Below are 112,849 nucleotides of genomic sequence, written 5' to 3' on the forward strand. Positions count from 1 at the left end.
CACCCCCCCCTGTAAGCAAGAACTCCAAACGCTGGGGGGGCGGGGGGTGGTTGACGGGGGCCGCCCACTGACTTCACCACCGAACGGCGCCATCGGAGCGAACTCCGTTGGCGCCGTCCGCTATTGGGACACGTCCCGCAGCTCCCGCGGACGTGGACGGATCCAGGCGTGCAGCGCCGCGAGCAGACATCCGCCCGCGCACCGCAACACCGCCCGCAGCCGCGGATCGTCGAGCACCTCGACGGGCCTCATCGGACCGGCACCGTCTCGGCGGCCCGGGCCGGGCGGAGCGTCACGGCCGCCAGTGCCGCGCCGACGAGAGCGATCACCGCGGCCGTGAGGAACGCGGCCGAGAACCCGTCGGTCAGGGCCGCGTGATCACCCACCCGCCCCGCTCCTGCGACCGCCGCGACCGCGGTGGCGGCGGCGAGGCCCAGCGCCGAACCCAACTGGTAGCTGGTGTTGACGATGCCCGAGGCGAGACCACCCTCCTCGGGGCGGGCACTGGAGATGGCGGTGCCGAGCGACGGGATGAAGGCGAGGGCCATCCCCAGCGCAGAGATCAGCGAGGCGGGCAGGACGTCCACCCAGAAGCTGCCGTCCGGACGCACCAGTGAGAGCCAGCCCAGGCCCGCCGCGAGCAGCAGCAGCCCGGCCACCACCGCAGGCTTCGGCCCGAACCGTGCGATCAGACGTGGCGCGAGCACGATCATCCCGACCATGATCAGTGCCGTCATCGGGATCAGCGCGGCACCGCTCGGGAACGCCGAGAGGCCGAGCACCTGCTGCAGGTACAGGTTCAGGAAGAACCACATCGGGATCCACGCGGCGCCGAGCAGGAACTGGGCGAGGTTCGCGGCACCCAGGTTGGGGGTGCGGAAGATCGCCAACCGGACGAGCGGCTCGCGCCGCATCGCCTGGATCACCAGGAATCCCGCGAGCAACGCGGCCGCGGCGAGCAGGACACCCCAGGTCTGCACGGACAGCCAGCCCACCTCGGGCGCCCGGACGATCGCGTAGACCGCCGTACCGATGCCGAGCGTCACGGTGACCGCGCCGAGCAGGTCGACGCCACCCGTTCCGGTGCCGCGCCCGCCCGGCAGCAGCGCCGGCGCCGCGACCAGGGCGAGGACCGCGACCGGGATGTTGACGAAGAACACCCATGGCCACGAGGCGTACTCGGTGAGCAGCCCGCCGAGGAACACGCCCGCGGTCCCACCGGCCGGCGCCGCGGCGCCGTACACGGCGAGCGCCCTGGTCAGGTCGCGCGGGTTCGACCCGAACAGCATCATCAGCAGTGTCAGCGCGGCCGGCGCGATGAGGGCCGCGCCGACCCCCTGGACGGCGCGGCCGACGAGTTCGGCGGGGACGTTCGCGGCCAGCCCGGCCACCAGGGAGCCGACCAGCAGGATCAGCCACCCCAGGCCGAACATGCGACGAGCGCCGAACAGGTCCGACAGCCTGCCGCCGAGCAGAAGTAGCCCGCCGAACACCACCACGTAGGCGTTGAAAACCCAGGTGAGGTTCTCCTGTGTGAAGCCGAGATCCTCGCCCATCTGTGGCAGCGCGACGCCGATGATCGACGTGTCCATGATGACCATGAACTGCGCGAGCGCAATCAATCCGAGCGCCAACCACTTTCGCGATTGCACCCGGCCCGTTTCCTGATTCATCTCGATCCCTCCCTGCATCGGTGAGCGATGACCGTGGTTCGACCGTCGCCGTTCGGTTTATACCCCCCATGGGTATCTGACACAATCCCCACCAGAGGGTTGCGTCACATGCCCTCGGGGGGTATGTTTCGACTCGTTGGCCATATACCCCCAGTGGGTATGCGAAGCAGACGAAGGAGAACGTCATGGAGATCGCGAACTACACCGTCACCGGGATGACCTGCGGGCATTGCGCGGGCTCGGTCCGCGAGGAGGTCGCCAAGCTCGACGGGGTCACCGAGATCACCGTCGACGTCCCCACCGGGCTGCTGACCGTCACCTCGATCGACCCCGTCGACCCCGCCGCGGTTCGCGCCGCGGTGGAAGAGGCCGGCTACACCGCACAGTCATGAACACCGCCACCAAGCTGGCCGCCTACACCGGGGGCCTCGCCGTGATCTTCGCGGCGGCCCTCGGTGTCGGGGCGGCCGTGGGGAGCCCGACCGACATGTCCACCACCACGCACGACACCCACACCGAGGAACCCACCGCCACAACGGAGACCGGGATTCCAGCCGGCCTGCAGGTCAGCGAACAGGGATACACGCTCTCGGAGATCTCGGCGCCGGGTACGGCCCGCACCCCGGGCGCACTGACCTTCCGGATCACCGGGCCGTCCGGCGACCCCGTCACCGCGTTCACCGACCAGCACGAGAAGCAGCTGCACCTGATCGTCGTCCGCGCCGACACCAGCGAGTTCCGGCACGTGCACCCGACCCTGGCCGCCGACGGCACCTGGTCGATCGACTGGACCTGGCCGACCGGTGGCACCTACCGCGTGTTCGCGGACTTCCAGCCCGTCGACGGGCCCGCACTGACGCTGGGCCGCAACGTCGACGTCGCCGGCGACCTGACCCCGGTCCCGCTGCCTGCACCTTCGTGGACCGCGGAGGTCGACGGATACCGGGTCGAACTGTCCGGCGATCTGACCACCGCCGGTGGCGCGCTCACCCTGGCGGTCACCCGCGACGGCGGCCCGGTCACCGACCTGCAGCCCTACCTCGGCGCCTACGGACATCTGGTCGCGCTGCGCACCGGCGACCTCGCCTACCTGCACGTGCACCCGCAGGGCGCGCCCGGCGACGGCGTCACCGCGCCCGGACCCGACGTGGTGTTCCACGCGCAGGCTCCGAGCCCCGGCACCTATCGACTGTTCCTCGACTTCCAGCACGAGAACACCGTCCGCACAGCCGAATTCACCGTCGAAGCCGACGCAGACACCGCACCCGCCGCGCCTGCCGCACCGGCCGGCCACGGGCACTGACACACCACCCGGAGAGGAGTCACGATGAACCCCGTCGCACCCGCGCCGACCGAGGGACAGGTCGAACTGCTGATCGGTGGCATGACCTGCGCGTCCTGCGCGAACCGCATCGAGCGCAAGCTCAACAAGCTCGACGGGGTGACCGCCACCGTCAACTACGCCACCGAGAAGGCCCGCGTCGACTTCACCGGCGACATCACCCCCGACGACCTCGTCGCCGCCGTCGAGTCCGCCGGGTACACCGCCGCACTCCCGGCACCGCCGTCGACCGCCGACGACACCGATGCCGCCACCGCCGAGGACGATCCGACGGCCGGGCTCCGCCGACGACTGCTGATCTCGCTGGCACTGAGCGTGCCGGTGATCGCGATGGCGATGATCCCGGCACTGCAGTTCAGCAACTGGCAGTGGCTCTCGCTCACCCTCGCCGCCCCGGTCGTGGTGTGGGGCGCCTGGCCGTTTCACCAGGCCGCGTGGACCAACCTGAAGCACGGCACCGCCACGATGGACACCCTGGTGTCGATGGGCACACTCGCCGCGCTCGGCTGGTCGCTGTACGCGCTGTTCTGGGGCACCGCCGGGGTCGCCGGCATGACACACCCGTTCGAGTTCACCATCGCGCGCACCGACGGCACCGGAAACATCTACCTCGAGGCCGCCGCCGGCGTGACGACGTTCATCCTGGCCGGCCGCTATTTCGAGGCCCGCGCCAAGCGTCGCTCCGGGGCCGCCCTGCGCGCGCTGCTCGAGATGGGCGCCAAGGAGGTGTCGGTGCTTCGCGGCGGCGTCGAGCAGCGGATCGGCGTCGACCAGCTCGCGGTCGGTGACGAGTTCGTGGTCCGGCCCGGCGAGAAGATCGCCACCGACGGCGAGGTGATCGAGGGGGCATCGGCCGTCGACGCGTCGATGCTGACCGGCGAGTCGGTACCGGTCGAGGTCGGCCCGGGCGATGCGGTCGTCGGCGCCACCGTCAACGTCGGCGGACGGATCGTGGTGCGCGCCGCCCGAATCGGATCCGACACCCAGCTCGCGCAGATGGCGAAGCTGGTCGAGGACGCGCAGACGGGGAAGGCGCAGGCCCAGCGGCTCGCCGACCGCATCTCCGGCATCTTCGTGCCCGTCGTCATCGCACTGGCCGTCGCGACACTCGGATTCTGGCTCGGCACCGGAGGTTCCGTCGCCGCGGCCTTCACCGCCGCGGTCGCGGTGCTCATCATCGCCTGCCCCTGCGCCCTGGGTCTGGCCACCCCGACCGCGCTCATGGTCGGCACCGGCCGGGGTGCCCAACTGGGAATCCTGATCAAGGGACCCGAGGTGCTCGAGTCGACCCGCCGCGTCGACACGGTCGTGCTGGACAAGACCGGCACCGTCACCACCGGAACCACGACGCTGCTCGAGGTGCACGCGGCGGAAGGCGAATCCACCGACGACGTGCTGCGTCTGGCCGGTGCACTCGAGCACTCCTCCGAGCACCCGATCGCGCGGGCGATCTCGACTGCGGCCGCCGGTGCCGGGGCACTGCCGACCGTCGCGGAGTTCGCGAACGTGGAGGGTCTCGGCGTGCAGGGCGTCGTCGACGGGCACGCGGTAATCGTCGGCCGGCCACGGCTGCTGGAGGACTGGGCACAGGCCCTCACACCCGACCTCGAAGCGGCGCTGCAGACGGCCCAATCCGCGGGTCGGACCGCGGTCGCGGTCGGCTGGGACGGCAGGGCCCGCGGCGTACTCGTGGTCGCGGATGCCGTCAAACCGACGTCGGCGGAGGCGATCTCGCAGCTGAAGGCGCTCGGCCTGACCCCGATCATGCTGACCGGCGACAACGCCGCCGCCGCCCGCGCGGTCGCCGACCAGGTCGGCATCGACGAGGTGATCGCCGAGGTGCTGCCGCAGGACAAGGTCGAGGCCGTCAAACGCCTGCAGGCGGAGGGCAAGGTGGTCGCGATGGTCGGTGACGGCGTCAACGACGCCGCCGCGCTGGCCCAGGCCGATCTCGGTCTGTCGATGGGCACCGGCACCGACGTCGCGATCGAGGCCAGCGACCTGACCCTGGTGCGCGGTGATCTGAGGGCCGCGGCGGACGCGATCCGCCTGTCCCGCAAGACCTTGCGCACCATCAAGGGCAACCTGTTCTGGGCGTTCGCCTACAACGTCGCCGCCCTGCCGCTGGCCGCCGCCGGCCTGCTCAACCCGATGCTCGCGGGCGCCGCAATGGCGTTCTCCAGTGTCTTCGTGGTCAGCAACAGCCTGCGGCTGCGACGCTTCAGGTAGGCGGCTGCGCCACCTGTGCGCGAGTTCGGTAGCTGGACTACCGAACTCGCGCACAGGCGGCTATTCGCCGCCGGGCATGTCCCAGCTTCCGAAGTTGGCGCCCGCGATGACTCCGCCCGTCAGGATCACCATGATCGTCTTGGCCGGGTTGGCAATCGCGAGCTCGGCGAGATCACTGCCCACGTCCGCCGAGCCGACCGGCGCGTAGAGGATGTTCCGGATCACCGCGCTCCCGGTGTCCAGCGGGCTCTCCGCCGATGCGGTGCCTGCACCAGCCGCGAGCCCACCGGTCAGCAGGGCCGCTGCGGTGACGGTCGATGCGATACGCCGCCTCGTCGAACGAGACATACCAACTCCAATCACTGTGGGACCGACGCCAAGGAAAGCGCCGGCCGCCGGGACGCGCCGACCCGACGCCCCGCCGGACCCTACCGACAATTGACCGCACGCGAGGCGGATCACCGGATCAGTGTTCTCGCCGTCCTGTTGTGAAAAGAGCCGCGGCCTTGGGCGAGAGACACGCCTCGCCATTGCGACGGAAGAGCTCGGCCGGCCTGCCCGCGCCGGTGGACACCAGTTCCTCCGTCGGCTCCAGCGCCGCGATCACGTGCCGCCGGAAGGAGTCCTTCTGGAGCTTGTCGAGCCCGAACACGACCCGGTAGAGCTCGTTGAGCGCGAGCATTGTGAACTTCTCCCCCAACAGGCCGTCCGGGTCGACCCGCTGTGCGTAGCGGCCCCGGAGGTCGTCGACCGCAAGCCGCACCATGTCGGCGTGGTCGAACAGCAGGTCCTCCGAGGTCTCCCCGTCGGCCACCGCAACGAGGACGGCGTCGGCGGGCAGCGTCTTCGCCGGCAGGACTGCGGTGTGGGCCATCGAGATCACCCACCCGCGGTCGTCGCGCCGCGGATCGTCGAACATCGCCAGTTGTCGGAAGGCAGCACCGGCCAGCCCGGCCTTGTGGCGCAGTGCCCGCTCCGCGGCGTCGGCGAGCCGCTCCCCCAAATGCAGGAACGTCCCCGGAAGCGCCCGGCCCCCGAGTTTCTCGTGCTCGACCACCAGAACCCGGAGCGCACCGTCACGGTAGGTCAGGACAGCGACATCCACCGCAACCGACGGGCGGTCGTAGTCGGAGAACGCCTTGCTGCGTGATTTCGGGCGGTCAGGCACCCCGGCATGATAACTCACTACTGATCTATTGTTGCCCCGGCCGCGCCACTCGCCGTGCCCTGCACTACGACAGAACGGAGAAGCAGGTCACCGCCCCATGCCCGGCACCACAGATATGGCCGTCGCGCTCGGATCGCTCATCGGCGTGAAGTCCTGCACTAGGACTCGACCGACCCACCGGTAGTGCACGCCATCTCATGTCCCGGCGCTTCGCCACAACGGGAGACGATTCCCCACGCATATCCGACCTCACTGAGAAGCCGCAGCGCGTCATTGAACGGATCCCCACCGTAGTCCGGCATGTCGGGATCCGGAACCGCCGATCCGGTGAGGTAGAGGATTTCGACAAATCCGTCGGATGACCCCTCGGCGGCCCCGGCGGTGCCGGCACCGGCCGCGACGCCACCGGCCACGACGGCCGCTGCCACAACAGCGGACGCGATACGACGTCCTGCGAAACGAGACATGCTGTACCCCTCAGCAACGGTGCGCGAGCCCATGCGCACGCTGGCGGCGTCGGGTCCGACGCCGCCGACACCGTACCGGAGCGAGTCATGTAACGCGGAATATTGAATCACCAAGCAGCACTTTCCAATTCGTTCAACACAAACGAGTCACGCGAGCTGGACTTTCACCAGCCGCACGCACGCGGCCGCGTCCAGGACCTCACACCCGTGCGGAGGGTTCGATGCCCGCCGCGACCAGACGTCGCTCCGCCTCCGCGGGCGATCCCGCCCACTTCGCCGGGGCTGGAACTACCAGTTGTCGTTCGCTCCGTATCCGCAGGGATTCCCCTCGTCGATCAGGCTCCCGCAGATGACTGCGCTTCCAGCCATGAATAAGACACCAGGAACCAAAGACGCCGCAGCGAGGAAGAGACTCGCGGGATCTTCCGTAGACCCCAGAGACTCGTCGGTCAACGATCCAGCGGCCGAAGCACTTCCCACACCCGCAACGAGACCCCCGGCCAACACAGCCACCGTGACAACGACGGACGCGATACGACGTCCCACAGAACGAGACATTACGAACCCCCTTGGACAACGGTGTGCGCTCCACCTGCGCACGCTGGCGGCGCCGGATCAGACGCCGCCGACACCGTACCGGAGCGAGGCATACCACGGGGACAGTTCAAATCACCAAGCAGCACTTGTTAATTCGTTCAACACAAACGAATCAGGCAGACGGCTCGACGTTCGCCAGGCGCACGAAGGCTGCCGCGTCGAGAACCTCGCCGCGTGCGGAGGGTTCGATGCCCGCCGCGACCAGGCGTCGCTCCGCCTCGGCGGGCGATCCTGCCCACGTCGCCAGGGCTGCACGCAGCGTCTTGCGACGCTGCGCGAATGCGGCATCGACGACAGCGAACACACGCTTGCGATGTTCCTCGTCCATCGACCAAGGCGCGTCCTCGTACCGGTCGATGCGGACCAGCCCGGACTCGATCTTCGGTTCCGGCCAGAAGACCTGTCGCCCAACGGAGCCCGCGCGCCGTACCTGCCCGAAGAAGCACGCCTTCACGCTCGGCACGCCGTAGATCTTGTTGCCGGGTCGCGCGGCGAGCCGATCGGCGACCTCCGCCTGCACCATGACCAACGCGGTCCGGAGCGACGGGAACTCGGCGAACAGGTGCAGCAGCACCGGCACCGCGACGTTGTACGGCAGGTTCGCGACGAGGGCGGTCGGCTCGGCCTGGACCTGCGACGGCATCACCCGCATGGCGTCCTCGAGCACCACGTCCAGCCGGTTCGACAGCTCCGGGGCACGTTCGGCGACGGTCGTGGGCAGCCGGGCCGCCAGCTTCGGATCGATCTCGACGGCGACGACCTTCTCCACCACGTCGAGAAGCGCCAGGGTCAGCGAGCCGAGACCGGGTCCCACCTCGAGGACCACGTCGTCACGGGCGACACCGGAGACCGCGACGATCTTGCGGACGGTGTTGCCGTCGTGCACGAAGTTCTGCCCGAGCTGCTTGGTCGGGCGGATGTCGAACTCCGCCGCGAGCGCACGCACCTCGGCGGGGCCGAGCAGGGCGGCTTGGCCGCGGGGCTGTGAATCCGACACGGATCGAACTTAGCGGGCAGGTGTCACGGCGGCGAAATTCACCGTACGCCGAGCCGGGACGAGCAGGACGGCCACGCGCCCCACCCCTGCGTCTGCTGCGTCTTCATGGCGATCGCGATCTGCTCCTCGCGGGTGGCGAGGTCGGCGCGGGGCGCGTACTTCAGGCCGCCCTGCCGCTCCCAGGTGTTCTGGTCGAACTGCACGCCGCCGTAGAAGCCGTTGCCGCTGTTGATGTGCCAGTTGCCCGTCGCCTCGCACTGCGCGAGCGCGTCCCAGGTTGCGCCGTTGCTCACCGGCGGCACCTCCGTGCCCGGCTTGGCACCGACCCGCACCACCTTCGGCTGCGCCGGTGTCGTCACGTTCTCGGACAACTCCTCACGACCGGTCTCGACACCGTTGACGGTGGTCACCGCGAACGTCACGTCCCGAACGCCGGGGGCGCCCGCGGATTCCTGGACGGTGCGGCTCATGTTCATCGTCGGGTCCTCGATCCGCTGCTCCGGCGGAGCCACCGGCTGGGTTTCGGTCCGACTCTCGGTGCGGATGCGGGTGACCTTCACCTCGAGACCCTCGGTGACCGGGGCGTCGGCGGCGGGCTCGACGGTGTCCTGCTGTTCGAGCGGCGCACCCTGCGCGGTGAGCAGATCACCGACGGTTGGGGCGGCCAGTCGGATGTCTGCGGCCGCGGCGGCGCCGTCGAGCAGGCGCACCACCTTGGGGCTGATGACCTCGAGGTCCGTGCCGTCGAGGGGCAACCTCTCCGAGCGCGACGCCGACACGTGCACGTCACCCGCGAGGCGTTCCTGTGCGAGCGCCTCGTCGACGGTCAGCGCGGTGGTCCACAGGGTGCGGGGCTCGCCGTCGACGGTCAGGGTCACCTCGCGGGCACGGCGCAACACGACGGTGTCACCGTCGGAAACCGAGGCGCCCTTCGACGGCGCCACGGCGTCCTTGTCCCCGATCGCGTAGCCGGCATCGGCGAGGACCGAGTCGACGTCGGTGGACATCGTGCTGAGCGAGATGGTCTCGCCGTCGACGTCGACGAGCACGGTCTTGTGTCGGCTGACCGCCAGCGCACCGCCGGCGATGAGGGTGAGGAGAAGTGCCCCGACGACGAGACGCAGCAGCGGCGAATTGGCCTTGTTGATCCGAGTGAGAGGTGACACGAAGAAGTCCTGTGCTGTCGGTTACCGGGATGTGATCCCGGCCTTAAGCGATCACAGTACGGTAACGAAAGGGCGGAGCTCCGGCAACCGCTGCCGTTCGTGAGCAGTAAAAAAGGGGTGAAGCTCACTAGGGTCGAGACCCAGGCACAACCAATGCACGGCGACCACGAAAGCTGGTTTGGATGAGCAGTTGGATGAACCTTCGGCAGTCCTCACGGGATCGACTCGGCCGCCGTCGGCGCCTGGTCACCGCCGCGGTCGTCGCCCTGGTCGGCCTGCTCGGCATGTTGCTCGGACAGGGCTCCGCCGCCGCCCAGTCGGGGTCCGGCAAGACCTATGTGATCGCCACCGACGTCACGTTCGCGCCGTTCGAGTTCCAGAACGAGCAGGGCAACTTCGTCGGCATCGACATGGATCTGTTATCCGCCATCGCGGCAGACCAGGGTTTCAGCTACGAGATCAAACCCCTCGGCTTCAACGCGGCCGTGCAGGCGCTGCAGTCGCGACAGGTGGACGGCGTCATCGCGGGCATGTCCATCACCGACGAACGCAAGATGGTCTTCGACTTCTCCGACCCCTACTTCGACTCCGGCGTCCAGATGGCCGTCGCGAAGAACGACGACTCGATCAAGTCCTACGAGGATCTGAGGGGCAAGCGGGTCGCGGTCAAGACCGGCACCGAGGGAGCCGCGTTCGCCGAGTCGATCCGCGACAAGTACGGCTTCACGATCGTCACCTTCGACGACTCGGCCAGCATGTACGACGACGTCAAGACCGGGAACTCCGTCGCGGTCTTCGACGACTACCCGGTACTGCTCTACGGCATCGCACAGGGCAACGGTCTCAAGACCGTCACGGGCAAGGAGGCGGGCAACTCGTACGGCTTCGCGGTCTCGAAGGGCCAGAACGCGGAACTGCTGTCGAAGTTCAACGCCGGCCTCGCCAACCTGCGGGCCAGTGGCGAGTACGACGAGATCCTGAACCGCTACCTCGGCGAACAGCCCGAGGTGCAGGGCGGCAACACCTTCTTCTCGCTGCTGAAGGACAACTTCTCGCTGCTGATGAAGGGTCTGTGGCTGACGCTCGTGCTCACTGTCGTCTCGCTGGCGATCGCGCTGGTGCTCGGCCTGATCTTCGGCTTCTTCCGGGTTTCGACCAGCAGGATCCTGCGCGGCATCGGCGTCACCTACGTCGACATCTTCCGCGGCACCCCACTGCTGGTGCAGGCGTTCTTCATCTACTTCGGCATCCCCGCCGCACTGGACTTCCAGATGCCCGCGATGACGGCGGGCATCATCACCCTGAGCCTGAACGCCGGTGCCTACATCACCGAGATCATCCGCGGCGGCATCCAGGCCGTCGACAAGGGACAGATGGAGGCCGCCCGCAGCCTCGGCATGAGTTACCTGCCCGCGATGCGCAAGGTGGTGCTGCCGCAAGCGGTGCGGACGATGATGCCGTCGTTCGTGAACCAGGCCGTCATCACGCTCAAGGACACCTCGATCCTGTCGGTGATCGGCATCGCCGAACTGACCCAGACCGGCAAGATCATCATCGCCAGGAATTTCGAGTCGTTCAACATGTGGCTGATCGTCGGCATCTTCTACTTCGTCATCATCATGGCCCTGACCAAGCTGTCCGCCCGGCTCGAGAAGAGGATCAACGCGTGAGCGAGTCCGTCACCACCGAAAGCAAGATCCGGGTCACCGGGCTGAAGAAGTCCTACGGCGACAACGAGGTCCTCAAGGGCATCGACGTCGACATCGCCGCAGGCGAGGTGGTGTGTGTGATCGGGCCGTCGGGCTCCGGCAAGAGCACCTTCCTGCGCTGCCTGAACCGGCTCGAGGACATCACCGAGGGCAGCGTCGTCGTCGACGGCGTCGACCTGACCGCCAAGAAGGTCGACATCGACAAGGTGCGCCAGCACATCGGGATGGTCTTCCAGCACTTCAACCTCTTCCCCCACATGACCGCCCTCGAGAACGTCATGCTCGCGCCGGTGCAGACGAAGAAGGCCACCAAGGACGAGGCCCGCGACATCGGGATCCGGCTCCTCGGGCAGGTCGGGCTCTCCGACAAGAAGGACGCCAAGCCCGCCAACCTCTCCGGCGGACAGAAGCAGCGCGTCGCGATCGCCCGGGCGCTGGCGATGAACCCCGACGTGATGCTCTTCGACGAGGCCACCAGCGCCCTGGACCCCGAGATGGTCGGCGAGGTGCTGCAGGTCCTGCGCGACCTCGCCGCCGAGGGCATGACCATGGTCGTCGTCACCCACGAGATGGGTTTCGCCCGCGAGGTCTCGGACCGGGTCATCTTCATGGCCGACGGCTACATCGTCGAGGAGGGCACACCCGAGGAGGTCTTCGGCAACCCACAGCAACCGCGCACCCAGGACTTCCTGCGGAAGGTGCTCTAGCGACGTCAGAGGCGGTAAACGCGCTCCGCGTTGGCGGTTGCGGCGGCGGCGAGCTCGAACGGGTCCTGACCGCGGGTCGCGGCCAGCGACCGGACCGTGTACGGCAGGCAGTACGGCTCGTTGGGGGCGCCGCGGAACGGGTGCGGGGTCAGGAACGGCGCGTCGGTCTCGACCAGCAGCTGGTCGTCCGGCACCAGTTTCGCCGCCTCGTGCAGCTCGCGGGCATTGCGGAAGCTGACCGTGCCGGAGAAGCTGAGCACGTATCCCGCCTCGACGCAGGCCAGCGCCATCGTCGCGTCCGACGAGAAGCAGTGGAAGATCACCGTCTCGGGCGCGCCCTCGTCGAGCAGCACGGTCAGCAGGTCGTGGTCGGCCTCACGGTTGTGGATCATCAGCGGCTTGCCCAGACGTTTGGCGAGGTCGATGTGCCAGCGGAATCCCTCGACCTGATCCTCGATTGCGGCGCAGCCGTCGAGCTTGCCGGGCCAGTAGTAGTCGAGCCCGGTCTCCCCGACCGCGACCGTGCGCGGGTGCGCGGCGAGCCGCTCGATCTCGGCCTTGGTCGCGTCGTCGAGGACGTTCGCGCGGGTGGGGTGGATGGCGACCGCGGCGTACACCCGCGGATCCCAGGTGGCGGCGTCGACCGCGAACCGCGCGGCGGCCAGGTCGTCGGCGACGGTGACCACCCGGCCGACGCCGACCTTCTCGGCGCGGTCGACGATCTCGCCGACCGACGCGGCGTCGTTCGCCCCGCACGCATCAAGGTGGGTGTGGGCGTCGATCAGCGGCGCTAGAGGCTCGGGCAGGTCCGGAGCCGGACGATCCTTGGGCACGCAGATAGAGTAAGGCCACCATGACTGCAGCGACCCGGCCCCCGTTCTTCATCACCACTGCGATCGCGTACCCCAACGGCGCCCCGCACATCGGGCACGCCTACGAGTACATCGCCTCGGACGCGCTCGCCCGCTTCAAGCGGCTCGACGGGTTCGACGTTTTCTTCATGACGGGCACGGACGAGCACGGACTGAAGATGCAGCAGACCGCGGCGAAGGAGGGCGTCGACGTCCGCGACCTCGCCACCCGCAACTCCGACGTGTTCCAGGCCATGGACAAGGTGCTGAACATCTCGTACGACCGGTTCATCCGCACCACCGACAGCGACCACACCACGGCCAGTCAGGCCATCTGGGAGCGGATGGTCGCGGCCGGCGACATCTACCTCGACACCTACGCCGGTTGGTACTCGGTGCGCGACGAGGCGTACTACACCGAGGCCGAGACGACGCTGCAGGAGGACGGCAGCCGGATCTCCACCGACACCGGCACACCGGTGGTGTGGACCGAGGAGTCGACCTACTTCTTCAAGCTGTCCGCCTACCAGGACCGATTGCTCGCCCTGTACGAGTCGCACCCCGAGTTCATCGCTCCCGCGACCCGCCGCAACGAGATCGTCAGCTTCGTCTCCGGCGGACTCAAGGACCTCTCGGTGTCCCGGACCACGTTCGACTGGGGTGTGCCGGTTCCGGGCGATCCCGACCACGTGATGTACGTGTGGGTGGACGCGCTGACCAACTACCTGACGGGTGTCGGCTTCCCGGACGTCGACTCCGAGTCGTTCGGGAAGTACTGGCCGGCGAACCTGCACATCATCGGCAAGGACATCAGCCGCTTCCACACCGTGTACTGGCCTGCGTTCCTGATGTCGGCCGGCATCGAACTGCCCGAGCGCGTGTTCGTACACGGGTTCCTCTACAACAAGGGCGAGAAGATGTCGAAGTCGGTCGGCAACGTCGTCGACCCGCTCGAGATGGTCGAGGAGTACGGGCTCGACGCCGTCCGCTACTTCCTGCTGCGGGAGATCTCGTTCGGCCAGGACGGCAGCTACAGCCACGAGGCGATCGTCACCCGGATGAACGCCGACCTGTCGAACGAACTGGGCAACCTCGCGCAGCGGTCGCTGTCGATGGTCGCGAAGAACTGCGACGGACAGGTACCGACTCCCGGCGAGTTCACCGACGCCGACACCGCGCTCCTCGCGCAGGCCGACGCGCTCCTGGAGAAGGTGCGGGCCGAGTTCGACGTGCAGGCCATCCATCTCGGCCTCGAGGCGATCTGGCACGTGCTCGCCGAGACCAACCGGTACTTCAGCGCCCAGGAGCCCTGGGTCCTGCGCAAGACCGACCCCGCGCGGATGGCGACCGTGCTGTACACGACGCTCGAGGTGGTGCGCATCGTCGGTATCCTGGTGCAGCCGGTGATGCCCGACGCCGCCGACAAGATCCTGGCGGTGCTCGGCCAGGCGTCGGAGAACCGTCAGTTCGCCGATCTCGGCACGCGGATCGTCGCCGGCACCCCCCTGCCCGCACCGGCCCCGGTCTTCCCCCGCTACGTCGAGCCCGAAGACGCCTGAAAATCACGCCGTGACCTGCGGCGAGAGAACTTGTCGTACCCCCGGGGCAGACTGCCCCCATGGGGACCAATCGAACAGGTATTCGAGACCGTGGGGATGCTGCCGAGGCCGGGACGCGTGACTGCCTCGGCGCCGAGGAGGCGCTGCGCCGCGCCTACGAGAACGGCTGGCAGCCGGGCGACGTCGTACACGTCGCCCGGCGGGGCCTGGCCTCCGTCGAGGTCGCGCCGGTCGCGCTGCTGATCCTGCGGGAGGCCAACCGCAGCGGGGCGTGGGCGCGTGCCCCACTGCACTGGGCGGACCAACTCAAGGTCCTCGCCCACACCTATCCGCGGCGGACCGACGAGCCACCACTGACCGTGTCCGCACTGCGCCTGTTGCGGCACCTGCAGCCACTGCGGCGACTGTGCCCACCGCCGTCCCTGTGGCCCGAAGTCCGGGCACCGCAACCCGGCGACGGAACGGACGCCGAGATCGCGGATGCCAAGGTGCTGAATCGGATTCGCGGCCTGCTGGCCAAGGCGGAGAGCACCGAGTTCACCGAGGAAGCCGAAACCCTCACGGCCAAGGCGCAGGAACTGATGACCCGCCACTCCGTGACGGCCACGCTGCTCGAGGCCGCGTCCGAACGGGGCATCACCGGTCGGGACATCACGGTGCATGCCCGGCGCATTCACCTGGACCGGCCCTACAGCAAACAGAAGGGCCTGCTCCTGACCACGGTCGGCGAGGCCAACCACATCCGCACCCTCTACAACGCCGTCGATGACATCGCGACGGTGCTGGGCACCCCGTCCGACCTCGAGAAGGTGGACCTGCTGTTCACCTCGCTGCTGGTGCAGGCGACGCGGGCGATGCACGCCGAACAGGCGCGCGGCGCGACATCGGCGGCCTTCCGGCGGGCATTCCTGTACGGCTTCGCCATCCGGATCGGGCAACGACTGACCGAAGCCGAGAAGGCGGCGACCGCGCAGGCGGTCGTCGACGCCCGCGCAGAGTTCGGCGACCTGCTGCCAATCCTCGCCCGGCGCTCCGACGCGGTGCAGGTCGAGGTGGACCGCCTGTTCGGCCCGAAACTGCGGTCGTGGGGCTTCACCGTCAGCGATCTCGGCGGGGTCGCGGCCGGCCGGTCGGCAGCGGACGCCGCACGTCTGGCCCCCGACCGGCGGGCGGTCGCCGGATGACGGGGACCGCGCGCACCTGCCGGTTTGCCTGACCCGGGTGCGCTCGTGACACCCTTTCCGAATGCGGATCGAACGGTTGGGCACGGGTGGCACCCCGGCAGCGGTGTTGCGAGCACTCGCGCACCTCGCCGCCGTCGGTGGCACCCCGGCTCCGGCCGCACTGATCGGCGACTGGTTCGGGGCCAGGGCGATCCTCGCCCCCAGCGTGGCCACCCGTCCGGTGGCTCCCCGGGAGGCATTCGACGTGACGGGGCTCCCGGCCCCCGGGCACCCCACCGACGGTGGAGTCGCCGGGCCACTGCTCGGCGGTGGATGGATCGGTTACCGCGGCTACCCCGACCTCCCCGACAGCGGCCGGATGCCGGGGCTGCCGGAATCCGCGGGCGGCTGGACCGACAGCATCCTGCGCCTCGACTCGGACGACTGCTGGTGGTACGAGTCACTCACCGAGACCCCCTGTCCCCCAGACTGGTTCGCGGCGGTCACCCGGCCGGAGGTGACGCCGCGATCCTGGCGACTCGAGTGGACGCCACCCGACCGCTCTGCGCATCAGTCCGGTGTGCGGCAGTGCCTCGACGCGATCGCTGCCGGCGAGGTGTACCAGGCATGCGTGTGCGCCCGATACACCGGAAGGATCGACGGCGCCCCCCTCGACTTCTTCGCCGACGCGGTGGAGGCGACCCGCCCGGCTCGAGCCGTCTTCCTGCAGGGACGGTGGGGTGCGGTGGCGTCACTGTCGCCGGAGCTGTACCTCTCGCGCCACGGCGACCGCGTGACATCGAGCCCGATCAAGGGCACGCTGCCGATCGGCGCCGACCCGGACCTGCTGCGCGCCTCGGTGAAGGATGTCGCCGAGAACGTGATGATCGTCGACCTGGTCCGCAACGACCTGGGCCACCTGGCGATCCCGGGCACGGTGACCGTCACCGACCTGCTTGGCGTCCACCCGGCACCGGGCGTGTGGCACCTGGTGTCCACGGTCGCGGCGACCGTACCGCCCGAAACCTCCGCCGCCGATCTGTTCGACGCCAGCTTCCCGCCCGCCTCGGTGACCGGGTGCCCGAAACACCGTGCCCGGCAACTGCTCTCCGCGTGGGAGCCGTATCCGCGCGGGGTGTACTGCGGCACCGTCGGGTTCGCCTCCCCGCTGGCGGGCACCGAACTGAACGTGGCCATCCGGACGGTCGAATTCGACCCGCACGGTCAGGCAGCGCTCGGCGTCGGCGGCGGCATCACCATCGACTCGGACCCCGACGCGGAGTGGCAGGAGTGTCTGGACAAGGCGTCGAGCATCGTGACGCTGCGCTCGGCGCACAACGGGTTCCCCACGAGGAGCCGGTCCTCCTAACACTCCCCTCGCGCGGATCCGGTCAGTTCGAAGTCGGTCTCCTGCGGACCGGTCAGCGGGGACGACGCCACGCAGATCCGTTCGATGATCGAGTCCACGTCCAGCCGCCAGGCCCGCAGCACGCCGTCACCGTCGGCGGCGACCACGGTGTCCGAGCCCGGCAGGAACGCCACCTGCCAGCGTCCCGACCCGTCGGTGGCGATCGGACCGCCCACCTCCCGCATCTGCGCCTGATCGGACACGTCCCACAGGCGTACCGTGCCGTCGTCGCTGCCGGACACGACATGGCGACCGTCCGAGTCGAACGACACCGAGTACACGGTGCCGCTGTGCCCGCGCAGTTCCGGCTCCCGCACCGTCATCGACCCGTCCGCGGCACGGTCCCACAGCACCAGCGTCTGGTCGTCGGTCCCGGTCGCCATCACCGTGCCCTCCGGGTTGAACGACACCCCGTTGATCCCGGCACCGCCACCGCCGTCCTCGACGTCGCGTTGCTCCGGCCGGGCCGGATCCGTGACCGTCCACGCGAACACGCCGCCGTCGGCATCGACGGCCACCAGCGACGCACCGTCGGGGCTGAACACGACGGTCCGCACCAGGTTGCTCGGACCGTCGAGACGCTCCCCCCACGGCACCGGGTTCGCCGGATCGGCGAGGTTCCACAACCTCACGCTGGTGTCGTCGTCGCCCGTGGCCAGCGTCCGGTTGTCCGGACTGAACGCCAGCTCCCAGGTGTATCGGGTTTGCGTCGCGATCGGCTCGCCCAACGGTTGCGGCCGCGCCGGGTCGCGGACATCCCAGATCTGCACCTGTCCACCGGTCGTGGCGGCAGTCGCCATCAGTGTTCCGTCCGGCGACAAGGCCACCATGTGCGCCCCGCCGAACGGCCGGGGCAGGGGCACCGACCCCACCATGCGGGCGCGCCCGTCCCTGCCGACACCCCACAGCCTGATCACCGAGTCATAGCCGCCGGTGGCCATCAGCGATCCGTCGTGGCTGATCGACGGCAACGTCAGCGCCGACTCCGACACCGACAGCGCGGACCTCGGCAACGTCCACACCCGCAGGTTCGAGTCCTGACCGCCGGTGACGACGGTCGCGCCGTCCGGCGACAACGCCAACGCCGGGACCCCGCCACCGTTGCCGGTCATCGCCGGCTTCAACTCACGCATTGTGCCGCGGCCCGCGGCGACCGACCATCGCTTGACAGTGCCATCCCAGGACGCGCTGACCAGCGTGGCGCCGTCCTCCGCGAAAGCGATCGTCCAGATGGCGCCGGTGTGCGCCTGGACCGGCGTGCCGATCTCCCGGACCGCGCGGACATCCGTGGTGTCGAAGAGCCGGATCACGCCGTCGTCACTGCTGGCAGCGAGGGTCCGTCCGTCCGGCGCAAAGGACACCGAGTGCACCACGTCCCCGAAGTCGGCATGCACCGGCGGCAGTTGCACCGGCGCCGCCCGGTTCGCCATGTCCCACAACCGGATGCTGCGGTCGTCGCTGGAGGTCGCCATCACGGCGGAGTCCGCGCGGAACGCGATGGTCCGCACCCCCGCCGGGTGCGCCGGCAGCGTCGTCACCGGAAACGGACCCGGCGCCGGCGGTGACGCCAACGCGGCCGAGGTGTCGAACAGGCTCACGGTGCCGTCGTCGTTCGGCACGGCGAGGGTACGGCCGTCCGGGCTGAAGCGGATGTTGTGGACGGACTTCGTTCCCGCCCGCACACCATCGAGCAGCACGCGCGGCGCAGCCGGGTCGGACACGTCCCACAGGAACACCGTGCCATCTCCGGTACCGGCGGCCAGAACCTTTCCGGTCGGAGCGAACGACACCGAGGCCATGTACTTCGCCGACCCGGTCAGCGGCGCCCCGACAGGGCTGGGTCCGGCGGGGTCCTTCAGGTCCCACAACCGGACCGTGCGGTCGTCACTGGCCGAGGCCATCATCGCGCCGTCGGCGGAGATCGCGACCCCGTAGACCGGCCCGGCATGACCGTCGAGAGTCTGCCCGATCGGCGTCGCCTCGGTCGCGATCAGCCGCGAGTAGGCGGCGTCGCTGCCGGGACGCATCTGCCACGCTGCCAGCGACAATCGCGCCGCTGTCGTCGGGTCGGTGGCGCGCAGCGAATCGGCCAGCGCCACGACCTGGCGGAACTGGGCGGCGCTGCGCTCCGATTCGGCGCGGTTCTTCGCCGACACCGCCATCGACACCGCAACCAACGCGACGACGGTGGACAACACCAGCGCGGCCATCACAGTTCGCGCGACCCACGTGTTGCGACGCACGTGCCTCGTCGAGGTCGACAGGAACTCGGTCGCCGACGGGGTCAGCGTCGCCGCCACCCGGCCCGGGTCACGCGTGGCACCCGGATACCCCTGGGCGGCGATCCGCGGCGCGTCGTACTCGCGCACGACGTCGAGGCGTCCGCGCTGGTACAGCAGGCTGCTGTCGCGGTTCGACTCCTCCCAGCGGACCGCATCCTCCTCGATCTGCTGCCGGACCGCCGAATACGACCCGTCCTCCTGGATCCAGGTCTTCAGCCGCGGCCACGCCTCGATCACCGCATCGTGGATCAGCTCGACGCTGTCGGCGTCCGCGACCAGCACACGCGCCGCGATGAACTGGTCGACCACCTTGCGGGCCGCGTCCGCATCGTCCCCGGCGAACGCCAGCAACTGCGGCAGAGTGCGGCGGATCTTGACGTCGGTTCCCGTCTGCGTCACGTACACCAGATGCACCATGATCGCGCGGGCCAGCACCCGTCCCCGTTCGTCGAGGTCCTCCCAAGTGCGCTCCGCGGTCGCGGCGACGGACCCGCGGACGCCGCCGGTCGCGCGGTAAGCGGACACCGTCAGCTGGCCCCCGCGACGGCGTTCCCACATCGAGTCGAGGAGATGCGAGAGGAGCGGCAGCACGGTGCTGCCGCCGTCGTCGGAGGTCAGTACACCGAGGTCGTGCAGGATCAGGTCGACCAGACCCGACTCCAGCTTCAGACCGATCAGCTGCGCCGGCCGGGTGATGACCTCGACCATGTCGGCGCGGGACAGCGGTGTCACCGCACGGCTGCGCCGTTCGAGAGCATCGGCGAGGACTGGATGGGCGATCGCCTGCGCATAGAAATCCGACCGCATCGTCGCGATCACCATCGGCGCCGCGTCGGAGGTCTCGTCGGCGTCGAGAGTGGTGGCGGCCTGGTCGAGGATCGTCAGGAAGCGGTGTCGCGCGCGGGCGTCGTCGCACTGGGTGAACAGTTCCTCGATCTGGTCGACGATGATCACCAGTTGCGAGGTACCGAGCCGGTTCGCGGCGGCCCGCACAGCCTGCCGGACGGCCGTTCGATCCGCATCGGCGGACAGCTCCCCGAGTTCGGGAACGGCCGCGGCGAGTGCTGCGAGGGGGGACGGTCCCGGGGTGAGGACGATCGCGGCCCCGGTCGAGGTTCCCGTGTCGGACCGGAGCGATCCGCCGCGGAGGAGTTCCGGTACGAGACCGGCCTGGACGATGGAGGACTTCCCGACCCCGGACGCACCGGTGACGATCGTCATGCCCCGTCCCCGCGCTGCGGTCACGACGTCGATCAACCGCTGCAGGCTCGCGGTCCGGCCGAAGAACAGGCGGGCGTCCTCCGCACGGTACGGCTCGAGTCCGCGGTACGGCCGCACGCCTGCCAGCGGCGGGGACGCCTCCGCCCGCTCCGACTCGGTTCTGGCCCGCGTCGCGGTGCCGCCGTCGCGGGCGGCCTGCCACCACGCGTGCCATTGCTTGAGCGAGTACAGACCGGGCGAGGGTGGCTGGTTGCCGTGCAGGGACTGTGCGGTGCGAATGAGGACGACGAGGACCGGCCGGAGTGCGTCGAAACTCGCCGGCACCCGCTTGCCGGACCGCCAGTCACTCAGCCGCTGGATCGACACCAGTTTGTCCGCGCCGATGGCTCGGCCGAGGGCACTCGCCTCCGATACGACGGTCTTCAGGGGCGGCCCACCGGCGGTCGCGAACAGCAGCCGCAAATGGTCGGCAAAGTGCAGCCTGGCGCTGGGTTCATCCGCCATCCGGTCCGTCCACTCCTCGTTCCCACGTGCGGAAAATCCGCTGCGGAATAGTTCCTCACGCGTTGTGAACAGGGAGAATACCGGGTTCCGGCTTCACACCGATTGGTCGGGTCCGGATGGACCGGCACAGTTGTCGGCGGTGCAGGTGGGGTCCTGCGCCACACGCGGCGCCGGCGGGGACTGACGATTTTCGAGGGGTAGTTCCCGCCGGGCGCGCACATTCGTTCAGGCGAATGCGACCGGGAACCCGAGGAGCCGACCATGAGCCGAATCGCCGTCAAGATCGTCGCCATGATTCCGCCGACCCTGGCCGCCGCGCTTGTCATCGCGGCCTCGGTCGCCTTGATCGTCGTTCTGGCAGGCATGCCGAACTGACCGCCGGGCCCCGGCCCGCGGCGCCACTGTCCGCGGCCGCGGCGTCATTCCTTACGCGCGGCCAGGACCGCTTCGTACACCTCGCGCTTGGACACGCCGGCGGTTGCCACCGTCGCGCACGCGTCCTTGAGCCGTGCCCCGTCGGAGACGAGCCGCTCCACCTCACCGACGAGGTCCTCGGGCCGCGCCGCCACCGGAGTCGCGCCCTCCAGAACCACGGTGATCTCGCCGCGGGCGCCGTCGCGCGCCCACTGTGCGAGTTCGGCCAGGGTTCCCCGCCGGACCTCCTCGTAGGTCTTCGTCAGCTCCCGGCACACCGCGGCGCGGCGCTCGCCGCCCAGTACGTCGACCGCGTCGGCGAGGCAGTCCGCGAGACGGTGCGGAGCCTCGAAGAAGACGCACGCCCGCGCCTCGGCCTTCAACGTCTCCAGCCAGGCCCGTCGCGGCCCCTGCTTCCGCGGCGGGAAGCCGTCGAAGCAGAATCTCTCGACCGGCAGCCCCGACAGCGCCAACGCCGTCGTCACCGCGGAGGGTCCGGGCAGGCAGGTGACCGGCAGGTCCCGCGCGACGCAGGCGGCGACCAGCCGATACCCGGGGTCGCTCACCGACGGCATGCCGGCGTCCGTGACCAGCAGGACCGTGCGCCCCTCGGCGACGTCCTCGACGAGGGCGGGCAGCCGCGTGGTCTCGACCTGGTCGTAGAAGCTGACCACCTTCCCGGTGATGGTGACCCCGAGCGCCGACGCCAGGTGCCGGGTGCGCCGGGTGTCCTCCGCGGCAACGACGTCGGCGGTCGCGAGGGCCTCCCGCAATCGCTCCGAGGCGTCGCGCACCTCTCCCATCGGTGTCGCAGCGAGGACCAGGCAACCGTTCATGCCCGACAGCCTACGATCGTGCGGTGACCCAGTTGACCGACGAGCGCGCGACGCCCCGCGTCGACCGCCGCGTCCTGGTGAGCCCCGGTCCCGCCGCACCGCTGTCGGACCCCGGCCCGACCGACCGGCTGCGCGGCTGGGTGGTCACCCTGTTCCTTACCTTCGTCGCCGCCGTCACCCGGTTCACGATGCTCGGCTACCCGACCGATGCGGGCACCCCCGTGTTCGACGAGAAGCACTACGCGCCGCAGGGCTGGCAGGTGCTGACCGGAGGCGGGCTCGAGGACAACCCCGGCTACGGCCTGGTGGTTCATCCGCCGGTCGGCAAGCAGATGATCGCGCTCGGTGAGGCGATCTTCGGATACAACGGGTGGGGCTGGCGGTTCGCGGCCGCGGTCGCGGGCACGGTGATGGTGCTGCTGGTGATCCGGATCGTCCGCCGGATGACCCGGTCCACCCTGGTCGGCGCTATCGCGGGAATCCTGCTGATCGCCGACGGCGTGACCTTCGTCTCCTCCCGGATCGGGATGCTCGACATCTTCATGGCGCTGTTCGTGGTGGCCGCGTTCGGCTGCCTGATCGTCGACCGCGATCAGGTGCGGGCCCGGATGGCGACCGTGTTCGCCGAGGGCCGGATCGCGGACTCGGTGTACGGGCCGCGGCTCGGTGTGCGGTGGTGGCGGTTCGGTGCGGGCATCCTGCTCGGCCTGGCCTGCGGGACCAAGTGGTCGGGCGTGTACTTCATCGCGTTCTTCGGTCTGATGTGCGTGGCCTTCGACGTCGCCGCCCGGCGGTACCACGGGGTGCGGCGCCCCTGGGTCGGCACCGCCCTCCGTGACATCGGACCGTCGCTGTACGCGCTGGTGCTGGTGCCGATCGGGGTGTATCTGGCGTCGTACTGGGCATGGTTCGCATCGGAGACCGGAGTGAATCGGCACGCGGTCGGCGACCAGATCGGGTTCGGCGGATCCTTCTCGTTCGTGCCGGGCGCGCTGCGCTCGCTCTGGTACTACAGCGCCAACGTGCTCGAGTTTCACGGGAACCTGACGAACTCCGCGGGCAATCACCATCCGTGGGAGTCGAAGCCGTGGACGTGGCCCATGGGGCTGCGACCGATGCTCTACTACTTCGCCGAGGGCGATCACGTGTCCGGTTGCGGCGCTGCGAGCTGCGTCAAGGCGGTGATGCTGATCGGCACGCCTGCGATGTGGTGGCTGGCGCTGCCGATGCTGGGGTGGGCGCTGTGGCGCACCGTGGCCGGACGGGACTGGCGGTATGCGGCTGTTCTCGTCGGCTACGCCGCCGGCTGGCTGCCGTGGTTCGTGACGATGGATCGTCAGATGTACTACTTCTACGCGGTCGCGCTGGCGCCGTTCCTGGTGATGGGCCTGGCGCTGGTGTGCGGCGAGGTGATCGGCGCGGCCCGGGCCGCAGCCGAACGTCGCGGCACCGGCCTGCTCGCCGTCGCGCTGTATCTGGGCCTGGTGGTGGCGAACTTCGTGTGGCTGTGGCCGATCCTGACGGCCGTGCCGATCACCCCGGAGATGTGGCAGCAGCAGCTCTGGCTGCCGAGCTGGCGCTGATCCCGGTCACGCGCGGGCGGGTTCGGCCGGGGCCGGAACCGCCCGCGCGGGTGAGTGCGTGCTAGACCTTCACCTTCGCCTGCCGTGCGCCGCCGATCAGGGCGTCGACGCTGAACCGACCGGCACCGATCGCCGCGATCAGCAGCGAGGAGACGCCGAGGGCGAGGACCAGCTCGTAGCCTCCTTCGGAGACGAAGATGCCGTTGCCGGCATGCGTGATGAAGAACGCGCCGAGCATGTCGAGAAACAGCAGGACGCCGACGATCGGTGTGGCGATGCCCGCAATGAGTGCGAAGCCGCCCACCAGCTCGATCGTCGCCGCGAGGACCGCGGACAGGTTGTGCAGGGGAGCACCCATCTGCTCGAACGACGCCTGGACACCGCTGATGCCGTAGGTGAAGAACTTCTGCCAGCCGTGCGCGACGAAGATCACACCGATCCCGAGTCGGGCAACGAGAAGGGCGAGGTCGCGGAGTGCGCTGGATTTCATGTCGTGGTCCTTTGCGAGGTACGGCGCGGGTTCCCACGGTGGGAACGGAACGCACCAACTGTGGCACGACTAAGTTGAAGCGTCAACTATCGCCGAGCGCGCGTTCCGACGTCGGACGTGGCGCGGGTATCCGGCCCACGAGAGCGCCACCACCGCGACGACCAGGAGCCGCACCAGGTTCACCGCGTCGGCCGGATAGAGCACACCGGTGATGTAGTGCGCGATGAAACCCGACGAGGGCAGCGGCGGTCGGCCGTCGGCGATCCGCGCCCAGTTCTCGACCGCCGTCAGCGGACACTCGTAGCCGACCAGCACCGAGCCCGCTCCCCACACGACCGCGACGACGTGCAGCACGATCGTCCGCGGCCACCGCCAGGCCAGGAAGCCACCGAACACCAGGTACCCGATGAATGCAAAGTGCACGACGACGCTGAGCACCTCGATCGCGCGGTAGAACATCACCACCTCCGCGGGCACACCCCCACGGTTCGAGAGTAGGCCCCTCAGGCCCCGCGAATCGCGGCTTCGACCAGTGCCCGAACCACGTCGTCGGACAGTCCGAGACCGCGCACCGTCGCGACGTACTCGGTCGCCGCGCGTTCGGCCAGTCCGGTCGACGCGTCGCCCATCGACGCGACGAACGACCCGAGCCTGCCCCTCGTCTCGATCGCCCCCATCGACTCGAGTTCCCGGTACGCCTTGGCGACCGTGTTGGCGGCCAGCCCCAACTGCTCGGCCAGGGCCCGCACGGTCGGCAACTTCGTGCCTGCGATAAGCCGGCCGTCACGCACCTGTTCGAGAATCTGCAGCCTGAGCTGTTCGAACGGGGCCGTCGCCGCAGTCGGATCGATGTCGATGCGCATGTCGCGAGGCTAACCCGCCGAGAGCCTGCACGTGCGCAAAGAAACTCACTGCGCGAACGCGTCCTCGGCCCGGTCGAACCAGGCCCCGTCCTCTACGAGCCGGACACTCCGCCAGCCGTTCGGGGTTCGGACCAACTCGTGGTGGTACCAGCCCCCGCAGAAGAACTGCTTTCCGGGCGTCACGATCATCGGGTTGTAGAACATCGCACTGACCTCCGCGGTCCCGGTGACGGCGTCGAAACGTCGGATGTCGACGTTCGTGACGTAGTGCTGGGTGCGGGTGAAGAGCGCGAGCATCGGCTCCAGCTGGGTGATGACCGTCTCGCGGTCCCCCGTCGGCCCACCGGACGTGCTGTAGTCGATGTGTGCGTCCGCGGCGAACACGGTGCGGTAGAGATCCCAGTCCCGGCTGTCGACGGCACGGGCGTACCGGGTCAACAGATCATGGGCCTCGATCCAGAAATGCAGGTACGCGGTATCCATCGGGCCATGAAACCGCACCGAGGCCGCCTCCGTCCGGCGTTCCGGCCGAGCGGGCACAATGTGGTTCATGGCAACGACTTCCGCAACCAGTTCTCCGGCAAGCAGGGCGACGATCTACCACAACCAGCGCTGCAGCACCTCCCGCAAGGTGCTGGCACTGATCGAGGAGGCGGGCATCGTCCCGACCGTCGTCAAGTACCTCGAGACCCCGCCGTCGCGGGACGGCCTGCGCAAGCTCCTCGACGACGCCGGCCTGCACCCGAGCGAGGCCATCCGCAAGAAGGAGGCAGTCTTCAAGGAACTCGGGCTCGCCGACGCGAGTGAGGACGAACTGCTCGACGCGATGGTGGAGAACCCGATCCTGATCGAACGCCCCCTCGTCGTCACCGACCGCGGGACGGTCCTCGCCCGCCCCGTCGAGAAGGTCACCACGATCCTCTAGGGCGTGTCTCCTGATCCCTCTCGGATGAGCCGGAATGGGGATTGGGTGACCTGCGCTAGGACGCGCCCGGGTCCCGGAGGATCGGGCAGGACATGCAGCGGGGTCCACCGCGACCGGAACCGAGTTCGGAACCGGCAATACGCAGGACCTCGATGCCGGACGCCTCGAGCCGGGCGTTGGTCTCGACGTTGCGTTCGTACGCGACCACGACGCCCGGTGCGAGCGCAAGGGTGTTGTTCCCGTCGTCCCACTGCTCGCGTTCGGCGGTGACGTGGTCGAGGCCGGTGTCGATGACGCGGAGCTTGTCGATTCCCATCGCCGCGGCCGCCGCGTCGATGAACGGCTCGGCACCGCGGATCGACACACCGCCATCCTCGTGGCGCAGCGTGAACGCGGACAGGGTGTGCGCGGCGGCCGGGTACATCACCACGGCGTCGACATCGACCATCGTGCACACGGTGTCCAGGTGCATCGACGCGCGCCGCTGCTCGATCGGCACGACGAGCACGGTGTGTGCGAGACCGTCTTCGAAGACGCTGCGCGCCAACGCCTCCGCACCGGCGGGGGTGGTCCGCTCCCCCACCCCGACGGCGATCACCCCGGGCGCGAGCAGCAGCACGTCGCCGCCCTCCACCGGCGCGGTGTGCGACTCGTACGCACGGCGCACCCCGCGGAACCGGGGATGGTGGGCGTAGATCAGGTCGGTCAGCGACGCCTCGCGCACCCGCGCGGGCAGCGCCAGCGAGGTGATCGCCACCCGGTCCCCGATCCAGAACGACGAGTCGCGGGTGAACAGCAGGTTGGGCAGCGGTTCGATGACGAAGTCCCCACCGTGGTGCATCCGGCGCACCAGCGAGGGGCCGCCCGGCCCGATGGGCAACTCGTCGAATGTCATCCCGGCGGTCAGGACGGTCGCGAGCGCGGCCGGGTCGACGGTGCGCAGGTAGGCCGAAAGCTCCTGGGCGAGGGTGTGTCCGAGCCGACGCGGATCGACAGCGGCCGCGATGCCCTGGATGCGGGCCGCGCCGCTGACCGTGAGCGCCTCGGTCAGCACCTGCGAGAGCAGCAGCACCTCCACCCCGCGCGAGCGCAGCAGGTCGGCGAACGCATCGTGTTCGTCCTGGGCGCGATCGACCCATGGCAGCCCGTCGAAGAGCAGTTGGTCGTTGTTGCGCGGAGTCAGCCGCTTGAGCTCGTCGCCGGGCCTGTGCAGCAGCACGGTACGCAGCCGTCCCACCTCGGAATCGACCCTCGGAGACTCGTGCTCGCTCATGGTTAGACGGTAGTCCCCACCCTGGCGGGCCGCGAATCACCACCGCGGCGAGCCGCGAAACACGACCGCGGCGGGCCCGCGTTGACCCTCAGCCGATCAGGCCGCGTTCGCGTGCCACCGCCACCGCAGCGGTGCGGCTGTCCACGCCCAGCTTCGAGAACACGTGCACGAGGTGTGATTTCACGGTCGCCTCGGTGACGAACAGTTCTTTGGCGATGGCGCGGTTGGACAGACCCCGGGCGACGAGTCCGACGATCTCCGTCTCGCGCGCACTCAACTCCACTCGGGGAGAGCTGATCCGGCGGTAGAGACGTTGTGCGACAGCCGGGTTGAGGACCGTCTCACCTCGCGCCGCCGCGCGCACCGCGTCGACCAGCACCTGCGGGTCGCTGTCCTTGAGCAGGTACCCCGACGCCCCCGCCTCCACCGCGCGGAGGATGTCGGCGTCGGTGTCGTAGGTGGTGAGCACGACCACCCGGGGCGGGTCGGGGTCCGCGAGGAGCGCCTCGGTGACCTGCGCGCCGTCTGCGCCTTCCCCGAGACGCAGGTCCATGAGCACCACGTCGGGCCGCCGGGCCCGGACCACCGCCAGCGCTTCCTCGCCGGAGGCCGCCTCACCGACCACCTCGAGTCCGTCCTGGGAGGCCAGCAGTGCACGCAGTCCGGCCCGGACGACGGGATGATCGTCCACCAACACGACCGTCAGTGTCATGACGCGGCCCACCGCGGTGTCATGACGCGGCCCACCGCGGTGTCATGACGCGACCCACCGCGGGCGTCATGACGCGACCCACCGCGGGCATCATGACGGCACCGGAAGCGTTGCGGCCAAGGCCGTCCCGTCACCGATGGCGGACTCGACCACCAACGACCCACCGAGTGAGTCGAGACGGTCCCGCATCGCCTGCAGGCCGAACGTGCCGGGAGCGGGCCCGGCGGCCGGGTCGAACCCGACGCCGTCGTCGACGACGTCGAGACGCACCTCGTCGGGGGTGTACGTCAGCGTCAACCGCACGTGCCGCGCCCGCGCATGCAGTCGCACGTTCGACAGCGCGCTCTGTGCGACGCGCAGCAGTGCGACGTCGTACTCCATCGGCAGCACCGTCGGTTCGCCGTCGACGACGAACTCACCGTCGATGCCGGTGTGCTCACGCAGTTGTCCGACCAGACGACCGAGCGCGGACGCGAGCGAGGCGTCCTCCAACGCGGACGGCGTCAGTGCCCCGACCACCCGTCGCGCCTCGACCAGGTTGTCCTGCGCGGTGCCCGCGATCTGCTCGAGTGCCGCGACCGGGTCCGGCCCACGCTGACCCGCGCGGGCGAGCAGGACTATCGACGAAAACCCCTGTGCGAGAGTGTCGTGGATGTCGCGGGCGAGTCGCGCCCGCTCGGCGACCGCGCCGGCCTCACGCTGAACGGATGCGAGTTCGTCCTGGGCGCTGAGCAATTCGTTGTGCGAGCGGGTGAGTTCGTCGTACAGCCGGTGTCGCTGCTGGGCATCGCGGACCAACTGCTTGTACACGAGCGCCATGCCTGCGGCCGCGCCGGCACCGAAGATCGGCCCCAGGATCGATGCGACCGTGTTGGCGGTGCCGTGCCACAGGATCGTCGCGATCGCCATCGCGGTGATCACCACCGTCGCCGTCAGTGCCGCGACCGTCGACAACAGGTGAAAGCACAGGAAGAACAGCGGGAACGCCACCCACGCGAAGTCCGGGTTCAGCACGGCCAGCCCCAGCCATCCTGCAACGAGGATCGCGAGCCACACTGCCCCGTACCCGCCCCGGCCGGTGGCCGCGGACCTGCGGGCGAACCAGACACCCGTCACATACCAAAGGAGCACCAGGACGGCGAGGGCAACTGCCGGAACGGGATTCGGGTCGTCGACGACAGCGCGCGCGACCCCGACGGCCAGCAGCAGCACGAACAGTGCGTGCGCGCCGAGCGCCATGACGCGCAGCACCGATGCCGGGCCGCGCTCGTGGAGCACCGAGGCCGAGCCCCGATCACGAGGCACAGGGAGTTGCATTTCGTCCACGCTAACACCGCCCCGGGCCGCTGGGCGGCCGGAGCCGCCGGATTCCAACTTTCGATTGAGCACGAAACTCAACCGTTGCGCGATGCCGGCACCCGCCCTCGGCGACGACGCTGGAAGCCATGTTCCTCAGTATTCGTGACCTCAGGTTCGCCAAGGGCCGCTTCGCCTTGATGAGCGCGGTTCTGTTCCTCATCTCGCTGATGGTGGTGATGCTGTCGGGACTGACCGCGGGCCTGGGCAACCAGTCCATCGCCGCGGTGCAGAACATGGGCGCGGACCACTTCGCGTTCGGGGAGCCCGCCGAGGGGCAGCCACTGTCGTTCTCCGATTCCCGGGTGACCGCGGCCGAGCGCGACGCCGCAGCCGCACGTCCCGGCGTCGACGACGCCGCGATCGTCGGCATCGCCCCGACCCGCATGACGGTCGACGGCCGCGACGTCAGCGCCAGCGCGTTCGGCGTCGACGGGTCCTCGTTCGCCGCGCCCGTTCCGCTCACCGCGGGCACGATCGCGGTCGACCGGGCGTTCGCCGACGACAACGGCTGGTCGGTCGGGCAGCGCGTCGAGGCGGGCGGGCGCCCCTTCACCGTCACGGCACTGGTCGACGACTCCTACTACAGCCACCAGCCCGTGGCCTGGTTCGACCGCGACGACTGGCTGGCGCTGCCGACCGCCGGTGGCAGCGAGGGCACCGTCCTCGCGCTGCGGACCTCCGGCGGGTTCGACGCCGCGGCCACCGCAGCGGCCACCGGAACCGTGATCACCGACGTGGACGGTGCGTTCGACGCGATCGGCGGCTACAGCTCGGAGCACGGGTCGCTGCTGTTGATGCAGACCATGCTGCTGGCCGTCAGCGCCCTCGTTGTCGGTGCCTTCTTCACGATCTGGACCATCCAGCGCGCTCAGGACATCGCGGTTCTCAAGGCCGTCGGCGCCTCGACCGGTTACCTCCTGCGCGACGCGCTGGGGCAGGGCCTGGTGGTGCTGGTCCTCGGCGCCGGCCTCGGTACCGCCGCCGCCGTCGGATTGGGAACCCTTGCCGCCCAGGCAGTCCCGTTCACGCTGACGGTCACCGGTACCCTGCTGCCATTCCTCGCCCTGATCGCTCTGGGCACCCTCGGCGCCACCGCCGCCCTGGTCCGCATCGTCTCGGTCGACCCCCTCACCGCGCTCGGCGCGGCCCGCTGACACCCTCGAAGGAAGGAACCCTCGATGAGCATCTCGCTCAGCAACACCGTCCTGACCTACCCCGACGGGGAGACCAGACTGCGCGCCCTCGACGACGTCTCCTTCGCGGTCGACCGCGGACAACTGGTCGCAGTGACCGGCCCGTCGGGGTCCGGCAAGTCGAGCCTGCTCGCAGTTGCCGGGCTGTTGATCACCCCCGACTCGGGCACCGTCAGCATCGACGGCGTCGACGTCACCGGGCTCGGCCGGTCCGAACGCACGACGGTGCGCCGCGAACGACTCGGGTTCGTGTTCCAGCAGTCCAATCTGCTCGCTTCGCTGTCCGCGACGGAGCAGCTGCTGATGATGACCCACCTGAGCGGAGGCCGGGTCCGGCGTGAGCGGGACCATGCCCGGGACCTGCTGACCACCCTCGGGCTCGGCGGGCACCTCGACAAGCGGCCGCACCAGCTCTCGGGCGGCCAGCGGCAGCGAGTGGCGATCGCCCGCAGTCTGATGAACGACCCGTCCGTACTGCTCGTCGACGAGCCGACCTCCGCGTTGGACGAGGCCAGGAGCCGGGAGATCGTCGGACTGCTGGCGTCCCTTGCCCGCGAGCGGGGCGTCGCGGTCGTGATGGTCACCCACGACCTCGGACAGCTGGACCTGGTCGACGATGTGTACGAGATGCACAGCGGGGCGCTGACACTCGGCACCCGTCCCACGACCGCAGCCGCCTGAACGCACTCCCGCCCCGCCTCGGAGGTTCCGGGGCGGGGCGGGAGTGTGCGGTCGATGATGCGCTACGAAGCGAAGAGACTGTTCAGGTCCAGGCTGCCGCCGCCGGTGCCGGGCACCGGCTCATCGGTGACGGTGATCGTCGTCGTGCTCTCGGAACTGAGGTAGCCGGGGGCACCGCTGTAGACGGCTCGGATGTCGTACGTCCCGCTCTGGCTGAACATGTAGCTCTGCTGCGCTTGCCCGTCGGACAGGTTCGCCGGGTTGCCGAGCGGCTCGGTACCGCTGAAGTACTGCACGGTCCCCGCGGTGGGCTTCGGCGTGACGCTCGAGCGCAGGAAGAGGTAGTGGCCCTTCTGCGCCTGCGCCGGGATGTTCAGGGTGAGAGTGGTCGCGACATCGGTGGCGCCGGGGGCGGTGACGGTGATGGTCTGCGCCGCCGAGGTCGAACCGGTGAATCCGGGGGCGCCGGAGAACACCGCGACGATGGACTTGGCACCGGTGACGTTGAAGTTCTGCACGATGCCGGCAGTGCCGTCGGCACCGACGTCGGCGGTGCCGAGCACCGTCATGCCGTTCTTGAACGTGACCGTGCCCGCGCCCGGGAAGGGCGAGACCTGCGCCTGGAGTGCCACATCGGTGTTGATCAGCGACGTGGTCGGGATGATCAACGTGGTCTGGGTGCTCTGGTCGCCCGCCTCGATGGCGATGGACTGCGCCGGCGAGACCGACTCGAGCGCGTAGCCGGTGGCCAGGAACTTCGCGGTGATGTCGAAAGTGCCCGCGTCGGTGTTGGACGGCGTCCAGTCGAAGGTTGCGACGCCGCCGTTGAGCGTGCCGGTCCCGACCTCGTCGGTGCCCTTGTAGAACTTGACCAGGTCGCCGTTGCGGCCGCCGAGAACGTTCGCGGTCAGCGTCGACTTCACGCCGCCCTTCAGTGCGCCGACCGGCTTCAGTTCGGTGGTGGTGACGTTCTTCGTGACCGTGTATGCCGGGCCCTGGTTGCGGTATTCGCCGGATGCCGTGGTGCCGCCGTAGGCGACGCCGGTGTTCTGGGCGACCTCGCGGGTGCAGTTCTCGCCGACGGTGTACTGGAACTCGAAGGTCTGCGCGGTGGTGGCGTCCCACGAGCCGGAGACCCTGACGGTGCCGGCGCCGAGGCTCGACACCGCCACCGGAAGTCCGTTCACCTTGGCCGAGTCGTTCTTGTAGTTCAGGCAGGTCGGCCGGACGTCCTCGACCCAGCTGACGGTGTTCCCGGCGCCGGTGATCGTCGTGGTCGCGGTGACCACCTCGCCCTCACCCGGCGTCGCGTTGCTCACGGTGCGACTGAAGCTCAGCGCGCCATCCGACCACGTCACGGTGGCGGGGTCGGCTCCCGCCGCTCCCGCTCCCATCGTCACCGCGAATCCGGCGGCCACGGCCAGCGCGCTCGCTGTCGCGATCGCACGGCGTCCAGACATCCCCGACATGTCATTCCTTCCGAACCGGTGGGCGACCCAGATGAGCCCCCGACTGTGGCAAACGGAGCCCGACGTCCACCGCGTGAATGGACGAAATGCTCCGAAATCGGGGAGCAGTAGATCACGGTTCGATCACCGGCGACGGCGGTTTCGACGAAGTTGGTCGGACGTCCATCCAGACCGATCGCGACCAAGCAGACTTTTCGGTCTGCTCAAGATTGCCGCAGGCTAACGCAGGAATTTGCCGAACTGGTCGTTGGCGAACTGCATGACGAACTCGTACGGCGGGGCGAACTTGCGTGCCCACCAGTAGCCGAAGCGGACGTCCGCCGACGTGTACACCAGGAAACGGTTCTTCTCGATCCCCCGCACGATGCACCGGGCGACCTTCTCCGGCGACGCCGCCCGCTTCTCGAACCGGTGCACCGCCTTGCGCACCCGCGGGTCGTCCCGGTCCACACCCGCGATCTCGACGGTCCCGACCAACGGTGTCTGCACCGCTCCGGGGACGACCAGGGACACCCCGATCCCGTGCCGCTTCAGGTCGAAACGCAGCACCTCCGACACCCCGCGCAGACCGAACTTGCTGGCGCTGTAGGCGGCGTGCCACGGCAGCGCAAGCAGCCCCGCCGCCGAGGAGACGTTGACGAGGTGACCGCCGCGACCGGCTCGGACCATCGGGGGGACGAAGTTCTCGATGACGTGGATCGGCCCCATCAGGTTCACGTCGACCATCGACTTCCAGTGCCGGTGTTCGAGATTCTCCACGGTGCCCCAGGCGGAGATGCCCGCAACATTCATCACGACATCCAGGGCACCGTGCTCGGCGTCGACCTGCTTCGCCCACTCGGTGACGGCCTCGTAGTCGGACACGTCGAGCGCACGCGAGTCGGCCACCACGCCGCCTCGGTCGGTGACCAGCGCAACCGTCTCGGACAATCCGGACTCATTGATGTCGGTGAGGAACAGATGGGCGCCTTCGGCTGCACAGGCCAGCGCCGTCGCACGACCGATGCCGCTGCCCGCCCCGGTGATGAGGCACTTCTTGCCGCCGAGATCCTTCACGCTGCCCCCTGCCGTCCGGACGATCCGAGTGGGGCGGATTCTACGTGGACGGCGCTACGAGCAGCACGATATGAGCGGCCGAGGCCGCCGCTCGCCGCAGCGCTCTCAAGACCGGGTCGCCATCTCCTCCTGGTAGCCGCGGATCGTCCGTTCGAGTTCCTCGGCCGTGGCCGGGTCGTCGTGACCGCGGGCGTAGTCGGCGCGATCCCGCAACATCCGGATCGCCCTGCGCAGTTCGTCGTCCGACATCCTGTGATCCATGTCACCCAGTGTGCCCCGTTTCCCAGCACCGGCCAACAACCCGGAACAGCAGACCGCGCAGCGTTATCCTGAGAGGTGACGTGGGTCACAAGTCTGTCCGGGTTCGCCGGCGCGCGATCTAAGGAGGATCCACCATGAGCCTCGACACCCTCTGCGCGGCGTTCCAGGACACGGCCGCCCGCCACCCCGACAAGGTGGCACTGCGCACGCCCGACGACGAGGTGGCGATCACCTGGCACCAGTACTCCGAGAGAGTCCGCGCCATCGCCGCCGGCCTCGCGAAGCTGGGTGTCCGCCACGGCGACACGGTTGGCCTGATGATGACCAACCGACCCGAGTTCCACCTGGTCGACACCGCCACTCTGCACGCGGGCGGCACCCCCTTCTCGGTCTACAACACCCTCGCCGCCGAGCAGCTGACCTACGTGCTCACCAACGCGGGCAACCGGGTCATGGTGTGCGAAAGACAGTTCCTGCCGGTGCTCCGCGAGGCCGTGCCGGGAACCGCGGTCGAGCACATCGTCTGCGTCGACGACGCCCCCGACGGCACTGTCGGACTCTCGGAGCTCGAGGCGAACCCCGACCCGGACTTCGACTTCGAGGCCAGCTGGCGCGCGGTCCGCCCCGACGACCTGATCACCATCATCTACACCTCCGGCACCACCGGGCCACCGAAGGGCGTGGAGCTCACCCACGCGAACGCCGTCGCGCTCCGCGACGCGATCGCCGATGTGGCCTATGTGACCTCGGACGACCGGGTGCTGTCCTACCTGCCCGACGCCCACATCGGCAATCGCGGAGCGGCCCACTACCTCCCGATCTTCTTCGCGGAGGAGGTGACCACCCTTGCCGATCCGAAACAGATCGTGACGACGCTGCCGAAGGTGCGCCCCACGATCTTCTTCGGGGTCCCGCAGGTCTGGTACAAGGTCAAGGCCGGCGTCGAGGCCGCGCTCGACGCCGAGCCCAGCTCGGCCAGGCGGCGACTGGCAACGTGGGCGTTGGACGTCGGCAGGCGCACCGCTCGCATGCGGTCCGCAGGCACCCCGATCCCCCACCGATTGGAGCTGCAGCACGCGGCCGCAGATCGGCTGGTACTCGCCCCGATCCGGCGAAGGCTCGGCATGGACGAGGCGCGATTCGCCGTCTCCGGGGCCGCGCCGATCTCGCCCGATGTCCTGACATTCATTCTCGGACTCGGCATTCCGTGCTACGAGCTGTGGGGGATGTCGGAAACCACGGCGATGGGGGCCGCGAACCGGCCCGGCTCGATCAGGATCGGGACCGTGGGCGAGGCGGTGACGGGCGTGACCCTGAAACTGGCCGACGACGGCGAGCTCCTGGTCTCCGGGCCGACCGTGATGCGCGGGTACCGCGGCGAACCGGAGAAGACCGCCGAGGCCCTCGATGCCGACGGCTGGCTGCACACCGGCGACATCGCGACCATCGACGCCGACGGTTACGTCACGATCGTCGACCGCAAGAAGGAGCTGCTCGTCACGACCGGAGGGAAGAACGTGTCACCCGCGGCGATCGAGGACGCACTGCACGCGGCGAGCCCTCTGATCGCCGGAGCAGTCGCCATCGGCAACGAACGGCCGTATGTGACCGCGCTGCTCACCCTCGACCCCGAGATGGCGGCGGCGTTCGCGATCCGCACCGGGGGCACCGACGACTCGCCGAGCGCGCTCGCCGAGGACCCGGAGGTGCGCGCCGAGATCGCGCGCGCCGTCGAGGCCGCCAACACCCATCTGTCGCACGTCGAACAGGTCAAGAAATGGGCCCTGCTGCCCGACGTCTGGGAGCCGGGGGGCGATGAGTTGACTCCCACGATGAAGTTGCGGCGCAAGCCGATCGACGCGAAGTACGCCCGGCAGATCGAGGACCTGTACACGGCGCACTGACCCTCCCCGGACAGCACGGATCCCCGCCTCCGCGGACGGTGACGGGGATCCGAGTTTTCAGCGGACTAGCTGGAACCGAACAGCGAGCCCAGGCTGCCGGAGCCGCCGTCACCGCCGTCGCCACCACCGTTGCCGGCCGCGACCTGCACGGACTCCGAGTCGGCGGAGGCGTTCACGTTGCCCGCCCCCGAGTATTCGGCCTTGATCACGCGCTGGCCGGCGGTCGCCGGGGTCCACGACAGGCTGGCGGCGCCATTTGCGTCGACCTGCGCGGTCCCGATCACGGTGTCGCCGTCCTTGAAGGTGACGGTGCCGCCCGCATTGCCCGGGGTGACCTGCGCGGAGAGCATATTCGCCACGCCGACCTGCGGGTTCGCACCGACCGCGAGGGCGGTGCTGGACGAGACGTTGCCCGCCGGCGCCTGCGCGACGTCGACGGTCGTGTTCGCGGCCGACCCGGTCACGCCGGTTCGGCCCGAGAAGGTCGCACTGATCGCGTGGCTGCCCGCGGTCGACGGCACCCAGGTGTAGGCGGCCTCGCCGTTCGCGGCGACCGGGACCTCGGCGAGGGTGGCACCGCCGTCCTTGAACACCACGGTGCCACCCGCGGCGGCCGGGGTGACCGTCGCCTTCAGCACACTCGGGCTGCCCACCTGTGCGCCGGTGACCGCGGCCAGAGCCGTCGACGACGCGACGTCGGAGTCGGAGACCTGCACGCTCTGCGCGGCCGACTCCGACGCGTCCGCCTTCGCGGTGGCCGGGAACTTCGCGACGAGGGAGTGCGAGCCCCGGTTGCCCGGGGTCCAGTTGTAGGTCGCGACACCGTTGTTCAACGTGCCGGTACCAACCTTGGTACCGCCGTCGTAGAACTCGACGGTGTCACCGTTCGCCCCACCGGTCACCGACGCCGACAGGCTCACCGCCTGACCGACCTGCGCCCCCGACACCGCCGCCAACGTGGTCGTGGAAACATTCTTACGGACCGTGATCGCCGGCCCCTTGTCCTGGTAGACACCCTCACCAAGGCTGCCCGCATAGTGCATCGTCGTCATCAACGGCACGCCGCGCGCGCAGTCCGGCCCGACCTTGTACGAGAACTCGAACGTGTGCGACTTCGGATCGATGTTCGGGTACACCGTCCAGCTACCGGCAACCTTCGCGAAGTCCGCGGCCTGACTGTCCAGCGCACGCGGCGAACCATCGACCTTCGCCGAACCCTCGACATAGGTCAGGCACGTCGGGTGCACGTCCTTCACCTGATAGAGGATCTCGAGCACGGTCAACGCCTTGCGCTCGAACTTCGTCGACGACGTGATCACGTCGCCCTCAGCCGGATTCGCATCACTGATCGTCCGCGTGAAATGACTGCTGCCATCCCACCAGTCGACAGTCGCGGGCGCCGCACCCGCGGCGCCGGCACCGGCCGTCACGGCGAAGCCGGCAGCCACCGCAAACGCGCTGACCCCACCGACGACGCGGCGAATGTTCTTGTCGGACATGCTGTTCCTCTCAAGGATGAGCCGGGACGGCCCGTCTGCTCTGGACTGTGTCGGAACCGGCTCAGGAGCCGAAGATGTTGTCGAGCGATCCGGTGCCCGGATCGGTGCCGGGATCGGTGCCCGGATCGGACACCGTCACCGTGGCCGCCGCGGAGGTGGAGCCCAGGTGGCCCTGCGCACCGCTGTAGACCGCGACGATCTCGCGGCCCCCGGTGAGCGCGAACGCGTGCGACAGGGTCGCCTTGCCATCGGTCACCACGACCGGGCCGCCGATCGGTGCGGTCCCGTCGAAGAACTGGACGGTGCCTCCGGCCGGGCTCGGGGTGACGGTCGCAACGAGGTCCACCGCGGCGCCCTTGACGGCGGTCGCGGGGACGGTCAGCGCCGTGCTGGTCGCGACGTCGGACGGATCCGGATCACTGACCGTGATGGACGCGTCCGCCGCCGTCGACGCCGTGAAGCCGGTGCCGCCGGTGAACCGCGCCTTGACGCTCTTGACGCCCGGCGTGGCGAAGGTGTGGGTGACATCGGCGACGCCGGCGACGACGTTCACGGGCGCGAGCACCTGGCCGTCGACGGTGAGCTCCACGGTGCCGACGGATCCGATCGGGGCACTGTCCGGGCCCGCGACCGTCGCGTAGAGGTGAACGGCCTGCCCGGTCTTCGCGCTACCGGGGACGTTCAGCGTCGTGGTGGTGGCCTTGTCCGTCGGGACGACGGCCGACACGGTCAAGGTACGAGCCTCGGACACCGAGGCGATGAACCCGGGCGCACCCAAGTACACAGCGGTCAGCTGATGGGCACCCAGAGACAGTGCCCGGCTGATCGACGCGGTGCCGTCGGATCCGACGGGCTCGGCCGCACCGATGTTGGTGTCACCGTCCTTGAACTGGACCGTGCCGCCGGCCGGGGTCGGCGCGACCTGGGCGGTCAGCGTGACGGCCTGACCCTCGGTGGCCGTTGCCGGCGCGGTCAGGGTGGTGGTCGTGGCCTCGTCCGGGACCGACACCGTCACGGTGAACGGTGCGGACGTCGAACCGGTGAACCCGGTCGCTCCGGTGTAGACCGCAGTGATCTGGTGGGCTCCAGCGCTCAGCGACGGCACGGTGACAGACGCCTTGCCGTCCGCACCGACCGCGACCGCGGCCCCGAGCTCGGTGGCACCGTCCTTGAACTGGACCGTGCCCCCCGTCGGGGTCGGCGCAACCTGGGCGGTCAGCGTGACGGACTGCCCGTCGACAACGGTCGCGGGACCGGAGACGGTGGTCGTGGTGGACGTGTCGGGCACGGTGGCGGTGACGTTCTGCGCGGCCGAGGTCGAGCCGTCGGTGCGCGCGTTGCCGAGGAACTTCGCAGTCAGCGAGTGCGCACCGCCCGCGGTCGGGGTCCAGTTGTAGGTCGCGACACCGTTGTTCAACGTGCCGGTACCAACCTTGGTACCGCCGTCGTAGAACTCGACGGTGTCACCGTTCGCCCCACCGGTCACCGACGCCGACAGGCTCACCGCCTGACCGACCTGCGCCCCCGACACCGCCGCCAACGTGGTCGTGGAAACATTCTTACGGACCGTGATCGCCGGCCCCTTGTCCTGGTAGACACCCTCACCAAGGCTGCCCGCATAGTGCATCGTCGTCATCAACGGCACGCCGCGCGCGCAGTCCGGCCCGACCTTGTACGAGAACTCGAACGTGTGCGACTTCGGATCGATGTTCGGGTACACCGTCCAGCTACCGGCAACCTTCGCGAAGTCCGCGGCCTGACTGTCCAGCGCACGCGGCGAACCATCGACCTTCGCCGAACCCTCGACATAGGTCAGGCACGTCGGGTGCACGTCCTTCACCTGATAGAGGATCTCGAGCACGGTCAACGCCTTGCGCTCGAACTTCGTCGACGACGTGATCACGTCGCCCTCAGCCGGATTCGCATCACTGATCGTCCGCGTGAAATGACTGCTGCCATCCCACCAGTCGACAGTCGCGGGCGCCGCACCCGCGGCGCCGGCACCGGCCGTCACGGCGAAGCCGGCAGCCACCGCAAACGCGCTGACCCCACCGACGAAACGGCGAATGTTCACATCTGACATGCGTTTCCTCCACGGCGGACCGCGACCGGAGGGTCGTCGGGCCCGTCGTACTCCTGTCTCGGTGCGCCAGTTACCTCGGCATGTGGCCTCGCGGGCACAAAGTCGGAGAGGAGTAGATCACACTGTTCGTCAGTTCAGAGGCGTTTCGGAGGAGAACATGGACGAACGTCCGACACACGAAAAACGGGGAGCGACCGATGTTTCACCAAACGAGCTATCTGGCAGCAATTGCCACACGGGCCGGATGCACGAAAGGCGTCACCCGCGGTGCGGGTGACGCCTTTCGTGTCCAACTGGTGGAGCTGAGGGGAATCGAACCCCTGACCTCTTCGATGCGAACGAAGCGCGCTACCAACTGCGCCACAGCCCCAATCCTTGCCCTCCGAAGGAGTGCCCGGCAACTCTAACAGGCCCATCCGCCAACCATGAAATCGGCTGGTCGGCGCCGTTTCCGGCGGACCCTGCGCGGCTACTGACCGACCACCCGGCGCACGTCCTGCGGGCCCTCGTCCTCTTCGAAGTGCGGATCGTGATGGTCGAGGTGATCGAAGACCGGGTCCTCGTCGTCGACCTCGAGCACCACCGCACCGGGACGGCGCAGGCGGGACGGCACCAGCCGCAGTTCCTCGTCGTCGTGCGATTCCACGCCGAGCCGGGAACGAGTCAGCCGAGCCATCCGGCGGAGCCGGATCTCCTGCTCGATCTGGACCTGGCGACGCAGGTACGCGAGATACCCGCCCAGACCGAGGACCGCGGCCACACAGGCCCACCACAGGGCCGGGGAGATGATCAGGGCCAGTGCCGCCGCCATGATCGCGGCGAGCACCAACCCGAGAACCGCCCGCTGCCGGAAGGCGTAGCGGGTCGCGCGGGCGATGGCATCGGCCTCGGGATCGAAGCCGCCGCGTCCCCGGCGGTACGGAACCGAGCCACCGTCGTCGTACCGCGGCACCTCCCGGTCGTCCTCGTCGGCGTACTCGGCGTCTCCCAGGTCGGGGTCGTCGTAGTCGAGGTTGTGGTGGTCCACGTCTGCTCGAGCGTGCGCTTCCATCCAGTCCTCCGCGTGCATCGGGCGATTGGGGTCTGGGCGCCAGTTCGGATCGCTCCGGTGCCCGCTCGCCGGGCCGCGCCGGTTCTGACGGGCGTGTTGTTCGCGATCGAGTACGCGAGTGGCGAGTGCCGCGTCTGTGGTTTGCCGGATCCGGGGGCGGCGCTTGGCCTGCATCGGAAGCAGCACGAACAGCCACATCGCCACCAGCGCGACGACGACCAGCGAGTTCGGCATGTCGGGCGACCTCCCTCCCTGTCGGCTGCCAGCACAGCTGTCACCTGCGTATTCGACCCGGTTGGTCCACTCAGGCTAGTTGCGTCGGCGCGCTGTTCCCCGCAGACGCGCCGACTCAGCTTTCTCATATGCCACATTAGTCACTGCTGCCGCATTGGCGCACCCCGGGTAACGGATATGTAGCCAGGGCTACTTTCAGCCCCACGACGCCCGGCCCGCCCGGACCAGTCGATCCGCGACGGTAGCCTCGACCTCCTCGACGGTCATCCCCACCAGGAGGTGGTCACGCCACTGACCGTCCACGTCCAGATACCGCTCCAGCAGGCCTTCCTCCCGGAAGCCGACATTGCGGAGCACCGCCCGGCTGGGCAGGTTCTCCGGACGGACGGTCGCCTCGATGCGATGCAGTCCGACGGGACCGAAGCCGTGGTCGAGCCCGAGGGCGAGTGCCGCAGTCGCCACACCGCGACCACCGTCCTCCTTCGACACCCAGTAGCCGATCCACGCCGACCGCAATGCGCCCCGCACGATGTTGCCGATCGTCAGTTGGCCGCAGAACCGCCCGTCGAGCTCGATGACCATCGGCAGCATCCGGCCCTTCCGGGCCTCCGCCCGCAGCGACGAACACAGGCCGGGCCAGTTCCCGATGTGGTGCCGGGCGTCCCACGGCCCCTCACCGGTCGGCTCCCAGGGCCGCAGGTGGTCCTCGTCCCGGATCCGCAGCCGGCTCCACGTCGCCGCGTCCCGCAACCGGATGGGTCGGAGGGTGACCTGTCCCGCGGGCACCACGAGCGGGCCGAGTCGGGCCGGCCACCCGGGATGAACGGTGTACCGGCGCAGGGCCGTCGACACCGGGTCAGCCCCGCTGAGCGAGGAAGGCGACGTCCACGCGGTCGCCGGTACGGATGTCGGTCACTTCCGGATCGACCAGCACCAGGCAGTTCGCCTCCGCGAGGGTCGCCAGCAGGTGCGAGGACGAGCCGGGGGCCCCGCCGAGCGCCTGGACCAGATATTCGCCGCTCGTCTCGTCGCGCATCAACTGCCCCCGCAGGAATCCCTTGCGGTCCTCGATCGACGTGATCGGTGCGACGGTCCGGGCGGTGACCACCCGGCGCATCGGCTGCCTGCGTCCGAGCGCGATGCGGATCAGCGGCCGCACCATCACCTCGAACACCACCAGTGCGCTCACCGGGTTGGACGGCAACAGGAAGGTCGGGACCTCGTCGCGCCCGAGCTGACCGAAGCCCTGCACGGATCCCGGATGCATCGCGACCCGCTCGACCTCGAGGTCGCCGAGTTCACGCAGCGCCTCCCGGACCTGGTCGGAGGCACCGCCACCCACCGCACCCGCGATGACCACGATCTCCGAGCGAATCAACTGGCCCTCGACGACCTCCCGCAGCCGCCGCAGGTCGGTGCCGGCGATACCGACCCGGTTCACGTCCGCTCCCGCGTCGCGGGCGGCGGCCGCCAGCGCGTACGAGTTCACGTCGTACACCTGACCGGGACCCGGCGTGCGGTCGACGTCGACGAGTTCGCCGCCGACGCTGATCACCGACAGCCGGGGCCGCGGATGCACGAGCACCTTGTCGCGACCGACCGCGGCGAGCAGGCCGACCTGCGCGGCACCGATGATGGTGCCCGCACGGACCGCGACGTCACCGGGCTGCACGTCGTCGCCGACGCGGCGCACGTAGTCGCCGGATCGCACCGGCCGCAGCACCCGCACCCGGTTCTGGTTTCCGTCCGTGCGATCGAGCGGAAGCACGGCGTCCGCGAGGGTCGGCATCGGCGCGCCGGTGTCCACGCGGACCGCCTGCCGCGGCTGCAGCCGAGTGGGCTGGCGCGACCCCGCACTCACCTCGCCGACGACGGGCAGCACGACCTCGATCGGTTCACCGTCGTCACCGACGTGCCCGCCACCGGCCGCGGACACGTCCACACTGCGGACCGCGTAGCCGTCGATCGCGGCCTGGTCGAAACCGGGAAGGGGGCGCTCGGCAACCACTTCCTCCGCGCACAGCAACCCCTGTGCCTCGGAGATGGCGACCCGCACGGGACGGGGTGCGACTGCGGCGGCGGTCACCCTGGCCTGCTGCTCCTCAACCGAGCGCATGTAGACGCTGCCTCCCGACCCCACTACCGCTCCGTCTGCTGCAGTCTCTCGACGAGCCACTCACGCAGCGACGGACCGTATTCTTCGCTGTCGAGCGCAAAGTCAACCGCAGCGCGCAGGTAGCCGCCGGGATTTCCGAGGTCGTGTCTCCCACCCCGGTGCACCACCACGTGCACGGGATGCCCCTCCGCGATCAGCAACGCGATCGCGTCGGTCAGCTGCAGCTCCCCACCCTGGCCCGGTGTGATCCGCCGCAGCGCGTCGAAGACGGCACGGTCGAGCAGGTAGCGGCCGGCTGCGGCGAAGGTCGACGGGGCGTCCTCCGGCTTCGGCTTCTCGACCATGCCGGTCACCTTGAGCACATCCGGGTTGACCGCGTCCGGGAGCTCCTCGACCTCGAACACCCCGTAGGCGCCGACCTGGTCCTTCGGGACGTCGATCGCGCACAGGACACTGCCCCCACGCTTGGCCCGGACCCGGGCCATGGTCTCGAGCACGCCACGCGGCATCACCAGATCGTCCGGCAGCAGCACCGCGATGGCGTCCTCGTCGTCGTCGAGGACGGACTCCGCACACGCCACCGCGTGGCCGAGCCCGAGCGGCTCGTCCTGCACGACCGACTCCACCTTCAGCAGGCCCTGCGCCTTGCGCACCTTCTCGAGCAGGTGTGACTTGCCGCTGGCCTCGAGCTTGCTCTCCAGCACCAGGTCCTCAACGAAATGCGCGACGACCCCGTCCTTGCCCTCGGAGGTGACGATGACCAGTCGGCTGGCGCCCGAATCGGCCGCCTCGCCGGCGACGAGTTCGATTCCGGGAGTGTCGACGACCGGCAGCAGTTCCTTCGGCACCGTCTTCGTCGCGGGCAGGAATCGGGTACCGAGTCCCGCCGCTGGGACCACCGCGGTGCGGAAGGCCCTGTTCGTGTTGGTGCCGGTGTCTGTCATGGGCACACCCTATCCGTGCCGACTCTCGGCCCGGGCTCTTAGGGTTACCGGTATGAGAAGTCGGACAGTCGGCCCGTGCCGGTGACGAAGACGCAGTGGCGCACGGAGATCCTGGCCCGTCGTCGTGACGTGGCTCCCGGAGCGAAGGCCGGCGAGGACAACGCGATCGCCGCCGCTGTCGCCGGTCTCGGTGCACAGCTCGGGCCGGACGCGACGGTCTGCGCATACGTGCCTGTGGGGCGCGAGCCGGGTTCGACGGCGATGCTCGACGCCCTGGCCGCCCTCGTCGGCCGGGTTCTCCTGCCGGTCGCACACGAGCCGGGCCCCCTGCGGTGGGCCACCTACCTCGGCGTGGACGCCCTGGTCCCGGCTCCCTTCGGGCTGAGGGAACCCGCGCCGCCGTACCTGCCGCCCGAGACCGTCGCCGAGGCCGCGCTGCTGCTTGTCCCCGCCCTGGCGGTGGACCGCCGCGGGGTGCGGCTCGGGCGCGGCGCGGGGTTCTACGACCGCACGCTGTCGCTCGCGGCCGCCGGAGACGGGACGGGCACCCGGCTCGTCGCCGTCGTTCGCGATGACGAACTGGTGGACGAACTGCCGGAGGATCCGCACGACATCCGGATGCAGGCGGTGTTGACGCCGGCCGGCGGGCTGCGCCTGCTCGGGGCGGCGGAATAGGCAGCGGATTACCGGCGTTGGCACTCAGGACTGTAAAGTGCCAGTGCCTGCGGTATCACTTGCCCAGGCTTCGAGTACCCGCGCGGAGGAACCTGCAGTGCCCACCTACTCCTATGCCTGCACCGAATGCGACAACCGCTTCGACATCGTGCAGTCGTTCACCGACGACACCCTGACCGTCTGCAACGAGTGCAACGGGAAGCTGCGCAAGCTGTTCAACTCGGTGGGCATCGTGTTCAAGGGCAGCGGCTTCTACCGCACCGACAGCCGCGGCGGCGGCAGCACCGCCAGCGAGCCGGCCAAGTCGAGCACGTCGACGTCCGATTCCTCGTCGTCGTCCTCGTCGTCCTCGTCGAGCACCCCGGCCCCCGCCGCCAGCGCCACCACCAGCTAGTTCTCGTTTCTCCACAGCCCCCGGATCCCTCCACAGGACGGGTCCGGGAGCAGCCCTGCGCGGTCGTGCCCACCCTAGCGTGAGCACATGACCCGCGACTTCGAGCGGCTCCGCGACGTCCTGTCCCCCACGCCGGTCGACAGGTTCGCGCGGCTCATCCGCCCCGACTGGACCCGCACCGCGCTCGCCCGCCGGGTGCTCGCCGGCGCACTGACCGTGCTGGCCCTGCTGCTGGCGGTGCGCGATCATCCTGGCGACGACCGCGTCGAGGTCGTGACGGCGGCCCACGACCTGAGCCCGGGTGCCGTCCTTCACGAATCCGATCTGCGACTGGCCGCCCTGCCCGCCGCCGCCGTCCCGGGCGGCGCGCTCCGGGGCCTCGACGACGCCCTCGGGCACACCCTGGCCGGCCCCGCCCGGTCCGGGGAGGCGCTGACCGACGTCCGCCTGCTCGGCTCCCGCCTGGCCGAGGGCACCGCCGGACCCGATGCCCGGATCGTGCCCCTGCGGATCGACGACTCCGAGGTCGCCGGACTGTTGCGGGCCGGAGACCGCGTCGACATCCTCGCCGTCGACCCCGAGGGCGGTGCCGCACCGCGCGTGCTCGCCTCCGCCGCGACGGTGGTCCTGGTGGGACAGCGGGACGGTGGACGGTCGGCGCCCGCGCCGGTGGTTCTCGCGGCACTTCCCGAGGCCACCGCGACCGCGGTGGCAGCGGCATCCCTCACCGGTGCGCTGACCGTCACACTGCGGTGACCGTCACAGCGCGCCTGCCGGTCCGTGTTCGTGCGGTTGCCGCCCTTCCCGGACAGTCCCTAGCATCTTGGGTGTCCGATTCCCTTGTCAGATCGAATCGAATCGAAACGAGGACTGGCCATGCTCAAGGGCTTCAAGGATTTCCTGCTCAAAGGCAACGTGCTCGACCTCGCGGTCGCGGTCGTCGTCGGCACCGCGTTCACCGCCATCGTGACCGCTTTCACCGCCAACCTCATCGAGCCTCTCATCGCCGCACTCGGCGGCAGTCAGGAAATGGGCTTCGGATTCCAGATCACCGACAGCCCAGAGACTTTCGTCAACATCGGCGCCGTGATCAGCGCCGCCATCAACTTCGTGATCATCGCCGCGGTCGTCTACTTCGTCCTCATCGTGCCGTACAACCACGCCAAGGAACGGTTCATGACCAAGGAGGAGAAGACCGCGACGGACATCGAACTGCTCACCGAGATCCGCGATCTCCTCGCCGATCGCCGCATCGAACGGGCCTGACCGCACCGCCGCCGACGGAGCACCGGCCGCGTCGGATTCGGCTCGGCCCCTGCTCGGCCCCTGCTCGGCATCCGGGATCCCAGCGACTCCCACACACGGGTCTCACACCGGAAATTACCGCGTGTCCGTTTTGCCAGTGGGTAACGGTTGTCCTTAGCATTTGAAAGATCCGAGCCCCCGTACCCAATCGAAGCGAGGACCAGGCATGCTCAAAGGCTTCAAGGATTTCCTGCTCAAAGGCAACGTGCTCGACCTCGCGGTCGCGGTCGTCGTCGGCGCGGCCTTCACGGCCATCGTGACCTCTTTCACGGACAACATCGTCAACCCGCTCGTCGCGTCCGTCGGCAGCGCAGACATGGGCTTCGGATTCCAGATCACCGACAGCCCGGAGACCTTCGTCAACATCGGCGCCGTGATCAGCGCCGCCATCAACTTCGTGATCATCGCCGCGGTCGTCTACTTCATCCTCATCGTGCCGTACAACCACGCCAAGGAACGGTTCATGACCAAGGAGGAGAAGACCGCGACGGACATCGAACTCCTCACCGAGATCCGCGACCTGCTCTCCGAGCGCCCGGTCGAGCGCTCCGTCGACTGACGGTCCGCACACCGAATCGGAAAGAGTTGGGGCCGTGACGCTTTCGTCACGGCCCCAACTCTTTTCAGTCGTGTCGGGGGAAGCGGTTCCGGCTCACCCGATGCTGAACGGCTGTCCCCACGGGGTGACACTGCCCGAGACCGTATCCGTGTCCACCGTTACCTGGACGAACGAACGAGACTGGGCGTGGCCGGCCGATCAGCGACCGCCTGGCAACGCGGGTGCGCCGCCAGTCGACGAAGGAGGCGTCAACCGTGATGTGGAGGGACCTGGCGACGCAGCCACTCGTCCGTGGACGCCTCGGCTCCGGCCCCGTCGGAATCGGACCGCTCGTCGCGGGTGGTCTCGGGCAGCACTTCTCCGAAGATGCGCGCCAGCCGGGCCCGAACTTTCGGGTCCCGGCTGGGGTGCGCGCCTCGTGCGTCGTCGGTGTTCGTCATTCCTCGATTCGGGACAGCTCGCCGATCACGGCACTGGCGAGCGGCGTCAGGGTCGCCATCCCGTCGCGAACGGCAGCGCGGGACGACGCCAGGTTCGCCACCAGGGTACTGCCCGACACCCCGACGACTCCGCGCGAGAGGCCGGCGTCGAGCGCACCGGCGGCCAGACCGGAGGACCGCAGCGCCTCGCTGATCCCGGGAATCTCCCGGTCCAGCACCGCAACGGTGGCGTCGGGGGTGACATCGCGGGGTGACACCCCGGTGCCGCCGACGGAGATGACCAGGTCCACGCCGCCGATGACCGCCGTGTTGAGTGCGTTGCGGATCTCGACCTCGTCCGCGGCGACCGCGACCACCGCGTCGACGAAGAATCCGGCCTCGGTGAGCAGCTCGGTGACCAGTGGTCCCGTCGAATCCACTCCGTCACCGTGAGCGGTTCGGTCGTCGACGATCACCACGAGTGCGCGGCCGGCCAGCGGGGCTTCGATGTCCATGACTCCTACGGTAGTGGTACGGGCGCGCACCGGCTCCGGGTGCCGGTCAAACCACGCCGGTCGGGTCGGCATCAACGGCCACCCTGGGTGGGTGCGGCAGCGAGGGTGACCTCGACGGTCTTCGCGTTGCCCCCATTGGGATCGGTGTAGGTGATCTGGACCTTGTCGCCGGGCGCGTGCGAGCGAATGGCCGCGATCAGGGCGTCTCCGCTGTTGACGACACGGTCGTCGACCCGGGTGATCACCACGCCGCGCGGGATGCCCGCCTGCTCGGCGGGACCGCCTGCCGTGACGTCCTGCACCGCGGCACCGTTGGTGACGTCCCGCGAGGACACCGACACCCCGATGATCGCCTGGGTCGCCTTGCCGGTCTTGACCAGTTCGTCGGCGACCCGCCGGGCCTGGTCCACCGGGATCGCGAAGCCGAGGCCGATCGACCCGCCCTGCTGGCCGGCCGCCGCGTCCCCGCCGAGGGTGGCGATCGCGGTGTTGACGCCGACCAGCTTGCCCTCCATGTTCACCAGCGCACCGCCCGAGTTGCCGGGGTTGATCGCCGCGTCGGTCTGGATGGCGTCGATCACCGTGTTCTGGTTGCCGGACTCACCGCTCGTCGACACCGGGCGGTTGAGCGCGGACACGATTCCGCTGGTGACCGTTCCCGCCAGGCCGAGCGGGGAACCGATCGCCACGACCGGCTGCCCGACCTGCACGTCCGCGGATGTGCCGAGCTCGATCGGGGTCAGGTCGGTGCGGCCCTCCACCTTGACCACCGCGATGTCCGACATCGGGTCGGCCCCGACGAGCTTCGCGGTCGCGGTCGTACCGTCCGAGAACGCGACGGTGAGCTTGCCGTCGGCACCGGCACCGGTCGCGACGTGGTTGTTGGTCAGGATCAGGCCGTCGGAGGAGAGCACGATGCCCGATCCCTCACCCTCGGCGCGGGCGCCCGCGACCTGGATCTGAACCACGCTCGGCAGCACCTTCTGGGCGACCGCCTGGACCGTGCCGGCCGGGGCGTTCGCGGTCTGGGTGGCGTTCGTGCGCGGGGCGTCGAGCGAGTTCGTCACCGTCCCGGAGCTGTTCCCGCTCTGGGTCCAGGCACCTACGGCACCGCCGACGCCACCACTGACCAGCGCCAACGCGATCGCGCCCGCCGCCAGCGCGGCGCGACCCGACTTCGGCTTGGTGGCGGCCGGGAACTGCCCGGCGGCCTGCGAGTCGGTGGCCTGCGTCGCGCCCTGCGGCTGGTAGGAGCCGTACGGGGCCTGTCCGTAGCCGGGCCGCTGGTAGTGCTGCGCCGCGGTCGGGTACTGGGCGGTCGGGTGGTCGCCGGTCGGGTACTGCGACGTCGGGTGGTCGCCGCTGGGGTACTGCGACGTCGGGTGGTCGCCGCTGGGGTACTGCGACGTCGGGTTGCCACCCGCCGGGTACTGGGCGGTCGGCTGCTCCCCCGCCGGGTACCGCGAGGTCGGGTTCTCGCCAGCCGGGTACTGGGACGTCGGCTGCTCGCTGCTTGGCGGCTGGTTCGGGGTGGCGGGCTGGTTCTGAGCCCAGGGCGAGTTCTCCTGTCCGGAGTCGCTCCGGCCGCTGCGATCCTCGGTCATCGTTGTGTGGTCCGTTCTCCCCTGCGCACCTGTGGGTGCGACTGCGATGCGATCTCGTTGACTCCAGCCTGTCGGGTCGGGCTTAGAGGGACCTGAGACTGCGCTTTCAGTTTGCCGAGACCTTGCTGCCCACACGGTCGACGCGCTCGGCCGGCGCCTCGCCGGGCAGGACGATGGTGATCAGCGCACCACCGCGATCGGATGCGCCGGCCTCGACGGTGCCGCCGTGCTTGACGACGACCTGGCGAACGATCGCCAACCCGAGCCCCGAGCCGGGCATCGACCGGGCCTCGGTGGACCGGTAGAACCGCTCGAACACCAGCTGCCGGTCCTCCTCGGGAATTCCGGGCCCGGCGTCGTCGACGGTCAACGCGAGATGCCCGTCGTCCAGCACCCGCATCCGCACCCGCACCTCGGCACCCGGAGGGCTCCACTTGGCCGCGTTGTCGAGCACGTTGAGGACCGCCCGGGCCAGCCCGGCACCGTCGCCGTGGACGAACCACGGCACGACCTCTGCCTCGAAGTCCACCTCGTTGCGGCGGCGACGTACCCGCTCCAGCGAGCGTTCGACGGTGTCCGCCAGATCGATTCGCTCGTGCACCGTCTCGGGTGCGTCCTCGCGGGCCAGGTCGACGAGGTCACCCACCAGCGTGGACAGCTCCTCGATCTGCGCCATCACGTCGGCACGCAGATCGGCCATGTCCTGGTCCGGGATCTGCGGGGCGCCCGGTCGACCGGCCGCGATCAGCAGCTCCATGTTGGTGCGCAGCGACGTCAGCGGGGTGCGCAGCTCGTGGCCGGCGTCGGCGACCAGCCGGCTCTGCCGGTCGCGGGACTCCGCCAGGGCCCGGAGCATCGTGTTGAACGAGACGGTGAGCCGGGCGAGCTCGTCGTTACCGGTAACCGGGATCGGCGTCAGCTCGTCGGTACGGGCGATCTGTTCGGTCGCCGCGGTCAGCCGCGCGACGGGTCGCAACCCGGTGCGCCCCACGGCCATTCCCGCTAGGGCAGCCAGGCCGACACCGCACCCACCAACGACGAACAGCACCCACGCGAGCCGCTCGAGCACCTCTCCGGTCGGCGCGAGCCGCTGCGCGATCACCAGGGTCGACCCGAGATTGGTCCGCTGGGCGAACACCCGCTGACCGGCGAACGTGCGCAGCGTCGAGTCGTGTTCACCTCGGGCAACGGACATCTCGGCCTCACCGATGGGCGCGTTCGAGCCCGGCGGCATGTACACCTTCAGGTCCGGGAAGATGAGCGCGACACTGATGTCGTTGGAGTACACCGTCGCCAGCGAGATGGTCCGAACGTCGAGGGCGTCGAAGTTGTTGGCGATCAGCGTCGTCGACCGGCTGCGCAGCTGCGAGTCGACGTCGTTGTACAGCGCGCGGGAGACGACGGCGTACGCCGCGATCGCCATCACGGCGACCGCGATCGCGACCACCGACGCGGCGAGCAGCGTCACCCGCCACCGCAGCGAGACGGACCGAGTCAGCGGCATCGGCGGCCGCATCTCGGGAATCTCGTGCGGTACGGACGAATTCGTGGCCGAGCGGCCGAACGGGGCAGCCATCACGGCGGCGTCTCCCGCAGCACGTAACCGACACCGCGGACCGTGTGGATCAGCCGCGGCTCGCCGTCCGCCTCCGTCTTGCGACGCAGGTAGCCGACGTACACCTCCAGGGCGTTGCCGGAGGTCGGGAAGTCGTATCCCCACACCTCCTCGAGGATCCGGCTGCGCGAGAGCACCCGGCGCGGATTCGCCATCAGCATCTCCAGCAGCGAGAACTCGGTGCGGGTCAGGCTGATCGAGCGACCGCCCCGGTCGACCTCGCGGGTGACCGGATCGAGGGTCAGGTCCTCGAACGTGAGCGCCTCCGAATCCTCGCCGACGTCCGGCACCGCCCTCCGCAGCAGCGCCCGCAGCCGCGCGAGAAGTTCCTCGAGCGCGAACGGCTTCGGCAGGTAGTCGTCGGCGCCCGCGTCGAGTCCGGCAACCCGCTCGGACACCGAATCCCGGGCTGTGAGCACCAGGATCGGCAGGTCGTCACCGGCGCTGCGCAGGCGCCGGCACACCTCCAGTCCGTCGAGACGCGGCATCATCACGTCGAGCACCACGGCGTCGGGTCGCGCCGCGGCGACCTGCTCCAGCGCGTTCAACCCGTCCACCGCGAGGTCGACGGTGTACCCGTTGAAGGTCAGGGATCGGCGGAGGGAGTCCCGCACGGCTCGGTCGTCGTCGACCACCAGGATGCGCATGACCATAGTTTCTACCCGGCAACTGAGATCGCGCTGAGAGGCGGCTGAGCCGTGTCGCTCAAGTCGGTGTCCCTCAGTCGTCCACGTGCCGCGGCCCGGGCAGGTTCCATTTGCGCCACAGCGCGAGCAATCGCAGCACCGACGCCGACACCGTGCCGATCACCAGGCCCGCGTTGGCCGTCAGCCCCAGCGCCGCGCACGCGACCACCACGGTCGAACCGATCAGCGCCGGGATCGCGTACAGGTCACGGTGCAGCAACAGCGGCATCTCGTTGACCAGGATGTCGCGCAGCACACCGCCCCCGATCGCGGTGGTGGCGCCGATCAGCATCGCGGCCTGACTGCTCGCGCCGACGTCGAGGGCGATCGTCGCCCCGCTACTTGCGAACAGTCCCATCCCGACCGCGTCGAGCACGAGGATTTCGCGGCGCAGCCGGCGCACGGCGGCGTGCGCGAAGAACACCACCACCGAGGTGACCAGCGCGGTGGTGAAGTACTTCCAGGTGTTCAGCGAGGTCGGCGGGGTGATGCCGAGCAGGACGTCGCGCAGCACACCGCCACCGATCGCGGTGAACACGCCGATCAGGCACACCCCGAAGAAGTCGAGGCGTTTGGTGACCGCGACCAGCGCACCGGAGGCCGCGAACGCGATCACCCCGACCAGCTCGAGCACCTTCAGCAGCACGCGTCACCCTCCCGTCGGTCTCATCTTGCCCAGCCGCGGCGGGGGAACGCGTCAGCGTCCGTGCGTGTCGGTATCGATCGGCGCGACCCGCGTGGCCTCGAACGCCGCGGCCCTCGCCGTCTGCACCGGCCGGCGCCGCAGCACCGCCCACACGAGGCCGAGCACCGCGAACCAGACCGGGGTCACGAGCAGTGCCTGCAGGGTGTCGGACTTCTGGGTGAACGCCCACACCAGGAACGCGAAGAACGCGAGCACCACGTAGCACATCGCGACGCCGCCCGGCATCTTGAAGGTGGATCGCTCGTGCAGCTCGGGCCGGCGCCGACGGTAGACGATGTAGCTGATCAGGATCATCGACCACACGAACATGAAGCACAGCGACGAGATGGTGGTCACGATGGTGAATGCGCCGATGATCGAGTCGCCGACCGCGACCATCACCACGCCGGACAGCAGGAACACACCCGACAGGTACAGCGCGTTGGCGGGCACCCTCCGTTTGGTCAGCCGCGCGAACGCCGACGGCGCGTCGCCGTTGCGGGCGAGGCCGTAGACCATCCGGGACGTCGAGTAGATGCCGGAGTTCGCCGACGAGGTGGCCGAGGTGAGCACCACGAAGTTGACGACGGACGCGGCGATGCCGAGGCCGGCGAGGCCGAACATCGCGACGAAGGGGCTGCGGTCGGCGCTGATCTCCCGCCACGGGGTGACCGAGATGATCACCGCGAGCGCGACGACGTAGAACAGCATCACGCGGATCGGGATCGAGTTGATCGCCTTCGGCAGGTTCTTCTCCGGGTCCTTGGTCTCGGCGGCGGCGGTGCCGACCAGTTCGATCCCGACGAACGCGAAGGTCGCGATCTGGAATCCGGCGACGAAGCCCATCGGCCCGGTCGGGAAGAAGCCGCCGTCGTTCCACATGTTCGCGAAGGACGACTCGGCCCCGTTCGGCGCGATGAAGTGGGTGAGCACCATCGCCAGGCCGACCACGATCAGGGCGACGATCGCGACGATCTTGATCAGCGCGAACCAGAACTCGGTCTCGCCGAACGCCTTGACGGTCGGCAGGTTCAGCCCGATCAGCAGCGCGACGGAGACCAGTGCGGGAATCCACAACGGCAGCGAGCCCCACCAGTAGGAGACGTAGCCTGCGATCGCGATGACGTCGGCGATGCCGGTGACGATCCAGCAGAACCAGTAGGTCCAGCCGGTGAAGAACCCGGCCCACGGCCCGAGCAGGTCGCCGGCGAAGTCGGCGAACGAGCGGTAGCCGGTGTTCGACAGCAGCAGCTCACCCATCGCCCGCATGACGAAGAACAGCATCGTGCCGATGATCATGTAGACGAACAGCACCGACGGTCCGGCCAGCGAGATGGTCTTGCCCGAGCCCATGAACAGGCCGGTCCCGATCGCGCCGCCGATCGCCATCAGCTGGATGTGCCGGTTGGTCAGCTGCCGGGACAGGCCCGGCTGCTGCTCTGTCGCACGGGTGATCTGGGTGTCTTCGGACACGGATGCTCCTCGCCACGGCGGCGCCGTGAATGAATGCGTTGGACGTCGGCGGACGTCGGGCCCGAGCGCGTTGGACGACGTCAGGCGGTAGTTATCGTAGCGAACGACCGGTCGGCGCCCGGGCACCGACCGGTCGGGTATCACCTCCGCGCGGGGTCGTACAGGCCGAGCCGCACCGCCCGGACCAGCCGTCTCGGCACCCGGTGCGTGACGCCGCCGACGGTCACGTCGACCAGGTCCGGGGCCTGCGCCTTCCACCGGGCGCGCCGGCTGCGGGTGTTCGACCGCGACATGCGTCGCTTCGGTGCTGCCATGGTTGTGCCTCCTCGTTGTGGGTGGTCAGCGCTCCTGCGGGCGGCGCGATCCGTAGCGGCGTTCGAACTTCTCCACCTGCCCGGCACTGTCGACGACGCGGGCCGAACCGGTCCAGAACGGGTGTGACGCGCTGGTGACGTCGACGACGATCAGCGGATAGGTGTTGCCGTCCTCCCACACCGTGGTCCGCTCAGCGGAGGCGGTGGACCGGGTCAGGAACCTCGTGCCGGTGCTGCCGTCCTGGAAGACGACGGGGCGGTAGTCGGGGTGCGTCGATGTCTTCATGCCTTGTCCTCTCGGTGTGCCTGCTGGAAACGGGTGTCGGATCGGCCCTCGTCGCAGGGCTCGGCGTGCCAGTCGCCGAATGGGTCCGGCCAGGTGGGCCAGGCGTGCTCGCGCCCGAACTCGGCATCGGTGAGCACCGCGTGACGCAGCGCCCGGTCGACGGCGCGCGGATCGGTGTCGTGGACCAGCACCACGAGGGAGGTGTGACGGTCGCCGTGCCGGGTGTCCCAGCGCAGCGCGGCCAGTGCACGGCGCGTCGCGTCCGCACCGGACTGTTCATCGGTGCTCATCGCGGCGAGCCAGCGTCCGGCCCGGCCGACGCGGAGGCCGCCACCGGCGGATTCGAGCCACAGCACGTGCTCGGGCTGGGTCGCCAGCCACATGCGGCCGCGCGCGGTGACGACACCGTCGAGCAGTACGTCGACCGCCTCGTGCAGGCGTTCCGGGTGAAACGGCCGGTCCGCGGTGAACTCGACGAGGGTGACGCCGCAGTCGGTGGCCAGCGGCGGCTGGCCACGCAGCAACGGCTCGTGCGCGCCCCCGACGGCTCCGCGCCGGGCATCGGAGGGCACCCGCGCGAGCACGCGGTCGCCGTCCGGCGCGAGGTCGTCGCCGATCCAGTCGATCGGCGCGGTCGGGGCCAGTCGGGTCAGGACGGCGTGCAGCCGGGCCTGGCTCCACCCGTCCGCACCGCGTCCGGCGACAACCAGGGCGTCGGCGCAGGCGACCTGCCCGACCACGACCTGCGCGACGGTGCGGTCGTCGTCGGCGGTGGTGGCGAGACCGCGGTCCGCGAGGTCGTCGTCACCAGTCGCGTCGTCGAGCCAGGTCGCCGCGTCCACGCAGGTCAGCACCGCCTCGATGCGGACGTCGCGGGATGCCGGACCGTCGAGTTGCCCGATCACCCCGCCCACGTGGACGTGCTCGATCGCCTCGCACACCGCCTCCGGTTCGAGTGTGCGATCGAGCTGCAGCACGATCCGGCGCACCGAGCCGCGCGCGTGCAGTCGCCGCAGCAGGGGCACGAGGTCCTCCCGCAGGGTGCAGCTGACGCAGCCGTGGGCGAGTTCGAGCAGCGTGGTGTCGACCACCCCGTCCGAGCCGGTGACGGTGCGCCGGACCACACCCTCCCGCAGGTGGTCGAGGTCGTGGTGGACGAGGACGGTTTCGGCGGTCAGCAGGCTCGCCGCAGTGGCCTCGGTGTCGGCCCAGCCGGCGACGAGGACGACCGGGGTTCGGCGGTCGGTCACTATCACTCCTTTCGACAACGATTGTCATTTCAGTGAAGGAACGGTACCGTCCCAGGCGGCATTTGTCGAAAACCATTTTCAACACTGGGTGAAAGGAGGCAGCATGTCGGCGCATTGCCAGGTGACCGGGCGCAAACCCGGATTCGGCAGGTCGGTATCGCACTCACACACACGGACGAGTCGGCGGTGGGATCCGAACATCCAGCGCAAGACCTACTTCCTGCCGAGCGAGGGCCGCCGGATCACGCTCACCGTCTCCGCAAAGGGGATCCGGACCATCGACCGCGACGGCATCGAGGCCGTCGTCGCGCGCATCCGCGCCGAGGGGGTGCGGATCTGATGGCCCGCAGCACCGAGGTCCGCCCGATCGTGAAGCTGAAGTCCACCGCGGGCACGGGCCACACCTACGTCACCAGGAAGAACCGTCGCAACGATCCCGACCGGCTGGTCCTGCGCAAGTACGACCCCGTCGTCCGCCGCCATGTCGACTTCCGAGAGGAGAAGTGATGGCGAGGAGGTCGAAGATCGTGAGAAACGAGCAGCGAGCGCTGGTCGTCGCGCGCTACGCGACCCGGCGCGCGGAACTGAAGGAGATCGTGCGCCGGCCGTCCAGCTCCCTCGAGGAGAGGTCCCGGGCCCAGGCGGCACTGCAGCGTCTTCCCCGCGATGCCAGTCCGGTACGATTGCGTAATCGTGACGCTGCGGACGGTCGTCCGCGCGGTCACCTGCGAAAGTTCGGGCTCTCTCGCGTGCGCGTGCGCGAATTGGCTCATCGTGGGGAACTGCCCGGCGTACGCAAGTCCAGCTGGTAACACTCGAGAGGGAAGCAATGGCAGTCAAGAGGGGCCCGTCCAAGAAGTCCCGCGGCGCGGACACCGGCCGCAAGCCCAAGAAGAACCCGCTGTTCGCGGCCAAGATCGAGCACGTCGACTACAAGGACGTGAACCTGCTCCGCACGTTCATCTCCGACCGCGGCAAGATCCGCAGCCGTCGCGTCACCGGCCTGACCCCGCAGCAGCAGCGTCAGGTTGCCGTCGCGGTGAAGAACGCCCGCGAGATGGCACTGCTGCCGTTCACCAGCCGGTAGCAAGAGTTTCCCGAAAGGCCGCACGGTCCCCGACCGTGCGGCCTTTCGCGTACCCGGCGGATGCACGCTCGGCGGCGGCCGGATTCGTTAGAAAGGCTGACGACTAGACTCCTCGGGGTTTGTTCGTCGAGGAGGTCACGGTGTCCGGAGTGCTCTCGGGATTCGCCGTCATCTTCGTCGTCATCGCCATCGGCTACGTGCTCGGCCGCTCCCGGGTTCTCGGCGAGCAGGGCGAGTTCGTCCTCAGCCGGCTGGTGTTCTTCGTCGCGACGCCCGCGCTGCTGTTCGACTCGCTCGCGAACGCCGACCTGTCGGTGATCTTCTCCCCCACCCTCGCCGTCGCTGCGGCCACCGCGTTCGCGCTCGGCATCACCTACTTCGCGATCACCCGCACCGTCATGCGCCGGCCGGTCCCGGAGTCGACGATCGGCGCGTTGGCGGCGTCGTACGTGAACTCGGCGAACCTCGGCATCCCCATCGCGGTGTTCGTGCTCGGCGACGCCTCGTTCGTCGCGCCGCTGCTGCTGTTCCAGATCGTCGTCTACTCCCCGATCGCTCTGACCATGCTCGATCTGACCACCGGACGAAAGAGCAGTTCCTGGGTCGAGACGGTGACGACGCCGTTCAAGAACCCGATCGTGCTGGCCGGCCTCGCCGGGCTTGCGGTCTCGATCACCGGGTGGACGCCCCCGGCCGCGATCACCGAACCGTTCCGCATCGTCGGCGGTGCATCGGTGCCGGGCGCGCTGCTGGCGTTCGGCATCTCGCTGTACGGCGTACGGGTGCTGCAACGCGGTGTCGCGCCACGCCGCGAGATCGCGCTCGCCTCGGTGCTGAAAATCGTCGTGCAGCCGGTCCTCGCGTACCTGATGGGACGGTTCGCCCTCGGCCTGGACGGTCACGAGCTGTTCGCGGTGGTCGTGGTGGCGGCCCTGCCGACCGCGCAGAACGTCTTCGTCTACGCCAGCCGGTACCAGCGCGGCATGGTCCTGGCCCGCGACACCGCCCTGGTCACCACCCTCGCCTCGATCCCCGCCATCGGACTGGTCGCCGCACTGCTGGCGTGACGCGACCGCGCCGCCCGTGCGTGAAGTGCCCGCTCACCGGGGTGAAAATCACTCACAGGCGGCGGAGCCGCACGAAGTCGCTGACCACCGCGGCTCCCAGACCGTCGAGATCGGGCGCCACGACCCGCCCGCCGACACGCTGCGCCATCCTGTCCACCACCCGGGCCAGGCCGGGATCGTCACCGAGCCGGAAGATCGTCACCTGCGCGCCCAGCTTGGCGAGGTTGTCGAGTTCCCGGACCGTCAGGCCCAGAGTCTTGGGGTGCGGCGGATAGTCGAAGAACGCCCGGCCGTCAGGCTCCAGATGTGCCGTCGGCTCACCGTCGGTGACGATCAGGACCACCGGTTGGGCGTTCGGGTTCCGGCGCAGGTGCCTGCCCGCCAACAGCAGGGCGTGATGCAGGTTGGTGCCCTGGTCCCACGCGCCGTCCAGGCCCGCCAATTCCTCCGGGGTGACGGTGCGGGCCTGCCTGCCGAACGCGATCAACTGCAGGTCGTCGCCGCGGAATCGGGTGCGCACCAGATGGTTCAGCGCCAGCGCCGTCCGCTTCATCGGCACCCAGCGCCCGTCCATCACCATCGAGAACGAGGTGTCCACCAGCAGCGCCACCGCGGCCCGGGTGCGCTGCTCCGTCTCGGCGATCTCGACGTCGGAGACCCGCAACCGAACCGGAACCGACACCTGCCCGGAACCCGCCTCGCGGAGAACGGCATTGGTGACCGTCCGCGTGACGTCCCACGGTTCGGTGTCGCCGAACTCCCACGGACGGCTGGATCCGGTGGGCTCCCCCATCGCCCCCGCCCGGCGGGTGTCGCGGGCACCGTCGCGCCCGGACAACCGCTGCGCGACATCACGCAACGCCGACTGGCCCAGCTTGCGCATCGCCCTCGGCGACAGTCGCCACTGGCCGTCCGCACCGCGGTCGAGGAAGCCCTGCTGGTGCAGCGCCCGCTCGAGGTCGGCGAGGGTGCGGGCGTCGGCGGCCGCCTCCGGTCCGAGCTGCCGCAGCAACGCCTCCGGGTCGATGTCGTCGAGTTGTGCGCCCGCGTACTCCTGCGACAGCTGCTCACCGAGCTGTTCGAGTTCGGCGATGTCCGCCAGCGCGGACGTGCCGTCACCGAGGCCCATGCCGTCGTCGCCGCGAAACCGGCGACTGCCGTCCCAGTCCTCGCCCGGCCGCGCCGCCCGCAGGTTCGCGTCCAGCCGGTCCAACTGCTGCATCAGGCCGGGGCTGCCGAACGCCTGCTGCGCCAACGCATCCAGTTCGGCGCGCTGCTCGGGGGTCAGCGAGTTCCGGAGGCGCTGTGCAGCGGCCGCGCGGCGGGCGAGCGCGTCGAGCAGCTCCTCCACGTCCCGCGGGTTCTCGGGGAAGAACTCGCCGTGATCGGCCATGAACTGCTCGAAATCCTCCGGGGTGTCCTCACCCCGAGAGTGCTTGTCCAGCAGGTCGTTCAGGTCCGACAGCATCTCGTCGACGCGCCGGCGGTCCTCGTCGGTGGCGTTCTCGAGCGCCTGCTTCATGCCGTCGAACCGCTGGTCGAGCAGTTCCCGGCCGAGCAGGTCCCGGATCTTCTCGTAGTCGGCACGGGCCTGCGGATCGCGCCAGTCGTAGTCGGACAGGTCCCGCACCGCCTGCGCGGTGGACGGCGGCAGCTCCGCGAGCTGCATCTCCGCGAAGCGGGCGTCGTCGTCGAGCGACCGTGCCAACTCCTTGCGTTCGGCGAGCACAGCACGGTCGAGCAGCTCGCGAACCTCGTCGAGGGTGCCGCCGAGGTTGTGCTCGCCCAGAAGCTCGCGGCGACGCCGGTTGGCCTGCGCGGCAAGCCGGTCCAGCCCGCGCATCGTCGAGGTGCCGCGCCGGAGCAGCTCGCGGAGCGCCTGCCGCGGAGACGAGCCCTCGAGGACGTCGTTGCCGATCGCCTCGAGCGCCTCGCGCAGGTCCACCGGGGGTGCCAGTGGATCCGGTCCCCCGTGGTAGCGGCCGTAACGCTGGTACATCAGCTGTACACCAGCTGCCCGTCGTCGTCGGGGTCCTTCGCGATCCGACGGGCCAGATACAGCCCTTCGAGGGCCAGTTCCACGGCCGATGCGCGGGCGCCGACCGTGCGGGCACCGAGCCGCTCGGCCACCTGGTCGACCACCGCCAGGTCCGGCAGTTCACCGAGCAGGTCCTTCGCGGTGACCCGGTCGCCGGTCACGACGGGCGATCCCTCCTCGACCGCCGCCACCAGCTGCCCGAGATCGATGCCGCCGAGCCGTTCACGGACGGTCTCCGCGGTGGCCCGCCGCAGCAGGTGCTCGAGGATCTCGCTCTCGCGGCCCTCCTCGCCGGACTCGAACTCGAGCTTTCCGCGCAGGACGTCGATCACCGTCCCGAGATCGACGGGCCGCGCGGTCGGGTCGGACTCGCCGAGGATCGCACCACGGTGCACCGCCGCCGCGCCGACCGTCTCCGCCGCCGCGACCGCGAACCGGGCCGAGACGCCGGAGCGCTGGTCGATCGACGGGGACTCGCGCAGCAGCCGGGTGAACCGGGCGAGGATCTCGAGCAGGTGCAGGGGCACCTCGGCGCGCAGCTGCGCCTCCTGCTCGATGACGGCGACCTCGTCGTCGACCTCGAGCGGGTAGTGGGTGCGGATCTCGGCACCGAACCGGTCCTTGATCGGGGTGATGATGCGTCCGCGGTTCGTGTAGTCCTCCGGGTTCGCGCTGGCCACCAGCAACACGTCGAGCGGCAGCCGCAGCGTGTAGCCGCGGACCTGGATGTCACGCTCCTCCATCACGTTCAGCAGTGACACCTGGATCCGCTCGGCGAGGTCGGGCAGCTCGTTGACCGCGACGATGCCGCGATGCGCCCGTGGCACCAGTCCGAAGTGGATGGTCTCGGGGTCGCCGAGACTGCGCCCCTCCGCGACCTTGACCGGGTCGACGTCGCCGACCAGGTCCGCGACCGACGTGTCCGGGGTCGCGAGCTTCTCCGAGTACCGTTCGTCGCGTCCGCGCCAGGCGATCGGCAGGTCGTCGCCGAGTTCGGCGGCCCGCCGGATGGAGGCGGGGGTGATCGGTTCGTACGGGTGCTCACCGAGCTCCGAACCGGCGATCACCGGCGTCCACTCGTCCAGCAGCAGCGGCAGCGTGCGCAGCAGCCGGGTCTTGCCCTGCCCGCGCTCGCCGAGCAGCACGATGTCGTGGCCGGCGATCAGGGCGCGTTCGAGCTGCGGCAGGACGGTGTCCTCGAAGCCGACGATCCCCGGCCAGGGGTCGCGGCCGTCTCGCAGGGCGGCGAGCAGGTTGTCGCGGATCTCGTCCTTGACCGGACGCTGGACGTGGCCGGACGCGCGCAACTCGCCCACCGTGGCGGCGGTGGGGCGCGGCGACCGGAACTCGGGGCTGGGCGCAGTCACCACTCCACGCTACGAGGCTTCCGCCGAATCGGCACCCCTGTCGCCGATTCGAGATTCGGATCCGCCGACGCCGGCCGCCCGGTCGGAGTAGTTTTCCGCGCGGGCGGGGCGAGTTCGGACCCGACCAGCGAGGGCGCCGAGCTGTGCCATCGACACCTACCCGTTGGGGACGGAGACCGCCGTGACCGAGCCGGACGAGACCACCACACCACCCGCGAACAGGGCACTGCTCGCCCTGGCCGCGGTGCTCCTGCTGATCCCGATCGTCGCGATCCTGTGGGTGCCGTTCTACGCCCGCGAGGAACCGAGGTGGGGCGGCTTCCCGTTCTTCTTCTGGTATCAGTTCGTGTGGGTGTTCCTCTGCGCCGGAGCCACTTTCGCGGCGTACCGGATCGTGCTCCGGGCCCGCCCGCACCGCCCGATGCGGGGCGCCGACGAGGACGGCGACCGGTGACCGCCGAGGTGCTGGCGGCCGGCCCCGGCGACGGGGTCGATGGGGTCGCGCTTGCGGTGCTGGTCGCACTGTTCGCCCTGGTCACGGTGCTCGGATTCCTCGCGTCCCGGTGGCGGCGGGCGGCGAACCTGGCCAGCCTCGACGAGTGGGGACTCGGCGGCCGCAGTTTCGGCACCTGGGTGACGTGGTTCCTGATCGGCGGCGACATCTACACCGCGTACACGTTCATCGCGGTGCCCGCCGCGATGTTCGCCCTCGGCGCGGTGAGTGGGTTCTTCGCCATCCCCTACGCGATCGTCGTGTACCCGATCATCTTCGTGTTCATGTCCCGGCTGTGGTCGGTCAGCCACCGTCACGGCTACGTGACCACCGCGGACTTCGTGCGCGGGCGGTACGGGTCGCGCTGGCTGTCGCTCGCGATGGCGCTGACCGGGATCCTCGCGACGATGCCGTATGTCGCGCTGCAACTGGTCGGCATCCAGGCGGTCCTCGAGGTGATCGGCATCGGCGGCGCGGACAACGTGATCGCGAGGGACCTGCCGTTGTTCATCGCGTTCGCGGTCCTCGCGGCGTACACGTACTCGTCGGGGCTGCGGGCGCCCGCGATCATCGCGTTCGTCAAGGACACGCTGATCTACCTGGTGATCATCGTCGCGGTGATCTACCTGCCGTCGAAGTTCGGCGGCTGGGCGCACATCTTCGACGCCGCGCAGACCAAGATGGAGACCCCCAACCCGGCCACCGGCAAACCCACCGGGACGTTCATTCCGAGCAGCCAGCAGTTCTGGGCGTACGCCACCCTGTCGTTGGGGTCCGCGCTGGCACTGTTCATGTACCCGCACTCGGTGACGGCGACGCTGTCGGCGAAGTCCCGCAACACGATCCGGCGCAACGCCTCGATCCTGCCCGCCTACACGTTCCTGCTCGGCCTGCTCGCCCTGCTCGGCTGGGTGGCGATCGCCGCGGGTACCAAACCGATCGGGCTCGACGGCAAGCCCAACGCCCAGTTGGTGGTGCCGCAACTGTTCGAGGACGCATTCCCGTCCTGGTTCGCGGGTGTCGCGTTCTCCGCTATCGCGATCGGTGCCCTCGTGCCCGCCGCGATCATGTCCATCGCCGCGGCGAACCTGTTCACCCGCAACGTGTATCGCGAATGGTTCCGGCCGTCCGCGACGCCCGCGCAGGAGGCGAAGGTCGGCAAGATCGTCTCCCTGGTGGTCAAGTTCGTGGCGCTGATCTTCGTGCTCACCCTCGACAAGCAGAACGCGATCAACTTCCAGCTGCTCGGCGGGATCTGGATCCTGCAGACCTTCCCGGCAATCGTGTTCGGGCTCTACACCCGCTGGTTCCACCGCTGGGCGCTGCTCGCGGGCTGGGCGGTGGGCATGGTCTACGGCACCGTCGTCGCCTACAACACCTCGTCCCCGACCACGGAGCACTTCGCCGGGTCGCTCGCCTCGATCCCCGGGATCGCGCAGATGGGATACGTCGCGCTGACCGCGTTCGTGATCAACGTCGTCGTCGCGGCCGTGCTCACCCTGGCACTGCGGGCACTGAACGCACCCGACGGCATCGACGCGACCGTCACCGGCGACTACTTCGCGGACACCGGCGACCCCCGCGTGAAACCGCTACCCACCACCCCGACGGAGGCCACGCCGAGTCCCTGAGGCGGCTGCGCCGCTCGTGTGCGCTTCGGTGAGTCCAGGAACTCACGAGACACGCGCGAGCGCCGGAGGCGCCCTCGGTGGTCCCCGATTCGTACACTGCGCCCATGGACACCTGGGTGCTCCCCGCTCTCCTCGGTCTCGGCCTCGCCGCCGCGACCGGGCTGCGGACCTTCCTGCCGCTGCTGATGCTCAGCGCCGCCGCATATTTCGGACTGTTCGGCATCTCGCTGGGCGAGTCCTTCGCCTGGGTGGGATCGGCAGGTGCACTGGTGGCGCTCACGATCGCGACCGCCGTCGAACTCCTCGCGGACCTGATCCCGTTCGTGGACAACGCACTCGGCGTGTTCGGCACCGTCAGCCGCCCGATCGCGGCCGCGATCGCCGCCGGGGCCGTGTTCACCGATCTCGAACCGTCGACAGCGGTGATCGCGGGCATCATCGTCGGCGCACCGACCGCACTCGCGTTCAGCACCGCCCAGACCGGTGCCCGGGCGGTCAGCACCGCGTCGACGGCGGGAGTGGCGAATCCTGTGCTCTCCGTCGCCGAGGACGGCGCCGCCTTCACCCTGGTCCTGGTGGCTTTCCTGCTGCCGCTGCTGATCCCGGCTGTGCTCGCGTTCGCGCTGTGGTTCGCGTGGAAGGGTGTTCGCCGGCTCCGGCGCCCGGTGAACGGCTGACGCGGGTCGCACCCGGGCCCGCCCCGCCGACCTGAGAGACTGGCCCACATGGCCGACACCGAGATCACGTTCACCAGCGGCGACGTCACCGTCCACGGCAGCCTCCTCGTCCCCGACGGCGTCGACGGCCCGGCACCCGCCGCGCTGCTACTCGCGGGCAGCGGCCCCACCGACCGCAACGGCGACAGCGCGGTGATGCCCGGCTCGATCGGCACCCTGCGCTTCCTCGCCGACACCCTCGCCGAGGCGGGTATCGCGAGCCTGCGGTACGACAAGCTCGGCAGCGGCGTGACCGGGCTCGGTCCCTACTCGGTCGACGACGTCGCCGACCTCGGGTTCTCCGTCTTCGTCGACGCCGCGGCCGACGCGCTGCGCAACCTCGCCGCGCAGCCCGACATCGATTCGCGCCGGCTGCTGGTGATCGGCCACAGCGAGGGCGCGCTGGTCGCGATGGCCGTCGCCGTCCGCGACGACACCCCCGACCTGATCGGGCTGGGCTTGCTCGAGCCCCTCGCGGTGCGGTTGCTGGATCTGCTGACCCGGCAGATCACCGGGCAGGTCGACGCGGCCGTCGCGGGCGGCCAGCTGCCCGTCGAGCTCGCCGACCAGCTGCGCACCGGCCTCGCCGACGCGGTCGAGTCGCTCCGCACCGACGGCACCGTCTCCGACGACCTGCCGGAACCGCTCCGGCTCGCCGGCCTGGTCTCCGTCAACGCCAAGGCCCTCGCCGAGGAGGATGCGCTCGACCCTCGCGCACTGGCCGCACAGCTGCCCGCCGGCCTGCCCGTGCTGACGAGCTGCTCGGACCGCGACATCCAGGTCTCCCTCGAGGACGTCGATGCCCTCGACGCCGCCCTGACCGGCGCGAAGGTCACCCCGGTCCGGATGACGACGGCGAACCACGTGCTCAAGGAGATCGGCGAGCGCCCCTCCACCGGCGCCGACTACGTCGAGGACCTGCCGTACTCGCCGGAGTTCCGGACCGCGTTCGTGAACTGGCTGGGCGCTCTCCCCCGCTGACGCCGAGTGTGCACCGCCCTCGCGCGCAGTCGGTGCCCGCGGCGGGGGTGCACACTCGCAGGCTGTGGATGACGGCGCAGGTTGTCCACAGCCCGCGTCGCGGCACCACCGGGGCGCGCGACAAGATCTGCATCGTCGGCTCGAGCCACCGAGAAGTACCGTGGCACAAGGGAAATCGTTGGTCTCCGCCAGGTTCTCGATCTGATCGACGGCGGCGCCGAGTCGCCGCCCGAGACTCGAACCCGGCCGACGCTCGTCGACAGCGAACCGCCGCGGCCGACGGTCGCAACATCGGGTGAACACCCGGCGGGACACGCCGGAATCGAATACCGGGATGCGTGGACCCCACCCGGTGATGTACCGTTCTCGGCTAACAACCAGCTGCGAGAAGAAGGGAACCCGGCCATGTCGAAGTTTGCGCACGTATCGGCAGCACACGTGGCCATGTGGCGTTCCTGCATTTTTGCCAAGCGTGTGCGCCGAGAACCATTCTGACGACAAGCGGATCGAGTTCTCGGCACCCAGGGCACACAGCCCGGGTGCCTTTTCTTTTGTCCCGAGTTTTTCCCGAACCGTCGCCCCGACGAAACCTTCCGAACACACGCCGCCGACACACTCGAAGGCGCGAGACCGAGCTAAGGAGCTCCGACATGAAACTTCGCTTCAACCAACTGTCCCCGACGCAACCGCTGGCGGACCTGCCTGCGGACCTCACCGGCCACGCCGTCACGCTGGACCTGTCGCACACCGACGCCGGGCAGCGCGCCGCGGCCACCGATCTGGCCCGCGAACTGCTCGACCGCGGCGCCGCCCGGATCGTCATCTCGGGTAACGCCGCCTGAAACGCACGAGAGGTGCACACCCGGCAGGGTGCACACCTCTCGTGTGTCGTGTCGATCAGTGCGCGAAGTGACGCGCCCCGGTCAGGTACATGGTGATGCCGGCTTCACGCGCGGCCTCGATGACCTCGTTGTCCCGGACGGATCCACCCGGCTGCACGACCGCCTTCACGCCGGCGTTCGCCAGCACCTGCAGGCCGTCGGGGAACGGGAAGAAGGCGTCGGATGCGGCGACCGACCCGGTCACCCGGTCACCACCGCGGTTCACCGCGAGGTGCGCGGAGTCGACCCGGTTGACCTGCCCCATGCCGACACCGATCGACGCCCCGTCGGACGCCAGCAGGATCGCGTTGGACTTCACCGAACGGCAAGCCCGCCAAGCGAATTCGAGATCCTTGAGGGTCTGCTCGTCGGCCGCCTCGCCGACCGCGAGGGTCCAGTTCTTCGGGTCGTCGCCCTCGGCGTCGAGGACGTCCCGCTGCTGCAGCAGCGCGCCACCGGAGATCGGCCGCAGCTCGACGCCCGTCTCGGTCGGCGCGACCGCCTCGAGCACGCGCACGTTCTTCTTGCGCGCCAGCACCTCGACGGCACCGGGCGCATAGGACGGGGCGATGATGACCTCGGTGAAGATCTCCGCGACCTGCTCCGCCATCTCGACGGTGATCTCGCGGTTCGCGGCGATGACGCCACCGAACGCGCTGACCGGGTCGCAGGCGTGTGCCTTGCGGTGCGCCTCGGCGATGTCCGCTCCGACCGCGATACCGCACGGGTTGGCGTGCTTGATGATCGCGACCGCGGGAGCGTCGAAGTCGTGGGCGGCGCGCCACGCGGCGTCACCGTCGGTGTAGTTGTTGTACGACATCTCCTTGCCGTGCAACTGCGTCGCCTGCGCGAGGCCCGCGGGCGCGGCCGGGTTCACGTACAGCGCGGCGGCCTGGTGCGGGTTCTCGCCGTAACGCAGCACCGCGGTGCGGTCCCAGCTGGCGCCGGTCCACTCCGGGAACTGCGAGTCCGACTCGACCAGCGTCGACGTCATCCAGGACGCGACCGCGACGTCGTAGGCGGCGGTGTGCTGGAACGCCTGCGCGGCGAGCGCGGTGCGCTCGGCGAGAGTGAACCCGCCGGCGGCGACGGCGGCCAGCACGTCGGAGTACTTGGCGGGGTCGACGACGACCGCGACCGAGGGGTGGTTCTTCGCCGCGGCACGCACCATCGACGGGCCGCCGATGTCGATCTGCTCGACGCACTCGTCCGGAGTGGCACCCGAGGCGACGGTCTGCGTGAACGGGTACAGGTTCACCACGACCAGCTGGAACGCCTCGATGCCGAGCTCCTCGAGCTGCGCGAGGTGGTCGGGCTTGCGGGTGTCGGCGAGGATGCCCGCGTGCACGCGCGGGTGCAGCGTCTTCACGCGACCCTCGAGGCATTCGGGGAACCCGGTCAGCGACTCGACCGGCGTGACCGGGATGCCGGCCTCTGCGATCTTCGCGGCGGTCGATCCGGTCGAGACCAGCTCGACGCCGGCCTCGTGCAGGCCGGTGGCGAGCTCCACCAGACCGCTCTTGTCGTACACGCTCACCAGTGCGCGGCGCAGTGCCTTACGTTCGGTCACTTCGGGATCACGGCCTTTCGTCCATCGGAAACAACTCCTCGGGTAGCGACGGCGGCGATGACCTCGACCAGCAGTCGCCGTTCCACGGTCTTGATGCGTTCGTGCAGCGTCGACTCGTCATCGTCGTCGAGCACGATCACCGCCTCCTGGGCCAGCACGGGCCCGGTGTCGACACCCGAATCCACAAGGTGCACGGTCGATCCCGTCACCTTGACGCCGTAGGCGAGGGCGTCGGGGACGGCGTGCGCGCCGGGGAAGGACGGCAGCAGCGCGGGATGCGTGTTGATGATCCGGCCGCCGAACCGCGACATGAACTCCGGGCCGAGGATCTTCATGAACCCGGCGGAGACGATCAGGTCGGGGGTGTGCGCGGCGACGGCCTCGGTCAGCGCCAGGTCCCAGGCGGCACGATCGGGGTGCTGCCCCAACGCGACCTTGAAGGCGGGGATTCCGGCGGCCTCGGCGTGCTTGGTGGCGGCGCACTCCCGGTCCACGCCGACCGCGACGATCCGTGCCGGGTAGTCGTCGGTGGCGGCCGCGATCAGCGACTGCAGCAGGCTTCCCGTGCCGGAAGCGAGGACCACGACCCGGACCGGCGTACCGGTGTCATCGGGCCGGAACACATGCGGGGCAGTCAGCGCTCTACTCCTCGGGGCATCGGCCGGGGCCCGGCCGTGAATACCGTCGGCTGCCGCCGACACCCGGTAAGACTAGTCGCTGCTGGTCCGGGTGCCCTCGGGCAGGTCCTCCTCCGACTTCGGCTCCGTGACCTGCACCACCCCGGCCTCGGTCGCCCCGGTGTCGCCGGGTTCGTCGACCACCTCGGCGTCGACCACCGACCCCGGTTCGATGTCGACGACGGGTGGGGCGGTCTCGGCGTCCTCGAGCAGTTCGGCCTCGATCACCGCGGTCCGCGGAGCCGCGCCGTCCGGCGCGTCCGTCCCGTCGCCGGGCCCGGGAGCCTCGGACGGCGGTGGGACCTCGCCCCCGCCTGCCTCGGACTCCGCAGCCGCGGTGTCGTCGGCGATGCGTCCACCGGGCAGTGCCGGGGTTTCCGGAACGACGTTCGGCCGCGGCGGCCGCGGCGCCCGCTCGGGTGCCGGTTCCGGTTCCGGTTCCGGCCGGGCCCGCCATCGCGTCACCGCCGCCGCGGCAGCGCCGCACAGGGCGAGCCAACCGAAGGTGGCGCCGGCGAACGTGGCCACGGTGACGCCGACCGAACCGAACGACCCGAGCGCACCCCCGGCGACGAACCCGAGCACCGCGAACACCACGGCGACGGCGAACGCCCCGACGAGCGCGGTCTTCGCGGCCAGCAGCGGGGAACCGGACCGGCGGGCGCACTCGCGGCCGAACAGCACGCCGATCGCGGCGGGGATCACCAGTGCCGCCAGCCAGCCGTCACCCCAGGACTGCTCCGGCAACGCGCCGAGCACCGGCAGGGCGGGAACCGGCCCACCGACCACGTCGAACAGGCTCACCGACGCGGATCCCACGTGGACGGCCGACCCGACCAGCACCGCGGTGGCCCCGACGACGACGTTCGGCAGGTACAGGATCGACAGCAGGGTCAGCCCGAGCCCACCGGTGAAACCGTCCCCGGCCTCGACGAGCATCCCGACCGTCGACCAGGATGCGAGCAGCGAGGCGACCGTGATCGCCGCGCCGGTGGCCAACAGCGCCATCGCAGCCCGCATCGCCGGACGCGCGGCGGCGAGCACCCAGTCCGGCACGCCGAGGAAGGTCACGGCCGGCCGCCACAGTCGCATTCCGATCCCGATCCCGGCGCCGGTCAGGTGCACCGCAGCCACCCACGCGAACGCGGACAGCGGGTTCGGCGTCGACAGGGCGATCACCGATGCGGCGTCGGCGACCACGGCCAGGGCGATCGCGGTGACCACCAGCGGACCCGCGACCGCGGCGCCGAGCACCCACCAGCACTCGTGCCGCGGGGTGGACGCGTGGACGACGCGGGAGCAACCCCGGGCCACCGCCGCGACCATCACCAGCGTCGGCAGCAGTGGCAACACCCCGAGCGACGCGCCGCCGATGGTCAGCGGCACCTGGTGGACGGCGAGCCACCCGGCCGCGATCGCACCGCTCGTCCCGGTCAGGTCGCTGTTCGCCGCGACGAGGGTGACGAGCATGCACGTGGCGATGACGACGAGGGCGAGCAGCGCAGGCCGCAGACCGAGCCCGAGCAGGGCCCGCACCTGCTCCGGGGTCGGGCTGGGGCGGGTGCCGGTCGCGGGTTTGCGGATCGGGGGGCGCGGGGTGCGCCGCTGACCGTCGGGACGGGTGGCGGCGCGGCTGAGCGCGGAATTCATCGGGCCGACTGCGTCAGTCGTCGGTACGTTCGGGCTGGTCGACGCCGAAGGCACGAGTCTGCGCCGCGGAGTCCTCGCCTGCCGCGGCCTCATCCGGCGAGGCCGGTGCGCTGCCGGCCGGCGGCTGACCGTACGGCTGCTGCGGCGGCGGCCCGTAGGGCTGCGGCGGGGTCTGCTGGGTCGGCGCGCCGTGGCCGGGCGCGGGCGGCGGGGACGCGGGCTGCGGCGGCGCGTACGGGTTGGGCACCTGGCCGTAGCCGGGCTGCGGCTGACCGTAACCGGCGGGCTGGCCGTAGCCGACCGGCTGCCCCGGCGCGGGCGGCTGCCCCGGACCGTAGCCGGGAGGGAAGCCGGGCGGCGGACCGTAGCCGGGCGCGGGAGGGCCGTACGGCTGCGCCGGGTACGCGACCGGGCGCGGCGCCGGCATCCGGACCAGGCCCAGGGTGAGGGCGAGCGCGGCGATCGCGACCGCCGCCTGCACGAACCCCAGGATCAGGTTGAGGATGCCGCCCCACGCCAGGCTCACCCCATCCGAGAGGGTGAACAGGAAGAACAGCGAGACCAGGAAGCCCACCAGGGAGGTCACCGCAACGATCGGGTACTGGTCCTGCCCGGGCAGCAGCGACAGCCCGGCCAGCAGTCCGCCGACCAACAGCAGCGCCAGGGCGATCACCGGGTAGCCGCCTTCGAAGGAACTCTGCGTCAGCGGGGTCTCGCTGAAGGTGGTGACCTTCGCGAAGGGCGCGAACCCGACCAGGAAGTTCACCACGCCGAGGGCGAGCACCGCGATGCACAGCAGGTGCGGCAGCGGCTTGGCGGCGAGACCGCCCGCCGGCTGCGCCGGCGGGACCGGCGGCAGGCCCGGACCCGCGGGGCCCGCGGACGGATAGCCGGGTCCTGTGGGCGGATACGTCATCGTCGGCTCCTCGTCGATACGCGGCACTGGGCTCTCGGGCAGGTCGGTGAACCAACGCTAGCGCACCTCGTCGCGGTGGGCCGATGGCGCGCTGCACGGGTGGACCACGGCGTCGGCCGGGCCTACCGGACACGGACACGAAAACGCCGACGGGCACCTGCGCGATGCAGGTGCCCGTCGGCGTGAACGAGAGGGTGTTACGCGCCCACGGTCAGGGTCTCGAGGATCTCGCGCGCGAGAGCGGCGGTCTCGGACGGCGTCTTGCCGACCTTGACGCCGGCCGCCTCGAGGGCGTCCTTCTTGGCCTGGGCGGTGCCCGAGGAGCCGGAGACGATGGCGCCGGCGTGGCCCATGGTCTTGCCCTCGGGGGCGGTGAAGCCCGCGACGTAGCCGACGACCGGCTTGGTGACGTTGGCCTTGATGTAGTCGGCCGCACGCTCCTCGGCGTCGCCGCCGATCTCGCCGATCATGACGATGAGCTTGGTCTCCGGGTCCTTCTCGAACGCCTCGATGGCGTCGATGTGGGTGGTGCCGATGACCGGGTCGCCGCCGATGCCGATGGCGGTGGAGAAGCCGTACTCACGCAGCTCGAACATCATCTGGTAGGTGAGGGTGCCGGACTTCGACACCAGGCCGACCGGGCCCTTGCCCGCGATGTTGGCCGGCGTGATGCCGACCAGCGCCTCGCCCGGGGTGATGATGCCGGGGCAGTTGGGGCCGATGATCCGGGTCTTGTTGCCCTTCTCGACGTTGTAGGCCCACGCGTACGCGGAGTCCTGCACCGGGATGCCCTCGGTGATGACCACGAGCAGCGGGATCTCCGCGTCGATGGCCTCGACGATGGCGTCCTTCGAGAACGCCGGCGGGACGAACGCGATGGAGACGTCCGCGCCGGTCTCCTTCATGGCCTCGGCGACGGACGCGAAGACCGGGAGCTCGACGGCGTTGCCGTCCTTGTCGGTGTGCGAGACCGTGGTGCCGGCCTTGCGGGCGTTGACGCCGCCGACGACCTGGGTGCCTGCCTTGAGCATCAGGGCGGTGTGCTTGGTGCCCTCGCCGCCGGTGATGCCCTGGACGATGACCTTGGAGTCCTTGGTGAGGAAGATTGCCATTGTTCTAGTCCCTTACTTCGCGGCGAACGCGAGTTCGGCGGCCTTGTCGGCGGCCTCGTCCATGGTGGCGACAACCGTGACCAGCGGGTGGTTGGCCTCGGCCAGGATGCGGCGGCCCTCTTCGACGTTGTTGCCGTCGAGACGGACGACGAGCGGCTTGTTGGCCTCGTCACCGAGGGTCTGCAGGGCACCGACGATGCCGTTGGCGACCGCGTCACAGGCGGTGATGCCGCCGAAGACGTTGACGAAGACGCTCTTGACCTGGGCGTCGTTCAGGATGACGTCGAGGCCGGCGGCCATGACCGCAGCCGAGGCGCCGCCACCGATGTCGAGGAAGTTGGCGGGCTTGACGCCACCGTGCTTCTCACCGGCGTACGCGACGACGTCCAGGGTCGACATGACCAGGCCGGCGCCGTTACCGATGATGCCGACCTCGCCGTCGAGCTTGACGTAGTTGAGGTCGTTCTCCTTGGCCTTGAGCTCGAGCGGGTCGGTGGCGTCCCGGTCCTCGAACTCGGCGTGGCCGGCCTGACGGAAGTCGGCGTTGGCGTCCAGGGTGACCTTGCCGTCGAGGGCGAGGATCTGATCGTCAGGGGTGCGGACGAGCGGGTTGACCTCGACGAGGAGAGCGTCTTCCTTGATGAAGACCTCCCACAGCTTCTGGATCGTGTTGGCCGCGGCGTCGAGGACCTCGGCAGGCAGCTTGCCCGCCTCGGCGATGCTGCGCGCGAACGCGAGGTCGACACCCTTGACGGCGTCCACGGGGATCTTCGCGAGGGCGTCGGGGTTCTCCTCGGCGGTGACCTCGATCTCGACGCCACCCTCGACCGAGCACATCGCCAGGTAGGTGCGGTTGGTGCGGTCGAGCAGGAAGGAGATGTAGTACTCCTCCGCGATCTCACTCGCCTCGGCGACGAGCAGCTTCTTGACGACGTGGCCCTTGATGTCGAGGCCCAGGATGGCCTCGGCGTTCGCCTGCGCTGCATCCGCGTCTGCCGAGTACTTGACGCCGCCGGCCTTGCCGCGGCCGCCGACCTTCACCTGCGCCTTGACCATCACGGGCTTGCCGATTTCCTCGGCGATCTCGCGGGCACCGGCGACAGTGTCGGTAACACGGCCGGCCGACGTCGGCACGTCGTGCTTGGCGAAGAGTTCCTTCGCCTGGTATTCGAAGAGATCCATCTGCTCACCGTCTCGTCTGCGTTGACGCCCGCTCGAGGGGTAGGAGCGGGTCCGTTCGGGACAATATCTAGTTGATTCCGCGACACAGCCCTCGCGTCGATGCTATGTGGCATATGTCACGGCCTGGGGTGCGTGCGCCGCAGGTCACGGCCGCCGGACACAAGGGCCTCGGCGGCAGACTCGTGGAAAAGCGCCGCACCGGCGATCGCAAGCCGGTCCGTCGGCGCGATCTCCGACTCGGCGACCCGACCATTGGTCAAGGGCCACCCGATCAGGTATACGCCATCGCGATCGCCACGCCCACCGCAGCCTCCCGTTGCGCCATGGCCCACGCGACGAAATCTCTCCGGGAGTGCTGTCCGCCGCCCCACACAGCGGAGCAGCGCCCCAGCTCGTCCGTGATCAATTTGTGATGGATATCACAATGACTCGGCGGGTCCCCTCCAAAGGTTGCGGGTGTTGCGACCGTTTCGTTACCGTCGCTGAGTCCAAGTCACAGGCAGGTCACGAACGGAAGGACGGCAGGTTCTTGTCCAGGCACCGCGCGCCCTCCACGACCAGCCAATTCGGCACCGTCCCAGTACCGGACACCGCATACGCCGAAGAATTCGCAGCTCAGACCGTCGCAGCCCATCCGGGAACGGCACCTGCCCCCAGTAAACCGAGGGACTGGTTCGCCGCCGACGACGCGAGCAATCAGTCATATCCGCAGTACTCGGCACAGCGTTACACCGGGTCATCACGTTTCGAGACCCACGGCTCCATGAATTACCGCACCACTGATTACCGCAGCACGGATTACCCCGGCACCGATTACCCCGGCACCGATTACCGCAGCACCCCCCTCCAGCAGATCGAATCGTTCGACGACGACCCGACCGCCGTCGTCACGGCGCTTCCCCACGCGAAGCCCACCACGGACCCCACCGGGTCCGACCTCGCGAATGTCGCAGCTCCCGCTCGCCGCGGTGGAGCGCACCGCATCCCCACTCCCCCCACCGCCCTCAAGGGCCGCGCCGCGGTCGTGGCCGTCGCCGCCGGCGCCGTGGTCGCCGCGGGACAGGCCGCGAACAGCGGCCCGGAGCAGGCCCCCGAAGTCGCGCTCGCCGCCGACGACGCCTCGACGATCGCGTCCACCGCCGAGCCGCAGGCCGCCCAGTTCGCCGCGACCACCTCGAGCACCGCGCCGTCCCAGGCCCCGCAGGTCCTCAACGTCGCCGACCCCGCGGACCTGACCCAGTTCTCGAACCTGCTCGCCAAGGGCCAGCGGTTCAGCGAGGAGCGTGCCGCCCGCGAGGCCGCGGCGCGGCGTCCGCTGTTCGTGCTCCCGGCGCTCGGCACCTACACCTCCGGGTACGGCTCCCGCTGGGGCACCCTGCACGCCGGCGTGGACATCGCCAATGCGATCGGTACCCCGATCTACGCGGTCGCCGACGGCGTCGTCATCGACTCCGGGCCCGCATCCGGATTCGGCATGTGGGTGCGTCTGCAGCACGCCGACGGCACCATCACGGTGTACGGACACATCGATTCCTCGCTCGTCTCCGTCGGCCAGCAGGTCATGGCCGGAGACCAGATCGCCCGCATGGGCAACCGCGGCTTCTCGACCGGCCCGCACCTGCACTTCGAGGTGCACCTGGCCGGCGACAACAAGATCGACCCCATCCCGTGGCTGGCCACCCGTGGCATCAGCCTGGGCGTCGAGCGCGACTGAGGCTCTACCCCGACACCGCCGCCGTGGTGCGGCCGGTCAGGTAGGCGTCCGCCATCCGCTGTTCCCCTCGTTGTTCCCGGCGCAGTGCCGCGGACACCGCGGCCCCGGCGTCGAGCACCGCGCGCAGCGCGGGTTGCTCGTCCGCCAGACGCAGCCAGGCGTCCCGGGGTGCCGTGCCGTCCTCAACCGCCTGGTCGAGCAGTGCCGCGAGGTGACCGCTCCACCGATGCTGCAAGGCGAGCAGGATCTCGTCGGGCGACCTGAAATACGCTCGGGCGCCGGGTATCTCGCCGAGCCGATGCACCACGCCCGGATCCGTCGCGGCTCGGTCCAGCACATCCTCGAGCACTCGTCGTCGTTCTCGGAATTCGGTCCAGGACATCTCGCCACCTCCATGGAACGTCGTTTCACCCACGCTACGAACTCGGCGCAGGTCTCGTCGCCGTGCCGGAGTCGGGACTTGCTCTCCTACCCAGGGCGGAGGCCGACTCCACCCCCGAACGGATGCGCGGGCCCCCGACCGGCGTTTACGCTGCCCCTGTGCAGGTCACGGAGTTCTTCCGTCAACGGCTGGCGGAGAGCGGGTACGACTACCCGATGGCCGTCCCGCTGTTCGAACACGCCGCCACGGCGGTGATCGCGGTGATCGCGGTCGCGCAGCGCGATGCCCTCGTGCCTCCGGGCTGGCCGCTCCTGGTCGGGGCGATCGTCACGATCACCCCGATGATCGGCGACATGGTCAGACCCGGGATGCTGATGCCACGGCCGGCACTCGCCGCCCTCGTCATCACCGCGACGACGCTGCTGATGCTCGACCCTCCTGCCACACAGTTCGACTTCGCGCCGCTACTGCTGGCGATGACGGCCGGCGAGGTGGCGGCCACGTCGAGACCGGCGGTGAGCCTGGTTGCCGCGGCCGCGGCCGCGGCGGTCCCGATCGCCTTCGCGGCCGGCGGCCGACTCGACGGGACCGCGACCTGGTACGTCCTGACCATCGGACTGGGCTGGATCATCGGGCGGCTCATGCAGATCCAGCTCCGGTTGCTGCAGCAGGAACGTGAGGCGCGCGCCATCCAGGCCGAACAGTCGGCCGCGGCGGAGCGGCATCGCATCGCACGCGAAGTGCACGACGTGATCGCGCACTCGCTCAGCGTGACCCTGCTGCACCTGACCGCGGCGCGCCGCGCACTCGAACAGGACCGCGACGTGGACGAAGCGGTCGACGCGCTGACCGATGCGGAGCGGCTCGGCAGGCAGGCCATGGCCGACATCCGCCGCACGGTGGGCCTGCTCGGTACGGGGCCGTCCGGCGCGCATCCGGAACCGGGTATCGGCGACGTCCCCGATCTGGTCGACGACTTCCGGCGCGCTGGACTTCCGGTCCGGTTCGAGTTGCACGGAGATCCGTCCGCGGTCACCGCCGCGACCGGGCTCGGAATCTATCGCGTCTCCCAGGAATCCCTCGCCAACGTGGTCAAACACGCCCCCGGCACCGACGCCGACGTTCGGGTCGCGATCGGGACCGACGCGGTGACCGTCGACGTTCGCAATCGGCTTCGGGTGCCGGCTGCGCCGAGGTCGACGGGCAGCGGGCTGCGCGGCATGCGTGAGCGGGTCACGTTGCTCGGCGGGGACCTGCGCGCCGGACCGGACGAGGACGGCTGGCGGGTGCATGCGCGGATGCCGCTGCCCGGCGGCCCCTGCCCGACCGGGATCCTGCGCCGGATTCCAGGGCTGTCGTGACAGCTCCGGAGGTGCGGGTGCTGCTGGTCGACGATCAGGAGCTGGTCCGGTCGGGGCTCCGTCGGATCCTGCGCCGCAAGGACGGTTTCGTGATCGCCGGCGAGTGTTCGGACGGGTCGCAGGTCCCGGCGGCGGTGCGCGAGCACGCCCCGGACGTGGTGCTGATGGACCTGCGGATGAAGAACGTCGACGGCATCACCGCGACCCGCGAGCTCCGGGCCCGGAACGAGCATCCACCGGTGCTGGTGCTGACCACCTTCGACGACGACGAACTGCTGTCGGGTGCGCTGCGGGCCGGGGCGGCCGGGTTCATCCTCAAGGACTCCCCCGCCGAGGAGCTGATCCGCGGGGTGCGCACGGTCGCGGCCGGTGGGTCGTGCCTCGATCCGTCGGTGACCGGACGGGTGCTGCACACCTACCGTTCGGCGGCTCCCGTCACGGACGGACGCGGCGCCTCGGACCTGACGGCGCGCGAGACCGAGGTGCTGGCGCTGATCGGACGCGGCCGGTCCAACACCGAGATCGCCCGGGCCCTCGGCATTTCGGAGGTCACGGTGAAGAGCCACGTCGGCCACATATTCGTCAAGCTCGGCCTCCGTGACCGAGCGGCGGCGATCGTGTACGCCTTCGACCACGGGATCGTCACCCCGGGCGCGCCTCCCCTCGGCTCCTCACCCCCCGGCTGAAGCGCGAGGGTAACGACGAACGGTGGAGGGATCAGAGCTTGACCATCGGCACGCCGCCGATGAGCATCAGCCGGACCTTGCCGGAGGAGCCGAAGTCGACGGTGACCGTGGCGGTGGTGCCCGCTCCCTTGGTCTCGATGACGGTGCCGAGCCCGTACTTGTCGTGGCTGACCCGATCCCCGACCGCGAGCACGAGGTGGTTGTTACGGGGCCGGGCGGCACCGAAGCTGGGTGTCGGCTCGGCCTTCTCCCGTCCGCCGAAGCCGCCACCGTAGCCGCCGCCACCAAAGCCACCACTGCCGTAGCCGCCGCCGTACCCCTGGCCGCCACGGAACCGGCCGCCACCGATCGCGCCGCCGAGCCCCGGCCCGGGATCCTCCCGCCGCCAGTCGATGAGATCCTGCGGAATCTCCTGCAGGAACCTCGATTCCGGGTTGGTGATGGGCTGACCCCACGCCGACCGCATCACGGCGCGGGTCACGTACAGCCGTTGCCGGGCGCGGGTGATACCGACATAGGCGAGGCGCCGCTCCTCGGACAGTTCCGCGGGGTCCCCGAGGGCGCGCATGTGCGGGAACTGACCGTCCTCCCAGCCGGTGACGAACACGACCGGGAACTCGAGGCCCTTCGCGGTGTGCAGCGTCATCAGCGTCACCACGCCGTCACCGTTGTCCGGCAACTGATCCGAGTCCGCCACCAGGGACACCCGTTCGAGGAACGCAGCCAGCGACCCCGGATCGGGTTCGCCGTCGGTGAGCGCCGGGTCGTCCTCGCCTGCCGCGGCCAGCGCGCCCTCGAGAGCCTCGTCGATCTCGGTGTCGAGCCCGGCGGCGTTGCGCGCATCGGAGCTGAATTCACGTGCGACGCTGACGAGTTCGTTGAGGTTGTCCAGCCGGGCGCCATCCTGCGGGTCGCTGCTGGCCTCCAGTTCGGCGCGGTAGCGGGTCTTGTCGAGGACGGACTCGACGATCTCGCCGATGTCGATCAGGCCGGTGTCGTCGGGCTGCATCGACTCGCGGATCTCGTCCATCATGTCGATGAACGCGGCGATCGCCTTCTGGGATCGGGTGTTCAGCAGCGGGACGGTACCCGCCGCGGCGTCGCGCAGTGCGGCGGCGAACCCGATGCCGCGCTGCTCCGAGTGCACCGCGACGCATGCCTCGGCGCGGTCGCCGATCCCGCGACGCGGGGTGTTGAGGATGCGGCGCAGGCTGACGGTGTCGTCGGGGTTCTCCAGCACCCGCAGGTACGCGACGACGTCGCGCACCTCCTTGCGCTCGTAGAACCGGACGCCGCCGACCACCTTGTAGGGCAGGCCGAGGCGGATGAACACCTCCTCCAGCGCGCGGGAGGAGTTGTTGGTGCGGTAGAACACCGCGACGTCACCGAACCTCGTGTCGCCGCCGTCGACGAGCCGGTCGATCTCCGACGCCACGAACGACGCCTCGTCGTGTTCGTTGTCGGCGACGTAGCCGGTGATCAGCTCACCCTCGCCGGAGTCGGTCCACAACTTCTTGTCCCGCCTGCCGGTGTTGCGGGCGATCACCGCATTGGCGGCGGTCAGGATGTTCTGCGTGGAGCGGTAGTTCTGTTCGAGCAGGATCGTGCGGGCCTGTGGATAGTCCCGTTCGAACTCCTCGATGTTGCGGATGGTGGCGCCGCGGAACGCGTAGATGGACTGGTCGGCGTCGCCGACCACGCACAACTCGGACGCAGGTACCGGCGCAGGGCCAGAAGGCGGCACCGCCGCCGTGCCGTCCTCCCCGACCAGCGTGCGCACCAGCACGTACTGGGCGTGGTTGGTGTCCTGGTACTCGTCGACCAGGACGTGCCGGAAGCGGCGCCGGTAGTACTCGGCGACCTGCGGATGGTTCTGCAAGAGCGCGACCGTCTCGCCGATCAGGTCGTCGAAGTCGAGCGCGTTCGCCGCACGGAGCCGAGCCTGATAGTGCCCGTACACCCGCGCGACCAGCCGGACCACCTCGTTGGTGTCGCGGTCTGCGTCGGCGGTGGCCTGCTCCGGCCCGATCAGCTCGTTCTTCAGGTTCGAGATGTGGGTGGCCAGCAGCCGCGCCGAGTACTTCTTCTGGTCGATCTCGAGGTCCTTCGAGATCATCGTCAGCAGCCGGCGCGAGTCGTCGGCGTCGTAGATGGTGAAGTTCGAGTTGAGTCCAGGCAGCAGCGCGGCCTGCATCCGCAGGATCCGCACGCAGGTGGAGTGGAACGTCGCCACCCACATGCTGTTCGCGCGGGGCCCGACGAGCTGGGCCACCCGTTCGCGCATCTCCGCGGCGGCCTTGTTGGTGAACGTGATGGCCAGGATCTGTCCCGGGGTGACATCGCGTTCGGCGAGCAGGTACGCGATGCGGCGGGTCAGGACCGCGGTCTTGCCCGACCCGGCCCCAGCCACGATCAGCAGCGGCGATCCGGTGTGCACGACCGCGTCCCGCTGCGGCGGATTCAGTCCCGCGAGGAGATCAGCGGTCGAGGTGCGGGGGCCGGCCTGGGCTGCAGCGGAGAATGTGTTCATCGCCCGTCCACGCTACCGCCGCGCACCGACAATCGGCGCCGCGCGGCACCCACACGTGGGTGCACCTCGTCACGCATGGCAAAATGGGGTCATGCTCAGCGCCGATGATCGCCACCCCTGGCGATTTTTCTACGGGTACCGGACTCCGGTGCCCGTGGCCTGATCAACCCCACGAGCCCCGCGGTCCGACTACGGATCCGGGGCTTTTTCGTGAGACGGCCTGGATCGGGTAACGACCCGCGGGACCGACGACGATCCAGTGAGTGACACGAGGAGTACAAATGGGCGCCCCCATCCCATCGAACGACGACGCGACGAAGAACACCGACACCGACGACACCACCGGCCTGCCGACCACCGAGGCCGAGATCGACGAACTCCGCAAGGAGATCGACCGGCTCGATGCCGAGATCCTCGCGGCGATCAAGCGTCGCAGCGAGGTCTCCCGGATCATCGGCCGCACCCGGATGGCATCCGGCGGCCCCCGTCTCGTGCACAGCCGCGAGATGAAGGTGCTCGAGCGGTTCAGCGAGCTCGGCCAGGAGGGCCACACCCTCGCGATGCTGCTGCTGCGCCTCGGCCGCGGTCGCCTGGGTCGCTGACGCACCTGCGCTTCGCACCTGTGCAGAGCGGCGGCTCCGCTGCGCTTCGCGCCTGTGCAGAGCGGCGGCTCCGCCGCGCTCGGTGCCTGTGCGTGATCCTCACCCAGCCGGTGAGGATCACGCAGGAATGACGGAGCGGCTGCCCGGACAAATCGGGCAGCGACCCGCGGTATACGGTGGCCTCGGCCGCCCCGCGGCCCCGATCGGCGAGGGAACCCGGTGAGAATCCGGGACTGACGCGCAACGGTGACGGCACGAGTGGCCGAAGTCCGAATGCTCTCCGGATCGGGTCAGGTTGACTCAGGCCCCGCGACCGGGCCCCGCACCAGGAAGTTCCGCTCCCATGCGCCTTCGTTCCGCATCCGCCGCCGTCTCCGCCGCCGCGGTTCTCGCACTCACCGGATGCTCCGGTTCCGGCTCCCCCACTCCCCACTCGGCTGCCTCCGAGAACGCCACCACCGGTGTCCCCCCGATGACGACCCCGAACTGCGGCCGCACCGTCACCGTCGACGCGCCACCGGAGCGGGTGGTCTCGCTGAACCAGGCGTCGACCGAGATCCTGCTCTCCCTCGGTCTGGCGGACCGGATGGTCGGCACCGCCACCTGGACCGACCCGGTCCGGGAGAACCTCGCCGAGGCCAATGCCACCGTGCCGCGGCTCGCCGACAAGAAGCCGTCCCTCGAGGTCGTCCTGGACGCCGACCCGGACTTCGTCACCGCGTCCTTCGCGTCGTCGATCGGCGACGGCGGCAGTGCGGGCCGCGACCAGTACGAATCGCTCGGCGTGCCGACCTACCTGTCCCCCACCGACAACGGCTGCAGCGGCACCGCGAACTCGGCATCGAACGCCGATGGCGCCCGCACCGAACCGCTGACGCTCGACAGCGTCTATCGGGAGATCCGGGAACTCGCAGCGATCTTCGACGTCCGTGAGCGCGGCGAGGCGTTCGTCACCGAGCTGCAGCAGCGGTACACGCGGGCCGCCGAGTCGGTCGACGCTTCGGGCGTGTCTCTGGCGTTCTGGTTCGCCGACACCAAGACCCCGTACATGGCGGGCTGCTGCGGGTCCTCCGGGATCATCGCGAACTCGGTCGGCGCGACCAATGTCTTCGGCGACACCACCGACGAATGGCCGCAGGTCAACTGGGAAACGGTCGCGGACCGCAACCCAACCGCGCTGGTCCTCGCCGACCTGAGCCGGCGCAGCATCGACGGCGACGCGCTGGACAGCAAGATCGCCTTCCTCGAATCGAACCCGGTGACCTCGCAGATGCCCGCGGTGCGGGACAGGCGGTACGTCATCGTCAACGGCGCCGACCTGAACCCGACCATCCGCACCGTCGACGGTGTGGAGAAGGTCGCGGCCGCACTGCAGCGGTGGAACCTGGCAGCGCCCCAGCAGTGAACGCCCCGGCTGTGAAACCCGCGGCGACCACCCCGGCCGGCGGCACCCGGCGTGCCGACGTACCCGGTTCGTCGGCAGGGTCACCTCGCACCGAGTCGCGACCGTTCCTCACCGCGGTGCTCGGCGGCGGCCTGATCCTGCTCGTCGCCTCGATCGCGGTCACGATCACGATCGGACCGGCGAACCTGTCGGTGCGGGACGTGTACGCGGTGGTGCTCGAGCATCTAGGTGTCGGCTCGTCGGGCCTGAGCCGACTGCAGGACGGCATCGTCTGGGATCTGCGACTCCCGCGGACACTTCTGGCAGCGGTGTGCGGGGCCGGGCTGGCCCTGTGCGGCGCGATCATGCAGTCGCTCCTGCGCAATCCACTCGCCGATCCGTTCGTCCTCGGCATCTCCTCCGGCGCGTCCACGGGTGCGGTGCTGGTGGCAGTGCTCGGCATCGGTGGCGGCGCCATCTCGCTGTCGATGGGTGCCTTCGCGGGCGCTGTGGTGGCGTTCGCCGCGGTGATCGCGCTCGCCGCGGGGGCCGGTGGTGGCACGGCGCGAGTGATCCTCGCCGGTGTCGCCGGTACCCAGCTCTTCTCCGCGCTGACCTCGTTCATCGTGATGTCCTCGGCGGACGCCGAGCAGACGCGCGGGGTGCTGTTCTGGCTGTTGGGTTCGCTCAGTGGGGCGGACTGGACCGATGTGCTGCTGTGTGGCGGTGTGACGGTGCTCGGCATCGTGATCTGCCTGGCGGTGGCCTCGTCACTGGATGCGCTGACCTTCGGCAACTCCGCGGCGATGTCGCTGGGCGTGTCGGTGCGCAAGATCCGGTTCCTCCTGCTCACGGTCACCGCGCTGATCACCGCGGCGCTCGTCAGTGCGGCCGGTGCGATCGGTTTCGTCGGTCTGGTGCTGCCGCACGCCGCGCGGTTCCTCGTCGGCCCGCGCCACAGCCGCCTGCTCCCGGCGACCGCGCTGATCGGCGCGATCTTCATGGTGTGGGTGGACGCGGTCGCCCGCACCCTGTTCGCACCGCAGGAGATCCCGGTCGGTGTCGTCACCGCGCTGATCGGTGTCCCCGCGTTCGCGGTCATCCTGTTCCGGATGCGAAAAACCTCATGACACGCGAAGGACGGTGCCGCTGATGCCCCTGCACGCCAAGCACATCGGGTGGAGTCGGGGCGGAAATCTGGTCCTCGACGGGGTGACCGTCGAACCCGTCCCGGGCGAGACCATCGGGCTGCTCGGGCCGAACGGGTCCGGGAAGTCCTCGCTCCTCGGCGTTCTCGCCGGCGTCCACCGACCCGACTCCGGCCGGGTCCTTCTGGACGGCAGCGACATCCGGTCGATGCGGCGGCGCCAGATCGCCCGCCGGGTCGCCACCGTCGAGCAGCACGCCGACACCGAGGTCGACATCACCGTCGCCGATGTCGTTCGTCTCGGCCGGATCCCGCACCGTGGCGCGTTCGGCGGCGACGAGGCCGCGGACTCGACCGCGATCGAGTGGGCGTTGGCCCACACCGGTATGACCGAGCACGCGCATCGACGGTGGCACACCCTCTCCGGCGGCGAACGCCAGCGCGTGCAGATCGCCCGCGCGCTCGCGCAGGAACCGGACGAGATCCTGCTCGACGAGCCGACGAATCACCTCGACATCGCGCACCAGCTCGACATCCTCGCGCTGGTCTCGGAGCTCCCGATGACCAGTTACATTGCGCTGCACGACCTGAACCTGGCCGCGATGTTCTGCGACCGGGTGGTGGTGCTGGCCCACGGGTCCGTCGTCGCTGCGGGCACACCCGCCGAGGTGGTCACCGAGGAACTCGTCGAGCACGTGTACCGGGTCCGGGCCACCGTCGCCCTCGACGACGGGGTTCCGTCGGTCAGCTACCGGCGCGCCACCCGGACTCCCGTCCCGGCCGCACCGTGACGGGAGTCCGGGTCGGTCACTGCCGTGTCGAACGCAACCCCGCAGCAAGTTTCTCCACCGCGTCGACCTCGCGGATTCCGGGGTCCAGTTCGGAGCCGGTGAGCACGACGTAGCGTCGTTCGCGCACGGCAGACAGCTCCTTCGTCACAGGATTCGATTCCAGGAAGGTGATCTTCGTATCCAATGAGTCGCCGTCGACCCGCTTGCGGCTGAGGTCGCCGAGCACCAGAACATCCGGGTCCCGGTCGGCGAGGGTCTCCCAATTCACCTCGGGCCAGTCGTCGCGAGCATCGGCGAACACGTTGACCGCTCCGGTCTCTTCAGCGAGAAGTCCCGGTGAGGAGCAGCATCCGGCCATGTAGGGCGCCTCGAGACCCGAGAACCAGAACGCGACGGTCGGCCCCGTGCCGTCCCGTGTCGCTTCACCGGCGACCGCGCGCGCGGCAGCCATACGCTCCTCGAGTTGCGCCACCAGCGCCGCTCCGCGATCGCGGACGTCGAAGATGGCGGCCAGCTCGCGGATCTCCCGGTAGAGCGTGTCGATCGCCAGCGGCGCGTCTCTGGTGACGGTCTCGCCACTGACCGTGGAATCGACACACACGGACGGCGACTGGTAGGTCGGCACTCCGAGCTGGGCGAAACGGGCACGATCGGCGACGACCGCCGATGTGAAAGTGTGCGCGCTGGCCGAGGTCACCAGATCTGGCTCGGTGGCCAGCACCGTCTCGAGCGACGGATCGTTGTCGGCCAGCCGGGGCACCCGCTGGTTGTCGGCCTCGAGACCGGGCAGAACCGGGTCGAACCAGGTCGACGTGCCGACCATCCGATCCGCGAGACCAAGGGAGAGAAGGATTTCCGTCGAACTCTGATACAGCGACACCGCTCGCTTCGGGGGCGCCTCGAACACGACCTGCTCCCCGCAGTTGTCGATCGTCAACGGGTACGCGGTTGCGCCCACGGCGTCGATCGGCCGGACGGAGTCGGTTTCACCATCGGATGGGCTGCTGCAGCCCGCGAGGAGGGCTGCGGAACATGCTGTGACCGCAAGGCGGCGAGCAAGATGGAGCACCATTGGGGCTTCCTTTTCGTTGAGGGCCCTTTCGCGGGGCCCGCCGAGACAATCCGGCATCGTCGGATGCCGCGCCGGCGAGCATTCGGACTCGGGATTTCTCCCTCACCGCTGCGCGTCAGTCCCGGATTCACACCGGATTCCCTCGCCAGGCCGCTCGACTCTAGCAAGCGAGGGTGTCGATAGGACTCCGGTACTCGCCGCGATGTTCTCATCGTGGGGGCGTGGGTCTTGGTTCCGCCAACTGTCGGCCAAGTCCTTCGCGGCGACACCAGTCACGATGCTTCTCCAGTTCGCACCGAGCGCGGCTTCCAGGTGGTGTTCGCGGATCGAAGTGTCCCGGAGTACGTCCGCGAGCTCATCCGTTGTTCGTCCGGCCTGGGAGTGCCAGGCGGCACAGACCTCCGTGCGTCGGAGGACGTGCAACGTCAACCGCGCGACCGCCATGCTCGGAGCAGACCGAGACACTGCCAGGGCGATCAGGCGGCGGCGGTCTCGCAGAGTTAGTGCGGACCGAGTCCAGAGGTGACAATCGACGTACGCCGCCGCCCGAGCCGGCATTGCGCCGACGACGTCGGCGTAACACTTGACTCTCGTATCAGTAGATCTCGTGGCCAACCAACGGCGCTCGGCGGTCAGGCAACCACCGAGCGCTGGGGCACGCCGGTGTATTCGCTCAGCGGTCGGATCAGGGCGTTGGATTCACCCTGTTCGATGATGTGCGCCGTCCATCCGGTGATGCGGCTCATCACGAAGATGGGCGTGAACACCTCGATGTCGAAGCCCATCAGGTAGTAAGCAGGGCCGGTCGGGAGATCGAGGTTCGGCTTGATTCCCGTGGCCTCGTTCATGGTCCGCTCGAGGATCTCGTAGATCTGCACCCACTTCTCGCCACCGGTGTGAGCAGCGACGTCGAGGAAGGCCTTCTTCATCGTCGGCACCCGGGAATCACCGTTCTTGTAGACCCGGTGACCGAAGCCCATCACCTTTTCCTTGCGGGCCAGCTTGCCCCGCATCCACTCCTCGGCCAGCTCGGGTTCGCCGATATCGAGCATGTCGTGCATGACGGCCTCGTTCGCACCGCCGTGCAGTGGCCCCTTGAGGGTGCCGATGGCGGCGGTGACGGCACTGTAGATGTCCGAAAGGGTCGAGGTGACGACCCGCGCCGCGAAGGTGGAGGCGTTGAAGCTGTGCTCCGCGTACAGGATCAGCGAGACCTCGAACGCCCTCACGATCTCCTGGTCCGGAACCCTCCCGAAGCACATGTTGAGGAAGTTCTCGGCGAATCCGAGATGGCTGTGCGGTGCGACCGGGTCGAGACCGTGGCGCCGGCGATGGTCGGCCGCGACGATGGTGGGCAGCACAGCCATCATGCGAAGCGCCTTTTCGCGATTGGCCTTCGGATCGTTGTCCCACTCCTCCGGGTCCTCGGCACCGAGGTAGCTGATCGCGGTGCGAACCACGTCCATCGGATGACAGTTGTCGGGCATCTTCGCCACAAGGGCGAGCAGGGACCGGTCCGCGCGGCGGTTGGCACGCTCACGCTGGGTGAACAATTCGAGCTGCGCGTCGGTGGGAAGTTCCCCGTTCCACAGCAGATACGCCACCTGCTCGAAGCTGCAGTGCGCCGCGAGATCCTGCACCGCGTAGCCGCGGTAGGTCAGCGAGTTCGTCTCGGGCACCACTTTGGAGATCGCGGTGGTGTCGACGACGACGCCGGCCAGGCCCTTGTAGATGGTGGGGACAGCGGTTTCGGTCATCACTGGCTCCTCGAGAGGGTGAAGTTGAAGACTCCGGAGTCGAACTCGTTGTAGCGCTCGTACTCGAGCACCTCGTACAGGCGGGAGCGGGTCTGCATCCGATCCAGCAGTCCCTCCTGCGTTCCCTTCGCGTGGATCTCACGCAGACCGTTCTCGATCGCCCCCATCGCCAGCCGCAACGTGGTGACCGGGTAGATCACGGCGTTGTAGCCGATGTCCTCGAGCGTCTGCGCCTGGATCAGCTGCGACTTGCCGAACTCTGTCATGTTCGCCAGCAACGGGATGTCCACCGCCGCGCGGAACTTCGCGAAGTCCTCCTCGGTGTGCAGTGCCTCGGTGAAGATCAGGTCCGCACCCGCATCCGCATACGCCTTCGCTCGCTCGATCGCGGCGTCGATGCCGTCTATTCCGGCCGCATCGGTCCGGGCGCAGATCACGAAATTCGGGTCACGGCGGGCGGTGCCCGCGGCCCGCAGACGGCGGACCATCTCGTCGGTCGGCACGATCGCCTTTCCGTCGAGATGCCCGCACCGCTTGGGGTTGACCTGATCCTCGAGGTGCAGACCCGCGATTCCCGCGTCCTCGAACGCGAGGACGGTGCGGGCCGCGGACATCGGCTCACCGAATCCGGTGTCCGCGTCGACCAGGACGGGAAGGTCAGTGACCCCGGCGATCTGAGCGCTGTGTGCCGTGACCTCGGTGAGGGTGGTGAGTCCGATGTCGGGCAGGCCGAGTCCGGCGGAGAAGGCGCCACCCGAGACATACACGCCCTCGAAGCCGATCTCCTGGATCAGCTTGGCGGTCAACGGGTTGATCGCGCCGGGGAGGCGCGTGATCCCGGTCGAGGTCAAGCTCGCCCATAGTGCGACACGTTTGTCGGCCGCGGACGTCGCGGCGGCGATGAGTCCGGTCATCTCAGAACAGCCCCTTCGGCGACTTCGGGGCGCGGGCGAGCACCTCGTCGGCGACGGTGAACGTCAGCTGGTCCAGCTCCCCCGCCCCAAGCTCCGCGGTGCGCTGCGCGGCGTCGAGGAAGCGGTCCTGCTCGGCCGGGGCGATGACACCCTCGGCGAGGGTGCGGAACTTCGCGATGTACTGGTCGCGGGCGAACGGGCGAGCGCCGAGCGGGTGCGCGTCGGCGACGGCGAGCTCGTCGACGATCACCTCGCCGCTCTTGAGGGTGACCTCGGCGCGGGCGCCGAACGCCTTCTCGTCGGGGTCGGTCGAGTGGTAGCGGCGGGTCCACTCCGGGTCCTCGGCGGTGGAGATCTTCTTCCACAGCTCGATGGTGTCGGGGCGCTGTGCCCGCTCCGGAGCGTAGGACCGCTCGTGGTGCCAGATGCCATCCTGCAGTGCGACGGCGAAGATGTACATGATCGAGTGGTCGAGGGTCTCGCGAGAAGCCTTGGGATCGAACTTCTGCGGATCGTTCGATCCGGTGCCGATCACATAGTGGGTGTGATGGCTGGTGTGCAGCACGATCGACGCGATCTGGTCCAGGTCGCCGACCCGCTCGCGCAGGCGGAACGCCAGGTCAATCGGGGCCTGGCTCTGGTACTCGGCCGAGTGCTCCTTGGTGTAGGTGTCGAGGATGCCGCGCTTGGCCTCGCCCGGACCGGGCAGCGGCACAGCGTATTCGGCCGTCGGTCCGCCGAGCAGCCACGCGATGACACCGTCCTCGCCCTCCCAGATCGGCGACGGGGCGCCTTCGCCGCGCATTGCGCGGTCGACGGCCTCGACCGCCATCTTGCCTGCGAAGGCGGGCGCGTACGCCTTCCAGCTGGAGATCTCGCCCTTCCGGGACTGGCGGGTCGCGGTCGTGGTGTGCAGCGCCTGCCCGACTGCCTGGTAGACGGTCTCGGTGTCGAGCCCGAGCAGCGTGCCGATGCCGGCCGCAGCGGACGGCCCGAGGTGGGCGACGTGGTCGATCTTGTGCTCGTGCAGGCAAATCGCCCGGACCAGATCCACCTGGATCTCGTATCCCGTTGCCAGGCCACGGATCAGGTCGGCGCCGCTGCGGCCGGCGTGCTGCGCAACCGCGAGGATCGGCGGAATGTTGTCACCGGGGTGCGAGTATTCCGCGGCCAGGAACGTGTCGTGGAAGTCGAGTTCGCGCACCGCGACCCCGTTCGCCCATGCCGCCCACTCCGGCGAGAACGTTCCACCGATCCCGAACACAGTCGATCCGCGTCCGTTCGATGGCGACCGGCTGTACGGATGCGACTGCGCCTGGGCCCGGGCATTGGACACCGGACGCCGGGTCAGGGATGCCGCCGCGACGGCCGCGTTGTCGATGATCCTGTTGATCACCATCTCGGCGGTGTCGGCCGGGACCTCCACCGGGTCGGTCGCGACCTCGGCGACCTTCCACGCCAGGTGCTCGTCCCGAGGGAAGTCCTCGGCGGATCGGCGTGTGCGAACGGAATGGGTCTTCAACGTGTGTCCTCCGATGAATCTGTGCCGCTCGATAACGACGGGCGACGCGGCGATAGTTGCAGCGTATGCAGATGATCCAGCGAGGTGAAGACACTGAATATGCGTATTTGAGTGGTGTGTGTCCGCTCAGTTTGCGAATGGTGCGAATCACCCGGATCGTGGTTGGGTGGACGATCGACAACCAGGTGGCACCGGCCGAGGGGCGACGAGGATGCAGAAGATCTACGGCGGCCCGCGCCTGCGCCGACTGCGGGAGGAACGCGGCCTCACCCAACTCGAACTCGCCCGGATCCTGGACCTGTCGGCGAGCTACGTGAATCAGATCGAGAACGACCAGCGCCCGTTGACGGTGGCGGTGCTTCTCAAGCTCAACGCCACGTTCAACCTGGACGCCCAGTTCTTCGCGGCGGAGGAAGACGCCCGCCTCGCAGCGGATCTCCAAGAGGTCCTCGCGGCGATGGGGACGACGCCACCGACGCCGACCCTCGTCGAAGAGTTCGTCGCGCGCATGCCGGAGATCGGCACGGCGCTGGTGAACGTGCACCGTCGTCTCCTGGCGGCGACCGAGCAACTGGAACAGTACAGCGCGCACCTGGCCACCCCGTCCGAGTCGGGCGCAGGACAATCGCTCCCCATGCCGTTCGAGGAGGTGCGAGACTTCTTCTACGACAGGCACAACCACATCGCCGAACTCGACGACGCCGCCGAGCGCCTGTTCGCCGGAAGCGGCCTCCGCCTGGGCTCACTGGACACCCAGTTGACCGCTCTCCTCGAATCGGAACACGACATCGTCGTGCGGCTGCGCACCGATCCCCCGGACCGCCCGGGCCCGAAACGGTTGTACGACGCGACCAATCGGATCCTGACGCTGTCCCGCCACCTCACTGCGGGCCAGCGGGCCTTTCAGATCGCCACGCAACTGGCATTCCTCACCCAGGCAACGGAGATCGATCGGCAGGTCGCATCGGCGGTCGGGTTGAGCGACAACGCCCGGGAACTGGCGCGGATCGGTCTGGCGAACTACTTCGCAGGTGCACTCCTGCTGCCGTACAACCTGCTTCTCGACGCGGCCGAGCAACTGAACTACGACATCGAGATGCTCGCATTGCAATTCGAGGTCGGGTTCGAGACGGTCTGCCACCGGCTGTCGACGATGCAGCGCCCGACCAGGCGCGGAGTGCCGTTCTTCTTCGTCCGGACCGACCGAGCCGGAAACATCTCGAAACGACAGTCCGCCACGGCCTTCCATTTCTCACGCGTCGGCGGGAGCTGCCCCCTGTGGGTGGTGCACGACGCATTCGGCACACCGGGGCGCATCGTCACCCAGGTGGCGCAGATGCCCGACGGCCGCACATACCTGTGGATCGCGCGCACGACGGACGACGGTGCCGGGCCGTACGGAACGCCGCAGCGCAGCTTCGCCGTCGGTCTGGGCTGCGACATCACCCATGCCGCGCGGCTCGTCTACTCGCGCGGCCTGCGACTGGACGACCGAATGTCCCCGGTGCCGATCGGCGCCGGCTGCAAGATCTGCGAGCGAACGGACTGCGCGCAGCGTGCGTTCCCGCAGATCGGCCGGTCGACCCGGGTGGACGTGAACCTCAGCAGCCGGCTGCCCTACCCGTAGGCGCTCGGCACCTGTGCGCGAGTGCGGTAACTCCCGCTGCCAAACTCGCGCACAGGTGCCGCAGGCGCCTAGAGTTCGCTGCGGACGGCGACGGTCGCCTCGACCATGTTGCGCAGCGACGCCTCCACCTCCACGGGCCCGCGGGTCTTGAGGCCGCAGTCCGGATTGACCCACAGACGCTCGGCCGGAACGGATTTCAGCGCCTCGCGCAGGGATTCCGCGATCTCGTCGGCGGACGGGACCCGCGGCGAGTGGATGTCGTAGACACCGGGACCGACGCCCAGGTCGAACCCGACCGCGTTGAGGTCGCCGAGCACCTCCATGTGCGAGCGGGCCGCCTCGATCGAGGTGACGTCCGCATCCAGGCCCGCGATCGCGTCGATGACCTCACCGAACTCCGAGTAGCACAGATGGGTGTGTATCTGGGTGTGATCGGCCACTCCCGAGCTCGCCAGCCGGAATGCCCCCACCGACCAGTCCAGGTACGCACGCTGGTCGGCGATCCGCAGAGGCAGGAGCTCCCGCAGCGCGGGCTCGTCGATCTGTACGATCACCGCCCCGGCCGCTTCGAGATCGACCGCCTCGTCGCGGATGGCGAGCGCGATCTGACGCGCACTGTCCGCCAGCGGCTGGTCGTCCCGAACGAACGACCACGCGAGGATCGTGACCGGACCGGTGAGCATGCCCTTGACCCGTTTGTCGGTGAGCGACTGCGCGTATCCGGTCCAGTCGACGGTCATCGGACGCGGGCGGGAGATGTCACCGAAGAGGATCGGCGGACGCACGCATCGGGAGCCGTAGGACTGCACCCACCCGAACTCGGTGGCCGCGAAACCGTCGAGCTGCTCGGCGAAGTACTGCACCATGTCGTTGCGCTCCGACTCGCCGTGCACCAGCACGTCCAGGCCCAGCTTCTCCTGCAGCGCAATGACGTCCGCGATCTCGGCGCGCATCCGCGCAACGTACTCGGCCTGGTCGATCGTGCCCGAGCGCAGCTCCGCACGAGCGACCCGGATACGCGAGGTCTGCGGGTACGAGCCGATCGTGGTGGTCGGCAGCAGCGGCAGACCCAGCCGCTGCGACTGCAGTTCCCGACGTTGAGGGGCAGATGCACGACCGGCCTCGCCGGCGATCTCGTCGAGCCGGCGCCGGATCTCGTCGTTGCGCAGACGCGGGTCGCTCGTCCGCGATGCGACAGCGGCCTCGGACGCCTCGAACGCCGCGGCCACCGCGTCGCGGCCCTGGGCCAGGGAGGTCGCGAGGGTCGCGACCTCCGAGATCTTCTCCGTTCCGAACGCCAGCCACGAGCGCAGGGCCTCGTCGAGGTTCGATTCCGCGTCGAGTCCGTATGGCACGTGCAGCAGCGAGCACGAGGTCGACACCGCAAGCGCGCCGGCCGACCCGAGGAGTGCACCGAGGGAGGCCAGGGCGCGGTCGAGGTCGGTGCGCCAGACGTTGCGCCCGTCGACGATGCCGGCGACCACCAGCTTGTCCGCCAGCGCGGGCACCGACCACGCGCCGGCGTCGGGGTTGCCCGCGACGAGGTCGACGGCGATCGCCTCGACGGCGGTGCTCGCCAGCGCGGGTAGCGCCGGACCGAGGTCCCCGAAGTAGGAGGCGACGAGGATCGCCGGTCGCTCCGCGGACGCGGACAGCTGCTCGTAGACCCGGCGGGCCGTCTCGATCTCGGCATCGGTGCGGTCGGTGACGAGGGCAGGTTCGTCGATCTGCACCCAGGTCGCGCCCGCCCGGGACAGCTGCCCCAGCAGGTCCTGGTACAGCGGAACCAGCTCGTCGATCCGGCCGAGCAGCTCGTCGGCACCGTCGACACCCTTCGACAGCAGCAGGAAGGTGACGGGTCCGATGACGACGGGCCGCGCCGGGACACCCTGCGCCAGGGCCTCTTCCAGCTCGCCGAGCACCTTGCCCGGGTCCAGCGCGAAGGTCGTCCCGGGCCCGATTTCGGGGACCAGATAGTGGTAGTTGGTGTCGAACCACTTGGTCATCTCGAGCGGCGCGACGTCCGCGGTGCCGCGGGCCGCGGCGAAGTAGCGGTCGAGCGGGTCCGAGATCCCCTGTACCCGAGCGGGCAGGGCACCGAGCATCGCGGCGGTGTCCAGGACCTGGTCGTAGTAGGAGAACGTACCCACCGGAACCGAGTCCAACCCGGCGTCCTGCAGCTGCGCCCACGTCTGGGCGCGCAGCGTCCGGGCCACGTCGTCCAGTGCGGCGCGGTCGATTCGTCCGGCCCAGTAGGACTCGACTGCGCGTTTGAGTTCGCGGCGCGGCCCGATCCGCGGCGATCCCAGCACCGTCGCGGTGAAACGAGGCTGATCGTCAGGTGTTGCGGTCACGAAAGTGCTCCATGGCGTGCGTAGGTGTGGCCGCCGCCGAGAGACGGGTACACCTGACGAAGCCCACCTGCCGCCCGAGGTCGGGCAGCAGCCGATACCGCCCACGACGGGGACGGCACTGTGCCGCATGCAGGCCCACCCGCCCGATCCACGAGGCGGCGAACCGCCGGGCACGGCGTGCCCGGCGCAGAGGGCAGGTCTTCGGACTCGCGGGCACCGGGTCGTACTCGACCCGACCTACTGGCCGTCGCTTCCCGGGCGGGATGCCCAGTGCTGATGACGGCGGTCGTTCCTGCATACCGCTGCGGGACAGTCCCGGATTCTCACCGGGTTCCCTCTCACCCCGACCGAGCGTGCTCGACCGGGATTCGACGCCGCGCTCCGTGCTTAGGGGCTCCTCATGACCGGGACGCGGCGAACCGACTGCACCGACGACAATAGCCGGGCGCGATCGGGTTGCGACAGGCCCCTCAGCCGGTCGAGGTCGTCAGTCTCGGGCGGTGAGGAGCGCGAAGATGCGCCGCAGTTCGTCCACCGTCGGCTCGGGCAGGTGGTCGCGCGCGTGCAGGAATCCGACACCCGCGTAGACCAGCACCCCGCTGCGCAGCCGGGCCTCCTCCGCGTCGAATCCCAGGTCGAGGAGAGCGCTCTGGACGACGGCGAACACCTGGTTGTCCAGTCGGGCAACGGAATCGGCGACCTGTGCGTCGCTGCGCGCCCAGTCCCGGACCGCGACCTCGACCGCCCAGCCGCGCTGCGAGGTCAATTGCGCGGCCATCGCCTCGAGTCGTTGGTCGCCGGGGATCGACGTCGTCTCCTTGAGCGCCTGCAGCGTCTCGTTCTGGATCTCGCACCACCGATCGGCCACCGCCTTCATCAGGTGGTCGATGTCGGTGAAGTGCCAGTAGAAGCTGCCCTTGGTGACGCCGAGCTCCTCGCACAGCCGGGTGATCTTCACCCCCGTGACACCCTCCCGGACCAGTAGGTCGAGGGCTGCCTCGATCCAGTCGTCGACGGACAGCCTGGCCTTGCCACCGGCGGCGCGGGCCGGCTTCTTCGCACCCGCCACGCCCTGTTTCGCCACCATCTCGCCTCTCTTCGAATGCCGCACTGCCATTCCAAGCTACGGCGCCCGCGGCCCGTTCACGAACCGTTCGGTGAGCAATCCCGGCACACCGCGCACGTGTGCGGCGAATCTCCACACAAACCCCGGTCCATACCATACAGTGCGGTATGGTCCTCGGTCCGAGGGAACCGAGAGTCTCGACAAGGGGTGTCACCGTGCAGGGACGGGCAATTGGACGCCGAAGTGTGTTGCGCGCACTCGGAGTCGGCGGAGTCGCGTTCGGGCTCGGCGTGGCACGTCCGGTCGCGACGGGGAGCGCCCAGACCGGCGGGTTCAAGAGCCCGCTGCTCTTCCATTCACCGCCGACGACACCGTTCCGTGCCGGCCTCGAACCATTGCCGACGGTGTCCGGTTCGAGGCTCCGAGTCGCCGCGGTCAACGCCTCCCATCGGTTCCACCCCGACCACGGCCCGGCCTCGACACTCGCCTACCGGGTCGACGACACCGCCGTCTCGTACCTCGGCCCGACGATCGAGGCCCACGTCGACCAACCCGTCGTGATGGAGGTGACCAACGAGATCCAGGGCCATCCGCTCGCCACGGATCTCGACACCAGCCTGCACGGCGTCTCCGAGACCTACCGGTCGTCCCCGCCGATCGTGCTGCACCTGCACGGCGGGGAGACCCCACCCGACAGCGACGGCCACGCCGAGCAACTGATCCATCCGGGCACCACGCTGACGCACCTGTTTCCGAATCACCAAGAGGCCGCGCACCTCTGGTATCACGATCACGCCATGGGCATCACCCGCGCCAACGTGTACGCCGGTCTCGCCGGCACCTATTTCCTGCGCGACCGCTTCGACACCGGAACCGCCGACAATCCCCTGGGCCTACCCGCCGGCGAGTTCGAGATGCCGCTGATCCTGCAAGAGCGGATTCTCCGTGCCGACGGCGGCCTGAGCCTGCGGTCGACGCCTGTCGTCCCCTCCGGTTCGTGGGAGGGCGGTGCCGTCGGAGATCTCGGCCTGGTGAACGGGGCGGTGTGGCCGGACATTCCGGTGGCGCGCGGACTGTACCGGTTTCGGGCGATCAACGGCTCGTCGTACAGCGTGTGGAACCTGCACTTCGACAACCACATGCGGTTCTGGGTGATCGGCAACGACGGCGGTCTGCTCGACGCACCGGTCCCCACGACGTCGATCCGCATGTCGCCGGGCGAGCGCTACGACCTGCTGGTCGACTTCTCCGATTTCGACGCGGGCGGTTCGGTGCACCTCTGCAACGACGAAGCACCCCCATTCCAGGCGGCGATGCTCGGCGAGGTCGCGATGCCGCTGTTCTGCCGCTTCACCGTCGGTTCGGAGCGCGGGTTCCGCGGACCCGTCCCGGCCACGCTGCGGGCGGGCGGACGCACACCCGATCCGCTGCCACCGCTGCCGACACCGTCCGTGATCCGGAACGTCTCGGTCAGCCAGCCGTACGCCTTGCGGATTCCTCCGGCGTACATGGCATTGAACAACCTTCGCTACACAGATCCCGACATCGAGATGCCCCGCGCAGGCACGGTTGAGCAGTGGAACATCGTCAACGTCACCGACGACCCCCACCCGATCCACCTGCACCTGGTGATGTTCCGCATCCTCGGCCGCGCGCCGCTGCGCACCGTGGAACTGCAGGCGACGAATCTCCAGCCGCCGTTGGGAATCCGCTGGACACCCGACCCGGAGCCGTACCTCGCGGGACCGATGCTGCCACCCGCGCCGTGGGAGGCGGGATGGAAGGACACGGTGCGGGTCGACCGCGGGACCGTCACCCGGATCCTGGTGCGTTTCCCGACGGCCGACGAGCTGGGCTTCGACCCGGACGCCTCCTTCCCGGCACCGTCGGCGCCTGCGCCGACGATGCAGGGGTCCTGGACGCCGATCCACAACGGGATCGATCACGGAACCGGGCACGGCGATCCCGTGGCCGACACCGAGAACGCCACCACCGAGCACGCGGACCACGCCTCCCACCCCGCGGGCGGTGATCTGCAGGGCTACATGTGGCACTGCCACATCCTCGATCACGAGGACCACGAAATGATGCTGCGGTACCGGGTGGTCACATGAGGTGCGCGTGACCACCCGCCCCGGAGCGGCCGCTGTCTCCGCGCTCGGCGAGTTCTACGCGCTGACCCTGGACACGGCGGCGGCCCTGTGGCGCACACCGTTCCAGTGGCGCGAATTCCTCGACCAGTGCTGGGCCGTGATCCGGGTGGCGCTGCTGCCGACGATCGTGATGTCGATCCCGTTCACGGTGCTGGTGGTGTTCACCCTGAACTCGTTGCTCACCGAGATCGGGGCGAGCGACCTGTCCGGCGCCGGCGCCGGGCTCGGCACGATCACCCAGATCGGTCCGCTGGTCACGGTTCTCGTGGTTGCGGGTGCCGCCGCGACGGCGATCACCGCCGACCTGGGATCGCGGGCGATCCGCGAGGAGATCGACGCGATGGAGGTGCTCGGCATCGACCCCGTGCACCGGCTGGTGCTTCCCCGGGTGCTCGCCGCGACGGTGATCGCCACCCTGCTCAACGGCGCGGTGTGCGCGATCGGTCTGGTCGGCGGATTCGTCTTCTCCGTGTACCTGCAGGACGTGAACCCCGGCGCCTACGTGCAGGGATTGACCCTGCTCGTGGGACTGCCGGAACTGCTGCTGTCGGAGGCGAAGGCCGCCGTGTTCGGTGCGGTCGCGGGCTTGATCGCCTGCTACCGCGGGCTCGCCGTCACCGGCGGGCCGAAGAGTGTCGGACAGGCCGTCAACGAGACGGTGGTGTTCGCGTTCGTGGCGCTGTTCCTGGTGAACATGCTGCTGACATCGATCGGGCTGGCTTTGACCGGAGCGTGACAAGGCACAACCGACAGGGGGGTTCGTGGCGAGCATTCTGACGACCACTGCGACACATCGCATCACGCGCGGGGCGCGGTCGGCGCTCCGGGCGGTCGACGACTTCGGCCGGCGTGCCCTCTTCTTCGCGGCGGCGGTGTGGTCGACCGGCAAGGCGTTGCGCCGGTACCGATCCGAGACCCTGAGGGCGATCGCCGAGGTGGGGCTCGGCACCGGACTGCTCGCCGCGGTCGGCGGCAGCGTCGTCATCATCGGCTTCATCACCCTGTTCGCCGGTGCGACCGTCGCGGTGCAGGGTTACCACTCGCTCGACAACATCGGCATCGACGCCCTCACGGGGTTCCTCGCCGCGTACGTGAACGTGCGGGTCGTGTGTCCGGTCACCGCCGGGATCGGACTGGCGGCGACGATCGGTGCCGGCACCACCGCCCAGCTCGGTGCGATGCGGATCAGCGAGGAGATCGACGCCCTCGAGGTGATGGCGATCCGATCGGTCCCCTACCTCGTCGGCACCCGGCTGCTCGCGGGCCTGGCCACCGTCGTTCCGCTGTACGCCGTCGCACTGGTCACCTCGTTCGTGTCGAGCCGGATCACCACCGTCCTGCTGCTCGGCCAGTCCGGTGGCGTGTACGACCACTACTTCTCGACGTTCCTCGTCCCCTCGGACGTGCTGTGGTCGTTCGTTCAGGTGATCGTGATGGCGTTCGCGGTGATGCTGATCCACACGTACTACGGCTATCACGCGAGTGGCGGCCCCGCCGGGGTGGGCACGGCGACCGGCCGTGCGGTGCGCCTGTCGCTGATCGCGGTGGTGACCGTGACCCTGGCCGTCGCGCTGGCGCTGTACGGCAGCGCCCGCGCGGTGCACCTGGCGGCGTGATGGCAACCAGATTCGCGGCAATCGTGTTGGCGGCCTTGCTCGTCGAGCTCGCCGTCCTGACCTGTGCGGCGTACACCGGAATCCTGGCCGCCGATCCGGTGCGGGTGTGGCTCGAGGTGCGGCGCGCCGGCCTGCTGCTCCAGAACGGGTCCCTGGTCAAGTACCACGGTGTCGAGGTCGGACGGGTGGTCGAGGTGTCCCGGGAGGAGCAGGGCGCGGTGGTCCGGGTCGAACTGGCCCCCGACGCCGCGACCGACGTCCCGGCCGGGGTCGGCGCCGACATCACCGCGACCACCGTGTTCGGTGCCAAGCAGGTCGTGCTCACCGATCCTGCCGTCGCGGCCACGGGCCCGATCGCCGACGGCGCGGTGATCCGCGCGGATTCGGTCACCGCCGAAACGAATTCGATCCTCGACCGGCTCACCGCCGTCCTCGACGTCGTCGAGCCGCAGCAGTTGCAGGCCACCCTGAGCGCCGCCGCGACCGCACTGCGGGGCAGGGGAACGGACCTCGGCCTGGCGCTGGACGACATCGACGCGGTGCTGGCCACGCTCGACCCGGCACTCGGAGCCCTGTCCACCGACATCTCCGCGGGCGCAGAGGTGTCCGGAACACTGGGCGACGTCGCCCCGAACCTGGTGGCATCGGCGCGGTCCGCGACCGTCACGGCCGACAGCGTGGTCTCGCACCGACAGTCCCTCGACGCTCTGCTGCTCGGCGTGATCGGTGTCGCCGACACCGGGACACCGGTGCTGGCCGACAACACGCGAGCCCTCACCGATGCCGCGGCACTGTCCCGGCCGACGACTGCGCTGTTCGCGGAGTACTCGTCCGGGTTGACCTGCTTCATCCAGGGCGCCGACGTGGCACGGGTCGGGGCCGAGAAGGTGTCCGGGGGCAACGGCCGGTCGATGCTGCTCAACAGCACCATCCTGTTCGGCGTCGACGCATACCGCTACCCGACCGACCTGCCGGAGGTGCGGGCGACCGGCGGACCCCGGTGCGGGGCGCTTCCGGAACTGACGGCCGCGGACGTTCCCGCGCCGTACGTCGCCGCGGACACGGGGGCGGACGTGTTCGGCCACGGGCGCACCGGCCCCACCGTCGACCCGAACTCGCTGCTGACAGTGCTGGTCCCCGGGCTGCCCGGCGGTGCACGATGACGGGCCGGGCGGTGGGGGTGGCGGTGTTCACCGTCGTGACGCTGGCGATCACCGCCGCACTGGTGCTGGTGTTCGGCCAGTTCCGCTTCCAGCCGACCACCGGGTACCGGGCGCTGTTCGTCGACGCATCCGGTTTGCATGCGGGCGATTTCGTCCGCATCTCCGGTGTCGAGTCCGGGCGGGTCCGCGACGTCACGATCACCCCGGACGGCGCTGCGCTCGTCGCATTCACCGTCGACCGGGCGGTCACCCTCACCGGCGACGCGTCCGCCGCGGTGCGCTACCAGAACCTCGTCGGCGACCGGTACCTGGAGGTCCGCCCCGGCACCGGCGCGGGCACCCTGCCCGGCGGGGCGACCCTGCCTCCGGAGCGCACCGAGCCGGCTCTCGACCTCGACGCACTGCTCGGCGGGTTCAAGCCCCTGTTCGGGGTGCTCGCGCCCGATCAGGTGAACGCGCTGTCCGGCGAGCTGATCGCGGTACTGCAGGGTCAGGGCGGGACCGTGGAATCGGTTCTGGCGCACACGGCTTCGTTGACGACGACCCTCGCCGACCGGGAGGAGGTGATCGGGCGGGTCATCGACAACCTCGACAGCACCGTCGAGACCTTGGCCGGCCGCCGCGACACCCTCGCCACCGCAATCGATCGGGCCGCGCAGCTGAGCAGCGGACTGGCCCGCGAGCGGCAGTCCTGGGGCGTGGCGCTCGAGCGCATCGACACCGCCGCCGGGGAGGTCGCCGGCCTGCTCGACACGTCTCGCCCTCCGCTGCAGGGCACCGTCGGCGAGTTGGGCCGCACGACAGCGCAACTCGACAGCGGACGCGACACCCTCGACAGCGTGCTGACGCGACTCCCGGACACCTACGCGGCGCTGAGCCGGCTCGGCGTCTACGGCAACTTCTTCAACTACTACCTGTGCGCGTTGCGAATCAAGTACACCGGGCCCGACGGCACCGATGCCACCACCCCGCTGTTCGGCCAGCCGACCGGGAGGTGTGGTCCCCGATGAACGAAAGGTACCGGCAACGGAACACCCTGCGGCTGGGCATCATCGGCACTGTCCTCGTCCTCGCCGCGGTCCTGGCGGGGCTACAGGTCCGGTCCCTGCCGTTCGTTGCGTCCGGCGCCGGCTACCGGGCGCTGTTCCTCGACACCGGCGGACTGCGGGTCGGCGACGCGGTCCGCGTCGCCGGTGTCGACGCCGGTCGGGTCACCGCCATCGAGATCGAGGGCGCCGCGGTCGCCGTGGCGTTCCGCCTCGACGCCCCCGTCCGGCTCGGCGACCGGACCCGGGTGGACATCGCGACCGCAACCGTACTGGGCGCCAAGAACCTTCGGGTCACGCCGGGCGGCGAGAATCCACTGCGACCGGGCGCGACGATAGGCACCGAGTCCACCACCTCGCCCTACCAGCTGACCGAGGCGCTCGGGGACCTCACCGATCGGGCGGAGCGGATCGACACCGACCGGCTCGCGGAGTCGATGCGCGTCCTGACCTCGACCCTGCGCCGCGTTCCGGACGACGTGCGGGCCGCGGTCGACGGAGTGGGACGGTTGTCGGCGACGGTGGCCGACCGCGACGAGTCGCTCCGCGGCCTGCTCGCATCTGCCGAGAGCGTCACCGGCGTCCTGGCCGAGCGCAGCGGGCAGATCGACACGCTGCTGACCGATGCAACTGCGGTGCTCGGCGAGCTGCGGGACCGCCGCGCCGTGATCGACACGCTGTTCGACAACGTCTCCGCGCTGTCCCGGCAACTGGACGGGCTGGTCGCGGACAACGAGGCGGCGATCGGACCGACGCTGGCGTCGCTGCAGTCGGTGCTCGCGGTGCTGCAGACGAACCGGGCGTCCGTCGCGGCCGCGATCGAGCGGCTCGGTCCGTACATCACCGAGCTCGGCGAGGCGGTGTCGAGCGGGCCGTTCTTCAACTCGTACATCCAGAACCTGATCCCGGGGCAGGTGATCGCCCCGTTCGTGCGGGCCGCCCTCGGGCTGGGACCGGCGCCGGGCGAGAACAGCACCGTCAATCCCCTGTCCGCTCTGGACGGGGCACCACGATGAGCGACGCCGAGGAGAAGGGAGCGGCCGTGGAGCCGGTCCGCAGGATCCGCCGCACCTGGGTGGTGCTCGGTGCCGTGGTCGCGGTCCTCGTCGCGGCCTCGTACCTGGTGGTGCCTCGGGTGACGACGATGGTCGTGGAGGCCGAGTTCACGAGCACCACCGGCCTGTATCCTGGGGACGACGTCCGCGTCATGGGAGTGTCCGTCGGCCGGATCGAGTCGATCCGGCCCGGACCCACGGCCGCCCGGGTTCGGATGCGGATCCAGCGGTCCCAGCCGATCCCGGTGGACGCCGACGCGATCATCGTCAACCAGAGTCTCGTCGCGGCGCGGTTCGTCCAGCTGACCCCCGCCTGGACCGGGGGCGAGCGGCTCCGGGACGGGGACACGATCGGCCTGTCGCACACCGCGGTTCCGGTCGAGTGGGACGCGATGACCGCGCAGCTCGACCGGCTGGCCACCGCCCTCGGCCCGCCGGATCCCACGCACCCCGAGACGGGCCCTGCCGGCGACCTGGTCGACGCGCTCGACGCGACCCTCGACGGCGAGGGCGAGAATCTGCACACCACCCTCACCCGGCTCTCCGACGCGATGCGGATCCTCTCCGACGGCCGCACCGACCTGTTCGCGACGGTGCGCAACCTGCAGGTGTTCGTCGCCGCACTGGCCGACAGCGATCGGCAGATCGTCGAGTTCAACGACCGAATGGCCACGGTCACCGAGGTTCTCGGCTCCGACACCGACACCATCGGCGCCGCGATCACCACCCTGGACACGGCGGTCGGGAACGTCACCCGGTTCGTCCGGGACAACCGGGACGCGGTCGGCGCGTCGGCCGACCAGCTGTCCGACGTGCTCGCGACCCTCGCCGCGCAACGCGACGGTATCGCGCAGATCCTGCACGTCGCACCGACCGCGCTGGCGAACATGAGCAACATCTACCAGCCCGCCCACAACGCGGTGGTCTCCGCGTTGGCGCCCGACAACTTCGCCAATCCGGTCGACTTCATCTGTTCGGCGCTCGCGGCGGCGGAGCAGGTCGGTGCCGAGCGCGGCGCGGAACTGTGCGTCCAGTACCTCGGGCCGGTCCTGAAGACCCTCGCGATCGACTCCCTTCCGCTGCAGTCGAATCCGACCCGAGGGGTGACCGCCCTGCCGGGCCAGGTCGTGCAGAGCGGAGACGGCGAATGACCAGGCTGGCCGGCGTCGCGCTCACCGTGGCCGTCCTGTGCACCGGGTGCGGGTGGCGCGGGGTGGAGTCGCTGCCGCTGCCCGCGACCGAGGGCCGCGGCGCGGGCGCGTTCACGGTGCGGATCGAGCTGCCGGACGTCTCGACCATCACGCCCAACTCGCGGGTGCTGGTCGACGACGTGACAGTCGGGTCGGTCACGGACATCGCGCTCGGCGACGGGCACGCCGTGGTGACGGTCGGTCTGCGCGGCGACGTGAACCTGCCCGCCAACACGACCGCCCGGATCGGCCAGACCAGCCTGCTGGGCGCCACCCACGTCGAGCTGGCCGCGCCGACCGGGGAACCGCCGGTGGGACACCTCGGCGACGGCGCGCGGATCGGGATCGACCGCGCCGACGCCTATCCGACCACCGAGCAGACGCTGTCCTCGCTGTCGCTGGTGCTCAGCGGCGGCGGGCTCGCGCAGGTGCAGGAGATCATGACCGAGGTCGATGACGCGCTGGGCGGCCGCGAGGACACGGTGCGCGACCTGCTCGGCCGGCTGGACACGCTGCTCGCCACCCTCGACGGCCAGAAGTCCGACATCGTGCGCGCGATCGACGGCCTCGACCGCCTGGCCGCCGAGGTCGCGGCGAATCGTGACGACGTGACGCGCGCGATCGACAGTCTCACCCCGGCGCTGGGCACCCTCGCCGACCGGCGCGAGGACCTGGTCCGGGCGCTCGACTCCCTCGGCAGGCTCGGGGACGCCGCGACCGCCCTGGTGACGAGCACCGGCGAGGACCTCACCGCGAATCTGCGCTCGCTGCAACCGGTCCTGCGCTCACTGGCCGATTCCGGTCCGTCCCTGACGGAGTCGCTGCGGTACCTGCTCACCTACCCGTTCCCGATCGACACGTACCGGAACGCGGTGCGCGGCGACTACGCGAACGGGGAGGTCACCCTCGACCTGCGGGCGGCCACCCTGGACAACGCACTGCTGCTCAGAACACCACTGGCGGGCCGGCTCGCCGGACCCGAGGGTGCGGTCGGGGCGCTGGCTCCCGCCACCGCGATCACCCTGCCGGACGTCGGCCGCCTGTTCTCCCCCACCGCACCTCGGCCCGCCGGAGGTACCCCATGACTCGATCGATCCGCCTGCGCCTGCTCGTATTCGGCCTCCTCGGGGTGGTGGCGATCGCGGTCACGGCGGTCCGGTACGCACACCTTCCCGAGCAGGCCGGGCTCGGCCGATACCACGTCACCGTGCTGCTACCGGACGGGGCGGGACTGTATCCGCGGGCGAACGTCACCTATCGCGGCACCACGATCGGCACCGTCGCCGAACTGCGCGCCGATCCGGTCGGGGCGCGGGCCGTCCTCTCCCTCGACTCAGACGTCCCGGTCCCGGCGGACCTCGACGCCGAGGTGCACAGCCTGTCCGCGATCGGCGAGCAGTACGTCGACCTGCTTCCCCGGTCGGCCGACGGGCCACCCCTCGCGGAAGGCGCGGTCGTCGCCCGCGAGCGCACGACGGTTCCACAGCGGATCGGCCCGACCCTCGACCACCTGCACGCGGCCCTCGCGTCGGTGGACCCGGACGCCCTGCGCCGCGTGCTCGACGAATCCTTCACCGCCGTCGACGGAGCCGGGCCGGACCTGGCCGCGCTGCTGGCCTCGACGTCGTCGTTCGCGGCGGACGCCGCGGCCGATCGCGATGCGCTGACCGGACTCGTCACGGACGCCGCCGCCGTTCTCGACCCGCTGGCGGCGAGCAGTGCACCGATCCGCTCGTGGGCGGCGTCCCTCGCGGATGTCAGCGGGACCCTCGCCGGGGTCGATCCGGCCCTCCGATCGGTGCTCGAGCGTGGTGGCCCGGCAACGGTGGAGGCAACCGCACTGCTGGACCGGCTGCGTCCGACTCTTCCTGTGCTGCTGGCGAACCTGACCAGCGTCGCGCAGGTGGCGCAGGTCTACGATCCGGCGATCGAGCAGCTCCTGGTGCTGTACCCGCCGATCATCGCGTCCACCCAGAGCGCGGGACTGGTCAACGCCGACGATCCGGGGCAGAACACCTTCTTCCTCGCGCAACTGAACGACCCCCCGCCCTGCACGACGGGCTTCCTGCCCGCGTCCGAGCGCAGGTCCCCGACCGAGACGGACACGGTTCCGACGCCGCCGGGCCTGTATTGCTCGGTGGCACCGGGTGATCCGACCGCGGTCCGCGGCGCGCGCAATCTGCCGTGCCTGGAGCATCCCGGGTACCGGGCCGCGACCGTCCAATTGTGCCGGGAGGCCGCCGAATCGGACTCTCCACGATGATTCCGAAAACACCTCTCCATACCATCGAGTACGGTATGGTTCGCCTGTCAGCGCGCCGCGCGTCCGTGTTCTACCGTCCGTCCCGGAAGGTGTGACCGAGCAGTGATCGTCGACCATTTCCAACGCATTCCGTACGAACCGGCCCGCGACGGCAGGGTGGAGATGCACTCCGGCCTGTCCCGCCACTATCCGACCCTGCACGCGAATCTCGTGGCCGCGCCGGACCACGACCGTTCCGTCGGTATCGTGATGGCGCACCCGGCCTCGGACTTCCTGTCCCACTTCCTGCTTCGCGGGTTCGCCGACGCCGGGATTCCCGCGCTCGGGGTGAACACCCGCTACAACTCGAACGAGCCGGCGCTCATCATGGAACGCGCCGCACTCGACCTCGGCTCGGCGGTGCGCTGGATGCGGGAACGACTCGGCTTCGAACGGGTGATCCTGCTCGGGTTCAGCGGCGGCGGCTCCCTCGCCGCGTTCTACCAGGACCAGGCGGAGAATCGGACCGTCACCCACACCCCGGCCGGCGACCCGAGCGGGTTCGCCGACGCCGACATGCCCCCGGCCGACGCATTGCTGCTGATCGGCGCGCACACCGGCCGGGCCCACGTCCTCCGGCACTGGATCGACCCGGCGGTCACTGACGACGAGCAACCGGACCGCACCGACCCGGACCTGGATCTGTACGCGCCGGACCGGACCGCACCGCTGGACCGCGACTGGGTCACGAAATATCGTTTGGCGCAACTGGACCGGATGCGCCGAATCGACACGTGGGCACTCGACCGGCTCGCGGAGCTGAACCGCACCGGCGAGTCCGACCACGGCTTCGTCGTTCATCGCACGGTCGCGGATCCACGGTTCGTGGACATCACCCTCGATCCGAGTGACCGCGCCGTCGGCAGCATGTACGGGGACCCGGCCCGGGCGAACACGGCCGCCGGCGGCCTGGCCCGGTTCGTCACCGTCCGCAGCTGGCTGAGCACCTGGAGCGTGGACCACACCAACGCCGACGCACTCCGCAACCTGCCCGGTGTCACCTGCCCGACGCTGGTGATGTCGCTGCTCGGCGACCAGGCGGCGTTCGCCTCGGAGTCGCGGGCCATGCACGCCGCACTCACCGGCGCGCCCGCGACCCTCGTCGAGGTCCCCGACCTGAACCACTACCTGGTGGACCAGCCGCACGGCGTCGCGCACGTCACCGGCGAGGTCCGCACCTGGCTGGCGGGCCACGACCTCGCCGCCTGAATCTTCCACCAGCTCAAAAAAAGACGATTCGCGGGAGCGAGAGATCATGGCCATCCACCCCGAGACGGACAGCATCACGACACCGGTGCCACCGATCCGCGAGCAGCGCTGCCCCAGCGCGTTCACCTACTGGGACCGCAAGACCGGTCCACGCGTCCGGCGCGCCGAGCGGGCGCTGCGCCGCGCCTTCGGCTACGAACTGTTCCCACCGGACGAGCTGGCGCATGCGTTCTGCGAGAGCCTGTTCCACGGCGACCCGCTGGCCGAGCACTTCGTCGATCAGGTGTACGGCACCGACCCCGCGACCGGACGGGCACTGCTCGACCGGGCGCTCGCCGAGGGCCTGGAGTCGGTCCCCGAGGCCCCCGAGAGCATGCGCGAACTGTTCACCGAGTTCGAGACCGTCCCGGACTGGGTCGACCGGGACCTCGTCGAACGTGGCGCCGCGATCTGGCGACGGTGGGGCACCATGCTGTTCACCGTCGCCGGCGGTATCACGCTGGAGATGTACACCGAGGCCGCGGTCGCCACGCCGCTCTCCCTCGCCGGCGGCTACGCCGGTGACAACGCGCTGCGCCGCTACCTCGAGACGTCCCGGTTCTGGATCGACGTCTCCGAGCCGGGCGCACTCCTCACCCCGGGTTCGGCGGGCCGCGCCACCGCGATGCGGGTTCGGGTCATGCATGTCGCGGTCCGGCGGCGGGTCGACGGTCACGCCGAGTGGGACACCGAGAAGTGGGGATACCCGATCAGCCAGGGCTACCAGATGTTGACCCTGCTCGGCGGCAGCACCGTTCCGGCACTGGCGCTCCGGCTCGTCGGCATCCACACCAGCCGCTCGGACATGACGGCGTTGCTGCACTTCCAGAAGTACATGGGGTACCTGCTCGGCGTCGACGTGCGCCTGTTCCCCGAGACCATCGCGGACTCGATGCGACTGAACGCCATGGTCTCCTTCAGCCGCAGCTACGACGCCGGGGTGCACGGCAAGGAGCTCATCGAGTCGTTCCCCGCCGCATTCGCGCCCCGACCGGAGCAGCGCGGACTGCAGCGCCTGCGCGCCCGCTACACCTACGGCATGTACAGCGCCTACACCACCCTGTTCATGAGCCCGGTGACCCGCGCCCGCTACGACATGCCGTCGCCGCTGCCGTGGATCCTGGTGGTCATCGCGCGCTGGCCGCTGCTCACCGCCGCCGAGTACGTCCGCCGCGTCTCGCCCCGGGTCGACCGGCTCTGGGACCGGATCACCTCCCGGCACCGCGAGAGCTGGTACCGCGCGCAGATGGCAGGCCGGGAGGCGGAGTTCCAGGCGCGCAGCGGATTGCGCCGATGACCACACCCATCGCCACCCTGGACTACCTGCACGGCTTCGGCAACGAGCACCACTCCGAAGCCGTGGCCGGCGCTCTGCCGTGGGGCCAGAACGGACCCCAGCACGCCCCGCACGGCCTGTACGCGGAGCAATTGTCGGCCACCGCGTTCACCGAGCCGCGCGGGCGGGGCCGCCGCACGTGGGTGTACCGCATCCTGCCGTCCGCCCGGCACGGGGCGTTCCGGCGCATCGCCGACGGGAACCTTCGTGCGGCACCGCTGTCCGGCGGGGTCCTCGACGTCAACCGGCTGCGCTGGGACCCGATGCCGGACGCCGGTCCGGGCGTCGACTTCCTCGACGGGCTCTACACCCTCGCTGCGAACGGCGACGTCACCTCGCAGACCGGCATCGCGATCCACACCTACGCCTGCACGCGGTCGATGGAGTCGCGATACCTGTTCGACCTCGACGGCGAGCTGCTCCTGGTTCCGCAGTCCGGTCGGCTCCGAGTCCACACGGAGGTGGGCATTCTCGACGTCGCACCGGGAGAGATCGCGGTGATCGGGCGGGCGATCGGCTTCCGCGTGGAACTGCCCGACGGCGGTGCCCGCGGGTACGTGCTGGAGAACTACGGCGCGTATCTCGCACTCCCCGAACTCGGACCGATCGGCGCCAACGGCCTCGCCCACCCGCGCGACTTCCTGTATCCCGTTGCCTCGTACGAGGATCGGCTGGAGACGGTCGAGGTGGTGCGCAAGTTCGGTGGGCACCTGTGGGCCTGCGAACTCGACCACTCGCCCCTCGACGTGGTGGCCTGGCACGGCACCCACGGGGCCTACAAGTACGACACCGCACGGTTTCACGTGATGAGTTCGGTGACCTGGGACCACCCCGATCCCTCGATCTTCACGCTGCTGACCTCCCCGTCGGGGCGCCCCGGCGTCGCCGACGTCGACGTGGTGGTGTTTCCGCCTCGGTGGAACGTCATCGAACACTCCTTCCGCCCACCGTATTTCCACCGCAACGTGATGACCGAGTTCATGGGGCTGGTCACCGGCGTGCACGATGCGAAGGCGGAAGGCTTCGTGCCGGGCGGGGCGAGCCTGCACAACATGTGGGCGCCGCACGGCCCCGACGCGACGACCTACGAGGCGGCCGTCGCGGCCGATCTGACGCCGCAGAAGCTCGACGGCTCACTGCCGTTCATGTTCGAGACCCGGCGACCGCTGCACGTCACCGACTTCGCCCACGCCGCCGAGCACCGGCAGCCCGACTACGACTCCTCCTGGCGCGATCTGCGGCGCCACTTCCCGGCTTCCTGAATCAGTTTCCCCACAAGAAGTTCATCCCGATCGACCCGACGAGAGGACGAGCAGATGACCACCACCGTGCGCAACATCCCCGACTTCACGATGCCGGATCCGGTGCACCGGATCGGTGGTCGCGCCACCGCCGGTGACGGCGGCGCCACATTCGCCTCCACCGATCCCACCACCGGCGAGCAGGTCGCCGAACTCGCGGCGGGCACCGAGGCCGACGTCGACGCCGCCGTCGCCGCCGCCCGCGCCCAGTTCACCGACGGCGAGTGGTCGAGGTTGCCCGCCGCCGAACGCGGGAAGATCCTCAATCGCGCCGCCGACCTGATCGAGCGGGACGCGCAGACCCTCGCCGCGCTCGAGGCCGTCGAGATGGGCAAGCTGTACCGTGATTCCGTCGCCGGCGACATCCCCGCCGCCGCCGCGGTGTTCCGGCACTTCGCCGGGTGGGCGGACAAGCTGACCGGGCAGTCGGCCGCCCTGTGCGACATCGGGCCGCAGAAGCGGTTCGGCTTCACGATGCGTCAGCCGCTCGGCGTGGTCGCCGCGATCACCCCGTGGAACAACCCGGCCGTCATCGCGGCCTGGAAGCTGGCACCGGCGCTTGCCGCCGGCTGCACCGCCGTCGTCAAACCCGCCGAGGACGCCTCTCTGTCCACCCTGCGTCTGGCGGATCTGCTCACCGAGGCCGGTCTGCCGGACGGCGTGGTCAACGTGGTCACCGGTCTCGGGCCCCAGGCCGGCGCCGCGCTGGCCGGACACCCCGGTGTGGACAAGGTCTCGTTCACCGGCAGCCCGCGGGTCGGCCGCGGCATCCACTCGTACGCGGGCACCACCTTCCGCAAGGTGACCCTCGAATTGGGCGGCAAGTCACCACAATTGATCTTCCCGGACGCCAACCTGGAGGAGGCGCTGCCGTGGATCGCGATGGGCAACTTCTACCACCAGGGCCAGGTGTGCGCGGCCGGCACCCGGGTGATCGTGCACGAGTCGATCGCGGGCGAGGTCGTCGACGGCCTGGTCGCCGCCGCCGAGCAGGCCGTCATGGGCGATCCGTTCGCCGAGTCGAGCACGATGGGCACCATCGTCAACGCCAAGCAGATGGACCGGATCGTCGGCTACATCGAGAAGGGCCGCAGCGAGGGCGCCGACCTCGTCACCGGCGGCCGGCGCCTCGACGGGCCCGGGCTGTTCGTCGAGCCCACCGTGTTCCGCGGCCACAACGACCTGACCATCGCCCGTGAGGAGATCTTCGGTCCCGTCGCCACTGTGATGACCTTCCGCACCACCGAGGAAGCGGTCGCGCTGGCGAATGCCACCGAGTTCGGCCTGAACGCGATGATCTACTCCTCCGACATCGGCCGCATCCACTCGGTGATCGACAAGCTGCGCGTCGGCATGGTGTGGGTGAACGGCTGGGGCGTCCCGGATCCCGCGCTGCCCTGGGGTGGGCGGGGCGGCAGCGGCATCGGCCGCGAACTCGGGCGGTCCGGCATCGAGGCCGACACCGAGGAGAAGACCGTCCACATCGGCTACACGGGGTTGTGAGCCGATGACCGTCACCGAGAGGAACACTCCCATGTCCCCCAGCGCGGGAACAGATCTGGAAATCACCGAGGCCTGGAACGGTCTCGACGGCGAGGACGACACCCTCACCACCGTCCTGCCGCGGCACAATGCCGCACATCCGGTCCCGCGAAACCTGGCGTTCGAGCACTGGTACTTCGACGCCACCCTCGCCGACGGACGCACCGTCATCGGATTCCTCAACATGCGCCGCCCGGAGGAACCGGCCGCGGTGGCACGACCGAACGTCGAGATCCTCGTGTACGCGCCGGACGGCACGCGACGGCAGGTGCGCAAACGGTATCCGCGGTCGCAGGCGAGCGCGTCGATCCGCAAGTGCGACGTGCGGATCGGCGGCAACCACGCGCACGCCGAGTTCCCCGACGGCGGGCTGCCGGTGCACCGGGTGCACCTGTCCGAGGGTGGCATAACCCTGGATCTGACGTTTACCAACGAACTGCCCAGCTGGATGCCCGGCGGCGGCGAGACCCGATTCGGCAACACCGACGTGTTCGGCTGGTGCGTCGGCGCGCCCCGCGCCGCGGTGACCGGCACCGTCACGGTCGACGGCGTCGGCTCCGAGGTCACCGGGCGCGGCTACGCCGACCACAACTGGGGCTTCGGCGACATGACGAAGGTGATCGACCACTGGCACTGGGGCCGGCTGTACGACGACGACTACTCGTTGCTGTTCGCGTCCGTCCTGACGCAGGAGCGACTGGGACGGCACCGCAGCCAGCCGCTGATGCTCGCGTATCAGGGTGAGGTGGTGATGAGCACGGGGAAGACGGTGCTGAGGGAGGGCCCACCCGTGTTCGACGAACGCGCCGGCCGCACCCGCCCGGAGTGGATCGAGCTGGAGGTTCCGGATCGGCTGTCGCTGCGGCTGGACGTCGAGGAGGTGGTGCACGCGCACGACCTGCTCGACGACGTGCCGGTGGCGCGCACCAGGCTGGTGCGCCCGCTCGCCCACCGATTCATCGGACACCCCGGGTACTTCCGGTTCCTGTCGTCGTTCGAGCTGACGGTCGAGCGCGACGGCACCACCGATGTCCGCCGCGGCCGGACCCTGCACGAGCTGGTCGCACTCAGCTGACGACGATGCGAAAGACCGGGTACTGCGCGGCGATCCGCTCGAACTCCTCGAGCGGGGCGTCGCGGTCCACCGGAAGGTGCGGCCGGGCTCCAGGGGCGAGGGCGAGGTAGCGGCGCAGGATGGGCGCGCGGGCATCCGGGTCGACCTCGTCGAGACGCACCGCTGCGCTCCGGCCACGCCTGAGCACCGCCCTCCCCTCGGCCGCGCGGACGTTGCGCACCCAGTTCGCGTTGTTGCCGAGCATCGACACCAGGTACCGCTCCCCCTCGTAGTCGGTCACCACCAACGGAAACGAAATGGGACGGCCCGTGCGTCGCCCGCGTACCTCCAGCGTCACCGCACGTTTCGGCGACAGCACGCCGGCCGCGAACTGGAACGCGGAGATCCGGTTGAGAGCTCGGGCCAGGTTCCCGGGCCGTCCGCCGCGGTACATTCGACGCCGCGCCCGATACCGCCAGCCTCGCACCAGGCCTGGTCCCTCACCCATCGCCGAGCCACCTCCCTCGTCCGATTCACACTTCCGCACGTCCTCGTCATCGTTGCGGTCGGACACCAGCAGACCCCAGGACCGATTGCGCGAGGTCGTCGAGGGCGCTGCGTACCCCGCGGGCGAACACCTCCACGTCCGGGCAGCTGTCCTGGTCAGCGGCGGCAGTGAGGTTGAGCTGGCCGGCGTACGACAGGGCGGCGACCACCAGCGTCAGGTTGCCCATGGGCGGCAGCAGGGGGAAGACCTCCAGCAGCGGCGCGCCGGCGAGATACAGCCGCATCGGCGGACCGGGGACGTTGCTCACGACCAGGTTCACCGAACGCTGCCGCGGAAACAGCCGGTACCAGATACGTTGGCAGGCGACGAATCTGAAGATCCCGCTGCCCGCCTCGGGGCGAGCCTCGTCCTTCCGTGCGCGTGTCTGCGCGGCGATCGACGTGAGCCGGCGCACCGGGTCCGGCTCACCGACCGGCAGCGGCACCATCATCCATCCGGGCGTGTTGCCTTGCGCCTCCCCGGGGCGCGCTTCGTGGTGGGAGATAGTCACCATCGCGCGCTGGACGATCCCGTGGACAGCCTCGCCGCGGCTCGCCAGCAGCGCGCGTAGACCGCCGGCCACCGCGGTCAGCACCACGTCGTTGACCGTGGCGTGATGGATATGGGCGACCTCTTTGGTGGGGTCGAGGCGAGCGCGGACGACCGCCAATCGACGCTCCGGGCCCACGGGGTGGTTGAGGCTGGTCCGCGGAGCAGGCCTGTCGGTGAGTACCTCCCGCCAGGCCGGCAACGCGCGGCGCGCCAACCGCAGCGTTCTCCTCGGATGGACGAGGCCCGACCACCCGCGCGCCAGTTCCTGTCGGCGGCGTCGCAGGTTGTCGCGAAGCAGCTCACCGGTGGACGGGATGGGTGTCGGCGTCCACGCCGGTGCACCCTCGACGGGCGCGTCGGCAGTCCGGTCGAGCAGCGCCCCGAAGGCGGCCATCGCGGCGGGGCCGTCGGCGAGGACGTGATGCAGCTTCAAGAACGCGCCGACCCGTCGGTCCGGCAGGCCGGGTAACAGCCACAGCTCCCACAGCGGCCTGGCGGGATCGAACGGTCGCCGGGCCAGCTGCCGGCATGTCTCCAGCAGCTGGTCCTGGCCCCCGGGCGCGGCGAGCGCACGGACATGGACGTGCTCGGCGACGTCGAAGGAGGGCGCGTCGACCCACAGCGGCCAGCCCAGCCCGAGGCGAGGCCGGTACAGCAGCTGTCTGAAGCGAGGCACCAGGTGCATTCTCGGCTCGAGG

Annotated in this window: 104 protein-coding genes, 1 tRNA gene, 2 pseudogenes and 2 riboswitches (1 of these 109 cut by a window edge); of the genes and pseudogenes, 50 read left to right on the forward strand and 57 right to left on the reverse strand. The window is 69.7% G+C overall.

Annotated elements, in window-relative coordinates; translation table 11 throughout:
• Positions 1-120: 120 nt before the first annotated feature.
• Positions 121-252 carry a hypothetical protein gene (locus ACWDU4_RS07360; protein ID WP_450113219.1) on the reverse strand — a complete coding sequence of 44 codons (132 nt, stop codon included), beginning with the start codon at positions 250-252 and terminating at the stop codon, positions 121-123.
• Entirely contained in the window at positions 249-1,673 is a 1,425-nt protein-coding gene (locus ACWDU4_RS07365) for an MFS transporter (protein ID WP_450113220.1), read from the reverse strand. The genes ACWDU4_RS07360 and ACWDU4_RS07365 overlap by 4 nt, the downstream gene beginning before the upstream one ends.
• A gap of 185 nt (positions 1,674-1,858) precedes the next feature.
• Between ACWDU4_RS07365 and ACWDU4_RS07370 the strand changes: the two genes are divergently transcribed.
• The 3 genes from ACWDU4_RS07370 to ACWDU4_RS07380 are packed head-to-tail and all read left to right on the forward strand — an operon-like array spanning position 1,859 to position 5,244.
• Positions 1,859-2,065, forward strand: coding sequence for a heavy-metal-associated domain-containing protein (locus tag ACWDU4_RS07370; protein WP_450113221.1), 207 nt, complete (start codon positions 1,859-1,861; stop codon positions 2,063-2,065).
• The gene (locus tag ACWDU4_RS07375) at positions 2,062-2,976 is read left to right on the forward strand and encodes a hypothetical protein (RefSeq protein WP_450113222.1); all 915 of its coding nucleotides are present in this window, start codon (positions 2,062-2,064) and stop codon (positions 2,974-2,976) included. The genes ACWDU4_RS07370 and ACWDU4_RS07375 overlap by 4 nt, the downstream gene beginning before the upstream one ends.
• A gap of 24 nt (positions 2,977-3,000) precedes the next feature.
• On the forward strand, positions 3,001-5,244 hold the full coding sequence (locus ACWDU4_RS07380) for a heavy metal translocating P-type ATPase (protein ID WP_450113223.1): 2,244 nt from the start codon (positions 3,001-3,003) through the stop codon (positions 5,242-5,244).
• A gap of 60 nt (positions 5,245-5,304) precedes the next feature.
• Here the strand turns inward: ACWDU4_RS07380 and ACWDU4_RS07385 are convergent, their stop codons facing one another.
• The 6 genes and pseudogenes from ACWDU4_RS07385 to ACWDU4_RS07410 all read right to left on the reverse strand — a co-directional run bounded on the left by ACWDU4_RS07385 (position 5,305) and on the right by ACWDU4_RS07410 (position 9,639).
• On the reverse strand, positions 5,305-5,592 hold the full coding sequence (locus ACWDU4_RS07385) for a hypothetical protein (protein ID WP_450113224.1): 288 nt from the start codon (positions 5,590-5,592) through the stop codon (positions 5,305-5,307).
• 118 nt (positions 5,593-5,710) lie between these two features.
• Complete coding sequence (locus ACWDU4_RS07390; RefSeq protein WP_450113225.1) at positions 5,711-6,412, reverse strand: NUDIX hydrolase; 702 nt, start codon at positions 6,410-6,412, stop codon at positions 5,711-5,713.
• A gap of 158 nt (positions 6,413-6,570) precedes the next feature.
• Positions 6,571-6,879 carry a hypothetical protein gene (locus tag ACWDU4_RS07395; protein WP_450113226.1) on the reverse strand — a complete coding sequence of 103 codons (309 nt, stop codon included), beginning with the start codon at positions 6,877-6,879 and terminating at the stop codon, positions 6,571-6,573.
• 147 nt (positions 6,880-7,026) lie between these two features.
• Positions 7,027-7,162, reverse strand: a pseudogene (locus tag ACWDU4_RS07400) (16S rRNA (adenine(1518)-N(6)/adenine(1519)-N(6))-dimethyltransferase RsmA); the annotation flags it as partial.
• Between the two features lie 426 nt (positions 7,163-7,588).
• Complete coding sequence (gene rsmA, locus ACWDU4_RS07405) at positions 7,589-8,473, reverse strand: 16S rRNA (adenine(1518)-N(6)/adenine(1519)-N(6))-dimethyltransferase RsmA (protein ID WP_450113227.1); 885 nt, start codon at positions 8,471-8,473, stop codon at positions 7,589-7,591.
• A gap of 38 nt (positions 8,474-8,511) precedes the next feature.
• Positions 8,512-9,639: a transglycosylase family protein gene (locus ACWDU4_RS07410; RefSeq protein WP_450113228.1), complete on the reverse strand. Its 1,128-nt coding sequence runs from the start codon at positions 9,637-9,639 to the stop codon at positions 8,512-8,514.
• Between the two features lie 182 nt (positions 9,640-9,821).
• On the opposite strand from ACWDU4_RS07410, the gene ACWDU4_RS07415 reads away from it, so the two are divergent.
• Both ACWDU4_RS07415 and ACWDU4_RS07420 read left to right on the forward strand, forming a co-directional pair.
• On the forward strand, positions 9,822-11,309 hold the full coding sequence (locus ACWDU4_RS07415) for an amino acid ABC transporter substrate-binding protein/permease (protein WP_450113229.1): 1,488 nt from the start codon (positions 9,822-9,824) through the stop codon (positions 11,307-11,309).
• Complete coding sequence (locus ACWDU4_RS07420; RefSeq protein ID WP_450113230.1) at positions 11,306-12,055, forward strand: amino acid ABC transporter ATP-binding protein; 750 nt, start codon at positions 11,306-11,308, stop codon at positions 12,053-12,055. Before ACWDU4_RS07415 ends, ACWDU4_RS07420 begins: the two co-directional genes overlap by 4 nt.
• A 5-nt stretch (positions 12,056-12,060) precedes the next feature.
• On the opposite strand, the gene ACWDU4_RS07425 is transcribed toward ACWDU4_RS07420, so the two are convergent.
• On the reverse strand, positions 12,061-12,888 hold the full coding sequence (locus ACWDU4_RS07425) for a TatD family hydrolase (RefSeq protein WP_450113231.1): 828 nt from the start codon (positions 12,886-12,888) through the stop codon (positions 12,061-12,063).
• Positions 12,889-12,908: 20 nt separating this feature from the next.
• Between ACWDU4_RS07425 and metG the strand changes: the two genes are divergently transcribed.
• The 3 genes from metG to ACWDU4_RS07440 all read left to right on the forward strand — a co-directional run bounded on the left by metG (position 12,909) and on the right by ACWDU4_RS07440 (position 16,997).
• Positions 12,909-14,465: a methionine--tRNA ligase gene (gene metG / locus ACWDU4_RS07430; RefSeq protein WP_450113232.1), complete on the forward strand. Its 1,557-nt coding sequence runs from the start codon at positions 12,909-12,911 to the stop codon at positions 14,463-14,465.
• Positions 14,466-14,524: 59 nt separating this feature from the next.
• Positions 14,525-15,649: a DUF2786 domain-containing protein gene (locus ACWDU4_RS07435; RefSeq protein ID WP_450113233.1), complete on the forward strand. Its 1,125-nt coding sequence runs from the start codon at positions 14,525-14,527 to the stop codon at positions 15,647-15,649.
• 61 nt (positions 15,650-15,710) lie between these two features.
• Entirely contained in the window at positions 15,711-16,997 is a 1,287-nt protein-coding gene (locus tag ACWDU4_RS07440; RefSeq protein ID WP_450113234.1) for an aminodeoxychorismate synthase component I, read from the forward strand.
• Here ACWDU4_RS07440 and ACWDU4_RS07445 read toward each other — a convergent pair.
• Both ACWDU4_RS07445 and rsmI read right to left on the reverse strand, forming a co-directional pair.
• Positions 16,994-21,043, reverse strand: a complete 4,050-nt coding sequence (locus ACWDU4_RS07445) for an nSTAND1 domain-containing NTPase (protein WP_450113235.1) — start codon at positions 21,041-21,043, stop codon at positions 16,994-16,996. The two genes, ACWDU4_RS07440 and ACWDU4_RS07445, sit on opposite strands and share 4 nt — an antisense overlap.
• A 419-nt stretch (positions 21,044-21,462) precedes the next feature.
• A complete protein-coding gene (gene rsmI, locus ACWDU4_RS07450) occupies positions 21,463-22,293 on the reverse strand; it encodes a 16S rRNA (cytidine(1402)-2'-O)-methyltransferase (RefSeq protein WP_450113236.1) in 831 nt (276 codons plus the stop codon).
• Positions 22,294-22,316: 23 nt separating this feature from the next.
• Here rsmI and ACWDU4_RS07455 point away from each other — a divergent pair, with 23 nt between their 5' ends.
• Complete coding sequence (locus ACWDU4_RS07455) at positions 22,317-23,876, forward strand: dolichyl-phosphate-mannose--protein mannosyltransferase (protein ID WP_450113237.1); 1,560 nt, start codon at positions 22,317-22,319, stop codon at positions 23,874-23,876.
• A 61-nt stretch (positions 23,877-23,937) separates the two neighbouring features.
• On the opposite strand, the gene ACWDU4_RS07460 is transcribed toward ACWDU4_RS07455, so the two are convergent.
• The 4 genes from ACWDU4_RS07460 to ACWDU4_RS07475 all read right to left on the reverse strand — a co-directional run bounded on the left by ACWDU4_RS07460 (position 23,938) and on the right by ACWDU4_RS07475 (position 25,712).
• Positions 23,938-24,366 (reverse strand): DoxX family protein, encoded by a 429-nt coding sequence (locus tag ACWDU4_RS07460; protein WP_450113238.1) that lies wholly within the window; start codon positions 24,364-24,366, stop codon positions 23,938-23,940.
• A 69-nt stretch (positions 24,367-24,435) separates the two neighbouring features.
• The gene (locus ACWDU4_RS07465) at positions 24,436-24,825 is read right to left on the reverse strand and encodes a DUF2784 domain-containing protein (protein WP_450113382.1); all 390 of its coding nucleotides are present in this window, start codon (positions 24,823-24,825) and stop codon (positions 24,436-24,438) included.
• Between the two features lie 44 nt (positions 24,826-24,869).
• The gene (locus ACWDU4_RS07470; RefSeq protein WP_450113239.1) at positions 24,870-25,229 is read right to left on the reverse strand and encodes a GntR family transcriptional regulator; all 360 of its coding nucleotides are present in this window, start codon (positions 25,227-25,229) and stop codon (positions 24,870-24,872) included.
• Positions 25,230-25,274: 45 nt separating this feature from the next.
• Entirely contained in the window at positions 25,275-25,712 is a 438-nt protein-coding gene (locus ACWDU4_RS07475; protein ID WP_450113240.1) for a nuclear transport factor 2 family protein, read from the reverse strand.
• 67 nt (positions 25,713-25,779) lie between these two features.
• Here ACWDU4_RS07475 and arsC point away from each other — a divergent pair, with 67 nt between their 5' ends.
• Positions 25,780-26,154, forward strand: coding sequence for an arsenate reductase (glutaredoxin) (arsC, locus tag ACWDU4_RS07480; protein WP_450113241.1), 375 nt, complete (start codon positions 25,780-25,782; stop codon positions 26,152-26,154).
• A 55-nt stretch (positions 26,155-26,209) separates the two neighbouring features.
• On the opposite strand, the gene ACWDU4_RS07485 is transcribed toward arsC, so the two are convergent.
• The 3 genes from ACWDU4_RS07485 to ACWDU4_RS07495 form a co-directional block, all read right to left on the reverse strand.
• Entirely contained in the window at positions 26,210-27,427 is a 1,218-nt protein-coding gene (locus ACWDU4_RS07485) for an arginine deiminase (RefSeq protein WP_450113242.1), read from the reverse strand.
• 88 nt (positions 27,428-27,515) lie between these two features.
• Complete coding sequence (locus ACWDU4_RS07490) at positions 27,516-28,139, reverse strand: response regulator (protein WP_450113243.1); 624 nt, start codon at positions 28,137-28,139, stop codon at positions 27,516-27,518.
• A 90-nt stretch (positions 28,140-28,229) separates the two neighbouring features.
• On the reverse strand, positions 28,230-29,456 hold the full coding sequence (locus ACWDU4_RS07495; RefSeq protein WP_450113244.1) for a sensor histidine kinase: 1,227 nt from the start codon (positions 29,454-29,456) through the stop codon (positions 28,230-28,232).
• A 128-nt stretch (positions 29,457-29,584) separates the two neighbouring features.
• Between ACWDU4_RS07495 and ACWDU4_RS07500 the strand changes: the two genes are divergently transcribed.
• The gene (locus ACWDU4_RS07500; RefSeq protein WP_450113245.1) at positions 29,585-30,652 is read left to right on the forward strand and encodes an ABC transporter permease; all 1,068 of its coding nucleotides are present in this window, start codon (positions 29,585-29,587) and stop codon (positions 30,650-30,652) included.
• 24 nt (positions 30,653-30,676) lie between these two features.
• Positions 30,677-31,372 carry an ABC transporter ATP-binding protein gene (locus ACWDU4_RS07505; RefSeq protein WP_450113246.1) on the forward strand — a complete coding sequence of 232 codons (696 nt, stop codon included), beginning with the start codon at positions 30,677-30,679 and terminating at the stop codon, positions 31,370-31,372.
• 62 nt (positions 31,373-31,434) lie between these two features.
• On the opposite strand, the gene ACWDU4_RS07510 is transcribed toward ACWDU4_RS07505, so the two are convergent.
• The 3 genes from ACWDU4_RS07510 to ACWDU4_RS07520 form a co-directional block, all read right to left on the reverse strand.
• Positions 31,435-32,832 carry an Ig-like domain-containing protein gene (locus ACWDU4_RS07510; protein WP_450113247.1) on the reverse strand — a complete coding sequence of 466 codons (1,398 nt, stop codon included), beginning with the start codon at positions 32,830-32,832 and terminating at the stop codon, positions 31,435-31,437.
• Between the two features lie 228 nt (positions 32,833-33,060).
• A complete protein-coding gene (locus ACWDU4_RS07515) occupies positions 33,061-33,897 on the reverse strand; it encodes an SDR family oxidoreductase (protein WP_450113248.1) in 837 nt (278 codons plus the stop codon).
• A gap of 105 nt (positions 33,898-34,002) precedes the next feature.
• Entirely contained in the window at positions 34,003-34,158 is a 156-nt protein-coding gene (locus ACWDU4_RS07520; protein WP_450113249.1) for a hypothetical protein, read from the reverse strand.
• A gap of 134 nt (positions 34,159-34,292) precedes the next feature.
• Here ACWDU4_RS07520 and ACWDU4_RS07525 point away from each other — a divergent pair, with 134 nt between their 5' ends.
• Positions 34,293-36,062, forward strand: coding sequence for an AMP-dependent synthetase/ligase (locus tag ACWDU4_RS07525; RefSeq protein ID WP_450113250.1), 1,770 nt, complete (start codon positions 34,293-34,295; stop codon positions 36,060-36,062).
• Positions 36,063-36,127: 65 nt separating this feature from the next.
• Here ACWDU4_RS07525 and ACWDU4_RS07530 read toward each other — a convergent pair whose 3' ends face one another.
• From ACWDU4_RS07530 to ACWDU4_RS07560, 7 genes are all read right to left on the reverse strand, one after another.
• Positions 36,128-37,561, reverse strand: a complete 1,434-nt coding sequence (locus ACWDU4_RS07530; RefSeq protein WP_450113251.1) for an Ig-like domain-containing protein — start codon at positions 37,559-37,561, stop codon at positions 36,128-36,130.
• Between the two features lie 61 nt (positions 37,562-37,622).
• Positions 37,623-39,644 carry an Ig-like domain-containing protein gene (locus ACWDU4_RS07535; RefSeq protein ID WP_450113252.1) on the reverse strand — a complete coding sequence of 674 codons (2,022 nt, stop codon included), beginning with the start codon at positions 39,642-39,644 and terminating at the stop codon, positions 37,623-37,625.
• 294 nt (positions 39,645-39,938) lie between these two features.
• Positions 39,939-40,014: transfer RNA gene (locus tag ACWDU4_RS07540), tRNA-Ala, on the reverse strand.
• Between the two features lie 99 nt (positions 40,015-40,113).
• Entirely contained in the window at positions 40,114-40,929 is an 816-nt protein-coding gene (sepX, locus tag ACWDU4_RS07545; RefSeq protein WP_450113253.1) for a divisome protein SepX/GlpR, read from the reverse strand.
• A gap of 195 nt (positions 40,930-41,124) precedes the next feature.
• Positions 41,125-41,781 (reverse strand): GNAT family N-acetyltransferase, encoded by a 657-nt coding sequence (locus ACWDU4_RS07550; RefSeq protein ID WP_450113254.1) that lies wholly within the window; start codon positions 41,779-41,781, stop codon positions 41,125-41,127.
• Between the two features lie 4 nt (positions 41,782-41,785).
• Positions 41,786-43,045: a molybdotransferase-like divisome protein Glp gene (gene glp, locus ACWDU4_RS07555; protein WP_450113255.1), complete on the reverse strand. Its 1,260-nt coding sequence runs from the start codon at positions 43,043-43,045 to the stop codon at positions 41,786-41,788.
• 23 nt (positions 43,046-43,068) lie between these two features.
• Complete coding sequence (locus ACWDU4_RS07560) at positions 43,069-43,989, reverse strand: UTP--glucose-1-phosphate uridylyltransferase (RefSeq protein WP_450113256.1); 921 nt, start codon at positions 43,987-43,989, stop codon at positions 43,069-43,071.
• A gap of 75 nt (positions 43,990-44,064) precedes the next feature.
• Here ACWDU4_RS07560 and ACWDU4_RS07565 point away from each other — a divergent pair, with 75 nt between their 5' ends.
• From ACWDU4_RS07565 to mscL (ACWDU4_RS07585), 5 genes are all read left to right on the forward strand, one after another.
• Positions 44,065-44,664 carry a 5-formyltetrahydrofolate cyclo-ligase gene (locus tag ACWDU4_RS07565; protein WP_450113257.1) on the forward strand — a complete coding sequence of 200 codons (600 nt, stop codon included), beginning with the start codon at positions 44,065-44,067 and terminating at the stop codon, positions 44,662-44,664.
• Positions 44,665-44,761: 97 nt separating this feature from the next.
• Positions 44,762-45,058 (forward strand): FmdB family zinc ribbon protein, encoded by a 297-nt coding sequence (locus ACWDU4_RS07570; protein ID WP_450113258.1) that lies wholly within the window; start codon positions 44,762-44,764, stop codon positions 45,056-45,058.
• A gap of 87 nt (positions 45,059-45,145) precedes the next feature.
• Positions 45,146-45,814, forward strand: a complete 669-nt coding sequence (locus tag ACWDU4_RS07575; RefSeq protein WP_450113259.1) for an SAF domain-containing protein — start codon at positions 45,146-45,148, stop codon at positions 45,812-45,814.
• A 120-nt stretch (positions 45,815-45,934) separates the two neighbouring features.
• Positions 45,935-46,324 (forward strand): large conductance mechanosensitive channel protein MscL, encoded by a 390-nt coding sequence (mscL, locus tag ACWDU4_RS07580; protein WP_450113260.1) that lies wholly within the window; start codon positions 45,935-45,937, stop codon positions 46,322-46,324.
• A 205-nt stretch (positions 46,325-46,529) separates the two neighbouring features.
• A complete protein-coding gene (gene mscL / locus ACWDU4_RS07585; RefSeq protein WP_450113261.1) occupies positions 46,530-46,922 on the forward strand; it encodes a large conductance mechanosensitive channel protein MscL in 393 nt (130 codons plus the stop codon).
• Between the two features lie 93 nt (positions 46,923-47,015).
• Here mscL (ACWDU4_RS07585) and ACWDU4_RS07590 read toward each other — a convergent pair.
• From ACWDU4_RS07590 to mrf, 11 genes and pseudogenes are all read right to left on the reverse strand, one after another.
• A pseudogene (locus tag ACWDU4_RS07590) lies at positions 47,016-47,105 on the reverse strand (MspA family porin); the annotation flags it as partial.
• A gap of 65 nt (positions 47,106-47,170) precedes the next feature.
• Positions 47,171-47,362, reverse strand: a complete 192-nt coding sequence (locus tag ACWDU4_RS07595) for a hypothetical protein (protein ID WP_450113262.1) — start codon at positions 47,360-47,362, stop codon at positions 47,171-47,173.
• Positions 47,359-47,856 carry a MogA/MoaB family molybdenum cofactor biosynthesis protein gene (locus ACWDU4_RS07600; protein ID WP_450113263.1) on the reverse strand — a complete coding sequence of 166 codons (498 nt, stop codon included), beginning with the start codon at positions 47,854-47,856 and terminating at the stop codon, positions 47,359-47,361. The genes ACWDU4_RS07595 and ACWDU4_RS07600 overlap by 4 nt, the downstream gene beginning before the upstream one ends.
• A gap of 71 nt (positions 47,857-47,927) precedes the next feature.
• Complete coding sequence (locus ACWDU4_RS07605) at positions 47,928-49,460, reverse strand: trypsin-like peptidase domain-containing protein (RefSeq protein ID WP_450113264.1); 1,533 nt, start codon at positions 49,458-49,460, stop codon at positions 47,928-47,930.
• Positions 49,461-49,566: 106 nt separating this feature from the next.
• Positions 49,567-51,036, reverse strand: coding sequence for an ATP-binding protein (locus ACWDU4_RS07610; protein WP_450113265.1), 1,470 nt, complete (start codon positions 51,034-51,036; stop codon positions 49,567-49,569).
• Positions 51,036-51,722, reverse strand: a complete 687-nt coding sequence (locus ACWDU4_RS07615; RefSeq protein WP_450113266.1) for a response regulator transcription factor — start codon at positions 51,720-51,722, stop codon at positions 51,036-51,038. The genes ACWDU4_RS07610 and ACWDU4_RS07615 overlap by 1 nt, the downstream gene beginning before the upstream one ends.
• A 73-nt stretch (positions 51,723-51,795) precedes the next feature.
• Entirely contained in the window at positions 51,796-52,407 is a 612-nt protein-coding gene (locus ACWDU4_RS07620) for a trimeric intracellular cation channel family protein (RefSeq protein WP_450113267.1), read from the reverse strand.
• Between the two features lie 51 nt (positions 52,408-52,458).
• A complete protein-coding gene (gene cycA / locus ACWDU4_RS07625) occupies positions 52,459-53,919 on the reverse strand; it encodes a D-serine/D-alanine/glycine transporter (RefSeq protein WP_450113268.1) in 1,461 nt (486 codons plus the stop codon).
• A gap of 140 nt (positions 53,920-54,059) precedes the next feature.
• The gene (gene rpmF / locus ACWDU4_RS07630) at positions 54,060-54,233 is read right to left on the reverse strand and encodes a 50S ribosomal protein L32 (protein ID WP_450113269.1); all 174 of its coding nucleotides are present in this window, start codon (positions 54,231-54,233) and stop codon (positions 54,060-54,062) included.
• Positions 54,234-54,258: 25 nt separating this feature from the next.
• The gene (locus ACWDU4_RS07635; RefSeq protein WP_450113270.1) at positions 54,259-54,519 is read right to left on the reverse strand and encodes a type B 50S ribosomal protein L31; all 261 of its coding nucleotides are present in this window, start codon (positions 54,517-54,519) and stop codon (positions 54,259-54,261) included.
• The gene (gene mrf, locus ACWDU4_RS07640) at positions 54,516-55,769 is read right to left on the reverse strand and encodes a ribosome hibernation factor-recruiting GTPase MRF (RefSeq protein WP_450113271.1); all 1,254 of its coding nucleotides are present in this window, start codon (positions 55,767-55,769) and stop codon (positions 54,516-54,518) included. Before mrf ends, ACWDU4_RS07635 begins: the two co-directional genes overlap by 4 nt.
• Before the next feature lie 103 nt (positions 55,770-55,872).
• Here mrf and rpmB point away from each other — a divergent pair, with 103 nt between their 5' ends.
• From rpmB to ACWDU4_RS07665, 5 genes are all read left to right on the forward strand, one after another.
• Positions 55,873-56,109 carry a 50S ribosomal protein L28 gene (gene rpmB, locus ACWDU4_RS07645; protein WP_450113272.1) on the forward strand — a complete coding sequence of 79 codons (237 nt, stop codon included), beginning with the start codon at positions 55,873-55,875 and terminating at the stop codon, positions 56,107-56,109.
• Positions 56,106-56,276: a 50S ribosomal protein L33 gene (rpmG, locus tag ACWDU4_RS07650; protein WP_450113383.1), complete on the forward strand. Its 171-nt coding sequence runs from the start codon at positions 56,106-56,108 to the stop codon at positions 56,274-56,276. Before rpmB ends, rpmG begins: the two co-directional genes overlap by 4 nt.
• Positions 56,276-56,581 (forward strand): 30S ribosomal protein S14, encoded by a 306-nt coding sequence (gene rpsN / locus ACWDU4_RS07655; RefSeq protein ID WP_450113273.1) that lies wholly within the window; start codon positions 56,276-56,278, stop codon positions 56,579-56,581. The genes rpmG and rpsN overlap by 1 nt, the downstream gene beginning before the upstream one ends.
• Positions 56,582-56,598: 17 nt before the next feature.
• Positions 56,599-56,856: a 30S ribosomal protein S18 gene (gene rpsR, locus ACWDU4_RS07660; protein WP_050062834.1), complete on the forward strand. Its 258-nt coding sequence runs from the start codon at positions 56,599-56,601 to the stop codon at positions 56,854-56,856.
• Positions 56,857-56,996: 140 nt separating this feature from the next.
• Complete coding sequence (locus ACWDU4_RS07665; RefSeq protein ID WP_450113274.1) at positions 56,997-57,923, forward strand: AEC family transporter; 927 nt, start codon at positions 56,997-56,999, stop codon at positions 57,921-57,923.
• A gap of 52 nt (positions 57,924-57,975) precedes the next feature.
• Here ACWDU4_RS07665 and ACWDU4_RS07670 read toward each other — a convergent pair whose 3' ends face one another.
• Positions 57,976-59,922, reverse strand: a complete 1,947-nt coding sequence (locus tag ACWDU4_RS07670; protein WP_450113275.1) for a VWA domain-containing protein — start codon at positions 59,920-59,922, stop codon at positions 57,976-57,978.
• Complete coding sequence (locus ACWDU4_RS07675) at positions 59,922-61,331, reverse strand: ATP-binding protein (RefSeq protein ID WP_450113276.1); 1,410 nt, start codon at positions 61,329-61,331, stop codon at positions 59,922-59,924. Before ACWDU4_RS07675 ends, ACWDU4_RS07670 begins: the two co-directional genes overlap by 1 nt.
• 178 nt (positions 61,332-61,509) lie before the next feature.
• On the opposite strand from ACWDU4_RS07675, the gene ACWDU4_RS07680 reads away from it, so the two are divergent.
• The 5 genes from ACWDU4_RS07680 to ACWDU4_RS07700 all read left to right on the forward strand — a co-directional run bounded on the left by ACWDU4_RS07680 (position 61,510) and on the right by ACWDU4_RS07700 (position 65,991).
• Positions 61,510-61,782 carry a DUF3311 domain-containing protein gene (locus tag ACWDU4_RS07680; protein ID WP_450113277.1) on the forward strand — a complete coding sequence of 91 codons (273 nt, stop codon included), beginning with the start codon at positions 61,510-61,512 and terminating at the stop codon, positions 61,780-61,782.
• The gene (gene mctP / locus ACWDU4_RS07685; RefSeq protein WP_450113278.1) at positions 61,779-63,452 is read left to right on the forward strand and encodes a monocarboxylate uptake permease MctP; all 1,674 of its coding nucleotides are present in this window, start codon (positions 61,779-61,781) and stop codon (positions 63,450-63,452) included. The genes ACWDU4_RS07680 and mctP overlap by 4 nt, the downstream gene beginning before the upstream one ends.
• A 104-nt stretch (positions 63,453-63,556) precedes the next feature.
• Positions 63,557-64,129, forward strand: a complete 573-nt coding sequence (locus ACWDU4_RS07690; protein ID WP_450113279.1) for a DUF4126 domain-containing protein — start codon at positions 63,557-63,559, stop codon at positions 64,127-64,129.
• A 48-nt stretch (positions 64,130-64,177) separates the two neighbouring features.
• The gene (locus ACWDU4_RS07695) at positions 64,178-65,149 is read left to right on the forward strand and encodes an alpha/beta hydrolase family protein (RefSeq protein ID WP_450113280.1); all 972 of its coding nucleotides are present in this window, start codon (positions 64,178-64,180) and stop codon (positions 65,147-65,149) included.
• Between the two features lie 650 nt (positions 65,150-65,799).
• Positions 65,800-65,991 (forward strand): hypothetical protein, encoded by a 192-nt coding sequence (locus ACWDU4_RS07700; protein ID WP_450113281.1) that lies wholly within the window; start codon positions 65,800-65,802, stop codon positions 65,989-65,991.
• 55 nt (positions 65,992-66,046) lie between these two features.
• Here ACWDU4_RS07700 and purH read toward each other — a convergent pair whose 3' ends face one another.
• The 6 genes from purH to sucC form a co-directional block, all read right to left on the reverse strand.
• A complete protein-coding gene (gene purH, locus ACWDU4_RS07705; RefSeq protein ID WP_450113282.1) occupies positions 66,047-67,600 on the reverse strand; it encodes a bifunctional phosphoribosylaminoimidazolecarboxamide formyltransferase/IMP cyclohydrolase in 1,554 nt (517 codons plus the stop codon).
• Entirely contained in the window at positions 67,597-68,238 is a 642-nt protein-coding gene (gene purN / locus ACWDU4_RS07710) for a phosphoribosylglycinamide formyltransferase (protein ID WP_450113384.1), read from the reverse strand. The genes purH and purN overlap by 4 nt, the downstream gene beginning before the upstream one ends.
• Before the next feature lie 72 nt (positions 68,239-68,310).
• Positions 68,311-69,927 carry a cell division protein PerM gene (locus ACWDU4_RS07715; RefSeq protein WP_450113283.1) on the reverse strand — a complete coding sequence of 539 codons (1,617 nt, stop codon included), beginning with the start codon at positions 69,925-69,927 and terminating at the stop codon, positions 68,311-68,313.
• 13 nt (positions 69,928-69,940) lie between these two features.
• A complete protein-coding gene (locus ACWDU4_RS07720) occupies positions 69,941-70,843 on the reverse strand; it encodes a DUF5336 domain-containing protein (RefSeq protein ID WP_450113284.1) in 903 nt (300 codons plus the stop codon).
• Between the two features lie 197 nt (positions 70,844-71,040).
• Positions 71,041-71,955, reverse strand: a complete 915-nt coding sequence (gene sucD, locus ACWDU4_RS07725; protein ID WP_450113285.1) for a succinate--CoA ligase subunit alpha — start codon at positions 71,953-71,955, stop codon at positions 71,041-71,043.
• Between the two features lie 12 nt (positions 71,956-71,967).
• Positions 71,968-73,137, reverse strand: a complete 1,170-nt coding sequence (gene sucC / locus ACWDU4_RS07730; RefSeq protein WP_450113286.1) for an ADP-forming succinate--CoA ligase subunit beta — start codon at positions 73,135-73,137, stop codon at positions 71,968-71,970.
• A 763-nt stretch (positions 73,138-73,900) separates the two neighbouring features.
• Between sucC and ACWDU4_RS07735 the strand changes: the two genes are divergently transcribed.
• Complete coding sequence (locus tag ACWDU4_RS07735; protein WP_450113287.1) at positions 73,901-74,851, forward strand: M23 family metallopeptidase; 951 nt, start codon at positions 73,901-73,903, stop codon at positions 74,849-74,851.
• 4 nt (positions 74,852-74,855) lie between these two features.
• On the opposite strand, the gene ACWDU4_RS07740 is transcribed toward ACWDU4_RS07735, so the two are convergent.
• Positions 74,856-75,233: a hypothetical protein gene (locus ACWDU4_RS07740; protein ID WP_450113288.1), complete on the reverse strand. Its 378-nt coding sequence runs from the start codon at positions 75,231-75,233 to the stop codon at positions 74,856-74,858.
• Positions 75,234-75,391: 158 nt separating this feature from the next.
• Here ACWDU4_RS07740 and ACWDU4_RS07745 point away from each other — a divergent pair, with 158 nt between their 5' ends.
• Positions 75,392-76,594, forward strand: coding sequence for a sensor histidine kinase (locus ACWDU4_RS07745; RefSeq protein WP_450113289.1), 1,203 nt, complete (start codon positions 75,392-75,394; stop codon positions 76,592-76,594).
• Positions 76,595-76,611: 17 nt separating this feature from the next.
• Complete coding sequence (locus ACWDU4_RS07750; RefSeq protein WP_450113385.1) at positions 76,612-77,280, forward strand: response regulator transcription factor; 669 nt, start codon at positions 76,612-76,614, stop codon at positions 77,278-77,280.
• 31 nt (positions 77,281-77,311) lie between these two features.
• On the opposite strand, the gene pcrA is transcribed toward ACWDU4_RS07750, so the two are convergent.
• Positions 77,312-79,810: a DNA helicase PcrA gene (gene pcrA, locus ACWDU4_RS07755; protein ID WP_450113290.1), complete on the reverse strand. Its 2,499-nt coding sequence runs from the start codon at positions 79,808-79,810 to the stop codon at positions 77,312-77,314.
• Positions 79,811-80,091: 281 nt separating this feature from the next.
• Between pcrA and ACWDU4_RS07760 the strand changes: the two genes are divergently transcribed.
• The 4 genes from ACWDU4_RS07760 (at position 80,092) to ACWDU4_RS07775 (ending at position 83,734) form a co-directional block, all read left to right on the forward strand.
• Positions 80,092-80,412: a chorismate mutase gene (locus ACWDU4_RS07760; RefSeq protein ID WP_450113291.1), complete on the forward strand. Its 321-nt coding sequence runs from the start codon at positions 80,092-80,094 to the stop codon at positions 80,410-80,412.
• A gap of 343 nt (positions 80,413-80,755) precedes the next feature.
• The gene (locus ACWDU4_RS07765; RefSeq protein WP_450113292.1) at positions 80,756-81,817 is read left to right on the forward strand and encodes an ABC transporter substrate-binding protein; all 1,062 of its coding nucleotides are present in this window, start codon (positions 80,756-80,758) and stop codon (positions 81,815-81,817) included.
• A gap of 116 nt (positions 81,818-81,933) precedes the next feature.
• The gene (locus ACWDU4_RS07770; RefSeq protein WP_450113386.1) at positions 81,934-82,926 is read left to right on the forward strand and encodes a FecCD family ABC transporter permease; all 993 of its coding nucleotides are present in this window, start codon (positions 81,934-81,936) and stop codon (positions 82,924-82,926) included.
• Positions 82,927-82,948: 22 nt separating this feature from the next.
• Positions 82,949-83,734 (forward strand): ABC transporter ATP-binding protein, encoded by a 786-nt coding sequence (locus tag ACWDU4_RS07775; RefSeq protein ID WP_450113293.1) that lies wholly within the window; start codon positions 82,949-82,951, stop codon positions 83,732-83,734.
• Positions 83,735-83,750: 16 nt separating this feature from the next.
• On the opposite strand, the gene ACWDU4_RS07780 is transcribed toward ACWDU4_RS07775, so the two are convergent.
• The 4 genes from ACWDU4_RS07780 to prpD all read right to left on the reverse strand — a co-directional run bounded on the left by ACWDU4_RS07780 (position 83,751) and on the right by prpD (position 88,999).
• Positions 83,751-84,806 carry an ABC transporter substrate-binding protein gene (locus ACWDU4_RS07780; protein WP_450113294.1) on the reverse strand — a complete coding sequence of 352 codons (1,056 nt, stop codon included), beginning with the start codon at positions 84,804-84,806 and terminating at the stop codon, positions 83,751-83,753.
• A gap of 78 nt (positions 84,807-84,884) precedes the next feature.
• Positions 84,885-84,947, reverse strand: a riboswitch (cobalamin riboswitch).
• 491 nt (positions 84,948-85,438) lie between these two features.
• Positions 85,439-86,563, reverse strand: coding sequence for a bifunctional 2-methylcitrate synthase/citrate synthase (locus tag ACWDU4_RS07785; RefSeq protein WP_450113295.1), 1,125 nt, complete (start codon positions 86,561-86,563; stop codon positions 85,439-85,441).
• Positions 86,563-87,477, reverse strand: coding sequence for a methylisocitrate lyase (gene prpB / locus ACWDU4_RS07790; protein ID WP_450113296.1), 915 nt, complete (start codon positions 87,475-87,477; stop codon positions 86,563-86,565). The genes ACWDU4_RS07785 and prpB overlap by 1 nt, the downstream gene beginning before the upstream one ends.
• A gap of 1 nt (position 87,478) precedes the next feature.
• Positions 87,479-88,999, reverse strand: coding sequence for a 2-methylcitrate dehydratase PrpD (gene prpD / locus ACWDU4_RS07795; protein ID WP_450113297.1), 1,521 nt, complete (start codon positions 88,997-88,999; stop codon positions 87,479-87,481).
• A 211-nt stretch (positions 89,000-89,210) separates the two neighbouring features.
• Between prpD and ACWDU4_RS07800 the strand changes: the two genes are divergently transcribed.
• On the forward strand, positions 89,211-90,626 hold the full coding sequence (locus ACWDU4_RS07800) for a short-chain fatty acyl-CoA regulator family protein (protein ID WP_450113298.1): 1,416 nt from the start codon (positions 89,211-89,213) through the stop codon (positions 90,624-90,626).
• Positions 90,627-90,694: 68 nt separating this feature from the next.
• On the opposite strand, the gene metE is transcribed toward ACWDU4_RS07800, so the two are convergent.
• Complete coding sequence (gene metE, locus ACWDU4_RS07805; protein WP_450113299.1) at positions 90,695-92,980, reverse strand: 5-methyltetrahydropteroyltriglutamate--homocysteine S-methyltransferase; 2,286 nt, start codon at positions 92,978-92,980, stop codon at positions 90,695-90,697.
• Between the two features lie 194 nt (positions 92,981-93,174).
• Positions 93,175-93,347: riboswitch (cobalamin riboswitch) on the reverse strand.
• 120 nt (positions 93,348-93,467) lie between these two features.
• A complete protein-coding gene (locus ACWDU4_RS07810; RefSeq protein WP_450113300.1) occupies positions 93,468-94,067 on the reverse strand; it encodes a TetR/AcrR family transcriptional regulator in 600 nt (199 codons plus the stop codon).
• Positions 94,068-94,213: 146 nt separating this feature from the next.
• On the opposite strand from ACWDU4_RS07810, the gene ACWDU4_RS07815 reads away from it, so the two are divergent.
• The 14 genes from ACWDU4_RS07815 (at position 94,214) to ACWDU4_RS07880 (ending at position 111,073) form a co-directional block, all read left to right on the forward strand.
• On the forward strand, positions 94,214-96,160 hold the full coding sequence (locus ACWDU4_RS07815) for a multicopper oxidase family protein (protein ID WP_450113301.1): 1,947 nt from the start codon (positions 94,214-94,216) through the stop codon (positions 96,158-96,160).
• Positions 96,161-96,167: 7 nt separating this feature from the next.
• On the forward strand, positions 96,168-96,935 hold the full coding sequence (locus ACWDU4_RS07820) for an MlaE family ABC transporter permease (RefSeq protein ID WP_450113302.1): 768 nt from the start codon (positions 96,168-96,170) through the stop codon (positions 96,933-96,935).
• Between the two features lie 25 nt (positions 96,936-96,960).
• Entirely contained in the window at positions 96,961-97,815 is an 855-nt protein-coding gene (locus tag ACWDU4_RS07825; protein ID WP_450113303.1) for an MlaE family ABC transporter permease, read from the forward strand.
• Entirely contained in the window at positions 97,815-98,978 is a 1,164-nt protein-coding gene (locus ACWDU4_RS07830) for an MCE family protein (protein ID WP_450113304.1), read from the forward strand. The genes ACWDU4_RS07825 and ACWDU4_RS07830 overlap by 1 nt, the downstream gene beginning before the upstream one ends.
• A complete protein-coding gene (locus ACWDU4_RS07835; protein WP_450113305.1) occupies positions 98,975-99,988 on the forward strand; it encodes an MCE family protein in 1,014 nt (337 codons plus the stop codon). Before ACWDU4_RS07830 ends, ACWDU4_RS07835 begins: the two co-directional genes overlap by 4 nt.
• Positions 99,985-101,040 (forward strand): MCE family protein, encoded by a 1,056-nt coding sequence (locus ACWDU4_RS07840; protein ID WP_450113306.1) that lies wholly within the window; start codon positions 99,985-99,987, stop codon positions 101,038-101,040. Before ACWDU4_RS07835 ends, ACWDU4_RS07840 begins: the two co-directional genes overlap by 4 nt.
• A complete protein-coding gene (locus tag ACWDU4_RS07845) occupies positions 101,037-102,230 on the forward strand; it encodes an MCE family protein (RefSeq protein WP_450113307.1) in 1,194 nt (397 codons plus the stop codon). The genes ACWDU4_RS07840 and ACWDU4_RS07845 overlap by 4 nt, the downstream gene beginning before the upstream one ends.
• The gene (locus tag ACWDU4_RS07850) at positions 102,227-103,354 is read left to right on the forward strand and encodes an MCE family protein (protein ID WP_450113308.1); all 1,128 of its coding nucleotides are present in this window, start codon (positions 102,227-102,229) and stop codon (positions 103,352-103,354) included. The genes ACWDU4_RS07845 and ACWDU4_RS07850 overlap by 4 nt, the downstream gene beginning before the upstream one ends.
• A complete protein-coding gene (locus ACWDU4_RS07855) occupies positions 103,351-104,532 on the forward strand; it encodes an MCE family protein (protein ID WP_450113309.1) in 1,182 nt (393 codons plus the stop codon). Before ACWDU4_RS07850 ends, ACWDU4_RS07855 begins: the two co-directional genes overlap by 4 nt.
• Before the next feature lie 102 nt (positions 104,533-104,634).
• Positions 104,635-105,780 carry an alpha/beta hydrolase gene (locus ACWDU4_RS07860; protein WP_450113310.1) on the forward strand — a complete coding sequence of 382 codons (1,146 nt, stop codon included), beginning with the start codon at positions 104,635-104,637 and terminating at the stop codon, positions 105,778-105,780.
• Positions 105,781-105,826: 46 nt separating this feature from the next.
• Positions 105,827-107,116: an oxygenase MpaB family protein gene (locus ACWDU4_RS07865; protein ID WP_450113311.1), complete on the forward strand. Its 1,290-nt coding sequence runs from the start codon at positions 105,827-105,829 to the stop codon at positions 107,114-107,116.
• Entirely contained in the window at positions 107,113-108,417 is a 1,305-nt protein-coding gene (gene hmgA, locus ACWDU4_RS07870) for a homogentisate 1,2-dioxygenase (RefSeq protein WP_450113312.1), read from the forward strand. The genes ACWDU4_RS07865 and hmgA overlap by 4 nt, the downstream gene beginning before the upstream one ends.
• Before the next feature lie 54 nt (positions 108,418-108,471).
• Positions 108,472-109,959: an aldehyde dehydrogenase family protein gene (locus ACWDU4_RS07875; RefSeq protein WP_450113313.1), complete on the forward strand. Its 1,488-nt coding sequence runs from the start codon at positions 108,472-108,474 to the stop codon at positions 109,957-109,959.
• Between the two features lie 31 nt (positions 109,960-109,990).
• The gene (locus ACWDU4_RS07880) at positions 109,991-111,073 is read left to right on the forward strand and encodes a lipocalin-like domain-containing protein (RefSeq protein WP_450113314.1); all 1,083 of its coding nucleotides are present in this window, start codon (positions 109,991-109,993) and stop codon (positions 111,071-111,073) included.
• Here ACWDU4_RS07880 and ACWDU4_RS07885 read toward each other — a convergent pair.
• Both ACWDU4_RS07885 and ACWDU4_RS07890 read right to left on the reverse strand, forming a co-directional pair.
• Positions 111,066-111,560 (reverse strand): nitroreductase/quinone reductase family protein, encoded by a 495-nt coding sequence (locus tag ACWDU4_RS07885; protein WP_450113315.1) that lies wholly within the window; start codon positions 111,558-111,560, stop codon positions 111,066-111,068. The two genes, ACWDU4_RS07880 and ACWDU4_RS07885, sit on opposite strands and share 8 nt — an antisense overlap.
• 46 nt (positions 111,561-111,606) lie before the next feature.
• On the reverse strand, positions 111,607-112,849 hold the 3' portion of the coding sequence (locus tag ACWDU4_RS07890) for a wax ester/triacylglycerol synthase family O-acyltransferase (protein WP_450113316.1). Its footprint extends 164 nt past the window's final position; the window shows 1,243 of its 1,407 coding nt (coding positions 165-1,407); its start codon lies off the right edge, out of view; the stop codon is at positions 111,607-111,609.

It is taken from the genome of Rhodococcus sp. NPDC003348, assembly GCF_053589375.1.

What these genes read in the sequence shown, in the direction of transcription:
- ACWDU4_RS07360 (WP_450113219.1), bottom strand. Translation starts at nt 252, where the DNA reads ATGAGGCCCGTCGAGGTGCTCGACGATCCGCGGCTGCGGGCGGTGTTG.
- ACWDU4_RS07365 (WP_450113220.1), bottom strand. Translation starts at nt 1,673, where the DNA reads ATGAATCAGGAAACGGGCCGGGTGCAATCGCGAAAGTGGTTGGCGCTC.
- ACWDU4_RS07370 (WP_450113221.1), top strand. Translation starts at nt 1,859, where the DNA reads ATGGAGATCGCGAACTACACCGTCACCGGGATGACCTGCGGGCATTGC.
- ACWDU4_RS07375 (WP_450113222.1), top strand. Translation starts at nt 2,062, where the DNA reads ATGAACACCGCCACCAAGCTGGCCGCCTACACCGGGGGCCTCGCCGTG.
- ACWDU4_RS07380 (WP_450113223.1), top strand. Translation starts at nt 3,001, where the DNA reads ATGAACCCCGTCGCACCCGCGCCGACCGAGGGACAGGTCGAACTGCTG.
- ACWDU4_RS07385 (WP_450113224.1), bottom strand. Translation starts at nt 5,592, where the DNA reads ATGTCTCGTTCGACGAGGCGGCGTATCGCATCGACCGTCACCGCAGCG.
- ACWDU4_RS07395 (WP_450113226.1), bottom strand. Translation starts at nt 6,879, where the DNA reads ATGTCTCGTTTCGCAGGACGTCGTATCGCGTCCGCTGTTGTGGCAGCG.
- ACWDU4_RS07415 (WP_450113229.1), top strand. Translation starts at nt 9,822, where the DNA reads ATGAGCAGTTGGATGAACCTTCGGCAGTCCTCACGGGATCGACTCGGC.
- metG (WP_450113232.1), top strand. Translation starts at nt 12,909, where the DNA reads ATGACTGCAGCGACCCGGCCCCCGTTCTTCATCACCACTGCGATCGCG.
- ACWDU4_RS07435 (WP_450113233.1), top strand. Translation starts at nt 14,525, where the DNA reads ATGGGGACCAATCGAACAGGTATTCGAGACCGTGGGGATGCTGCCGAG.
- ACWDU4_RS07440 (WP_450113234.1), top strand. Translation starts at nt 15,711, where the DNA reads ATGCGGATCGAACGGTTGGGCACGGGTGGCACCCCGGCAGCGGTGTTG.
- ACWDU4_RS07445 (WP_450113235.1), bottom strand. Translation starts at nt 21,043, where the DNA reads ATGGCGGATGAACCCAGCGCCAGGCTGCACTTTGCCGACCATTTGCGG.
- rsmI (WP_450113236.1), bottom strand. Translation starts at nt 22,293, where the DNA reads ATGAACGGTTGCCTGGTCCTCGCTGCGACACCGATGGGAGAGGTGCGC.
- ACWDU4_RS07460 (WP_450113238.1), bottom strand. Translation starts at nt 24,366, where the DNA reads ATGAAATCCAGCGCACTCCGCGACCTCGCCCTTCTCGTTGCCCGACTC.
- ACWDU4_RS07465 (WP_450113382.1), bottom strand. Translation starts at nt 24,825, where the DNA reads ATGTTCTACCGCGCGATCGAGGTGCTCAGCGTCGTCGTGCACTTTGCA.
- ACWDU4_RS07470 (WP_450113239.1), bottom strand. Translation starts at nt 25,229, where the DNA reads ATGCGCATCGACATCGATCCGACTGCGGCGACGGCCCCGTTCGAACAG.
- ACWDU4_RS07475 (WP_450113240.1), bottom strand. Translation starts at nt 25,712, where the DNA reads ATGGATACCGCGTACCTGCATTTCTGGATCGAGGCCCATGATCTGTTG.
- arsC (WP_450113241.1), top strand. Translation starts at nt 25,780, where the DNA reads ATGGCAACGACTTCCGCAACCAGTTCTCCGGCAAGCAGGGCGACGATC.
- ACWDU4_RS07485 (WP_450113242.1), bottom strand. Translation starts at nt 27,427, where the DNA reads ATGAGCGAGCACGAGTCTCCGAGGGTCGATTCCGAGGTGGGACGGCTG.
- ACWDU4_RS07490 (WP_450113243.1), bottom strand. Translation starts at nt 28,139, where the DNA reads ATGACACTGACGGTCGTGTTGGTGGACGATCATCCCGTCGTCCGGGCC.
- ACWDU4_RS07495 (WP_450113244.1), bottom strand. Translation starts at nt 29,456, where the DNA reads ATGCAACTCCCTGTGCCTCGTGATCGGGGCTCGGCCTCGGTGCTCCAC.
- ACWDU4_RS07500 (WP_450113245.1), top strand. Translation starts at nt 29,585, where the DNA reads ATGTTCCTCAGTATTCGTGACCTCAGGTTCGCCAAGGGCCGCTTCGCC.
- ACWDU4_RS07505 (WP_450113246.1), top strand. Translation starts at nt 30,677, where the DNA reads ATGAGCATCTCGCTCAGCAACACCGTCCTGACCTACCCCGACGGGGAG.
- ACWDU4_RS07510 (WP_450113247.1), bottom strand. Translation starts at nt 32,832, where the DNA reads ATGTCTGGACGCCGTGCGATCGCGACAGCGAGCGCGCTGGCCGTGGCC.
- ACWDU4_RS07520 (WP_450113249.1), bottom strand. Translation starts at nt 34,158, where the DNA reads ATGGATCACAGGATGTCGGACGACGAACTGCGCAGGGCGATCCGGATG.
- ACWDU4_RS07525 (WP_450113250.1), top strand. Translation starts at nt 34,293, where the DNA reads ATGAGCCTCGACACCCTCTGCGCGGCGTTCCAGGACACGGCCGCCCGC.
- ACWDU4_RS07530 (WP_450113251.1), bottom strand. Translation starts at nt 37,561, where the DNA reads ATGTCCGACAAGAACATTCGCCGCGTCGTCGGTGGGGTCAGCGCGTTT.
- ACWDU4_RS07535 (WP_450113252.1), bottom strand. Translation starts at nt 39,644, where the DNA reads ATGTCAGATGTGAACATTCGCCGTTTCGTCGGTGGGGTCAGCGCGTTT.
- sepX (WP_450113253.1), bottom strand. Translation starts at nt 40,929, where the DNA reads ATGCCGAACTCGCTGGTCGTCGTCGCGCTGGTGGCGATGTGGCTGTTC.
- glp (WP_450113255.1), bottom strand. Translation starts at nt 43,045, where the DNA reads ATGCGCTCGGTTGAGGAGCAGCAGGCCAGGGTGACCGCCGCCGCAGTC.
- ACWDU4_RS07560 (WP_450113256.1), bottom strand. Translation starts at nt 43,989, where the DNA reads ATGACAGACACCGGCACCAACACGAACAGGGCCTTCCGCACCGCGGTG.
- ACWDU4_RS07575 (WP_450113259.1), top strand. Translation starts at nt 45,146, where the DNA reads ATGACCCGCGACTTCGAGCGGCTCCGCGACGTCCTGTCCCCCACGCCG.
- mscL (WP_450113260.1), top strand. Translation starts at nt 45,935, where the DNA reads ATGCTCAAGGGCTTCAAGGATTTCCTGCTCAAAGGCAACGTGCTCGAC.
- mscL (WP_450113261.1), top strand. Translation starts at nt 46,530, where the DNA reads ATGCTCAAAGGCTTCAAGGATTTCCTGCTCAAAGGCAACGTGCTCGAC.
- ACWDU4_RS07595 (WP_450113262.1), bottom strand. Translation starts at nt 47,362, where the DNA reads ATGACGAACACCGACGACGCACGAGGCGCGCACCCCAGCCGGGACCCG.
- ACWDU4_RS07600 (WP_450113263.1), bottom strand. Translation starts at nt 47,856, where the DNA reads ATGGACATCGAAGCCCCGCTGGCCGGCCGCGCACTCGTGGTGATCGTC.
- ACWDU4_RS07605 (WP_450113264.1), bottom strand. Translation starts at nt 49,460, where the DNA reads ATGACCGAGGATCGCAGCGGCCGGAGCGACTCCGGACAGGAGAACTCG.
- ACWDU4_RS07610 (WP_450113265.1), bottom strand. Translation starts at nt 51,036, where the DNA reads ATGGCTGCCCCGTTCGGCCGCTCGGCCACGAATTCGTCCGTACCGCAC.
- ACWDU4_RS07615 (WP_450113266.1), bottom strand. Translation starts at nt 51,722, where the DNA reads ATGCGCATCCTGGTGGTCGACGACGACCGAGCCGTGCGGGACTCCCTC.
- rpmF (WP_450113269.1), bottom strand. Translation starts at nt 54,233, where the DNA reads ATGGCAGCACCGAAGCGACGCATGTCGCGGTCGAACACCCGCAGCCGG.
- ACWDU4_RS07635 (WP_450113270.1), bottom strand. Translation starts at nt 54,519, where the DNA reads ATGAAGACATCGACGCACCCCGACTACCGCCCCGTCGTCTTCCAGGAC.
- rpmB (WP_450113272.1), top strand. Translation starts at nt 55,873, where the DNA reads ATGTCGGCGCATTGCCAGGTGACCGGGCGCAAACCCGGATTCGGCAGG.
- rpsN (WP_450113273.1), top strand. Translation starts at nt 56,276, where the DNA reads ATGGCGAGGAGGTCGAAGATCGTGAGAAACGAGCAGCGAGCGCTGGTC.
- rpsR (WP_050062834.1), top strand. Translation starts at nt 56,599, where the DNA reads ATGGCAGTCAAGAGGGGCCCGTCCAAGAAGTCCCGCGGCGCGGACACC.
- ACWDU4_RS07670 (WP_450113275.1), bottom strand. Translation starts at nt 59,922, where the DNA reads ATGTACCAGCGTTACGGCCGCTACCACGGGGGACCGGATCCACTGGCA.
- ACWDU4_RS07690 (WP_450113279.1), top strand. Translation starts at nt 63,557, where the DNA reads ATGGACACCTGGGTGCTCCCCGCTCTCCTCGGTCTCGGCCTCGCCGCC.
- ACWDU4_RS07695 (WP_450113280.1), top strand. Translation starts at nt 64,178, where the DNA reads ATGGCCGACACCGAGATCACGTTCACCAGCGGCGACGTCACCGTCCAC.
- ACWDU4_RS07700 (WP_450113281.1), top strand. Translation starts at nt 65,800, where the DNA reads ATGAAACTTCGCTTCAACCAACTGTCCCCGACGCAACCGCTGGCGGAC.
- ACWDU4_RS07715 (WP_450113283.1), bottom strand. Translation starts at nt 69,927, where the DNA reads ATGAATTCCGCGCTCAGCCGCGCCGCCACCCGTCCCGACGGTCAGCGG.
- ACWDU4_RS07720 (WP_450113284.1), bottom strand. Translation starts at nt 70,843, where the DNA reads ATGACGTATCCGCCCACAGGACCCGGCTATCCGTCCGCGGGCCCCGCG.
- sucD (WP_450113285.1), bottom strand. Translation starts at nt 71,955, where the DNA reads ATGGCAATCTTCCTCACCAAGGACTCCAAGGTCATCGTCCAGGGCATC.
- sucC (WP_450113286.1), bottom strand. Translation starts at nt 73,137, where the DNA reads ATGGATCTCTTCGAATACCAGGCGAAGGAACTCTTCGCCAAGCACGAC.
- ACWDU4_RS07735 (WP_450113287.1), top strand. Translation starts at nt 73,901, where the DNA reads ATGAATTACCGCACCACTGATTACCGCAGCACGGATTACCCCGGCACC.
- ACWDU4_RS07740 (WP_450113288.1), bottom strand. Translation starts at nt 75,233, where the DNA reads ATGTCCTGGACCGAATTCCGAGAACGACGACGAGTGCTCGAGGATGTG.
- pcrA (WP_450113290.1), bottom strand. Translation starts at nt 79,810, where the DNA reads ATGAACACATTCTCCGCTGCAGCCCAGGCCGGCCCCCGCACCTCGACC.
- ACWDU4_RS07760 (WP_450113291.1), top strand. Translation starts at nt 80,092, where the DNA reads ATGGGCGCCCCCATCCCATCGAACGACGACGCGACGAAGAACACCGAC.
- ACWDU4_RS07765 (WP_450113292.1), top strand. Translation starts at nt 80,756, where the DNA reads ATGCGCCTTCGTTCCGCATCCGCCGCCGTCTCCGCCGCCGCGGTTCTC.
- ACWDU4_RS07775 (WP_450113293.1), top strand. Translation starts at nt 82,949, where the DNA reads ATGCCCCTGCACGCCAAGCACATCGGGTGGAGTCGGGGCGGAAATCTG.
- ACWDU4_RS07780 (WP_450113294.1), bottom strand. Translation starts at nt 84,806, where the DNA reads ATGGTGCTCCATCTTGCTCGCCGCCTTGCGGTCACAGCATGTTCCGCA.
- ACWDU4_RS07785 (WP_450113295.1), bottom strand. Translation starts at nt 86,563, where the DNA reads ATGACCGAAACCGCTGTCCCCACCATCTACAAGGGCCTGGCCGGCGTC.
- prpB (WP_450113296.1), bottom strand. Translation starts at nt 87,477, where the DNA reads ATGACCGGACTCATCGCCGCCGCGACGTCCGCGGCCGACAAACGTGTC.
- ACWDU4_RS07800 (WP_450113298.1), top strand. Translation starts at nt 89,211, where the DNA reads ATGCAGAAGATCTACGGCGGCCCGCGCCTGCGCCGACTGCGGGAGGAA.
- ACWDU4_RS07810 (WP_450113300.1), bottom strand. Translation starts at nt 94,067, where the DNA reads ATGGTGGCGAAACAGGGCGTGGCGGGTGCGAAGAAGCCGGCCCGCGCC.
- ACWDU4_RS07815 (WP_450113301.1), top strand. Translation starts at nt 94,214, where the DNA reads ATGGTCCTCGGTCCGAGGGAACCGAGAGTCTCGACAAGGGGTGTCACC.
- ACWDU4_RS07830 (WP_450113304.1), top strand. Translation starts at nt 97,815, where the DNA reads ATGGCAACCAGATTCGCGGCAATCGTGTTGGCGGCCTTGCTCGTCGAG.
- ACWDU4_RS07835 (WP_450113305.1), top strand. Translation starts at nt 98,975, where the DNA reads ATGACGGGCCGGGCGGTGGGGGTGGCGGTGTTCACCGTCGTGACGCTG.
- ACWDU4_RS07840 (WP_450113306.1), top strand. Translation starts at nt 99,985, where the DNA reads ATGAACGAAAGGTACCGGCAACGGAACACCCTGCGGCTGGGCATCATC.
- ACWDU4_RS07845 (WP_450113307.1), top strand. Translation starts at nt 101,037, where the DNA reads ATGAGCGACGCCGAGGAGAAGGGAGCGGCCGTGGAGCCGGTCCGCAGG.
- ACWDU4_RS07850 (WP_450113308.1), top strand. Translation starts at nt 102,227, where the DNA reads ATGACCAGGCTGGCCGGCGTCGCGCTCACCGTGGCCGTCCTGTGCACC.
- ACWDU4_RS07855 (WP_450113309.1), top strand. Translation starts at nt 103,351, where the DNA reads ATGACTCGATCGATCCGCCTGCGCCTGCTCGTATTCGGCCTCCTCGGG.
- ACWDU4_RS07865 (WP_450113311.1), top strand. Translation starts at nt 105,827, where the DNA reads ATGGCCATCCACCCCGAGACGGACAGCATCACGACACCGGTGCCACCG.
- hmgA (WP_450113312.1), top strand. Translation starts at nt 107,113, where the DNA reads ATGACCACACCCATCGCCACCCTGGACTACCTGCACGGCTTCGGCAAC.
- ACWDU4_RS07875 (WP_450113313.1), top strand. Translation starts at nt 108,472, where the DNA reads ATGACCACCACCGTGCGCAACATCCCCGACTTCACGATGCCGGATCCG.
- ACWDU4_RS07880 (WP_450113314.1), top strand. Translation starts at nt 109,991, where the DNA reads ATGTCCCCCAGCGCGGGAACAGATCTGGAAATCACCGAGGCCTGGAAC.
- ACWDU4_RS07885 (WP_450113315.1), bottom strand. Translation starts at nt 111,560, where the DNA reads ATGGGTGAGGGACCAGGCCTGGTGCGAGGCTGGCGGTATCGGGCGCGG.